Genomic DNA, 111,952 nt, shown 5'->3' with positions numbered 1-111,952 from the left:
TTCGAATCCAGCGGCGTCTTCGCCTCGACCCAGATCAATGGCGCTGCGCCGCGGGCTGGCGCCTCGGCCGCAAACTCGCTGTACGCCAGCTCGCAGTCGGCACTGTTGAACAGCTGGGCCATGCAGCTCGCCGCCTGGAGCGAGAAAGTGCTCAAGGGGGCATTGACCTGTTTCAGCCGGGCCTGATTGACCCGCTCTATGCCCAGCAAATCATAACGAGGAAGGGCTCTCCCCTGCTCCGCACTGAGCAGGCGGGAAGGTGTGTGCGCTACGCCGCTTGATGTCATTGAAAATCCACCTTAACCATTTCATCTCGCTTCACAGATCCCGGCTCGTTCATCAAACCAGCCCACGATAGATACTTGTTCGTTCACGCGGATCATTACGACTAAAAAAAGTTGGAACTTTAATCGAAAGTTCAAAAATTCCGCTATGACAGGAGACAAATTTTTAAGCAATAAAAAATCCCGATGCCGCAGGCATCGGGATTGTCGTGACGCATCACGGGAATTGGGTCGGAGTCGGCCTGTAAGCCGGGTTCTGTACCGGGTTGCCCCGGTGGCAATCATTCCTCTAGGCCAGCAATCGCTCGCTGGCTCAAGCAACCTACCCGCCCCCAACGCGGGCCGCGCCAATGGGGGCCTATTTGGTCTTGCTTCGGGTGGAGTTTACCGTGCCACGAACTGTTGCCAGTCGCGCGGTGCGCTCTTACCGCACCCTTTCACCCTTACCTGATCCCTTGCGGGCCATCGGCGGTCTGCTCTCTGTTGCACTGGTCGTAGGCTCGCGCCCCCCAGGCGTTACCTGGCACCCTGCCCTGTGAAGCCCGGACTTTCCTCCCCTCCGCCCGTCTGTCCCGAGGGACACAACGACGAAGCAGCGACTGCCCGGCCAACTCCGAGGCGCGGATTATAGCCTCGTGACGGAGTTGGGTAAACCGCCAATTCCCCTTAACCGGAATTAATAGTGCTCGAGACCGTACTTGTAGAGGGCATTCTTCTTCACCCCGTGGATCTCGGCGGTGAGGGCCGCCGCCTTCTTGAGCGGCAGCTCGGCCACCAGCAGCCCCAAGGTACGGATCGCCTCGGCCGGCAGTTCCTCTTCTGCTTTATTGGCACCTGCCACCACCAGCACGATTTCGCCGCGGCAGCGGTTCTCGTCCTCGCCGAGCCAGGTCAGCATCTCGGAAGCAGGCAGGCCGTGGATCGACTCGAAGGTCTTGGTCAGCTCGCGGCACACCACCACCTGGCGTTCACCGAGGATGCGAGCGATCGCCTCCACCGTGTCCTGCACCCGGCGCGGGGATTCATAGAGCACTAACGAGCGGGTATCTTCGATGACCGCCTGCAGCCGATCGTCACGCCCCTTGCTCTTGGCGGGCAGGAAACCCTCGAACGCGAAGCGGTCGGTGGGCAGACCGGCAGCGCTCAGGGCCGTGATGGCAGCGCAGGGGCCGGGCAGCGGCACCACCTTGACGCCCGCTTCTCGACAACGGGTGACGAGATGGTAACCGGGGTCGCTGATGAGAGGGGTACCGGCATCGGAGACCAGGGCGACGCTCTTGCCCTCCTTGATCCGGCCGATAAGCACATCGGCCTTCTGCTGCTCGTTGTGATCGTGCAGGGCGAAGGTCGGCACCGAGATTTGGTAGTGGCTGAGCAGGATGCCGGTATGACGGGTATCTTCTGCGGCCACCAGGTCGACACTGCGCAGGGTATCGAGGGCCCGCTGGGTGATATCCGCCAGATTGCCGATCGGGGTGGGGACTATATACAGGGTTGGGATGTCACTCATGGGATCTCCGAGTGCCCCGACAATTGTGTCGTCATATTGGCCCGTTTACACTATGGGGAATTTCAACACTGGTCGGGGAATGAACTTGAACCGGGTTACAAAGCAGCTAAGTGTATCACGACTCTTCGGCATCATACTCGCGGCAGTCCTGCTTGCCGCCTGTGCGTCGGAGCCCAATCAATCTTCCGGACAGCCGGGCATGCCGTCCGCCTTCTCGGAAATCACCAAGAACGCCCAGTGGTATCTGGAGCAGGTGGACCCGGCCAAGCCGGCTGAAGCCTTTACCTGGCAGATGCTGGCGGCGCGCAGCTATCTGGCGCTCGGCCAGAGCAAGCCGGCTGCAGCCCTGTTCCAGCAGTTGCAGAAACAGGCGCAGAGTCCGGAGCAGAAGGCCCAGCTGCAACTGCTGCAGGCTCATCTGCTGCTGGCCCAGGGGCACGCCAATCAGGCGCTGATCCTGCTGGAAGGCAAACCGGATGTCGCGCTGGATGCCGATACCCAGAAGAACTGGTATCGCCAGCGGGTCGTGCTGCAACTGGACATCAACAACAAGTTTGGTGCCGCCAAGTCCTTGATCGCCATGGAGCCCTATCTGGCCCAGAGCGAGCTGGCCACCAACCACCAGCAGATCTGGTCGTTGCTGAAAAGCATGACCCCCTCCACCCTGCAGGCGCTGGAAGAGGCCCCGGCCCCCGACGTGACCACAGGCTGGCTGCGACTGGCGGCCCTGGTCAACGAATTTGGCGCCCAGCCGAACCTGCTGGCCCGCCAGCTGGATGGGTGGAAGCGTGACTTCCCGAATCATCCCGCCCAGAGCGACATGCCCGCCGGCCTTGGCGATCTGGCCTCCACCAGTGGCACCACCGTGCAGCAAATTGCGGTGCTGCTCCCCCTCTCCGGCAATCTGGAGCCGCAAGGGGCTGCCATTCGCAACGGCATGCTGATGTCCTACAAGGAGAACCAGGGTCAGTTCACCCTGAACTTCTACGACACCCAGCTCAAATCGACCGCAGAGCTCTACAAACAGGCGATCCAGGAAGGGGCGGACATGATCATAGGTCCGCTGCTCAAAGACAGGGTCGGGGAACTGCTCAAGGCCAACCCGACCGTGCCCGTGCTGGCGCTCAACGAGCTGGATCAGCCAATCGTCAATGACAGCACCTACTACTTCTCCCTCTCGGCCGCTGCCGATGCCGCCCAGGCCGCCCAGTACCTCTATGGCCAGGGCTACCGCAAGCCGTTGCTGATCGCCGCCCAGGGGCGGATCGGCTACAGCAGCATCAAGGCGTTCGAGCAGACCTGGGCCACCCTGAGCCAGGACAAGCCCGTGGTCGCCACCTTTGGCGCCCGCAACGAGGTGCAGGGCATGGTGAAAAACGCCCTGAGCGGCCGTTCCACCGCCCGCGCCGGCGAAGTGGTGCAGCTCTCCGATGCGGCCCCGCGCAGCATCGATGCCGTCTATGTTGTGGCCAACAGCCTGGAAACCCGGATGATCAAGCCCTACGTGGACATCTCGGTCAATCCGATGGGCAGCCTGCCCATCTATACCGGTTCCCGTGGCTATGACAGCGCCGCCACCGAGGTCGCCTCCGAGCTCAACGGCCTGCATATCGGCGAGATGCCGCTGCTGCTGGGCGGTTTCGAGAAGGAACGCGAGCAGATCGCCCTGCTCTGGCCACAGACCCAGGGAGACCTGCTGCGCCTGTTTGCCATGGGCTATGATGCCATCAGCCTGGCTGAAAACCTGCCGCAAATGCGCAAGCTCGGCACCATGCAGCAAGCAGGCATGAGCGGCCAGCTGAGCGTGGATGCCAAGGGCAACATCATCAGAACGCTGAACTGGGGCACTTACCGGAATGGCAAGCTGGTCGATGACAACGCAGCCCCGCAACTGGAGGCCCCTTCCAATGAAGAGAGCATTGGCGTGGATGAACCAGCAGTGGCAGAACCTGTTCCCGTCAGCGACGAGCAAGGGACAGTACTTTGAACAGCAGGCCGAGCGCTGGCTGACCGCGCGCGGCCTGCAACTTGCCGCACGCAACTACCGCTGCCGGGGCGGCGAGATCGATCTCATCATGCACCAGGGCCAGACCCTGGTGTTTGTTGAGGTAAGATACCGCGCCACCACCAGCCATGGCGGGGCCGCCAGCTCGGTCACCCGCACCAAGCAACAGAAGATCAAGCTGGCCGCGCGCCACTATTTGAAGCAACATGCCATCAACGAGGCCAACCAGGCCTGCCGATTCGATGTGATTGCGTTTGAGGGCGACCAGCCCGACTGGTTCCAGAACGCATTTTAAGAGGACCCTATGACTGACCGCATCAAAGAGAACTACACCGAAAGCATCCAGACCAAGATTGCCGCCGCCGAGGCGCTGCCGGATGCCATCCATACGGCAGCCCAGATGATCACCATCTGTCTGCTCAATGGCCACAAGGTGCTGGCATGCGGTAATGGTCCCTCTGCCGCCCTGGCCCAGCTGTTCATCTCTGAGCTGGTCAACTGCTACGAAACCCAGCGCCCTTCCCTGCCCGGTATGTCGCTCACCCCCGACATGGCCACCATCAGCGCCATCGCGACCGACCACGGCTTCGAAGAGGTGTATGCCAAGCAGATCCGCGCCCTGGGCCAACCGGGCGACATCCTGGTCGCCATCACCACCTCGGGCCACAGCCGCAGCCTGATCAAGGCTGCCGAAGCCGCCCTGTCACGGGACATGACCATAGTGGTGCTGAGCGGGGGCGATGGCGGCGAGATGGCCGGCCTGCTGGGGCCGAATGACGTGGAGATCCGGGTGCCATCAGCCCGCCGTCCTCGCATTCTGGAGGTGAACCTGTTGACCCTGCACTGCCTGTGTGATCTCATCGACCAGACTCTTTTCCCGCAACAGGAAGATTGAAACCATGAACAAGAAGTTACTCATGCTGGGTCTGCTGACCGGCTCCCTGCTGCTGCAAGGTTGCGCTGCCGTTGTCGTCGGTGGTGCCGCGGGTACCGCCAAGGTGTCCGGCGACCGGCGCACCCTGGGTGCCCAGTGGGATGATCAGACCATAGAGCTGAAAGCGGCCAACCTGCTGGCTGACAACAAACCTCTGAGCGCAGCCAGCAAGATCAGCGTCTATAGCAACAATGCCCGGGTGCTGCTGGTTGGTCAGACTCCTTCCGAAGCCTACAAGCTGGAAGCCGGCAAGATCGTCGGTCGCATCGACGGCGTTCGCCATGTTTACAACGAACTGCGTCTGGGTGAGCCCGCCAGCTTCACTACCCGCAGCAACGACTCCTGGATCACCTCCAAGGTGAAAGCCGACATGTTTGCCGCCAAAAACTTCGACAGCGCCAAGGTCAAGGTTGTGACAGAGAATGGCGAAGTGTTCCTCATCGGTCTGGTAACCCGTGAGGAGGGAGAGCAAGCGGTCAATATCGCCCGTCACGTCAGTGGCGTGAAGCGCGTCATCAAGGCGTTCGAATACGCCCAGAATTGATGCCCGCGCCCATAAAAAAACGCAGCCAATTGGCTGCGTTTTTTTATTTGATGACTTTCAGCGTCGGCTTGCCGCTCGGGCGTGGCGGCTCAGGGTCCGGCTCTACCGGCTCCTCGGCCTGTTCCAGCCAGAGATCATAGCCAGGCTCCGGCGGGAACAGAGTCCCCACACCGTTTTCCCGGGCATGAATGGCCAGTACGGCCGCCATCGGGATGTAGACCTGCTGAGCTACGCCACCGAAGCGGGCACTGAAGCTGATGGCATCATTATCCATGTGGAACTGCATCACGGCACGAGGCGCGATATTCAACACAATCTGGCCATCCTGGGCAAACTGCATCGGCACCATCACATGGGGAATATTGACGTTGACCACCAGATGGGGGGTCAAATCATTGTCCAGCAACCAGTCATAGAACGCCCGCAACAGGTACGGGCGGCTCGGCGTCATTGTCGGTTCCATGCTCATACGCCGGCACGGATCTCGCGCTCGGCTTCGGTTAGGGAGGCCTGGAAGGACTCACGCTCAAACAGGCGGACCATGTAAGCTTTCAGCTCCTTGGCGCCACGACCGGTCAGATCGATACCCAGGCTCGGCAGACGCCACAGCAGCGGGGCCATGTAGCAATCCACCAGACCGAACTCTTCGCTCATGAAATAGGGCATTTCACCGAAGATCGGCGCGATGGCCAGCAGGTTGTCCCGCAGCTCGTTGCGCGCAGCGTCGGCATCGGTACCGGCCATGATCTTGTCGGCCAGTGAGTACCAGTCCAGCTCGATGCGGTGCATCATCAGACGGCTGTTGCCGCGGGCAACCGGGTAGACGGGCATCAAAGGCGGATGCGGGAAACGCTCGTCCAGATACTCCATGATGATGCGCGAGGTATAGAGCGCCAGCTCACGGTCTACCAGAGTCGGTACTGAGTTGTACGGGTTCAGCTCGGCCAGCTCATCCGGCAGATTGTTTGGGTCAACCTGGCAAATATCCACGCTAACACCCTTCTCCGCCAGGACAATACGCACCTGATGGCTGAACATATCGTTGGCACCGGAAAACAGCGTCATAACCGAACGCTTATTGGCAGCTACAGCCATTGAACCCTCCCCTCATTTAAAAGCAGAAACGGCAATGAAGCATCTTGGACTTCATTGCCGTGCATTATATTACCCGTATCTGGTCGCTTAGTGAACGTCGCGCCAGAATTCCTTCTTCAACAGCACAGTGAAGATGAAGAAGACCACGATGAATCCAAGCACCCAGAAGCCCATGCGTTCACGCTCCTGTTGTACCGGTTCAGCCGAGTAGACCAAGAAGTTTACCAGATCCAGCACCGTCTGATCATACTCTTCGTTATCCATTTCACCATTGCCGTCAGATTTGATGCTGACAACCTGCTGGGTTTCGACGCCATCGACAGTATGTGTCGTAAACTCGGCGCGCGGTGTGCCCTGCAGCGGCTCCAGCACATGGGGCATGCCCACGGACGGGAAAACTGCGTTGTTCACCCCGAACGGACGAGTCGGATCGACGTAGAAGGAGCGCAGATAGGTGTAAATCCAGTCTGCCCCGCGAACACGGGCCACCAGCGTCAGATCGGGGGGCGGGGCACCAAACCACTTGGCAGCATCCTTCTCGGACATGGAGCTCTTCATCAGATCACCGACCTTGGCATCGGTAAAGATGAGGTTGGCTTTCATCAGATCCTCGGGGATCCCGAGATCCGCCGCAACCCGGTTGTAACGCTGGTACTGAGTGGAGTGGCACCCGGCACAGTAGTTCATGAAGGTGGCGGCACCACGCTGCAACGAGGCCTTGTCATCCAGTTCGTAATGGGCCTTGTCCAGCGGGAAATTGCCCCCTGCCGCGACCGCCAGGCAGGGTAACAGGGCCAGCACTGCAAATATTATTTTTTTCATTTGAATGTCACCCTTTCCGGCAGCGGCTTGGTTTGTTCGTTTTTGCTGTAGAAGAACAACAGGACGAAGAACCCGAAGTAACCCAGGGTACAGATCTGGGCAACCAGTGTCAGAGTCGGAGTCGACGGCAGCACACCCAGTACACCCAGGATAATGAAGCAGACCACGAACTGGGCAATGTTCAGCTTGTGCAGCTTGCTGCGGTAACGCACCGAGCGCACCTTGCAGCGATCCAGCCAGGGCAACAGGAACAGCACCACGATGGAAAGACCCATCATGATGACCCCGAACAGCTTGTCAGGGACCGCACGCAGAATGGCGTAGAAGGGGGTGAAATACCACACCGGAGCGATATGCGCCGGGGTCTTCAGACCATTCGCCACTTCAAAGTTCGGCTTCTCGAGGAAGTAACCCCACATATCCGGCTTGAAGAAGATGATGGCGCAGAAGAAGAACAGGAATCCCGCGACACCGATCATGTCCTTGACGGTGAAGTAGGGGTGGAACGCCACCGCATCCAGCGGCCAACCGTTGGCATCCTTGTGCTTCTTGATGTCGATGCCATCCGGGTTGTTGGAACCCACTTCGTGCAGCGCCAGGATGTGCATCGCCACCAGCATCACCAGTACCAGCGGCAAGGCGATGACGTGCAGCGCAAAGAAGCGGTTCAGGGTGGCACCTGAGATGACGTAGTCACCACGGATCCACAGGGTCAGGTCGTCGCCGATGACCGGAATGGCACCAAACAGCGAGATGATGACCTGAGCACCCCAGAAGGACATCTGGCCCCACGGCAGCAGATAGCCCATGAAGGCTTCGGCCATCAGTACCAGGAAGATCAGCATGCCGAAGATCCACAGCAGCTCGCGCGGCTTCTGGTAGGAGCCGTAGATCATGCCACGGAACATGTGCAGATAGACCACCACGAAGAAGGCGGAAGCCCCGGTGGAGTGCATGTAACGCAGCAACCAGCCATATTCCACATCCCGCATGATGTACTCGACGGAGGCAAAAGCACCTTCCGCAGAGGGGTTGTAGTTCATGGTCAGCCAGATGCCCGTGATGATCTGGTTGACCAGCACCAACATGGCGAGGGAGCCGAAGAAGTACCAGAAGTTCAGGTTCTTCGGTGCCGGGTACTTGGCCATGTGATCGTTGTACATGGCAGTGAGCGGGAATCGATAGTCGATCCAGCCCATCAGTTTACTCAACATGATCAGGCCTCCTTGCCATCGGCACCGACCAGGATGGTGGTGTCATTAATGAATTGATAGGGCGGCACGACCAGGTTGAGCGGTGCGGGTACCCCCTGGAACACACGACCGGCCATATCGAACTTGGAGCCGTGGCACGGGCAGAAGAACCCGGAGGTGACGCCCTGCACCTGTTCGCCAAAGCTGTCAGGCAAGTAGGTCGGTGAGCAGCCGAGGTGAGTACAGATCCCGACGGCCACGAAGATCTCGGGTTTGATGGATCTGTAACCGTTGTGGGCATAATCGGGCTGCTGAGGTTCATCAGAAGCAGGATCGCGCAACTTGTCATCATGAGCGGCCAGGGCATCCAGCGTCTGCTTGGTGCGGTTGACCACCCAGACCGGTTTGCCACGCCACTCGACACGGATGAGCTGGCCCGGTTCCAACTTGCTGATATCGACTTCGACCGGAGCACCGGCGGCTTTGGCCTTGGCACTCGGGTTCCATGATTTTATAAACGGCACTGCGGTAAAAGCAGCTCCTACCCCACCAACGGCAACCGTTGACCAGGTAAGAAATCTGCGGCGACCGGTATCAACTGGCGCATTGCTCATCCAAAAACTCTCCCATGTGGACTCCGCGCATTCTTATAGTGTCCCTGTTCCCCATTTCTCCGTGACAACAGCGGCGGAAGCTGGAGTTACAATTGCCACAGAAAACAGGGGAAATTTTAAAGAAAAGATAACAACTTGACAAGAAAGAGCGGTGAGCAATGAAAACAATAAAGAAACAATTTTTTGTCTTTTGTGACCTGTGGTTAGCATTGATATCGGTAATATTACCAATAAAAAAAGCCTGGCAATCGCCAGGCTTTTTTGACACTCGAAAGAGTGAGTACCAGAAGCAAATTAACGCTTGGAGTACTGCGGACGCTTACGAGCTTTGTGCAGACCAACTTTCTTACGCTCAACCTTACGGGCATCACGAGTAACAAAGCCAGCTTTACGCAGTTCGGAACGCAGGGTTTCGTCGTACTGCATCAGAGCACGAGTGATACCGTGGCGGATCGCACCAGCTTGACCGGAGATGCCACCACCGTTAACGGTGATGTACAGATCCAGTTTCTCGGTCATCTCAACCAGTTCCAGCGGCTGACGAACTACCATGCGGGCGGTCGGACGGCCGAAGTACTGCTCCAGGGAGCGCTGGTTGATTACGATCTTACCGCTGCCCGCTTTGATGAATACGCGAGCAGTGGAGCTTTTGCGACGGCCGGTACCGTAGTATTGATTTTCTGCCATGTTGCCAGTTCCCGATTAGATATCCAGTACTTGAGGTTGCTGAGCAGCATGAGCGTGCTCGGCGCCTGCGTAAACTTTCAGTTTACGGAACATGGCACGGCCCAGAGGACCTTTCGGCAGCATGCCTTTAACAGCAGCTTCGATTACCATTTCCGGTTTACGCTGAATCAGCTTGTCGAAGCTGATGGACTTGATACCACCCGGGAAACCGGAGTGAGCGTGGTACATTTTATCGGTAGTTTTGTTACCGGTTACACGTACCTTCTCGGCGTTTACAACGATGATGTAGTCACCGGTGTCAACGTGCGGAGTGTACTCAGCTTTGTGCTTACCACGCAGACGAGCAGCGATCTCGGTTGCGATACGACCCAGAGTTTTACCTTCTGCGTCCACAATGTACCAGTCACGTTTTACGGTTTCTGGCTTGGCAACGAAAGTTTTCATTAAGTTAAACCCAATTACCTGTTACAGACCCAATTGCTTATGGGGGCTCTCCCACAAACAACAAACGATGGCCTACCTGTACCCCTTCGAATACAAGTAAAGCTTAAAGTGTTGCTGTCTTATCGACAGCTGTAACGTGGGCCGGGCGATTATAAGTGAAGTTGCCTTAAATATCACCTGCTAATTTCACTGCCATGAAGCTAGCAAATGTCGCCCGGCCCTACCTGCCGCAGATGCCCATCCGACTGGCAGGCGCGGTATTGTGACTAAGGAAGGTGCACTCTTGCAAGGTATTCGTGCGATTGCATTTCCTGAAGCCGTGAAAGACAGCGTTGGAATTCGAAATTCAGCAGCCCTTCACCATAGAGATCCGCCATGGGAACAGCTGCCGACATGATGAGCTTGACGTGCCGTTCATAGAATTCATCTACCATGGCGATGAAGCGGCGGGCCGCGTCATCCGTACCAGCTCCCATTGGCTGAACGTTGGCCAGCAAGACGGTGTGAAACAACTTGGCCAGTTCTATGTAGTCGTTCTGGGAGCGGGGAGTACAGCAAAGTTGCTCGAACTCCATGTAAAGCACCCCTTCCCCCATCCCCAGCGACACCAGCTGGCGATGATTGATCTCAAGATCCCCCACCCGGGCCTCGTGACCACCTGTTAATTGCTGGAAATAACGCTCAAGGTTCGATTTTGCCTGCAGATCCAGCGGACAGTGATAGATCTCGGCCTGCTCCAGGGTTCGCAAGCGATAGTCGATGCCGCCATCCACATTAAGTATCTCGCAATGACGCTCGATCAGCGCGATGGCAGGCAGAAAACGGGCTCGTTGCAGTCCATTGCGATATAACTCTTGCGGAGGAATATTAGACGTAGCGACCAGCACTACGCCGTGGCCAAACAGTTCCTGAAACAGGGTGCCCAGCAACATGGCGTCTGTAATGTCGGAGACGAAAAACTCATCGAAACAGATGATATCCGTCTCGCTGGCGAGCTTGCTGGCAATCTGCTTGAGTGGATCGGTCTGGCCGTTCAATGCATTAAGTTCATCGTGGATGCGGTGCATGAAACGGTGAAAATGGCAGCGCAGTTTACGCTCACCCGGCAGGCTCTCGAAAAAAGTATCCATCAGCCAAGTCTTGCCTCTGCCGACACCGCCCCACATATAGATACCCTGGATGGGCTCGGGCGGTTTCGGCTTTTGCAGCCAGCCCAACAGTCCGCCGGATCTGGTCGGAGTCGGGCGCCGCTGCAAATCCTGATACAGTCGCTCCAGCCTGCTGATCGCCATACGCTGGGCGGGGTCGGCCTGAAAACCCGGACGCAGCAGATCCTGCTGATATTTTTGCTGCGGTGTCATCCTTGATGTGCCTCTCCAAGTCCCTGAATAGAGGACAAAATGGTATCACGGCCTCGGGACGCACGGTATAGTGCCAACCAGGCATGGCGGTTTGTTCAACCGAATCAACACACTGTTTTAGCTGTAACAAGGAGCATCTATGAGTCTGTTAACTGGGATCCTGCTGGCTGTCGCGGCCCTGATCATCGGTATCATCATCGGCCGTTTCTCGGTACGTAGCCGTGATGCCGGCCGTCTGGAACAGGAACTGAAGAAGGCCCACAAAGAGCTCGAAAGTTATCAGGGCCAAATCAATACCCACTTCGCCGACAGTGCGGTGCTGATGGAGCAACTGGCCGAGCAATATCAGACCCTCTACCGCCACATGGCGGAGCAGAGCAAGTTCCTGGCCAAGGCTCAAGAACCCCTGTTCCGTGAGCCGCCGGTAGAAGAAACGCAAACCAGCACCGAGACTGAACCCGGCATTCCTCCCCGTGACTATGCCGGAGCCTCTTCCGGTTTGCTCAAGCAAACAAGCTAGTGCCTCGCGGAACTAATCCGCCAGCCCTGTGGTCTGACCTTGACGATTGCAATGCAACTTTTTCTGGGAGCTGTTTTTCATATGCGTAAACCTCTTTCCATGCTCAGTGTGCTAGCCCTCAGTGTCGGTATCGCCATGTCTGCGGCCCCTGCACAGGCTGCAATGCCTTCCCTGTTCGAATCTAACCAGGAGATGCCGAGCCTGGCACCGGTTCTTGAGCAAGTTACCCCTGCCGTGGTCAATATCTCCGTCTCCGGCAAGAAAGTGACCCGTCAGCGTCTGCCGGAACAGTTCCGTTTCTTCTTTGGCCCCAACATGCCTGACGAGCAAGTGAGCGAGCAGCCGTTCCAGGCGCTGGGCTCCGGCGTCATCATCGATGCCAAGAAAGGCTATGTCATCACCAATGCTCACGTGGTACACGAAGCGGACGAGATCAAGGTCAACCTGAAGGATGGCCGCGAGTACGCCGCCAAGAAGATTGGTGAAGACAAGCAGTCCGATATCGCTCTGCTGCAAATCAAGGCCGACGATCTGGTGCAGATCAAGTTTGCCGACTCCGACGAGCTGCGAGTCGGCGACTATGCGCTGGCCATCGGCAACCCGTTTGGGCTGGGCCAGACCGTGACCTCGGGTATTGTCAGCGCCCTGGGCCGTAGCGGCCTCAACATCGAAAATCTGGAGAACTTCATCCAGACCGATGCGGCCATCAACTCCGGCAACTCGGGTGGCGCCCTGCTCAACCTGCGTGGCGAGCTTATCGGTATCAACACCGCCATCCTGGGCCCCAACGGTGGCAACATCGGCATCGGCTTTGCCATTCCGTCCAACATGGTGCGCAACCTCTCCGAGCAGATCATCAAGTACGGTGAAGTGCGTCGTGGCCAACTGGGGATCACCGGCACCGAGCTCACTTCGGAGATTGCCAAGACCTTCGGTTACAACAAGAAAGATGGCGCCTTCGTCAACCAGGTCATGCCTGACTCTGCTGCAGCCAAGGCCGGCATCAAGGCTGGCGACATCATCGTCAGCATCGATGGCAAAGCCATCCGTTCGTTTGGTGAGCTGCGCGCCAAGATCGCGACCATGGGTGCCGACAAGCAGGTTGCCCTCGGCCTTATCCGCGACGGAAAAGAGCAGACTGTCAAGGTTACCCTGAAGAAGGCAGATGATAGCGAGATCCTGGCCAGCGCCCTGCATCCGGCACTGGAAGGGGCCAAGCTGAGCACCACTACAGAACCTGTTTCCGGCGTCGCCGTGGCCGATATCGACCCACGCTCGCCTGCGGCGGCTTCGGGCTTGCAGAAAGGTGACATCATCATCGGCGTCAACCGCCTGCGGATCAACACTCTGGGCGAGCTGACCAAGGCACTCAAGAACAAACCTGACGTGCTGGCACTCAATATCCAGCGGGGTGACTCTTCACTCTATCTGGTGATCCGCTAATCCCTCCCCCACCCGCGGCATTCGCCGCGGGTGATTTTTATCCACCGATGATGTTATTCTCTGCCCGCAGCCTGTACGGATGAGAATGACATGAAAATCCCCCCTTTAGTCAGTTACTTGGGCAAGTCCATCGGCTTCGGTTTGACCGTCGCGGCGCTGCTGCTTGTGTTGTTTCCCAATTTTCGTGGGGGGGCCCAGCTACCCGGTCTCATCACCAATGCCCGCGAGTTGAGTTTCTCCTACGCCGCCCATCGCGCCGGCCCTGCCGTCGTGAATATCTACACCCGCAGCTTTGCCGCCAATCAGGGGAATCAGGGGGAACTGCGCCCACAGGGGCTGGGCTCCGGCGTCATCATGACTTCCCGCGGTTACGTGCTGACCAATTATCACGTCATTGCCGATGCCGACCAGATCATCGTCGCACTGCAGGATGGCCGGGTGTTCAGCGCCGAACTGGTCGGTATCGATCAGCTGACCGATCTCGCCGTACTCTATATCGAAGCGGACAATCTGCCGGTGATCCCTCAGGATCCGGAACGGCAGCCTGAGGTGGGGGATGTGGTGCTTGCCATCGGCAACCCCTACAACGTTGGCCAAACCATCACTCAAGGCATCATCAGCGCGACCGGGCGCGCCGGGCTCTCCAGCATGGGACCTGACAGCAATGGCCGCCAGGATCTGCTGCAGACCGATGCCGCCATCAATGAGGGCAACTCGGGCGGGGCTCTGGTCAATGGTCGTGGCGATCTGGTGGGGATCAACACCGCTACTTATCACCTCAACGGCAATCAGGAGACTTACGGCATCAGCTTCGCCATCCCCTACCGGCTGGCCAAGCGGATAATGGATGAGCTGATCGCCAACGGTCGGGTCATCCGTGGCTACCTCGGTGTCTCCAGCGTCGAGATCAACCCCATCGTCGCCCGCATGATGAACCTGGGCGATCTGCGTGGCCTGGTGGTGGAGAGCCTGGATCCCAACGGCCCGGCCAGCAAGGGCGGTCTGAAGCGGGGAGATGTACTGCTCAAGATCAACGGCGAGGCCATCAGCGGCGTTCGGGCTGCCATGGACAAGATTGTCGAGAGTCGCCCGGGCACCAAGCTCACCATCTCGGTATTTCGTGAGGGCAAACCGCTCGAAGTCGTGGTCACCATAGAAGAGGATCTGCGCTACCAGAAGCGGGCAACCCGCTAGGGTGCTGTACACGCAGGACGTCGACGGCAGGAGATAGCGGAGTGGGAAGGAGAGAGAATACCTGAGAAGCCGCAGGTATTCTCCTTATGCGTGGCGTCTCATACGCCAGAAGGCTGAGCGACTACTCTTCGTTGAAACCGGACGTAAACAACGCGACAACGGCAGCCAGGGCTTCCACCTCGTCGGGGCCCTCCACCTGAACTTCCACCTGGCGGCCCTGGGCAGAGTCCAGCATCAGCAAGCCAATCACACTGTCTGCATCAGCCTCCACACCGTCCTCATTGCGCAGCAGCACATGGGCATCAAAACCCTGTACCAGCTCGAACAGCATCATGGCTGGCCGAGCGTGGATACCCAGCTTGTTCTTCACTTCAACCGAGGCGGAAACTGTCATCAGGTCGTCCTATTGGGGTATCACGCTTGGGAACTGCTCTTGTCGAGGGTGCGGTGGCGAATTTGCACGTTCTTGCCGAGCTGCCGGAAGGAGTTGGCCAGGCGTTCGGCGATGAATACCGATCTGTGCTGGCCCCCGGTACAGCCGATGCCGACCGTGAGATAGCTGCGGTTATTGCGCTCCAGATGGGGGAGCCAGGTCACCAGCATGTGTTCGATCTGCTGGGTGAACAGCATCACGTCCGCCTGGGCCGAGAGGTAGCTGGCCACCGGCTCATCCTTGCCGGTAAAAGGTTTGAGTTCGGGGATCCAGTGCGGATTGGGCAGGAAGCGAGCGTCGAACACGAAATCAGCATCCTTGGGTATGCCATATTTGAAACCGAACGACTCGAACACCAGCACCAACTCGTTCTCTTTCTTGCCGAGCACCCGAGTCTTGATGAGCTCGCTCAAGTCGTGAATGCTGAGGCTGGTAGTATCGATGCGCAGATCGGCAGTTGAGGAGAGCGGCGCCAGCAGATGGGTCTCTTCCCGGATCGCCTCGTCCAACGACAGTTTGTTGCGCGACAAGGGGTGCAGCCGGCGGCTCTCGCCATATCGCTTGAGCAGCGTGGTGTTGTCGGCATCGAAGAAGAAGCTGGCAAACTCGACCCTGCCCTCGTTGCGCACCTGAGCCAGCAGATTCTCCAGTTTTTCCGAATCATTCGGCAAGTTGCGCACGTCTATGCTGACTGCCAGCTTGTCGTACTGGCTCTCGACCGAAACGATCAGCTGGGGCAACAGGTTGACCGGCAGGTTGTCCACACAGTAATAACCCAGATCTTCCAATACCCTCAGGGCGACGGTTTTACCGGAGCCCGAGCGTCCACTTACCACGATTAACTGCATCTTGTTCCCTCACGCCAAAACGGGTGTGTGATCCTGGCCTGTATATCAGGCTGAGGTCATGATCTGATAGAGCTCTTCATCGCTGGTTGCCTGGCGTAACTGGCGGCATACCGCCTTGTCACCCAGCTTGGAGGCCATCAGGGAAAGGGTCTTGAGATGCTGTTTGCACTCGCTTTCCGGTACCAGCAGAGCAAACAGCAGGTCAACCGGTTGATTGTCGATGGAGTCGAAAGGGATGGGATCGGCAAACGTCATCAGAATAGCGGTGGGCGGAAATTCATCATCGATACGACCATGAGGGATCGCGATACCGGCACCGATCCCGGTACTGCCCATTTTTTCGCGGGCCAGCAAGCATTCAAACAGCGCCTGGCGTGAGGTACCCAGGCGCTCGGCGGCCAGCTCGCTGATGATTTCGAGGGCCCGTTTCTTGCTAGTACAAGGGACTGCACTCTTGGTGCAGTCCCGACTCAGTATGTGTTCAAGTTGCATGGTTATTTTTTATTTAACTTGTCTTTATGCTTGATGATCTGCCTGTCCAGCTTGTCGAGCAGGGTATCTATCGCGGCATACATATCGGCATGCTCGGAGTTGGCGAAGACCTCGCCGCCACTGACATGCAGTTTGGCTTCGGCGATCTGGTTCAGTTTTTCCACGCTCAGCACCACATGCACGTTGTTGATGTGGTCGAAGTGACGCTCGAGTTTGGCAAATTTGTTATTCACATAATCACGCAGAGCTTCGGTAATCTCGACATGGTGTCCGGTCAGGTTAATTTGCATAACGTCATCCTTTTGTTTTGCCTAAACCAGGCGTTTGCGCTGATTGGAAGGTGGGATAAACAGGGATTCGCGGTACTTAGCGATCGTGCGTCTAGCCACCATAATACCCTGTTCGGCCAGCAAATCCGCGATCTTGCTATCACTTAGCGGTTTGGCGGGGTTCTCCGCCGTCACCAGCTTCTTGATGAGCGCACGGATTGCGGTCGATGAGCACTCTCCTCCTCCTTCTGTATTCACATGGCTGGAGAAAAAAAACTTCAGTTCGAAAATACCGCGGGGGGTATGCATGTATTTCTGGGTTGTTACACGGGAGATGGTCGACTCGTGCATCTCCACCGCTTCGGCGATATCGTTGAGCACCATCGGCTTCATCGCCTCTTCACCATATTCGAAAAAGCCCTGTTGCTGCTCGACGATGCAGCTGGCCACTTTCAACAGGGTGTCGTTACGGCTCTCAAGGCTCTTGATGAACCACTTGGCTTCCTGCAAGTGGGAGCGGATAAACTGGGTATCCGTGCTGCTACGGGCGTTACGTGCCATAGCGGCATAGGTCTCGTTGACCCGGATGCGCGGGGATGAATCAGGATTGAGTTCCACCACCCAGCGATTCTGCCGTTTGACTACGGAGACGTCCGGGATCACGTACTGGGAGTCGCTCTGGATAATGCCGTTGCCCGGCCTCGGCTCCAGCAGCTGGATCAGATCCAGCACCTCCTTGAGGTCGCTCTCCTTGAGCCGGGTCTTGCGTGCCAGGGTGCGATAATCGCGATTGCCGAGCAGATCCATATGCTCCTGGATCACCTCCTTGGCCTCACTGATCCAGGGAGTCTCGGGGTCGTACTGCTCCAGCTGGATCAGCAGGCACTCCTGCACCGAACGAGCTGCGATCCCCACGGGATCGAAGTGTTGCACCCGCTTGAGCACGACCTCGATTTCATCGAGTTCGACCTCCACTTCGTCGCTGCTCACCGCCGCTTGGATATCTTCCAGCGACACTGTCAGATAACCGGATTCGTCGATGGCATCTATGATGGCAAGCGCAATGGCCGCATCCACATCGCTGAACGGGGTGAGGCGCATCTGCCACAACAGGTAGTCCTGCAGGTTCTCTGTGGTCTCCCCCTGGTAGACGGTGTCATCCCCATCATGGATGGGTCCGGCACTCTGGGCCGTCCCCGCGGAATAGACCTCGTCCCAGGTCGTATCCACCGGCAACTCGTCCGGCATCTGATCCTGGGCCATGGCATCGCTGGAATCCAGCTGGCTGGCATCGACCTGATCTTGCGGGGATGTCTCCTGCACCTCGCTCTCTTCCTGCTCCAGCAGGGGATTGTTTTCGAGCGCTTGCTGAATTTCCTGCTGAAGTTCCAGAGAGGAGAGCTGGAGCAGACGAATCGCTTGTTGTAATTGCGGCGTCATGGTCAGGGATTGACCGAGACGCAACTGTAATGTCGGCTTCATCTACGTCGGGATATCCTTATGTTCAGCGAGGCACGCGGCAAAGGAAATGAAGGCATGCCCCCTTACTATAGACTGAATTGATCGCCCAAATAGACGCGCTTGACCTGCTCATCGGCGAGGATATCAGCCGGCGCACCTTCAGCAATCATCTGGCCGTGGCTGACGATATAAGCCTTCTCGCATACGTCCAGAGTCTCTCTGACGTTGTGGTCGGTGATCAAGACGCCCAGCCCCCTATCTTTCAGGTGCTGGATGATCTTCTTGATGTCTATCACAGAAATGGGATCCACACCGGCAAACGGCTCATCCAGCAGGATAAAGCGCGGCTCCGCCGCCAGGGCGCGGGCAATTTCGACCCGGCGCCGCTCGCCACCGGACAAACTCTGACCCAGGTTGTCGCGGATGTGGGTGATGTTGAACTCTTCCAGCAGCTGTTCGACCTTGTCTTCCCGCTCCTCGCGACTCAACCCCTTGCGAGTCTGCATGACTCCCATCAGGTTGTCGAACACCGAGAGACGGCGGAAAATCGAGGCTTCCTGCGGCAGATAGCCGATGCCGTTGCGGGCACGCACGTGCATGGGCTGCAGGCTGATATCCTGATCATCGATGGTGATGAGACCGGCATCACGCTGCACTAGGCCGACAATCATGTAAAACGAGGTCGTCTTGCCGGCGCCGTTGGGTCCGAGCAAGCCGACGATCTGGCCTGTGCCTACTTCCAGACTCACATCACTGACCACCATGCGGCGCTTGTAGCTCTTCTGCAGGCCCACTGCTTTCAATACTGCCATGGCTTATTTTCCCTGGGTCTGCTGATCGGCCGGCTTGTCGAAATTCTCTACCTGATCCGGCAGGAAGACGGTTTTGACCCGCTGGTTCGGTGTCTTGCTCTCGGCGATCATCTTCTGTTTAACGATGTCGTAGCGGATCAGGTCACCATTGACCTGACTATCTTCCTGCTTGAGCTGGCCATTGCCGGTGATGGTCACCAGGCGCTTCTTCAACTCGTAGCGAATGCTGTTGCCGTGGGCGTTGACCGGCTTGCCATTGTCCAGGATCTGGAAGAAGGTAGCGGGTTTGCCATAAGCGGTCATCACCTCAGCCCCTTTCTCGCCGGAGCGGGTCACCACCACTTTGTCGGCCTTAATCTTGATAGTGCCCTGAGTGATGATCACATCCTGCTCGAAGGTGACGCGATTATCCTGCATCTCTGCGACCTGCTTGATGGCATCGACATAGACCTTCTCGGCAAAGTCGGACTCTTTGGCGGTCACAACACCGCAGAACAACAAGGCTGCGAGGGCCAGATTAACGTTTTTCATTGAAATAGATGGCATGACCTTGATCCAGTAACTCAAAATATTTGCGGTCCAGATGGCCTTTCAGGCCAACCCCTTCGGTCTGGAAATCCTGACCCAAAATCTTCACTTCCCGATTGCTGCGCACATCCTGGGTCACCAGGTCCAGCTCCAGATAGGGAGTATCGAGCGTGGAGATGAAAGAGGTGGGCAGCAGACCGTCCAGATGCACCTTGTCCCGCATGATCACGTTGTCATCGGTGTTGAGCACACCAGTATCGGCCGTGACTTTCCATTCAGCCTCCCCCTTGTCATCGAACATGTAGACGACGGGCTTGTCGAATGTCGCCTGCTCGATGATCTGGTAGTACTCGGCATAGGCCGACTCCAACCGTTCGGTACGCTTGCCGTTCACATCGAAACGGGTGGTCACCAACTCTTTGGCGACAAAATCCGGCTGATAATGCTCGGTTTTTACCGTGCTCTCCGGCACCAGCTCCACCTTGCTCAACTGCCAGGCGACCAGGGCAACCAGAAACAACAGGGCAAACAACAGGGTCTGTCTGTTCATACCGATGCCTCGGGCTGGTAATCTCCGTACCCCTGGGCCTGCAGGATCAGGTCGCATACCTCGCGCACCGCGCCTGTGCCGCCAGCCAGGCGAGTCACCATGTCGGCCCGGCGCAAGACCAGAGGATGGGCATCGGCCACCGCAATACCAAGGCCACAAGCCTCCATCACCGGCAGATCTATGGTGTCATCGCCCATGTAGGCGGCCTGCGACGCATCCAGGCCCAGCTTGGCCAGCAATGCCTCGAAATGGGGCAATTTCTTGTCCGCCCCCTGCACCACGTGATTCACTCTGAGACTCTTCATCCGATCACTGACGATGCGGGAGTTGCGCCCCGTGATGATGGCGATCTCGATCCCGGCGTTGAGCAGCGCCCGCATGCCTGCACCATCGCGGGTACAGAAGGTCTTCAGCTCCTCGCCGTTGTTACCCATATAGATGAGGCCATTGGAGAGTACCCCATCCACATCGCACACCAGCAGGCGGATTTGCGCCGCCTTGTCATACTGGCTGCGCGTCACCGGACCATAAAGGGTCGGTACGTTTTGCATCAAATTACTCCGGCTTTCAGCAGGTCGTGCATGTTGAAGGCACCCAGCGGGCGCTTGTCTCCATCCACCACCAGTAATCCGTTGATCTTTCTGGTTTCCATCAGTTTGACGGCTTCGGCCGCCATCATTTCCGGCCCTACGGTAACACAGTTGGCGGTCATCACGCGGCTGATCGGGGTGTGATGGATGTCCACCTGCTGATCGAGAATGCGGCGCAGGTCGCCATCGGTAAAGAGTCCCGCCAGCAGACCGTGCTGATCGACCACCGCCGTCATGCCGAGTCCTTTGCGGCTCACCTCCAGCAACGCCTCGCTGATGGTGGCATCAATAGAAACCTGGGGCAACAGATCACCACTGTGCATCAGATCGCCGACCCGCAGCAACAAGCGCTTGCCCAGCGACCCGCCCGGGTGGGAGAGAGCAAAGTCATCGGCGGTGAAACCGCGCGCTTCCAGCAGGGCCACCGCCAGCGCATCCCCCATCACCAGGGTTGCAGTGGTGCTCGACGTGGGCGCGAGTCCGAGCGGACAAGCCTCTTTTTCCACCTTGATGCACAGGTGCACATTGGCCTCCTTGGCCATGGTAGAAGCGGGGTTGCCGGTCATGCAGATGAGCGGTATGCCGCGGCGCTTGAGCACCGGCAGCAGGGCCAGGATCTCGTCGCTCTCGCCCGAGTTGGAGATAGCGATAATGAGATCGCCTGCGGAAATCATCCCCAGATCCCCATGGCTGGCTTCCCCCGGATGGAGGAAGAAGGCGGGAGTGCCGGTGCTGGCCAGGGTCGCGGCAATCTTGCTGCCGATATGGCCAGACTTGCCCATCCCTGTGACCACTATCTTGCCACCACAACGCAGCACCATCTCGCACGCCTTGTCGAAGGCGTCATTCAGATACTGGTAGAGTCCATCAATCGCTTGCTTTTCCGTGTCCAGTACCGCGCGGGCACTGCGACGAAAATCGAACAGGTCAGACACTTTCTCAGGCTTTACAGACATAAAGACACAGCTCCGGGCCGAAATTAGCTGCGGGATTATAAAAAAGTCTGTCCGGATAAGCGAATCGGATGGTGGATCCCCGGCTGGATGACGCACTTTGTTACACAAATTTGGCGTACAAACGGGCTGCCAGCCTGTTCAATAGTTGTTCCTTGATGTTGCTTAGACCTAGACTAGCCCATAAAATTCGCTCCTCATTTGCACCGGATGGACAATTGTTTGAACAATGACCTGATCACCATCTCCGACCTGACCTTCAGTCACGGAGATAGGCTGTTGTATGACGGGATCAACCTGACCATTCCCCGTGGCCAGGTCACCGCCGTCATGGGCCCGAGCGGCATCGGCAAGACCACCTTGCTGCGGCTGATCGGTGGCCAGCTCAAGCCCGAGTCCGGTCACATCCTGTTTGACGGGGAAGATATCCCCAGCCTCTCCCGTTCGCGCCTCTACGAGGTGCGCAAGCGGATGAGCATGCTGTTTCAGAGCGGCGCCCTGTTCACCGGCATGACGGTCTACGACAACGTGGCCTTCCCGCTGCGGGAGCACTCAGGCCTGCCGGAAGAACTGATCCACACCATCGTCATGATGAAGCTGCAGGCCGTAGGGCTGCGCGGTGCCGCAAAACTGATGCCATCCGAGCTCTCCGGCGGCATGGCTCGGCGCGCGGCGCTGGCACGGGCCATCGCACTCGACCCCGACCTCATCATGTATGACGAACCCTTCGTCGGTCAGGATCCCATCACCATGGCGGTGCTGGTGAAGCTGATCAAGGAGTTGAACAATGCCCTCGGCATCACCTCCGTCATTGTCACCCACGATGTGAAGGAGGTGCTCGGCATCGCCGATTACGCCTACATCATTGCCAACCGCCAGGTAGTGGCACACGGCACGCCGGCGCAACTGCGCGAGGAGCACAACCCCGAAGTCGAGCAGTTCCTGAAAGGATTGCCCGACGGTCCTGTTCCGTTTCATTTTCCGGCAGGCGACCTGCTACAGGATCTCTGATGTTGACAAGCCAAATAAGCAAGCTGGGACGACGCGGCGTACGTTTCATTACCGCCATCGGCCGGGCAACCATCATGTTGTTCCATGCGCTGGCGGGCAAACCCGAGCCGCGCAAGCACTTCCCGCTGCTGATCCAGCAACTTTATGTGGTCGGGGTGCAGTCGGTGGCCATCATTCTGGTGTCGGGTCTGTTCATCGGCATGGTGCTCTCCTTGCAGGGCTACAACGTACTGAAAGACTTCGGTGCCGAGCAGAGCCTGGGCCCTCTGGTCTCTCTCTCCCTGCTGCGGGAACTGGGTCCTGTGGTGACCGCCCTGCTGTTTGCCGGCCGCGCAGGTTCTGCCCTGACCGCGGAAATCGGTCTGATGAAGGCCACCGAGCAGCTCTCCAGCCTTGAGATGATGGCGGTGGATCCGCTGCGCCGGGTGGTGGCGCCCCGCTTCTGGGCGGGGGTCATCAGCATGCCGCTGCTGGCCTTCATGTTCAGCCTGATCGGCATCTTCGGTGGCAAGCTGGTCGGCGTGGACTGGCTGGGGGTGGATGAAGGGGGCTTCTGGTCCGCCATGCAGGCCTCCGTCGACTGGCAGGATGACATCATGCAGGGTGCCATCAAGAGCCTGATCTTCGCCCTTGTGGTCACCTGGATTGCCCTTTTCAACGGTTATGATGCCAAGCCGACCTCGGCCGGGATCAGCCAGGCCACGACCCGCACCGTGGTTCACTCATCCCTGGCCGTGCTCGGTCTGGATTTTATACTCACCGCAGTCATGTTTGGATAAGGTAAAGATGAAGTTCAGCAAAGTAGAATTCCTGGTCGGCCTCTTCATGCTGGCTGGCATCGGTGCCATTCTGGCACTGGCTCTGCAAGTGGCCGGTTTGAGCTTCAAACCGGAGGGAGAAACCTATACCCTGCACGCGCATTTCGATAATATCGGCGGCCTGAAAGTACGCTCTCCGGTCAAGGTCGGTGGCGTGGTGGTCGGTCGGGTGAGCGACATTACACTCGACCCTCAAACCCAGGTTCCCGAAATCACCCTGCAGATGCAAAAGAGTGCAGGCGAGTTTTCCGAAACCAGCTCTCTCTCCATCCTCACCTCCGGCCTGCTCGGCGAGCAGTACATAGGTCTGACCCCAGGCTTCACCGATGAGGACATGGGCACCGGCATGCTCAAGGATGGTGACATGATTGAAGACACCAAATCCGCCATCGTGCTGGAAGATCTGATTGGCAAGTTCCTCTACAGCCAATCCTCCGACAGCAAATCAGACAGCAAGTAAGGAGTAACCATGTTCAAGAAGATCGCCCTGCTGCTGGGCCTGATGACCAGCATGCTCTTTTCCCTGTCCGCCCAGGCCGCGGTGGACGCCACCGATCCCAATGCGCTGGTCGACATGGCCGCCAAGCAGACCTTCGCTCGTCTGAAGGCCGATCAGGCACAGATCAAAAGCAATCCTGACCACCTGCGCGTCATCATCCGCGAAGAGCTGCTGCCATACGTGGACAACCGCTTCGCCGCCTACAAGGTGCTTGGCAACCAGATCAAGCAGACCACCCCGGCCCAGCGCGACGCCTTCGTCGAGGTCTTCACCGAGTACATGGTGAGCTCCTACGCCGATGCCCTGGCCCACTTCGACAAGCAGACCGTGAAAGTCGAGCCGGGCAAGGTACCCAACGGCAACATCACCGCCGTCAACGTCAGCGTGAAAGAGGCCGGCAAGCCGGATATCTTCCTCGAGTTCAAGCTGCGCAAGAACAACAAGACCGGCGAATGGAAAGCCTTCGACATGGTCGCCGAGGGGATCAGCCTGCTCTCCGCCAAACAGGGCGAGCTCGGTGGCCTCATTCGCCAGGACGGCATCGATGCAGTGATCGCCCAGCTGCGCGAGCACAACGCCAAGCCGCTGGTGATCAAGTCATGATCTTCAGGGGCGAGCTGCAGGCGCCACAGGTCAATGACCTGTGGCAACGCCGCGCCGACTGGTGGCAGGATGACAAGCTGGAGCTGAGCCAGGTCACCACCCTGGACTCCGCCGGCCTGGCCCTGCTGGTCAAATGGGCAAAAGCCGCCCTGGCACGAGGCGCCACACCGCAACTGGTGGGCGCCTCCACTGATTTCTATACCCTGGCCAACCTCTACGGGGTGGCCAGTCTGTTTCAATCAACCCCGCTCACAACTGAGGACGCATAATGCAAGTCTCTGAAATTGAAGCGATACTCCTTGAGGCTCTGCCATTGTCCGAAGTCCATGTCAAAGGGGATGGCAGCCACTACCAGGTGATTGCCGTCGGCGACATGTTTGACGGTATGAGCCGAGTCAAGAAACAGCAGGCCATCTATGCCCCGCTGATGGACAAGATCGCCAGCAACGCCATTCACGCCCTCTCCATCAAGGCCTTTACCGAAGCCGAGTGGAAGCGCGAACGTAAATTCCTATTGCCCTCCTGATTTGGTAACGAAGTAACCATGGACAAATTCAAGATCACCGGCCCCTGCACCCTCTCCGGTGAAGTGACCATTTCCGGCGCCAAAAACGCCGCCCTGCCGATCCTGTTCGCCACCCTGCTGTGCGACGAAGAGGTTCAGCTCTCCAACGTGCCGCGCCTCAAAGACGTAGGCACCACCATCAAGCTGCTGGAGATGCTGGGCGCGACCACCAAGGTGAATGGCAACGTCACCGTGCTGGCCGGTGCCGTGAACAACCACGTGGCCCCTTACGAGCTGGTCAAGACCATGCGCGCCTCCATCCTGGCGCTGGGCCCGCTGGCTGCCCGCTACGGTGCGGCCGACGTCTCCCTGCCAGGTGGCTGCGCCATCGGTGCCCGCCCGGTCAACCTGCATGTGCACGGCCTGGAGCTGATGGGAGCCAAGATCGCCATTGAGGATGGCTACATCAAAGCCCGCGTCGACGGTCGTCTGAAAGGTGCTCACATCCTGATGGACATGGTTTCCGTCACCGGTACCGAGAACCTGATGATGGCCGCCACCCTGGCTGACGGTCGCACCGTGATCGAAAACGCCGCGCGCGAGCCGGAAGTGGTCGATCTCGCCAACTTCCTCAATACCCTGGGCGCCAAGATCCAGGGGGCGGGCACCGACACTCTGGTCATCGATGGCGTCGAGCGTCTGCACGGTGGCAGCTACAGCGTGCAGCCTGACCGCATCGAGACCGGAACCTTCCTGGTGGGCGCAGCCGTGACCGGCGGCAAGATCACCTGCCGCAAGACAGACCCGACCCTGCTGGAAGCAGTACTAGTCAAGCTGGAAGAGGCCGGCGCCCTGATTGAGAAGGGTGAAGACTGGATCACCCTGGACATGACCGGTCGCACCCTCAAGCCGGTCACCATCAAGACTGCCCCCTACCCTGCGTTCCCGACCGACATGCAGGCCCAGTTCACCGTGCTGAACGCGGTAGCCAAAGGTACAGGCATGGTCACCGAGACCATCTTCGAGAACCGCTTCATGCACGTGCCTGAGCTGGTACGGATGGGTGCCGACATCGAACTGCAGGGCAACGTCGCCATCTGCCGCGACGCCCAGCAGCTCAAGGGTGCCCAGGTGATGGCCACCGATCTGCGCGCCTCCGCCAGCCTGGTGCTGGCCGGCTTCGTGGCCGAAGGGGCCACCATTGTCGATCGCATCTACCACATCGACCGTGGCTACGAAGACATCGAGCAGAAGCTGCAAGGCCTGGGCGGTTGCATCGAGCGCATCAAGGGCTGACTGCCGCCCCTGATCACCGGCTGACAAAAAGGCCCCCTCGCGTTGGCGTGGGGGCCTTTTTCATGCCGGCAGATTGGGCCAAACGGGCGGAGGATTAATGCCCCGCCAGCTTCATGTTCTCGACCAGCACTGAGCCGGTCTTGAGGCTGGAGCGCTCATCCTCGTCGCAACCCACCGCCACTATATGGCTGAACATCTCAGCCAGATTGCCGGCGATGGTGATCTCCTCGACCGGGTAGGCGATTTCGCCATTTTCAACCCAGAAACCGGCGGCGCCGCGGGAGTAGTCACCATTGACGATGTTGACCCCCTGCCCCATCAGCTCGGTCACCAGCAGGCCGGTACCCATCTCCTTGAGCATGCCCTGGAAATCCTGACCGGTATTGGACACCTGCCAGTTGTGGATGCCGCCGGCGTGGCCGGTGGTGGTGAGCCCCAGCTTGCGGGCGGAGTAGGAGGTGAGCAACCAGCTCATCAGCTCGCCGTTATGCACTATATCCATGTCGCGGGTCAGCACCCCTTCCCCGTCAAAAGGGGTACTGGCCAGGCCGCCCAACAGGTGGGGGAACTCCTGGATGGTGAGCCAATCGGGCAGGATCTGCTTGCCCAGTTTATCGAGCAGGAAGCTCGACTTGCGGTAAAGATTGCCACCGCTGATGGCCATCACCAGATGACCCCAGAGACCGGCCGCCGTATCGGGATGAAACAGCACGGGAGCATGGCGAGTGGCGATCTTGCGGGCGCCGAGACGGGAGACGGTGCGCTCCACCGCCTCGTCGGCGATGCGCTGCGGGCTCCACAGCCCCTCGAGGGTACGGCTGGAGGAGTAGCCGTAATCCCGCTGCATGTCACCATCCTGCTCGCCGATCAGCACGCAGCTCAGGGAGTTGCGCGACGCCGCATAGCCTTTGACGAAGCCGTGACTGTTGCCATAGACCTTGATGCCGAGGTGGCTGGAGAAGCCAGCGCCATCGGAGTGCTTGATGCGCGCATCGCGCCCCAGCGCCAGCCGCTCGCACTCGATGGCCAGTTCGATGCCATGCTGGGGATCGAGGGCCACCGGATGGCACAGCTGCAGATCCGGGGCATCCCAGGCCAGCAGTTCGGCAGGCGCCAGGCCGGCACAGTCGTCGGGGGAGGTGTGACGGGCAATTTCCATCGCCGCCTCGACGGCGGCGCGGATGGCCGGCTTGCTCAGGTCCGTGGTGGACGAGGATCCCTTGCAACCGTCGCGATAGACGGCGATGCCGAGCGCACCATCCTTGTTGAATTCGATGCTTTCCAGTTCACAGCCCCGGGTGTTCACCGACAGCCCGGTCTGCTTGCTGATGGAGACTTCGGCCAGCGAGGCGCCCAGTCCTTTGGCTATCTCTAGGGCCTCGGCAACCACGGCCTCGAGATGGGCTTGATCCTGGCGGATTTGGTCTTGCTGATCCATAACTCACATCTGTATGAAGGAAGGAAAGGGGCTAAGCATATCAGACCCCTGCGCCCAGCGGGAGAAGCTGGTAACATATCCGCCAAACGTGAAAGACAGGAATCAAGAGACCGATGAGTCACTATCAAGACGACAACGAGTGGGAAGACTGGGGCCCCAGCAAGAGTCAGCTCAAGCGCGATGCCGAGGCCTTGCAGAAGATGGGTGAGGAGATCGTCTCTCTCAGTCACAGCGAACTGGAAAAGATCCCGCTGGATGAAGAGCTGGCCGAGGCTGTCGAGCTGGGCCGCAAACTCAAGCCGAAGAAGGATGAATCCTTCCGCCGCCATCTGCAGTTCATCGGCCGCCTGATGCGCAGCCGGGATGTGGAGCCCATCGCCGAAGCGCTCTCCATCATCAAGAATCGCCACTCCACCGTGAATGCTCGCCTGCATCGTCTGGAGCAGTGGCGGGAACGGCTGATCAGCGAAGGGGACAGCGCCCTCAACGAACTGATGGCCCAGTTCCACGAGCTGGACCGCCAGAAACTGCGCCAGCTGATCCGCAACGCCAACAAGGAGCGGGAGCTGAACAAACCGCCGGTGGCCTTTCGCGAGATCTATCAGTATCTGCGCGGCGAGATCGAAGATCTGCTGTGATCCCCGCAACACGCCTCCCCTGCGGAGGTGTGTTTGTCATTGCCCCCTTAACATCCCCTTCTTCTCTGCGTTTAATATATCCACCACAGATTCTACTGGGCAGGCTACCCATACACACTAAACGCCCATAAAAAGGGGCGCTCAAGCGATACCATTTTTATTTTGTTAACAATATTGCATCATTTTGTTTGACATATTGAACGGCATTGGCAGACTGGAAAGAAGATCCCGGCTGTTGCTGTCCGCTCCGATCGACGATGCTGACCCCATGCAACACGGGATTGCGAGATCATGCCTTCGGCATGCCTTTGCCAAACATGGAGTTGCAAGGGCTTGCCCAAGGCACAGGACGAGACTTCACCGCCAAGGATAGCCAAGGTGCCCTATGCCCAATCCCACAACCTTTACCAATCGCAAACCTGTCGTACTGATGACCATGGGCGCCCAGCCCCGTAACGGTCACGCCTATCAGGTCATGACCCACAAATACATTGCACCGTTGGTGGAGATCAGCGGTTGCGTCCCGCTGCTGGTACCCACCTGTTGCGGCACCGCCGATCTGGAGCAGTATCTGGATCTGGCCGACGGGATCTACCTGAGCGGGGCTGGCTCCAACATAGATCCGGCGCTCTACGGTCAGGAGAACCTCACCCCGGAGAAGCAGCAGGATCGGGAGCGCGACCTGTTCGATCTGCCGCTGATCAAGGCCGCACTCCGGCGGGGGCTGCCGATCCTCGGGATCTGCCGCGGCATGCAGGAGATCAACGTGGCACTGGGGGGGAATATTCATCAGAAGGTATACTGCGAACCTGGCTACGACGATCACCGGGAAGATGCCGACGATCCGGTCGATGAGCAGTATGGCGAGAGTCACCCCATCAATCTGGTGCCAGGCAGCTGGTTTGCCCAGCTGATGGGGGAGGAAAGCATCCCGGTCAACTCGCTCCATGGCCAGGGGATCGACCGGCTGGGTGAAGGTCTGGAGCCGCTGGCTCACGCGGAAGACGGGTTGATAGAGGCGATCCACGCCCCGACCATTTCCCCCTTCCTGTTGGCGGTGCAGTGGCATCCGGAGTGGAAGGCCAGCGAAAACCCCCACTCCATCAAGATATTCCAGGCCTTTGGCGATGCCTGCCGCCAACGCAGCGCCCGCCTCGCTGCCTAAGGAAAGTTACTCGTCGAAACCACGCGCCTTGAGCTTGGGCAGCGCGCCCCGCTGAAGGCGCATTTCGCGGCAGCTATCCAGCCCCTTAAGCCCGCGCTGGATATAGTCCGGGGAGTGGCCAAATACCATGCCGTTGCTGCGATAGAGCTTGTTGTCGTCGAGCTCGAATCGCTCGCCGCCGATCAGCAACTGCTCCCGGCCATTGACGACGTCCCCCCGTTTGAGCGGCAGCGCCATGTCGCTCAACACCTCGCCGGTGGCGCACCCTTCACGCCAGTGAACCTCGTTGGAAAAGGGCGTGATGGCGATCTCGCGCCAGGAACCGTCCCTGAACTCGACCCTGTATCTGTCCACCAGCAAATCACAACCCGCCAATGGCCATGCCGCCATCAAGCAGATGATTTTCTTTGATAATTGCACAAGATTGCACTCCATTGACTTGTTCGGCACAGCATAAATAAATTGCCCCACCGCTGCACCATTTACCCTCACAACTCCAACTATGCTGGATGTAAATAGTCACAAGGGGCTGTTATGTCTGGCGATAATCTCATCATGCTGCCGACCCTGATCTGGATCCTGGAACACCCGTTCTGGATCCTGCTCACTCTGTCACTCCTGCTGATCCACTTCTGGCGCAACCCGGGGCAACGGCGAGAGAAACTCTCCGAACTCGGGTTCGTGATCATCAGCCTGGTCATCATACTGCTGATCCAGCTGGAAGGAGGCTGGTTTCGCCTGCCACTACCCCGCCACTGGCTGATCGAGATCTCCACCTTGCTGGCGGGTCTGGTGCTGGTCAAACTCTGGGGGATCCTGCTGTTCGAGCTGCTGCTCCCCCTCTGCCAGGTGAAGATCCCGCGCATCATCGCCGACATAGTTATCACCATCGGCTACATCGGCTGGGGGCTGTTCAGGCTCTATGCCTCCGGCATGGCGCTGGGAGAGATAGTCACCACCTCGGCGGTGATCACCGCCGTCATCGCCTTTGCCATGCAGGACACATTGGGCAACCTGCTGGCTGGCGTCTCAATTCAGCTCGACAACTCCATCGCCATCGGTGACTGGTTGCAGGTGGACACCATCCAGGGCCGGGTGGTAGAGATCAACTGGCGCGCCACCACCATAGAGACCCGCAACTGGGAAACCGTGGTGATCCCCAACAGCCATCTGCTCAAGCAGCGCTTTACCGTACTAGGGCGCCGTCGCGGCCAGCCCCTGCAACTGCGGCGCTGGGTCTGGTTCGATCTGACGCTGGATACCCTGCCGACCCAGATCATTGCACTGATCGAGAAGGCATTACGGGAAACCAAGCTGCCCTGCGTCGCCAAGTCACCGCCCCCCGACTGCCTGCTGATGAACGTGGAAGGCGGAATAGCCCGCTATGCGGTGCGCTACTGGCTGACCGATCTGGCGCGTGACGACCCGACCGACTCCATGGTACGCAGCCTGATCGATGCCGCCCTGCGTCGCAACGATCGCCGCCTCACGCCCCCCATCTTCAACGTCTTCATGAGCAAGGAGAAACAGCATCAGGATGCGCGCCACAAGCGGCATACCGCCGAACGCACCGCCACCCTGCGCAAGCTGCCGCTGTTTGCCATGCTGCAGGAGGAGGAGCTGGCCCAGCTGGCGGATCAGGTGAAGTTCGCCCCCTTCGTGAGCGGCGACATCATGCTGGAGCAGGGGGAGGTCTCGGGCTGGCTGTTTGTGCTGGTGCGAGGCGAGGCCGAGATGCTGGTCCATCTGGAAGGGCGGGAGCTGCGGCTCGGCGCCCTGCAGGCCGGGGACTTCTTCGGCGAGCTGAGCATGCTCACCGGCGAGCCCAGCTCTTTTACCGTGCGCGCCCTGGGGGCCGTCGAAACCTACCGCATCAATCAGGCCATGTTCCAGGCACTGGTGCTGCAGCGCGAATCCCTGGTCGAGCCGCTCTACCAGGTGTTGAGTGAGCGCCAGCAAGAGCAGCAGGCCTTGCTGGCACGGGAGGCAGAGTCAATGAAACAGCTGACCCCGCCGCGCGACCTGCTGGACAAGCTGATGACCCTGTTCAGGGGCCGCTAGCCGCACACCGGTCCTCTTTTTAAAGCGAGCCCCGCATATGGCGGGGCTCGTGATCCGCATCAGAGCAGCAGCTCGCCCAGCTCATCCAGGGTCGCCAGCTCCACATCCGGCAATAGCTTCAACTGCCGCCAGGGCAGCTGTCGCTCGTTGAGCCAGGCGGCGCGAAAACCGTGCAGGCGCGCCCCCAGCACATCGGTTTCCGGATGATCCCCGACGTGCAGTATCTGCTCGGGAGCAAGACCGAGGCTCTCCTGTACCAGCCTGAACATGTCCGGCGCCGGCTTCATCCTCGCGCCCTCCCCGGCCTTGCAGACCAGGGTGAAGTAATCGGCCAGCCCGGCCTGCGCCAGGTCCAGATTGCCATTGGTGATGACAGCCAACGGATAACGCTCCGCCAGACGGGCCAGCAGGGCGTGGGTCGATGTGCTCACCTCGATCCGCGAGCGCTCGGCAAGAAAAGCGGCAAAGACCCGGGCAGCCTCTTCTGAGGCTTGAGATTCCGCCATTCCCCCCGCCATCATGGCTTCACGAATGCAGTGTTCACGGGTCAGGCTGACGTCGTGGCGCAGCTCGGGAGATGCGAGCAGCACCTCGCGCTTGAGTGCCTGCCAGCGCTCTTGGTCAAGCATGGCGGTGGCCAGGTATTCAGTGCGCAAGTGAGCCAGCATCCACTGTTCGGCCCGCTCGATGGCGGGACCGTTGTCATAGAGGGTATCGTCGAGATCGAACGAGATGGCAGCAACCGGCTGCCAGCGGCGATAAAAATGCATGCACACTCCTCAATCAGGGCCGGTGTGGACTCACGCCCTGCCGGCTGGCCAGACGGCAAGAGGCGCCCGGCAACACGTCATTCATCATCCCCTGACCCGGATCCACGTTTGGCCCTGGGATGGGCACTGTCATAGACCTTGGCCAGATGCTGGAAGTCGAGGTGGGTATAGATCTGGGTGGTGGAGAGATCGGCGTGCCCCAGCAGCTCCTGCACCGCCCGCAGATCGCCGGATGACTCCAGCATGTGGGTGGCGAAGCTGTGACGCAGTTTGTGGGGATGGACATGGGCATTGAGCGCCTGCTTGTTACCCCAACCATCGAGCCGCTCCTGCACCGAGCGGGCCGACAGTCGCTGCTTGCGCTTGGAGACGAACAGCGCCTCGGCCTCGTCGCCAGCCAGCATGGGACGTATCTTGAGCCATTTGTGCAGCCACTCCACCGCCATCCGCCCCATGGGCAGTACCCGCTCCCGCGATCCCTTGCCGGTCACCCTGAGCTGGCGCTCGTCAAGCTTCACATCCGCCAGATTGAGCCCCACCAGCTCGGCAAGGCGCAGGCCGGAGGAGTACATCAGCTCCATGATGGCGCGATCCCGCACCGCCAGTGGATCCTGCTCGTCAGTGATGTTGAGCAGCTGATACATCTCGTCCACGTCCAGGTTCTTGGGCAGCGGCCTTCCCTGCTTGGGGGTCACTATGCCGCGAGCCGGGTTGGCGACGAGTCGTCCCTGGCGCACCTGCCAGTCGCAGAAGCTGCGCAGGGCGGAGACCTTGGTGGCAAGTGATCGGGGCGCAAGACCAGCCTTGTGCATCCGGGTCACCAGGCTGCGCACCTGGCTAGCCTCAAGCCGACACCAGTCATCAAGCCCCAGTTTCACCAGCTCGGCCGTCATGGCCTCCAGATGGGCCTGATAGTTGCTTCGGGTGTGAGGGCTGAGCTGGCGCTCGACCCTCAGGTATTCGATAAAGGCCGCCAGCTCCTCCGCCAGCGCGGGAGGCAGTGGCTCGCTGGCGGAAACAGGCCCCTTAGCCATGCGCCAGCTCGGGCAGCCGCAGCTGCAACAGGCGGCCCAGCTGACCCAGCAGCAGGGTATCGTTATGGGGAGTGAAGTGGCTGGGATCCGAGCTGGCGAAGGCCAGCACGCCGAGATCGCCGATCCGCATCAGGGCCACCGAGTTGACCAGCACGTCGTGGCCAAACAGCGTCTGTTTTTCGCTCTGGCTCAGACGGCCGAAGTAATAATCCTGCCCCGGCAGGCGCTGACCCAGCAGTTGCTCCAGCTGTTTGCCCTCGGCCAGAAAACGCGCCTCCGGGCCGCTCAGGAGGAACTTCTTGGGATTGAGCCAGAGGCGCAACCCGGTCAGGCGCAGGCGCTGCACGAATGTCTTGCCCATCACGGCGCTCATTTCAAACAGGGTCTGACAACCATAGAGGTCGCCATACAGATCGGCATAAATCCGGAAGATCCGCTCATTTTCGCTGGCGATCCCCATCAGTTCGGTGATCTCCTGCTCCAATTGCTCGATCCGCTCGCGCTGCCGGTCAAGCTGGCGCTCCACCAGCGAGACCGAGCCCTTGCGCTCGTGGGGAATGCGGATCCGGTCCAACACGGTGGCGTGACGTTGGAAAAACTCGGGGTAACGGGCCAGGTACTCCAGCACACAGGCTTCGTCCACCAGTGGCTCCTGCCGTTTGAGTTCACTCATAAATTGTTCGATCCATTGCAAAACAGGGCCTCTGGCCCCGATATCATGGGCAAAGGGGGACATAGCCCCCACATCCCAACCGCATCTGCCAGAAACTGGCAACTGCCTACACCTCTATCTGACCGTCAAACACATGCTCGGCTGGCCCCGTCATATAGACAGGCTGACCCGGCCCCTTCCAGGCGATGGTCAGCTTGCCCCCCGGCAGGGTAACGGTGACCCTCTCCTTGAGCTTGCCCTGGCTCATGCCAATCACCGCCGCCGCACAGGCGCCGGTGCCGCAGGCGAGGGTCTCCCCCACGCCACGCTCGAATACCCGAAGCTTGATCTCGGTGGCGTCGACCATCTCCATGAAGCCGACGTTGACCCGTTCGGGGAAACGCTCGTGCCGCTCCATGATGGCTCCCAAGGCCGTCACCGGCGCATCGGCCACCGAGGGCACCTCGATGACGCAGTGGGGGTTGCCCATGGAGACGGCGCCGCACATCACTGTGTGCTCCTGTGCCCGCAGCAGATAAGTCTTCTCCGCCTTCTGGGCACGAAACGGGATCTTGCCCGGCTCGAACTGGGGTACCCCCATGTTGACCGTGACCTGGTTCTCCCCCTCCAGTTGCAGCACGATGCGGCCACGGGCCGTACTCACCGCGATGCGATCCCGGTTGATCAATCCCTTGAGACGCACGAAACGGGCAAAACAGCGGGCGCCATTGCCGCACTGCTCCACCTCGCTGCCATCGGCATTGAAGATGCGATAGTGAAAGTCGAGTTCAGGGTCATAGGGCGGCTCCACCAGCAGCAGCTGGTCAAATCCGATCCCGAAGTGGCGATCCGCCAGCTTCTTGATGACGTCATTGCTGAAAAACACCTTCTGGGTGACGCCGTCCACCACCATGAAGTCGTTACCCAAGCCATGCATCTTGGAAAAATCTATCAACATCGTGCATTCCTGTGCCGTTAGGGCGTAAATGCTCACCGAACCCAAGCTCGACAAACACAGTGAAGTCGTTATCCAAAGCCCCGGCATCCCGAAGAGCGCGATCTGGCTCGCGCTCTCCTGTTCAGGGCACGGCGTCAGGGCACCAGGTGCTCACCACGCCAGAGATCGGCCAACTGTTCACGCTCCCTGATGAGGAACGATTGGGCGCCATCCACCAGTACCTCGGCCGCACGGGGACGGGTGTTGTAGTTGGATGACATGGTAAAGCCATAGGCACCGGCGGAACGCACCGCCAGCAGGGAACCCTCGGCGATCGCCAGGGTACGCTCCTTGCCGAGAAAGTCGCCGGTCTCGCACACCGGGCCCACCACGTCGTACAGCGCGGAGGCATGGCCGGCGCGGCTATCCACCTCGATGATGTTCATCCAGGCGCCGTAGAGGGACGGGCGCAGCATGTCATTCATACCTGCATCGATCAGAGCGAAATTGCGGGTCTCACCCGGCTTGAGGTACTCGACCCGGGTCAGCAGCACGCCGGCATTGGCGACGATGGCACGGCCCGGCTCGAACAGCAGGGTCAGGTCGCGACCCGCCAGCTTCTGCTTGAGCGCCTCGGCATACTCGGTGGGATGAGGTGGCTGCTCGGCGCCATAGTTGACCCCAAGGCCGCCCCCCACGTCCAAGTGATGGATGCGGATACCGTCTGCCGCCAGCTCGTCGATCAGCCGCAGCAGCTTGTCAGCCGCCTCCATAAAGGGATTGAGCTCGGTGAGCTGGGAGCCGATATGGCAATCCACCCCGACGATCTCGATGTGGGCCATGGCCGCTGCCTTGCGGTAGATGGCGGGGGCCTGTTCGATGGGAATGCCGAACTTGTTCTGCTTGAGGCCGGTGGAGATATAGGGATGAGTGCCGGCATCGATATCCGGATTGACCCGCACCGACACCCGGGCCTTCTTGCCCATGCTGCCCGCCACCCGGTTCAGACGCTCCAGCTCGGCTTCCGATTCCAGATTAAAACAGAGGATCTCTTTATCCAGCGCGAGGCGCATCTCGGCTTCGCTCTTGGCCACCCCGGAGAAGACCACCTTGGCCGGATCGCCCCCCGCCGCCAGCACCCGCGACAACTCGCCGCCGGAGACGATGTCAAACCCTGAGCCCAGGCGGGCCAGCAGGTTGAGCAGCGCCAGGTTGGAGTTGGCCTTGACCGCATAACAGATCAGGTGGGGAATATCGCCGGCCGCCTTGTCGAAGGCGTGCCAGTGACGCTCGAGGGTCGCGCGGGAGTATACGTAAAGCGGAGTGCCGTACTGCTCGGCAAGGTGTTGCAGCGAGGTTTGTTCGGCCTGAAGCTGGCCGTCGGCGTCGTAGTTAAAGTGATCCAAGGGGCGGTTCCTTCCTGAATTTAGTGCGGTGCGGCCTCGGTGGCAGCCTCTGAGGTCGCAGGCGGTGCCGTTTGCGGTGTACTCTGGCTCTGGGGCTGCTCGGGGGGCGGCATGTAGAGCGGCCCTTTCAGACCGCAGGCGGCCAACCCGAGAGAGAGAAGAGTGGCAAGCAGACACTTGGTGAACTGGGTAATCATAATGGTTCGCTGCGAAAAAATTTTTGGCCCTCTATAATCGCACTCACATTGTTAAAAGCAACAGGATAAACCGATGAAGGATCACGAGTATCACGCCCTGACCGACGCCTTTTTCCAGTATGTGGAAGACACACTCGACGAGGGGTATCCGGATATCGACTGCGAACGCAACGGGGGCGTCTTGACCCTGTCGTTCGAGAACAAGACCAAGGTCATCATCAACAAGCAGGAGCCGCTGCACCAGATCTGGGTGGCCACCCGCGAGAACGGCTTCCACTTCGAGCTGCAGGGTGAAACCTGGATCGACAACCGCTTCGGTCACGAGCTCAAGGCCCTGCTGAGCCAGGCCTGCAGCGCCCAGGCGGGCGAACCCGTCCAGTTCCCATGATGGCGCAACCTGCCATGATCGATCTCCACCCCGAGGGGGCTCGTCATGCGGTGATCTGGCTGCACGGTCTGGGGGATTCCGGTGCCGGGCTCGCCCCGCTGGTGGACGCCCTGGATCTGCCCGCCGATCTGCCGGTACGTCACCTGCTGCCCGATGCGCCCGAACGCCCCATCACCATCAACATGGGGTACAAGATGCGCGGCTGGTATGACATCAGGAGCTTCGAGGATCCGGCCGAGCGGGCCGTGGAGTCCCATGTGCGCGAATCCGCAGCCCAGATCGCCAGCCTGCTGGACCAGCTGGTGGCCGAGGGGTTTGCTCCCGATCGGATCGTGCTGGCCGGCTTCTCCCAGGGCGGGGTGATCGCCTCCTTCACCGCCTTGCGTTATCCTGCGACGCTGGCGGGCTTGCTCTGCATGTCCACCTATCTGGCGGTGCCCGATGCACTGGCCGGCGAGATGAGCGAGGCCGCTCGTACCTTGCCGATTTGCTACATGCACGGTATCTACGACGATGTGGTGAGCCTGTCGCTGGGTTGGGATGCCAAGAACCGGTTGGAGGCGGCGGGGCTCTCCCCCGAGTGGCACGAGTACCCCATGCGCCACGAGATCTGCCGACCGCAGCTCGATGACACCCGGTACTGGCTGCTGGCCCGTCTCGGCGCCTGATGGCGAGACACGCCCAATAAAAACGGCCTGCATCAGCAGGCCGTTTTTATTGGTGTCGTGCGATGGGACACTCGCCCATATCAACCCACATCCCGGGTTGGCGGGGTCTGTTCCCGTCCCGTTCCCTGGCTGCGATAGGGGATCACAGCAAGCTCGCCACCCTGCTGCACTATCTCGTAATACTGGGGCAGGTTGAAGTTGATGAACTGGCCATCGTCGCTGAAGCGCTCGTGGCTGGAGGTATAGAAACGGTTGACCCCGGTCACCAGCTCATCCTTGTTGCCGGCAAAGTGCTGGTACACCTCCACCCGGTTCGCCTCATCCAGGATGTAGATGTTGGTGCCCGCATCCCGGGTATCGAAGAAAAATTGTACCAACCCTTCGCTGGCATAGGCATCGACAATGCTTGGCAGATGCTGGCTGTGGGTCTTGTCGAGCCGCAGCGGCAGGTGATCCAGCTTGTTGTGGGAGATGTGGCGGTAGAAGTCGATGGCGTTTTCCAGCTTCTTGACCGACACCCCGCGCCGCTCGAAGAAGATGCCGTACTTCTCCTTGCCCAGCGCCATGGTCTTGACCAGTTGCTGCTTGTCGCGGGCGAGGCGCAGTTCGATGCACTCCGCCACCAGACTCTGGAAGCGGGAGCGAACAAGGGAGCGGAAATGCTGGCTGTAGCAGAACACCTCGATCATCTCGGGGGCGGCGGCATCTTGGTGCATCTTGCCGAGGATAGTGGTGAGAGCGTCCACCACGGCCTCGTCGCCCTGGAAATGCAAGGTACGGATCTCGCTCCAGGAGTTGCGATAGACCAGATCCACCGAGCCCACCAGACACTCCTGATTGCGGCCAAAGGAGAAGACATCCACCGTATTGGCGTCGAACTCGATCACCTGCCCTACCCAGTGACTGCTGGGGTCCACCTCCAGATTGAGGAAGATGGAGAGCTGGCGGATCTCGCAGGGGCGACTGAGGGCCAGGTTGGTGGCGAGCGGATACTTCTCGGGGAAGCAGCCGGAGAGATCGCGACAGAACTGGTGCAGATTGTCGATGTGCAGATCCGAACCCTGATTGAACAGGTGCACCCGGGATTGCGGCGTCAGCAGATCGTTGAAATAGGCCCAGGCCACCAGCTTGCTGATGTAGCTGTTGAACTCAAGCGGCGCCCTCCCGATGATGTCCACCGGCTCCAGCGAATGCTTGTAGAGGTACCAGCCGGCACGATTGAGGCGGCCGTGGGGCACCTGCACGAAGCTGAGATCCTGCTCGCTGAGATCCGGCGCTATCTTGAGGTTCACCCGCTGCACTTTGCCCGGCAGGCTCTCGAACGCGGCATAGAGCTTGCGCGACAAGATGCCGATATCTTCCGGGTTGATCGACTCGCTGATGTTGTTGCGCCGGGCGAACTGGATCAGGTTGCGATAGCTCAGCATCAGGGCTTCCAGCAACTCGGCGTGGGCTATCTTGACCTCTTCAACCTTCCACTCATGGCGATGGTCCAGCTGATACAGCTTCTCGTGACTCCATCCCCAGTAGGCCACCAGCTGACTCATCTGTTCACGACGCCAGTCCGGCGAATGCTCATCCTTGGGATGACTGAGGCCGTCACACACCTTGAGGTAGAAGCAGCGGCGCACCAGATCGAGACGGGCCATGTCGCCGATGGACTTGAGGTAGTTGGTCACCTTGTCCAGCATCAGGCAGTAGTTGTCGAGCCGGTAGTGCATCCCCTCGTTGTGCTGGAACCAGTCGCGACCGATCATCGACAGCAGTCGGGTATTGGGGTACTCGTGGGAGTAGGCCTCCATCAGCACCGACTTGAGCACCGCCTTGTAGGGGGAATCGATCCCCTTGTAGAGCTGCCACAGGGCCGAGCCGAAGTACTCCTCGGCCGGAATCCGGTTGAAACTGCCCAAATCGAGCCAGTCATCCTGATTGAGCTGACCGCTCTCGAACAGCCCGCTGACGTACTCGTCGTAGTGATCGTCGTATTCGGCAGGCACCAGATACCAAAGCAACCGCTTGCCCGCGATCATCATGGCACTGCGATAAAACTCGTCGAGCAGCAGCAGGTGCTGGGCACTACCGCAACTCTCCCCCTGCACCTGGGCATCGTTGCGCTGGCGGAACTTGTCTTCGGGGATCAGGAAGAAGTTGAGATCGACCCCCCGCTGCTCCGCCCATTTCGACAGGTGCTGACACTTGAGCTCCAGCAAAGCGAGTCGCTCACTCGACAGGCCGGCCACATGGCAGACCCAGATATCGAGGTCCGAGTGACAGCACTGGCCGATGGACGAGGTGCTGCCCATGGAGTAGAGCCCCTGGATCGACTTGTCATGGGTGGCGAGGCCATTCTGGCAGTTGGCGTTTTGGCAGAGATCCTGGATGAAGGCCTGCTGGGCCTCGTTGGCAGTAAAACTCCAGATGCCATGGGGCACATCACCCGCCACATAACCGGGCAGCAGGGGGTGATTGAAGTGCAGCATGACGGGTAACAGCTGGAAGACCTGCTGTCCGTAGCGACTCATGAGACCTAACGCCCGTTGCGTCTTGAGACGATTTAGTTCGTCATAACGCGCCACCAGCGTATCGAGTTTTGCCAGCAATGACCTGCCTATATCGAGATGGGAAATGACGCACCAAAATGGGGAGACGTCAAAAAAGTGTGATCATGTTAACAATGCAAACAGCAGTGGTAAACAAGCCCGCATATAATCCCGGGATTATTTATTAGATGTCGCTAAACAGTATCAGGAGAAAACAATAAATTAATTAATATTCAAATGTTTAGAATGCACAACCAACTTAATGAAAATCATTTTCAGCGGTCCTTTTTGAGCTTGCCCCCGCTTTTGGCGGCTCCGCCATGAAAGCCCGGGCAAAGGGTGGTAATATCGATTTCCTTCATAAAGATAAAACAACTGATTGATATGGCAGCCCGAACCCTGAAAATTGCCACTCGCAAGAGCCCATTGGCCCTGTGGCAGGCCAACTTCGTCAAAGACCGGCTGGAAGCCCTCTATCCCGAGCTAAGGGTAGAGCTGGTTCCCATGAGCACCCAGGGCGACAAGATCCTGGATACCCCGCTCGCCAAAGTCGGCGGCAAAGGGTTGTTCGTCAAGGAGCTGGAGACTGCCATGCTGGAAGGACGTGCCGACATCGCCGTCCACTCCATGAAAGACGTGCCGGTGGAGTTCCCGGAGGGGCTCGGCCTGCACACCATCTGCGAACGGGAAGATCCCCGCGATGCGTTTGTCTCCAACCGTTTTCAGGCCATCGACGAGCTGCCTCAGGGGGCTGTGGTCGGTACCTCCAGCCTGCGCCGCCAGTGCCAGTTGCGCGCCGCCCGCCCGGATCTGGTGATCCGCGACCTGCGCGGCAACGTCAACACCCGCCTCGCCAAGCTGGATGCCGGCGAATACGACGCCATCATCCTGGCCGCCGCCGGCTTGAAACGGCTTGAGATGGATCACCGTATCACCGCCTTCATCGAACCGGAGCAGAGCCTGCCAGCCAATGGCCAGGGCGCGGTCGGCATCGAGTGCCGCCTCGACGATCACGAACTGCACGCCCTGCTGGCACCGCTCGAGCACAGTGAGACCCGCGCCCGGGTGCTGACCGAGCGTGCCATGAACCGCGCCCTGCAAGGGGGCTGTCAGGTGCCTATCGGTGCCTATGCGCTGGTGGAAGGAGAGCAAATTTGGCTGCGGGGCCTGGTGGGTAGCCCGGATGGTACCCGGGTGATCCGCGACGAGATCCGTGGCGCCGTGAGCGACGGGGAAGCCCTGGGTGAACAGTTGGCCCAGCGCCTGCTGGCTGCCGGTGCCGACGTCATCCTGGCCGAGGTCTACCGTACATGATCCCGCTGGTGGTGCGCCCGGCCGCCCAGGCCACCGAGCTGGAGCAGTTGCTGCGCCAGCACGGTCACGCACCGCTCTGCTGCCCGCTGCTGGAAACCGTGGCGGGTAGCGACCTCCCTCACCTGCCCGAACTGCTGGCACAGGCAGACATCGTTATCGCCGTCAGCATTCATGCCGTTCATTTTGCTCACGATTTTTTGTTGCAAACTGGTCTGACCTGGCCACATATTGAGTACTTTGCGGTCGGCCAGGCCAGTGCGGATGCGTTCGCCGAGGCGGGCATCAGCGCAAGTTGCCCGCACGATCCCCGCAGCGAGGGGCTGCTGGCCCTCCCTGCCCTGCAGCAGGTAAGCGGCAAGCGGGTGCTGATCCTGCGTGGCAATGGTGGGCGGGATCTCATCGCCAGCACGCTGGCCTCACGCGGTGCTCTGGTGCACTATTGTGCAACCTATGAACGGCATTACCCCGACTTTGACGGGGAGACATTGACGCGCCACTGGCAGGCAGCCGGGCTGGACAGCCTGCTCATCACCAGTGGCGAATTGTTGCAACGGCTGCTGGCGCTGGTTCCCGCACGTCAGCACCCCTGGCTTTTTGACCGCCATCTGGTGGTCCCCAGCCCCCGCGTGGCCGAGATGGCCAGTGCTGCGGGCTTCATCCATATCACGATTGCCCAAGGTGCATCCAACCAGGCCCTGATGGCCGCACTGGAACTGAGGAAGATGGAATGACAGAACAACAAGAATCCCAGGTGACCCCACAGCCGGCCGCTGCGGCCAATGGCAGCAAGAACCGCTCCGGTGCCATGCTGGGTAGTGTTGCCATCCTGCTGGCGCTTGGCCTGACCGGCGGCCTCTATCTACATGGCCACAAGAATGCGGTCGCCCAGCAAGCCGAGCTGGCCCAGCTCAAACAGCAGCTGGCCAGTGCCATCAGCAAGATTGACCAGAGCAGCAACAAGGATGCCGAACAGCTGACCGCTCTGGAGCAGACCCAGCAGCGCTTGCAGGGCGAGATGCAGGGGCTGCAGAACCGGGTGCTGGATCTCAACGACAAGCGTCCCAACGACTGGATGCTGGCCGAATCGGAATACCTGGTGCGCATGGCCGGCCGCAAGCTGTGGCTGGAGCATGACCTCGTCTCCGCCATCACCCTGCTGGGCAACGCCGACGAGCGCATCGCTGCCCTCAACGATCCCAGCCTGATGCCGATCCGCAAGGCGCTGGCCGAAGACATCGCCAAGCTCAAGGGGATGCCGCGCATCGACCGCGAGGGGCTGACCCTCAAGCTGGCCGCTCTCTCCGATCAGATCGAGCTGCTGCCCCTCTCCACCGTCAGCATGCCGGAAGCGAAAGCCGAGCCCGACCAGGCGGTCAGCACCAATCCGGACGAGTGGGAAAGCAACCTGAAGAAGAACTGGGTCAAGTTCACCGAGAATTTCATCACCATCCGCCGTCGTGATGGTGCCGTGGAGGCCCTGCTCTCCCCGCAACAGGAGATCTTCCTGCGGGAAAACCTCAAGACCAAGCTGCTGCAGGCCCAGCTCGCCGTTTACCGCGAACAGCAGGCACTCTATGAAGACAGCCTGGACAAGGCCCAGCGCTGGCTGAACCAGTATTTCGACACCGAAAACAGCGCCACCCATTACATGCTGGGCGAGATCGACAAGCTCAAGGGTGAGCAGATCCAGTTCGACTATCCGGATCAGTTCAAGACCCAGGCCATGCTGGAACAGGTGCTGACCGAGCGTCTGCAACGCATTCTGGCCGGCAACTGAGGAGGGCACCATGATCCGTATAATCATTCTGGTTGCCGTGATGGTCGCAGGGCTGATGTTTGGTCCGGAAGCCTCGGGTAACAAGGGCTATGTGCTGATTGCCCTTGGCAACTACACCATCGAATCCTCCGTGACCAGCGCGGTGATCCTGGCGATCCTCTTCTACGGCGCCCTGCTGCTGGTGGAGTGGATCCTGGGCCGGGTATTCGGTCTGCGCCGCAAGACGCTGGGCTGGTATGGCTCCCGTCGTCGTCGCAAGGCCAACCAGCAGACGGTGGCCGCCACCCTGGCGATGGCCGAGGGCCAATACAGCCAGGCCGAGAAGTTGCTCATCAAGGGCGCCAGCAACAGCGACACCCCGCTGCTCAACTACCTGAGTGCCGCCAAGGCGGCCCAGGCCAGGGGTGACGATGCCCGCCGCGACCAGTATCTGCAAAAGGCTCAGGAGGAGAACCCCAAGGCCGAGCTGGCACTGACTCTGACCCAGACCCAGCTGCAGATCGAACAGGGCCAGTACGACACCGCGCTGGCGACCCTGGAGTCCATCTATGCCCTCAACCCGCGCCACCCCATGGTGCTGGATCAGCTGCGCCAGGTACACCAGGCACGCCAGGACTGGAGCGCCCTGTGCGATCTGATCCCGGTGCTGCACAAGGTCGGCAAACTGACGCCCAAGCAGGAAGAAGATCTGCTGCAACAGGCCTGGAGTGGCCGCCTGCAGCAGGCCGCCGAGTCCCTCGATACCCTGAAGGCGACCTGGCAGGAGCTGCCCCGCAAACTGCGCCTGGAGCCCGAGCTGCTGGTGCGCTACGGCGACATGCTGTGCCAGCTGGGTGCCGATGGCGAGGCAGCCACCCTGTGGCAGGAGGCACTGCGTAAACAGGCCATGCCGCAGCTGCTGGCTCGACTGCCCAGGCTCAAGCTCGACAACTACCAGCCGCTGCTGGCGCAACTGCAGAAAATGCAGGGCCAGCCCGAGGTCGACACCGCGCTGGCCCAGCTCTACCTGCTGTCCGGCCAGCTGGACGAGGCCCAGAAGCTGCTGGAACAGGAGGTGGCCCGGGCTCCGAGCGCTGCCGCCTACCATGCCCTAGGTCAGCTGATGGACAAGCGTCGCCTCACCAACAAGGCCAACGAGTACTACCGTCAGGCCCTGGCACTGGCTGGGATCTGATCGGCAAAGAGCAACGCAAGAGGCCGCATAATGCGGCCTCTTTCTTTTATCTGCGACTCTGTTCAGAACTCAGTTCGTCAACCGCTCCAGCTCGCCGATCAGCCAGATGGCCTCGGCCCTGTGGCTGCCGCACACATCCGCCATCGGGCGAAATCCACCGCACACGGCAGGGCGCTCCGGCGACTCGAAGATCTTGCAACCCAGATGCTCGTCGAGCTGCACGCAAGGCACCCCGGCCGGCTTGCCGTCAGGCATGCCCGGAATCGCGCTGCTGATGCTGGGGGCGATGCAACAGGCAGCGCAACCGGCACGACACTCCATATCACCACCTCCCGTGGCCGTTAACCCGGCACCATGCCAACTGGTCCGTGCCGCCACCATAGCCCAAGCCGATCGACAAGAGTAGCGGCCAGACATGAAAAAGCCCGATCGTTCGACGATCGGGCTTGCAGCAAACCAGTCGGCTCAATGCATCGGCATCACAGAATGATGTCACGCACCACGCTGTCTTTACGCTCCAGATAGTGGATCGACTTGATACGACGGATGGTGCGGGACTTGCCGCGGATCAGCAGGGTCTCGGTGGTCGCCATGATGCCATCGCTGGTGATGCCCTCCAGCAGATCACCCTTGGTGATGCCGGTGGCGGAGAAGATGACGTTGTCATTCTTCGCCATGTCTTCCAGCTTGAGCACCTTGTTCACGTCGATGCCCAAGGCTTCGCAGCGGGCAATCTCCTGCTCGCCCAGTTCGCGTACGTCCGGGCTATCGCCCTTGACCCGGTGACGGGGCACCAGGCGAGCCTGCATGTCACCATCCAGGGCACGGATCACCGCCGCGGAAATCACCCCTTCCGGCGCACCACCGATGCCGTACAGCATGTCGACTTCGCTATCCGGCAGGCAGGTGAGGATGGAGGCGGCCACGTCGCCGTCAGGGATGGCGAACACCCGCACGCCCAGACCCTGCATCTCCTTGATGGCCTTGTCGTGACGCGGCTTGGCCAGGGTAATGACGGTCAGGCGGGAGAGCGGCTTGCCCAGCGCCTTGGCCACGGCCTTGAGGTTCAACTCGAGAGCCTGATCCAGATCGATCACGCCCTTGGCCTTGGGCCCGACGATCAGCTTTTCCATGTACATGTCGGGGGCCTTGAGGAAGGATCCCTTGTCACCGACCGCCAGCACCGCCAGCGCATTGGCCTGCCCCATGGCGGTCATGCGGGTGCCCTCGATGGGGTCGACCGCGATGTCCACCGCGTCACCGTGACCCGTGCCCACCTTCTCGCCGATGTAGAGCATGGGTGCTTCATCGATCTCGCCTTCGCCGATCACAATCTCACCATCGATCTCGATCTGGTTGAGAATGTGGCGCATGGCCGCAACGGCCGCCCCGTCAGCGATATTTTTGTCACCACGTCCGAGCCACTTGTAGCCAGCCAGTGCTGCCGCTTCCGTCACTCGGGAAAACTCGATTGCCAGTTCACGTCTCATCGCATATCCAACCTATGGAGCTCGAAAAACGGGCGGCATTCTACCACAAGGGCAAACCTTTGCGCATAAAAGTGGCGCCTATGCCACTAAAAGGGGGTGATTCATCCAGGTGACATCAAACTGACACCGCCTCTTCATCTCTTCGTCACCTCGCTGTCACGCCACCTCCCTAGCATGGCCCCGTCTTTAAAACAAAAGCTTGCAACACAAGGGATTAAGATGAAAAAGCTGACTGTAGTGGCCATGGCGCTGACCGCCGCGTTCCAGGCTCAAGCCGTTGAAGTGTACAAAAACGACACCACCATGGTGGATCTGTATGGCCGCATCTATGCCGGCCACTTCTTCGGGGACAAGAAGGAAGGTGTCGACGCCACCAACCCGAACGGCACCAAGGATTACAGTGCCAAGCAGGGCGCCAACCAGTTCGTGCGCTTCGGCGCCAAGGCCGAGACCCAGATCAACACGGGCCTGAAGGCGCTGGCCCAGTACGAAGTGCAGATGTATATCAACGACAGCGAGAAGACCATCAGCGAAAACTCGGACAACCTGCGCACCCGTCTGGCCTTTGCCGGGGTGGGGGCTGACTGGGGCAGCGTCACCTTCGGTCGCCAGAAGGGGGCACCTGGCTTCCTGGCCGACTGGACTGACGTCTCCCTCTCCGATGGCTATGGCAACGATGCGCTGGGCGCCAAGACCGATACCTTCGCCACCAACCGCGCCGGCTCGGTGCTGAAATACTCAGGTCTGTTCAACGGCTTCCAGATCGATACCAGCTACAAGTTCGATGGCGGTGACACCGAAGAGACCACCAGCAAGGATAGCGATGCCGCCTATGGCGCCGCCCTGGCCTACACCTTCCCGTTCAATCTGTCGCTGGGTACCGCCTACAACGTCGGCCTGCGTGACAAGAGCGGTGAAGAGGATGCCAAGCTGTGGCTGATCTCCGCCAAGTTCGACAACAAGGCCGCCTATGCTGCCCTGAGCTATGCCGATGGCAGCGACTTTCTGGCCACCGGCACCGACCACACCGGCTGGGAAGCCGCACTGGGCTACAACTTCGAGAACGGCTTCGGTCTGATGGCCTTGTGGAACAAGCAGGAGCAGGACAAGGCCGGCACCAAGAAGGACAACGTGGACTACTACACCCTGGGCGCCCAGTACAAGTTCAACAAGAACCTGCGGGTGATCGGCGAGTACCGCATCAACAACCTGGACAGCGTGGCCAACAAGGCGACCGCCAACCAGGATGACTTCCAGCTGGCGGCCCGCTACGACTTCTGATCGAGCCTCCCGGCATCAAGCGCGATGGCTTGCCATCGCGCTTTTTATTGCGCGGCATTTATCTAAGCACCCTCTCGTCCCTCTATCCGGCTCCTTGCCAAAAACTCTTCCTTTTCAGCAATACCGCCAGTGACCGCAAGAGCATCATGAGGTCCCTTTTTCGCATCATTTCCGCCAAAAAAAGACTCACTAAAATCCGCCCAAACCCTGAACGGACGGCTTAAAGCAGTAAATTGTCAGGATCAAGGCAAGAAGCATTGTGAAGCGTCAATTCGCGACATATAACTTAGCGAGTTATCCCTGAATTTCGTCCGGTAGAGCAGATCATGATGATGCGTTCCCTCCTCCCCCTGTTGCTTGGCGCAGCGATGCTGCCGGCCACTATGGACAGTGCCCATGCCAACCCTTTTTCCGCCAGCGGTCACGGTAGCGGCGGTTTTCTCGAACGACGGGACATTCCCAACCTCAGTTCGGCCGCCTTCGTGGTGGCCAACCACAGAACCGGCGAGGTGATCTCCGAGCGCAATGGCAACCGGGTCATGCCCATCGCCTCCCTCACCAAGCTGATGACCGCGCTGGTGGTGCTGGATGCGAACCAGCGACTCAACGAAACGTTGACGGTCACCAATGCCGACATAGACCGCATCAAGGGCACAGGCTCACGACTGGCCATCGGCACTCGCCTCAGCCGGGCCGAAATGCTGCACATCGCCCTGATGTCGTCAGAGAACCGCGCCGCCTCGGCCCTCGCCCGTCACTATCCGGGGGGGCAGCGTGCCTTTATCGAGGCGATGAATGCCAAGGCCCGCATGCTGGGGATGTGGAACACCCGCTACGCCGACAGCACAGGCCTCAATCCGCGTAACGTCTCCACCGCCCAGGATCTCGCCAAGCTGGCCGTCGCCGCCTCCGCCTATCCACTGATCCGCCAGTATTCCACCGACGATCAGAGCTATGTACGTACCAACAAGCGCCAGCTGCACTACCTCAATTCCAACCGACTGATCCGCGAGGGGCAGTGGGAATTCACCCTCTCCAAGACCGGGTATATCCGCGAGGCGGGCCGCTGCCTGGTGCTGGGGACCAGGGTCAATCATGAACCCGTGATCATGGTGTTGCTCAATGCTGAAACCACCAACGATCGGGTTGCCGATGCCAAGCGGATCAGGACCTGGCTGGAGACCTCTGGCCGCACCACGCTGGCCTCCAACAGCAATGCCATGTTGAGCAGCCAATAAGATCCCCATGACGACATCAGGAAGCGAGGCAAATGCCTCGCTTTTTTATGCCTGACGCTCGCCCCAGACGAGAGCCGGGTCTCGTCACGGGGGACACCAGCCCCCTTCAGGTTACAAAACGTAACGACTCAACAACGGGACTCACACTAGTAAAATCAACTGGTTGAAAATATGGAGCGGCTCTTTTAGCGTACCGGCACAACCCTGTGACGCCGAGCAAACATGCGAATATCCAGTATCGAGTGCGGGCGGGTGCTGGCCATCCTGGCCGTGATGACCATCCATGTCTCTCCCTTCGCCCATCCGTTTAACCCCGACTTGTGGGGGAGCCCCCCCTATCCCTGGCTCAGCGCGCTCATCAACCAGTTGTGCCGCTTCGCCGTGCCCCTGTTCTTCCTCTGCGCCGGTTATTTCCTGCAACCCAAGCTCACTGGCGCCGCACAGCTGAGCGTGGCTTGGCGCTACTGCCGCCCCCTGCTGCTGCTCTGGCTGGCCTGGAGCCTTCTCTATCTGCTGCTGCCGTTCAATCCCGTGGAGGCCGTCAATCAGGGCTATCTGGCGTCCCTGCGCGGGCAGTGGCAATTCCAGCTCGGCGATCCCCTCAACGACTGGCTGGTCGGCGGCATGATCCACCTCTGGTTCCTGCCCGCCCTGGTGCTGGCCGTGGGCATTCTGGCGCTGTGCCAGTGGCTGGGCAAACCGGCGCTGGCACTCTATTTAGGCGCCCTGCTCTATCTGCTGGCGCTGCTGGGCGGTTCCTATGCCAAGCCCTTGCTGGGGGCCGAGTGGCCCATCCTGACCCGCAACGGCCCCTTCTTCTCCCTGCTGTTCGTCGCTCTGGGGGCCTGGCTGCGCGCGCGAGCCTGGCAACCCACGACCCGGATGAGCCGCCGACTGTTGGTCATGGGGCTGGGGCTCTATGCGCTGGAGGCTATCGCCCTCAATCAGCTGGCGCAGGTACCGCTCACTCGCCACGATTTTCTGCTCGGTTCCGTGCCCTGGGCTCTCGGTCTGTTTGGCCTGCTGCTGGCCAACCCGGATTGGGGACGTGGCAGCTGGCTGGAACGCCAGGCCCCCAAGGTGCTCGGGCTCTATTGCCTGCACATGATCCTGGTGGTGTGGCTGTTCGTATTCGGCCCGCAGGAGGCGTCCCTCCTGTGGGAGATCACCAAGGTGCCGCTGCTGCTCGGCGCTTCTCTGCTGGCCTATGGACTGTTATCCAGCAACGTATTCATCGCCCGCTTGCTGCATATCCGTTGACCCTCGGCATCCGGCCTCCTGCGCAGGGGCTGGATGCACCTTTCCTTTTTATCCACTCATCTCGCCCTTCGTCGAACGCCCCCGCTATCTCCCCAAATTCACTTGTCACACAAATGAAAATCAATATCATTGCGATCCCATTTATGTGGGTCAAAATTAATTACAACTAAATCAACAAGTTCAGGCCGTTCGGTCGACATTTAGAGAATCAACATTGAACATGCAGCACCCTCATTTTCGCAGAACCCTGGTTTCGCTGGCTCTGTTTGGCTCGGCGTTTCAGGCTCAGGCCGCCGATGAAACCCTGACAGTGGTAGGCAAACGCACCCAGCATCAAGAGGTAGCCACCGCCACCCGCACCAATACCCCGGCCAAGCTGGTCCCCCAGACCATCGACAGCGTCTCGGCCAGCGAGCTGACCGCCTTTGGCCAGCCCACCCTGAGCGAGGCCCTGAGCGGCATTCCCGGGGTCAACGCCAGCGGCGACACCCGCTTCGACAGCGTGAATATCCGTGGCTTCAGTGCCAGCAACGACTTCTATCTCGACGGTTTTCGCGATGACATGCAGTACACCCGGGATCTCGGCAACATAGAGCGGGTAGAGGTCCTCAAGGGGCCGGCGGCCGTGCTCTACGGCCGTGGCAGCACGGGGGGCATCATCAACCGGGTCAGCAAGACGCCGCAGAAGGGACAGGCATCCAGCGTCACCGCCAGGGTGGGCAGCTTTGACAGCCAGCGTCTGGCCGCTGACCTCAACGGAGAAGCGAGCGAGCGGGTGCAGCTGCGCCTCAACCTGGCCCAGGAAGATACCGACAGCTTCCGCGATGGTGTAGAGGGCAAACGCACCCTGCTGGCCCCCTCCGTCAACTGGGAGATCAGCGACAACCTGAACTGGCTGGTGCAATACGAGCGCAACGAGCACGATCGCACCCCGGATCGCGGCATCCCCGGCGTCAACGGCCATCCGGCCGATGTGCCGCGGGAGTTCGTCTACAGCGACACCAGCCGCGACTTCATCGACGACGTGGCGCAATCCACCCGCTCCCGCCTCACCTGGGATATCAACGAGCAGTGGCAGCTGCGCCAGCAACTCGGCTACAGCACCCTCGACAGCCAGTTTGACAACACCTATGTCACCAGTGTGAAAGGGGACAAAGTGACCCGCGCCCGCTGGCAGCAGGATCTGCAGGCCAGGAGCCTCATCAGCAACACAGAAGCGGAAGGCCAGCTGCAGACTGGTCCCGTCGGCCATCGTCTGCTGGTCGGCCTGGAGCAGAGTTGGCAGGAACGCACCCCCAAGCTCTACCAGAATGCGACCCCCATCCCGGTGGGCAGCCTCTATCATCCATCGGCCCTGCCCCGCCATGACGGCGCCATGAAGCTCGCCAGCGATGCCAGCCACAAGGTGCGCGGAGTCGGCCTTTATTTGCAGGATCAACTCACCCTGGGCGACTGGCATCTGGTCGGTGGCCTGCGCCGTGACGACTTTACCGTCACCAGCCGCCGCAACGACCTCAACAAGGAAGAGACCCGCTCGGTCACCAGCCTGAGCCCGCGCTTGGGACTGGTATGGAATCCTCTCGAGGAGCACGCCTTCTACGCCTCCTACAGCAAGACCTTCACTCCTGTGGGTGGCGAGCTGATTGGGCTGACGCCGGGAGACAAGAACAACAACCTGGATCCCCAGAACACCCGCCTCTATGAGGGTGGCGTGAAGAGCGACTGGCTGAATGGCCGCCTGGCAACCACCCTCTCCCTCTACCGGCTGGAGATGTACAACAAGCGCAGCAAGGATCCGCTGGATCCCACCAGGGTGATCCTCACCGGTCTGCAGCGCACCGAAGGTGTCGAACTAAGCGCCAATGCCCGCCTGACGGACGAGCTCTATCTGCGTGGCGGCGTCGCCATCCAGGATGCCGAGCAGGTCAAGGCGGACGCGGATCTGCAGGGCAAGCGCCCGAGCAACGTCTCACGCCAGAATGGTCAACTGTTCGTCGGCTATCAAAGCGGCAAGCTGGGCTGGTTCGGCGAAACCGGGGTGACGGCCGTGGGTGATCGCTTCGCCGACAACGCCAATACCACCACCCTGCCCGGCTATGCCCGCTTCGATGCCCGCGTTGGCTATCGTTGGCAGCAGTGGGAGGCCCAGCTGAGTGCCGAAAACCTGACCGACCACGACTACTTCGTCAGCGCCACCAGTGCCAGCCAGATCATGCCGGGCACGCCGCGACAGCTGCACCTGACCGGCAGCTATCGTTTCTGATCCCATCACCCAGACTCACTGGCCGGCGTATGCTGGCCAATTTTTTATGACGCGCCACACCATGAAACGACACCGATTTCCCCTTCACAACAACAAATGGGTGCGCCGCCTGCATGCCTGGGCCGGCTTTTTCACCCTCACCCTGATGTTGCTCTACGGCCTCACCGGTCTCTGGTTGCAACACAGGGCCGTCCTGCCCATTCCGGGCCCCCATACCGATAAGTCGAGCGAAGAGATCGTACTGGACGCGCCGCTGACCAGCCCGGAGGCGTTGCAATCCCTGCTGCGCCAGCGTTATCCGGACGGCTTTGATGAAGGGCGCGCCATGATCACGCCGGCCCAGACCCTGCCCACCCCGACCGGCTCGCTCACCCTGCCCGCCCGCTGGGAGATGCGCGCGGTCACCCTCACCCAAAGCGTCGCCGCCAGCTATGTGGAAGGTACCCTGCTGGTGCGCACCGAATGGCAGCAGGCCAACTTTGCCGCCAGCCTCAACCGGCTGCATCGGGGCATGGGCACCGGCCTCGGCTGGCAGCTGTTTGGCGATCTGGCCGCACTGGCCCTGCTGCTGCTCGCCCTCACCAGCCTGTTTATGTGGACCAAGCTCCATGGCAAGCCCGGGATCCTCGTCCTGATGACGCTGGTCGGCACACTTGGCACCCTGCTGTTTGCCCTGCTGGGCTGATAGTTGTGAAAAAAGATAAAGTGACGGGATATTGCGGGTAAATGTCGCTATTTATCGGCTATTCGATGAGCGATGCAGGAGATACGAAAGGTGGGGATAACGGGATAACTCACCATGGTGCTGGCAGCACGGAACTAACGCGGAGTACGAAAAAACAAAAGGCCATCATTGCTGATGGCCTTTTGTCATGAATTTGATGGTGCCCGGGGTCGGACTCGAACCGACACGGTTATTCACCGGCGGATTTTGAATCCGCTGCGTCTACCGATTTCGCCACCCGGGCAACTGCGGGGAATTATACGAATGGCGCGATACCATGCAAGGTGTTTTTCTATTGCCCGCACCTATTTGTTCATTTATTCAACGCCTTGCCGATGCAGGATCAGTTACATAGAATGCCGCCATCATCTTAATGGAATAAAAACGATGGCCAAGCGCAAACAAGTCCAACAAACGCCTCCCTCTTCCACCAAGCCAGGCTACCCGTCTGCCGGGTTGCTGCGCCGTCTCGGCGCCCTGATCTATGACTCCCTGGTGGTGACCTCCTTGCTCATCATTGCCGGCTTTATCGGCATGGCGGTGGCCAAATTACTGCTGGTGACCGGCATGGCCAGCGTGCCGGCGGGAGAAGATTCCCTCTGGTTGCTGACCCGCCACCGCTACAGCCTGATCTACACCCTCTGGCTCGCCTTCGTCATCTGCGGCTTCTACACCTGGTTCTGGACTCGTGCCGGCCAGACTATCGGCATGCGCGCCTGGCGCCTGCGCATCCAGAATGAAGATGGCAGCAACATTCGCATCACCCAGGCGCTGATCCGCCTCGCCACGGCTGCCTTCGGTCTTGGCAACCTGATGTGCCTGTTCAACCGCAAGGAGCCGCGCGCCTTCCAGGATATCTGGGCCGAATGCAGGGTCGTGGTGCTGGACAAACAGGCCAACCTGGAGCTGCTGAACAAGTAATTCAAGCCGGCAGCAACGAAAGAGGGCACCCGATGGGTGCCCTCTTTGCATTTCAAACAGCGCGTTACTGCTTGCGACTGAGGATGTAGAAGGAGATGCCGCCAAACAGCAGGCTGGGGGCCACGGCCGCCAGAATGGGGGGCACCGAATAGACCAGGCTGACGGGGCCAAACACCCGATCGCTCACGTAGACGGCGAAGCCGGTCATGATCCCCATCAGCATCCGTGCCCCCATGCTCACCGAGCGCAGCGGGCCGAAAATGAAAGAGGAGGCCAGCAGGATCATCGCCACCACGGAGAGAGGTGACAGCAGCTTGCGCCACAGCTCCAGCTTGTAGCGACCGGCATCCTGCTTGTTGGCATCCAGATAGCCGATATAGTCCTGCAAACCGGAGACCGAGAGGTTCTCCGGATCGACACTCACCACCCCCAGCTGCTTGGGCGTGAGTTCGGAGCGCCACTCCATCTTCTCATGCTGCTCGCTCTGGATCCGGGTCGGGTCATCGAAACGGGTCACCTGCGTCTGCTTGAGCAGCCAGTGGTGTTGCTCGAACACGCCTTCCTGCGCCTGGATGACGTCGATGAGCTTGCGATCCGGAGTGAAGCGATAGAGGGTGATGCCGGTCAGGGCGCCATCGTTGCGCACCCCATTGATATTGACGAAGTTGTTGCCATCGCGAGCCCAGACGCCATAGGCCGAAACCGTCAGGCGCCCTTCCGACAGGGCTCCCGCCTTGATGTCATCCGCCATCCGCTTGGCGATGGGCGCCACGTATTCGCCCATCAGGCCCACCACTATCATCAGGGGAATGGCCGTCTTGAGCGCCGCCATAACGATGCTGATCTTGGAGCGACCCGCCGCCTGCATCACCACCAGCTCGGAGCTGGTAGCGAGCTGGCCCAGACCAATCAGACCGCCCAGCAGGGCCGCCAGCGGGAAGAAGAGCACGGCCTCTTTCGGCATGGAGAGCAGCACAAAATAGAGCGCATTGACCATGTCGTAGTTGCCGTCCCCAACCGACTTGAGCTGCTCCACATACTTGATGAGCGCAGCCAGGCCGACCAAGGTCACTTCGCACAGCAGGATCGACATGAAAATGATCCGGCCGATATATCTGTCGAGAATACCAAACATCAGCAGAGACTCCCCTGTTGCAGCATCATGCTGATTTTTCCCTCAAATACAGGCGCATAGAGCGGGTGCGACATCAAAGTGATCCGGTCGCCATGTCTGTCGAGAATGCCAAACATCAGCAGAAGTTCCTATGTTGCAGCATCATGCTGATTTTCTTTTGAAATACTGCCCCTTCACCCGGTTCCACCAGCTGGTGCCCTGCAGGTTGAGAGGCAGGCCGATGAACAGCAGGTAGGCGAGCGGCACCAGGAACATCCCGGGCCAGTGGGGCAGACGGCCGCTGTCGATGGCCGAACGGGCGGCACTGAGCAGCAGGAAATAGGAGAGATAGAGCAGGATGGCCGGCAACAACTTGGCATAGCGCCCCTGACGGGGGTTGACCCTGGCCAGCGGCACTACCAGCAGGGTCAGCACCGGAATGGAGAGGGGCAGCGAGATGCGCCACTGCAGCTCCGCCATCAGGCTGTTGTCCTGGGTCCCCAACAGCTCCACGGTCGCCTTGGCGGCCGCCTTGCGATTGGAGTGTTCCATCTCCTGCTGACGGACGACCAGCCCATACTCGCGAAAATCGGAGATCTGGAACTGCTTGCCGGAGAAGTGCCCCTCGTAACGGGAACCATCCTTCAGGGTCAGCCATTGCAGCCCGTCATCATCAACGCTCACCACACCTTCGTCCGCAACGACCACTGAAGGAGGCTTGTTCCCCTCAGCCCGTTGCAACACGAAGACTTTCTGCAACTTGGAGCCGTTTTCGTTCAAATCCTGGATGTAGGCAACCAGCCGCCCCTTGTCGAGCTCCATGAAACGACCGGCCTGCAGGAAGGAAACCCCGGGATCGGCCTTGAATTCGTCGATCACCTGGTACTCGCGCTCCTTGGCCAAGGGGGCCACCCAACCGGTATTGAAGGCGGCCACGGCGGCGGTCAGCAGCGCCAGCAACATGGCGCTGCGCATCACGAAACGGTGGCTGAAACCTACCGCATGCATCACTGTCATCTCGCTTTCTGCGTACAGACGACCGTGGGCAAACAAGATGGCTAAAAACAGGCTGATTGGCAGCATCAACAAGGCCATGTTCGGCAGGTTGAGCAGCAGCAGGGTGGAGACCAGGCGCGTCGGCACCTCACCATCGGCGGCATCGCCAATGATCTTGATGAATTGTTGGCTGACAAAGATAAGCAGCAATACGAATAACACTGCCAGCTGGGTTTTCAGGGTTTCCCTGAACAAATATCGGAAAACGATCACAGTCATTCCCAAGTAAACTTGTGTTTTTAGTCGAATGCCTGAAAAATAGGGCCGTATACTGGATTTTTACCAGTTTGAACTGCGGAGCCAGTGGCTGTTCGCTCCGCCTCTGATACCCCAACAAGCACCGCATTATTCAATAAAAGGTGCCTTTTGTCTTTAGGATGTAGGAGATTCCATGGAGTTCAGTGTAAAGAGTGGCAGTCCTGAGAAGCAACGCAGTGCCTGCGTCGTCGTCGGCGTCTTCGAACCCCGTCGTCTCTCTCCGGTTGCCGAACAACTGGACAAGATCAGCGATGGCTACATCAGCTCGCTGCTGCGCCGTGGTGACCTGGAAGGGAAACCGGGTCAAATGCTGCTGCTGCATCAAGTTCCGGGCGTGCTCAGCGAACGTGTGCTGCTGGTAGGCTGTGGTAAAGAACGCGAGCTCGACGAGCGCCAGTACAAACAGATCATCAACAAGACCATCACCACCCTGAACGAAACCGGCTCCATGGAAGCGGTCTGCTTCCTGACCGAGCTGCACGTCAAGGGTCGGGACACCTATTGGAAGGTGCGCCAGGCGGTGGAAACCACCAAGGCGGGCCTCTACAGCTTTGATCAGTTCAAGACCAACAAGGCCGAGCCCCGTCGCCCGCTGCGCAAGCTGGTGTTCAACGTGCCGACCCGTCGCGAGCTGACCATAGGCGAAAAAGCCATCGCCCACGGTCTGGCCGTGGCGAAAGGGGTACGGGTCTGCCGCGACGTGGCCAACATGCCGCCCAACGTCTGCAACCCGGCCTATCTGGCCTCCCAGGCCCGTCGTCTGGCCGATGCCTTCGACAACATCACCACCAAGGTGGTGGGCGAGCAGGAGATGGCCGAGCTCGGCATGAACTCCTACCTGGCGGTGGCCCGCGGCTCCGAGAACGAAGCCATGATGGCCATCATCGAATACAAGGGCCATCCGGACGCCAAGCCCATCGTGCTGGTGGGCAAGGGACTGACGTTTGACTCCGGCGGCATCTCCATCAAGCCGGCGGACGGCATGGACGAGATGAAGTACGACATGGGTGGCGCCGCCTCCGTGCTCGGTACCATGCACGCCCTGGCCCAGCTGCAGCTGCCTATCAACGTTATCGGCGTGCTGGCAGGCTGCGAGAACATGCCGGGTGGCAACGCCTATCGTCCGGGTGACATCCTCACCTCCATGTCCGGCCAGACCATCGAAGTGCTCAACACAGATGCGGAAGGCCGTCTGGTACTGTGCGATGCCCTCACCTATGTCGATCGCTTCGAGCCGGATACAGTGATCGACGTGGCGACCCTGACCGGTGCCTGCGTCATCGCCCTGGGTCACCACACCTCGGGTCTGCTGGCCAACCACAACCCGCTGGCCCACGAGCTGCTCAACGCCTCCGAACAGGCCGGTGACCGAGCCTGGCGCCTGCCCCTGTTCGACGAGTATCAGGAACAGATCGACAGCCCGTTTGCCGACATGGCCAACATCGGCGGTCGTCCGGCTGGCACCATCACCGCCGCCGCCTTCCTGTCGCGCTTCACCAAGAAGTACAACTGGGCCCACCTGGATATCGCCGGGACCGCCTGGAAGAGTGGCAAGGAGAAGGGTTCCACCGGTCGTCCGGTGCCCCTGCTGACCCAGTTCCTGCTGAACCGGGCCGGCGTGGATATCGAAGAGAAAGAGTAACTCTCCTGCCCCATCTGATGCGTGCATCAATGGGGTTGGTGTTACCCCGAACCACAAGGAAGAGGCCCGCCTCTTCCTTGTTTCATTCTTGTGTCAGTGAGCCGCCGACAGGACAATGCCCTGTCAGCCTCGGCGACGGTCAATTTTCCGTCACCGCAAAACGGGATCCACCTGATGAGCCAAGTGACTTTTTACCTGATGAGCGAACAGGATGACGAGCGGGGCAGTGCCGTCGAGCGATTCGTCTGCCAACTGGTGGCCGACTCCTGGGGCGCGGGCCACCTCTACCTGTTCTGCGATGACGAAGCCCAGGCTCTACGCCTGGACGAACTTCTGTGGCAACTGCCGCCGGATCGCTTCGTGCCGCACCAGCTGCAGGGCGAAAGCGGCCAGGCACCGGTGGAGATAGGCCACCAGCCGCCGAAGCGGCGCTACGCCCGCCTCGTCAATCTGGCCAGAGAAACACCTTTGTTTGCAGGACACTTCGCTCAAGTGGTAGATTTTGTCCCCACTGACGAAACGCAAAAGCAGCAAGCCCGCGAGCGCTACAAGCACTATCGCCAGGCGGGCCACACCCTCGAGATGAGGGATCAGCCCGTCCTTGCCGCACCGGATCCGGCGCAGCCCTGACTGCGCCGCCTGTGATCCACGACGAATCAACACCAGAATCCATCCATCCAGAATACGGCGAGACCATGGAAAAGACTTTTAATCACAACGCCATCGAACAGGCGCTCTACCAGCACTGGGAATCTCAGGGCTACTTCAAGCCCCACGGCGATACCAGCAAAGACTCCTTCTGCATCATGATCCCGCCGCCGAACGTCACCGGCAGCCTGCACATGGGTCACGCCTTCCAGCAGACCCTGATGGACACCCTGATCCGCTACAACCGCATGCAGGGCAAGAACACCCTGTGGCAGGCGGGTACCGACCACGCCGGTATCGCCACCCAGATGGTGGTTGAGCGCAAGATCGCCGCCGAAGAGGGCAAAACCCGTCACGATTACGGCCGTGATGCCTTCATCGACAAGATCTGGCAGTGGAAGGAAGAGTCCGGTGGCACCATCACCCGCCAGATGCGCCGTCTCGGCGACTCCGTGGACTGGGAGCGCGAGCGCTTCACCATGGATGAGGGTCTCTCCGCCGCCGTGCAGGAAGTGTTCGTCCGTCTCTACGAAGATGGCCTGATGTACCGCGGCAAGCGCCTGGTGAATTGGGATCCCAAGCTCAACACCGCCATCTCCGATCTGGAAGTGGAAAACCGCGAGATCAAGGGCCACATGTGGCACCTGCGCTATCCGCTGGCCAACGGCGCCAAGACCGCCGAGGGCAAGGATTACCTGATCGTTGCCACCACTCGTCCGGAGACCATGCTGGGCGATACCGCCGTCGCCGTGAACCCGGAAGATCCCCGTTACAAGGCGCTGATCGGCCAGCACATCCTGCTACCGCTGGTGAACCGCCTGATCCCCATCGTCGCCGATGAGCACGCCGACATGGAGAAGGGCACCGGTTGCGTGAAGATCACCCCGGCCCACGACTTCAACGATAACGAGGTCGGCAAGCGCCACAGCCTGCCGATGATCAACATCTTCACTCTGGACGCCCACGTGCGTGCCGAAGCCGAAGTGGTCGACACCAACGGCAACCCCTGCACTGCCTACGACGCCGCCCTGCCGGCCGAGTTCGCCGGTCTCGAACGCTTCGCCGCCCGCAAGGCGATCCTGGCCAAGCTGGAAGAGCTGGGCCTGCTGGACGAGATCAAGGATCACGTGCTGCAGCAGCCTTATGGCGATCGCGGTGGCGTGCCCATCGAGCCGATGCTGACCGACCAGTGGTACGTACGCGTGGCGCCCATGGCCAAGACCGCCATCGAAGCCGTCGAAGATGGCCGCATCCAGTTCGTGCCCAAGCAGTACGAGAACATGTACTTCTCCTGGATGCGCGACATTCAGGACTGGTGCGTCTCCCGCCAGCTGTGGTGGGGTCACCGCATCCCGGCCTGGTATGACGATGCCGGCAACGTCTATGTGGGCCGCAGCGAAGAGGAAGTGCGTACCAAGCACAACATCCCGTCCGTGACCGTGCTGCGTCAGGACGAAGATGTGCTCGATACCTGGTTCAGCTCCGCCCTGTGGACCTTCTCCACCCTGGGCTGGCCGAACAATACCGAGGCGCTCAAGACCTTCCACCCGACCGACGTACTGATGAGCGGCTTCGACATCATCTTCTTCTGGATCGCCCGGATGATCATGATGACCATGCACTTCATCAAGGACGAAAACGGCCAGCCACAAGTACCGTTCAAGACCGTCTACATCACCGGCCTCATTCGTGACGAAGAAGGCCAGAAGATGTCCAAGTCCAAGGGCAACGTGCTGGATCCCCTCGACATGATCGACGGCATCAGCCTGGAAGACTTGCTGGAGAAGCGTACCGGCAACATGATGCAGCCGCAGATGGCCGAGAAGATCGCCAAGCGGACTGCCAAGCAGTTCCCGGAAGGGATCGGCGCCCATGGCACCGACGCCCTGCGCTTCACCCTGGCGGCGCTGGCCTCTACCGGTCGCGACATCAACTGGGACATGAAGCGCCTGGATGGCTACAACAACTTCTGCAACAAGCTGTGGAACGCCTCCCGCTATGTGCTGATGAACACCGAAGATCAGGATTGCGGCTTCTCTTCGCAAGGTAATGGCGGCGAGATGCAGTTCAGCCTGGCGGATCGCTGGATCCAGTCCCAGCTGCAGGTGGCCATCCGCGATTTCCGTACCGCGCTGGATACCTACCGCTTCGACATCGCGGCCGGCGTGCTGTACGAATTTATCTGGAATCAGTTCTGTGACTGGTATCTGGAACTGACCAAACCGGTGCTGAACAAGGGATCCGAAGCCGAGCAGCGCGCTGTCCGCCACACCCTGGTGACTGTGCTGGAAACCCTGCTGCGTCTGGCGCACCCGATCATTCCGTTCATCACCGAGACCATCTGGAAGTCGGTCGCCCCGCTGGCCGGCGTGCACGCCGACACCATCATGATGCAGGCCTTCCCGGAGTTCGACGCCGCCAAGGTGGACGACGCCGCGATGGCGGATCAGGAGTGGGTGAAGGAGTTCATCGTCAGCATCCGCAACATTCGCGCCGAGATGAACGTGGCGCCGAGCGTGCCCCTCAACGTGCTGCTCAAATGCGATGCCAAGGACGCCCTGCGCGCCGCAGAAAACGAGGCCTTCCTCAAGTCCCTGGCCCGTCTGGAATCCATCCGCGTGCTTGGCGAAAGTGAAGCAGCCCCGCTGTCGGTGAAGAAGCTGATCGGTGCCACCGAGCTGATGATCCCGATGGCCGGTCTCATCGACAAGGATGCCGAACTGGCCCGTCTGGCCAAAGAAGTCGCCAAGCTGGTCGGCGAGTGCGGCCGCATCGAAGGCAAGCTCGGCAACGAGGCCTTCGTCGCCAAGGCGCCGGAAGCGGTCATCGCCAAGGAGCGCGAGAAGCTGGAAGATTACCGTCTCCAGCTTACCAAGCTGGAAGCCCAGCAGGCCGAAATCGCCGCCCTGTAGTCGACCCGTCCGGTCCCGAAAAGCCCCCTGCCAAGGGGGCTTTTTTATTTGTGCTGCGTTGGCACACCCTTTGCTGAGTGTTGCTCACTATCCACAACAGTTTGGGAAGGATGAGCGATGAAACGGTGGATCCAACATTTCTATCAACTGAACCGCCTTAACTGGCTGATGGTCTGGTTACTGCTCTGCTGCAGCATCATATTGCTGTTTCCGGCTGGGCTAATGAACGGCGCCGTCAGCCAGTGGGCCACGGATCACGCGGCCTGGCTGGGGGTCGGCATGCTGATCGCCATCTCCTACTTCTGCAGCCAGGGATTCCTCATCGCCTGGGAGTGGGGCTGCGAGGAGTGGCAATCACGCCGCCAGCAGGATCAGCTGGCCCAGATGATCGGTTTTCTCGACTTCAACGAGAAGGCGGTGCTGCGGGAGTTCGTGCTGCAGCGTAAAAGCGTCATAAACCTGCCGATCACCGAGCCTGCCGTCAAAAATCTGATGGATGCCGGCGTGCTCACCTACGCCTATGGCAGACCGCTGCGAGAGAAGGATGACGAGAACCAGATCCGTGCCCTGATGATCGCCCTGCCGGCCCGGCCGCTGCTCACCTACAAGGTGCTGGGCCTCTCCCGCGGCAAGATGAGCGAGGAGCAGGTGGAGCAGATCATGAACGCCCGTCCCAAGTTCGCCCAGAAGAGCTTCCAGCGCTAAACGTCGCTTCCCGAAAAGAACAGAGCCGGACACTGTCCGGCTCTGTTCTTTTCGTCTTTTATCAGCCCTGTGGCTTACCCCTTGAGGCTGGAGCAGAAGCTCACGTCATCTTGCAGCGGATCGTTGCTCACGCTGTGGTAGAGCTCGAAGCAGGGGCCGTCGCCAAACTCCAGCCCGGCCGCGACTATGTCGCCGATATGCTCCTGCCAGCGCGGCCCGTACTGGCTGCGATCCGTGATGAGGTAGCGGGACTGGGCATAGCGCCCGGCGGGGATGAGCTGGGTCTCCACCTCCCCTTCACCACGCACCTCGGCCGGTACCGTGATGCCGATGTCGGTGCGGCACTGGGCCGGCGGCGTCACCTCCGGGTTGTCGTGGTAAATGAAGATCCACTCCCCGCCCTCCAGGCCACGCACGGCCGCCCACTGGTGCAGCCGGCCGCAGACGGCGTCATATCCTTCGCCATAGGGACCGGTTACCCGGATATAGGCCAGGGTACGGGCATCCATCTCGACTGTTTTCATGGTGTTGCTCCTTGCTGATGTCTGGCCTTCAGCATAAGGGAGCAGGTCATTCCATGCGTGTCCCTCCTTGCTCTCCAGGTGTCCATTCTTGCGCTTGTCGCGGCGAAACGCCCCCGGGGTGCAGCCATAGTGACGACGAAACGCCTTGGCAAACGCCTGGGAGCTGGCAAGCCCCGCCCCGAGGGCAATGGCGGTGACGCTGGCATCGGTGTAACAGAGCTGCCAGGCCGCCCGCTGCATGCGCAGGCGCCGGCACATCTCCCCTGGCGTCTCGCCAGCCACGGCGGTAAACACCCGGTGGAAGTGGTAGAAGGAGAGACAGGCGCGGCTCGCCAGCGCCTCGATGGAAAGGTCAGGATCCTGCTCCAGTGCCCGGATCACCGGCCGCAGCCTGGCCCGATAGTCGACAACCACTCAGCCCGCCTCCCTGATCCGTGCCATGTAGAGGGCATCCACATACTCGCCCTGGCGAAAGGCGTAACCACGGGCCAGCCCCTCTTCCACAAAACCGAACTTGCGATAGAGCGTTTGCGCCGCCTGATTGTCGGTATAGACGGTGAGCTCGATGCGGCGCAAGTTGAGCCAGTTGTCGGCCATCTCCAGCGCTGCCGCCAGCAGAGCCGAGCCTACCCCCTTGCCGGCCCAATCATCCCTTACCCCCATGCCGATAGAGGCAACATGCTTGCGCCTGGGATTGGGCTCAATATGGAGTGAAATATTCCCTACCAGCAGGCCATCGACCTCCGCTACCAGCGCCACCACGCTGCCGCTCTCCAGCCGCTTCTGCCAGACCCCCAGGGTCGGATAGGGCAGTTGCAGGGTGCCCGCCTGGGCATTGGGCATGGCGTAGAGATCCCGCAGGGCGGGGGCGTCGGCCGGTTCGGCATGGCGGATGGTGATATGCATCTGAGGCTCCTTCTCGAAAGCTTCATCATGCAACATCACAAGGGGCCGGTCACCCCCTGCCACACCCATTTGCAATGCCTATCAAAAGGTGAGGAAAGGCCCATTGGCGCCTCTGTCTCGTGATCCGTAGGCTGGACCCCATATCAACGAGGAGAAGCATCATGACCGACAAGACCCTGCACAGCGCCAACGGCGCCCCCGTCGTCGACAACAACAACAGCCTCACTGCCGGCCCGCGCGGCCCCGTCCTGCTGCAGGATGTCTGGTTGCTGGAGAAACTGGCCCATTTCGATCGCGAGCGCATCCCGGAGCGGGTGGTGCACGCCAAGGGCTCGGGCGCCTACGGCACCTTCACCGTGACCCATGACATCAGCGCGTTCAGCAAGGCCGACCTGTTCAACACCATCGGCAAGCAGACCCCGGTGTTCCTGCGCTTCTCCACCGTGGCAGGCGAGAAGGGTGCCGCCGACGCCGAGCGCGACGTGCGCGGCTTTGCCCTCAAGTTCTACACCGAGCAGGGCAACTGGGATCTGGTGGGCAACAACACCCCGGTCTTCTTCATCCGCGATCCGCTGAAATTCCCCGACTTCATCCACACCCAGAAGCGGGACCCGCGCACCAACCTGCGCAGCGCCACCGCCGCTTGGGACTTCTGGTCCCGTCACCCGGAATCCCTGCACCAGGTCACCATCCTGTTCAGCGACCGCGGCATCCCCAAGAGCCTGCGCGAGATGAACGGCTACGGCAGCCACACCTTCAGCTTCATCAACGACGCCAACGAGCGCTTCTGGGTCAAGTTCCACTTCAAGACCGAGCAGGGCCACAGCTTCTACACCGATGAAGAGGCCGCCACCGCCGTCGGCCAGGATCGGGAGACCAGCCAGGCCGACCTTTACAACGCCATCGAGCGCGGCGACTTCCCGCGCTGGAAGGTCTATGTGCAGGTGATGCCGGAGTCCGAGGCCCACACCAGCAAGGTACACCCGTTCGACCTCACCAAGGTGTGGCCCCACGGCGACTACCCGCTGATCCCGGTCGGCGTGCTGGAACTCAACCAGAACCCGGACAACTACTTCGCCCACGTGGAGCAGGCCGCCTTCACCCCGGCCAACGTGGTGCCCGGTATCGGCTTCTCGCCGGATCGCATGCTGCAGGGGCGGCTGTTCTCCTACGGCGATACCCAGCGCTATCGCCTCGGGGTCAACCACGGCCTGCTGCCGGTCAACGCCCCGCGCTGCCCGTTCCACACCGCGCACCGTGACGGCGCCATGCGCAGCGATGGCAACGGTGGCGCCAGCCCCAACTACCAGCCGAACCGCTTCGGCACCCAGACCCCGAGTGGCCAACACGAGCCGGCCCTGAGTCTGGAGGGAGCCGCGCTGCACTACGACTTCCGCGACTACGACGCTGACTACTACAGCCAGCCGGGGGCGCTGTTCCGCCTGATGGACGAGGGGCAGCGCGCACGTCTGGCCGCCAACCTGGCCCGCTCCCTGGTCAATGTGGAGGACAACGCCATCGTCGCGGCCCAGCTCAAGCACTTCGAGCAGGCCGACCCCGAATATGCCAAGCGGGTCGAGCTGGCCCTGGCTGCCCTGCAGCGCTAAGCGGTCTGCCAATAAAAACGGGGGCCCGAGGGCCCCCGTTCGTACCATCGCCAGTTGTCATGCACAAAAAACGGAGCCGAGGCTCCGTTTTTCAATGCTGCATCAATCCCGGACGGAACGTGCTTCCCGTTCTTCCCGCTCTCTGGCCAACAGGCGTTTGTACCACCAGCTACTGCGACGACGTTGTGCATTGGAAGAGCGACGAGCCATTTCTTAGGTTCCAGCCATGAGATGAAAGGAGGTGCATTATGCGATATGGATCACGTCTGTGTCTTTAGCTGGATCAAGAAAAGCTCACTGGCCGACGGTAATTGTCTGACGGTTTTTGTCCCTCGCCGGCTCGGCACTAACCTCCACCGGGGAGCGCCAGATCAGGGGGCCATTGCTCTCCAGCTCGTTTTGCGGCCCGCACTCCAGCCAGGTATCTCCCTGCCGGATGCGCGCCCCCTGGGAATATTTCTGATCCTGGTACCAGCAGATACGCTCCGACAAGGCGTTCAGCGGCAACACCAGCTCGGTAGCGGCCGAATCACCCACGACCGTCGTCTTCAACGAGGCCTGCGCAGGGGTCTGCCAGAGAAGTGCCAGCAGGCAGGGCAAGAGGTATCTCATAGGGGTCATCCTGTTTTCTGTTGAAGCTCTTTTCAGGAAGCGACCACTCCCCGGGTTTACTTGACTGATAAATAGACGACCTGCTGGTATTCCGGAACCAATATGGTAGCCTGCCAGCGCCCGCCGGCAGCATCTCGCGGCCAGCTGCACATTCCCGGTGAACTTGTCGTTTCAAGACAAAATATAACCTTATTTATCAAATCGTTATTGGATATTATCCCGATGCGTATCATGCCGTTGCTCAAGGCGGCCTGCCTGAGCCTGATGTTGTCTGCCTGCGTTGCCCCCCTGTTGATGATGAGCCCCACCAGCCAGCTGATGTGGGCCCTGCTCAAGCCACTGGTCGGCTTCGACCCCAATGAAGTCAATCTGTTCGAACAACCTCTGATCAAGGATCGGATGACCGCCATCCTCGGCCCCAACTACGACACCACCATGCAGCTGCTCAAGACCGCCAACGAGCTGCAGCAGGAAGGTCCCCTGTTCTACGTGATCTCCCGCTACGCCCCGGTACCGGACATCGCCAAGCAGGCCGGCATGGTGTGGAACTCGCAAACCAACCAGATGTCCGTGCTGCTGCAAAAAGGGGATGGCTCTACCCAGACCTTTGGTGAGAATCTGGCGGCCACGGCCCCCGTCTGGCCAAGCGCAATGCAAGGCTGGCAGAACAATCCCATCACCCAGGCAGCCGCCACCTTGGGTGGTGCGGGCAGCAATGCCATCCTCGGCACTGTCGTGAATGGGACCCAAGGCAGCGTCACCGATGCCCTGAGCCAGCAGGCTGGCAAAACCATCGCCGATACCGCCAAACAGGGCGTCAACAGCGTGGCGACCTCCACCAGCCAGGCGGCCACCAAGGCGGTGACAACTCAGGCCAAGCAAGCCACCGGCAGCGCGGCAGCCACCGTCAGCCAGGAAGCCACCAAGGCAGTGACGACCCAGGCCAAGCAAGCCACCGGCAGCGCGGCAGCCACCGTCAGCCAGGAAGCCACCAAGGCAGTGACGACCCAGGCCAAGCAAGCCACCAGCAGCGCGGCAGCCACCGTCAGCCAGGAGGCCACCAAGGCGGAGACAACTCAGGCCAAGCAGGCAACCAGCAGCGCGGCAGCCACCGTCAGCCAGGAGGCCACCAAGGCGGTGACAACCCAGGCCAAGCAAGCCACCAGCAGCGCGGCAGCCACCGTCAGCCAGGAGGCGACCAAAGCGCTCAGCCGCGCGACTGCCCCCCTGAGCGACGAGGCGCAAACCGAAGCCCGGACCCAGGCCGAAGCCGAGCTGGAAGCTCTGTTCAAATGACAACAGGCCACCGCAAGGTGGCCTGTTTTTTTCCGCTCTATTGGATTGGCCCGGTGACGCAGGATATCCACCACCAGCTTGTGACGTTATGGCAAAGGGCACATAGACTGTTAGATAGTCTCAGGCACACTCGATGGAAGGAGTGCACCATGCGCCACCTGCTCGCGGCTCTCGCCTTGCTCTCTCTGCTGATTGCCCTCCCGGCGCCGGCGCTTATCTACTATTCCGAGCAGAACATGCCGCTCAATGGCCAGGACAAGGACGGCAAATCCATCGGTATGGCTGTCGAGCTGCTGCGCCTGATGTGGCGCGAGATGGGTGAGCCGGAGCAGCCCATCCACTTTCTGCCCTGGGCTCGTGGCTGGTACCTGCTGACCCAGCAACCGGATGCCGTGTTGTTCAGTACGGCGCGCACGCGGGAGCGGGATCCCCACTTTCTCTGGGTCTGCCCCATCAGCAATTCACGGGTCTCCCTGATGGGCCGCAAACAGAATGCCCCCAAAGTCGCCAGCCGGGAGGATCTCGCCCCGCTGCGGATCGGCGTCATGCAAGCCGATGTGGGGGAGCAGCTGTTGCTGAACCGGGGGCTGGCCCCGGGCAATATGATGGCGGTAGAGCGGATGGATCAGGTGGTGCGCCAGCTCATCATGGCACGCACCGATCTGGTGGCGGGCAACGAGGTGATGTTGCGCCATCAGGTCAGGGAGCTGGGCTTTCCCAACGAAGACTTCGTCACCGTCGCCATACTGGAAGAGCAGGACAACTGCTTTGCCTTCAATCCGCTGGCCGACAAACGGCAGGTCGCCCGCCTGCAGCAAGCACTGGACAAGGTGCGCCAGAGCCACGAGTTCCAGCAGCTGCAGGCCCGTTACCAGCAGGCCAGTACTCTGCCCAAATCCCAGTCCCCTCTGCTGCGCATAAAATAAACTCCCCCGTTACTCCCCCTCTCCCGCTTCGGCGGGAGTCTGTGGCGCCGTGATCAGGTGATTCAGGAAGAAATGGAACAGCTCGGCGCGCGAACCGAGGCGCAACTTGCCATAAAGGTGCTTGCGGTGATTCTTCACCGTGCCGCTGCCAATCCCGAGCTCAGCAGCAATCGTGTCGGTATCCAGCCCCTGTAGCAATAACCCGGCCACCTGCCTCTCCCGGCGAGTGAGCAGATCCCCTCCCACGCTAGCCATCCCCTGCTCCACCGCCCTCTTGATAAGGGCGCTGTCCGGCAGGGCGGTCCCCTCCGCCAGCCGCGGTTGTGCCTGCTGCCAGTGCTGGCGGCAAAGTGAGTGCACCAGGGGGAACAGCTCCTCCAGCCTGGCCAGCTCTGCCGCCTCAAGGCTCTGGCGCTTGCCGAGGCGCCCCAGAAACAGCACCAGGGTCAGCTCCTCGCGCACCGGCAGGATAAGCCCCACCTCCTCCTGCCAACCGGTAGCCTGGTAGAAGTGCTGACGATAGTCGGGATCCAGCCTGCCCTGTGACACCTGGGCCAGGGTCCATACCCCTGCCCCCAGGCCCGCCTTCAAAGCCTGCATAAAGGGATCCTGACTGAAGTGGCTGGTGAGGTAGCGATCAAACAGCAGCGCCCGCTGATGATTCAGGTTGTCATAGAGGTAAACCGGGCGCTGGCCGACTCCCAACAAGAGCGCGCAATCGAAGGCCACCTGCTGGCGGATGAGACGCACCAGGGCCGCCGGAAAGGCACTGCCGTTCAGGGCCTCGACCACCTCGGTCAGGTGGGGAATAAGCGATGGGTTGGTGCTGGATGAGTGGCTGCCGGTCATGGTGTTGTCGCTCCCGCTGCGGGGAAGAGGGCACCCCGTCACACCCTGTGATGCTAACACGCCAGTGGCAAAACTGTCCCCTGGGGGACATAGCGGTGAGGCCCCCCCAACGGTGAGGATAAGGGCTTTTCCCCTGTTGTTGGAGCACCCATGATCAACCCCCATCTGCTTGACGAGCTGACCCGGCGCGGGCTTATCGCCCAGAATTCCGACCCGGAGGCGCTGGCCTCCCATCTGGCCGAGCCGCGCACCGTCTATTGCGGGTTCGATCCCACCGCCGGCAGCCTGCATATCGGCCACCTGGTGCCGCTGTTGATGCTGCGTCGCTTCCAGCTGGCTGGCCACACCCCGGTGGCCCTGGTGGGCGGCGCCACCGGCCTTATCGGCGATCCCAGTTTCAAGGCAACCGAACGAACCCTCAACAGTGCCGACACCGTGCAGGGCTGGGTGGCCAGCCTGTCGGCCCAGATCAAGGCTTTGCTACCGGCCAGCGATGGACTGGCAGCTCCCGTGCTGGTCAACAATGCCGACTGGATGGGGCAGATGTCGGCCCTCGACTTCCTGCGCGACATCGGCAAGCACTTCTCGGTCAACGCCATGCTGGCGCGGGAATCGGTGCGCCAACGGTTGGCCCGCCCGGATCAAGGCATCTCCTTCACCGAGTTCTCCTACGCCCTGCTGCAATCCCAGGACTTTGCCGTGCTGCACCAGCGCCTCGGCTGCACCCTGCAGATCGGCGGCAACGATCAGTGGGGCAACATCACCAGCGGCATGGATCTCACCCGCCGCCTCCATCAGGCCCAGGTCTACGGCATGACCTTGCCCCTCATCACCAAGGCCGATGGTACCAAGTTCGGCAAGACCGAGGGCGGGGCAGTCTGGCTCGATCCGGCGCTCACCTCTCCCTACGCCTTCTACCAGTTCTGGCTTGGCACCGCGGACGAGGATGTCTACCGCTTTCTGCGCTACTACAGCTTCCTGCCCCTGGCGGCCATCGATGAGCTGGAGGCGGAGGATGCCACACGGCAGGGACGCAAGCAGGCGCAGCAGGTGCTGGCAGACGAGCTGACCGAACTGGTCCACGGCAAGGCTGCGCTGGCGGCAGCGCGGCGCATCAGCGAGCTGCTGTTTTGTGGCGACGTGGCCCGCCTCGGGGAGAGCGACCTGGCCCAGCTGGCGCAGGATGGCATGCCGAGCAGCCGTATCGAGGGGGAGACAGACCTGGTAAGCCTGCTGGTGGCCTGCGGCCTGGTCAGCTCGAAGCGCATCGCCCGCGAGCTGCTGGCGGCGGGGGCCATCAGCCTCAACGGCGAAATCCGGCAGGATGAACAGCTGGGCCGGGGCGAGCGCCTGTTTGACCGCTACCTGCTGCTGCGCCGGGGCAAGAAGCAGTACCATCTGGTGGAGTGGCTGGATTGAGCCAACTGACTGATACGACAAGGGGGCCGACATGGCCCCCTTGCTGTTTTCTCATTGCGGCTTGTTGGCCCCAGGTAGCGGCCGCCAGGTGAGGCGAGTCACCTGGGTGCCCTGTACCTCGCACTGGAGGCCAAGATCCTGCCACCCCTTCTCCTGGCGCAGGGAGACCTCCCCCGCGATCCCCTGCTCGCCGACCTTGAGCTTATCCTGCTCGAAGATCACCTTGTCGCCCCCGGCCAGTGCCATCAGCTTGCCACTGCAGAGCCAGTGGGCAAGATCGGCCCCCTTGAGCTTGACACCGCCGCTGGCCGCCTTGCGCTCCGCAGGACTGGGGGCGAACAGCCCGGCCAGCTCGGCAGCCCGTTTGGTGAGCCAGCTCTCGCGCTGCTGCATGCTCATCTTGCTGACAAACTCGGCGGGCTGACCCTTCTCGTCCAGCCACTGGACCAGCTTGCCCCCGTCATCGAAACCGAACCGGGCGGCAGGCTCCTTCACGCCGAACAGCTTGCCCCCCTTGAAGTAGTAACGGCTTTCCCCCTCCTGCTTGCCCTGCTCGTTCATGATGGGCACGGCGATGATGACGGGGGCGCCGTCGATCCAGGCCTGGATGTCGACGCCGTCGTAACTCAGTAGCCGGGTGTCGAGGGCACTATCGGCCCCCTTCTCCATCAGGGTGAACTGCTCTTCAAGGGGGCTTGCCACGGTAGAAAGGGAACAGAGTCCCAGCCCCAGGCCGAGGCTCAGGGCGATCACGGTATTGCGCATAAGTGTCCTGTCATTGGCCATCAAGGCCAGGGTTAACTCTCTATCAGCCAGGCGCGCAGCCCCTCGCGATGGGTCTCGCTCAGGGGCAGGGACTGGCGGGTTTGGTAATCGAAATGGATCAGGGTCGTCTCGGCGGTGACGGCCAGCTCGCCTCCCTGCCAGGCTTCCTGCCAGAGCGTGAAGGAGCTTGAACCGATGCGGCGCACCCCGGTTTTGATCAGAACCGGCTGACCGTAGAACAGCTCCCGTTTGAACTGCACCGTGTAGCCCGCGATGATCAAGTGCCAGTTGTGCACGTCCAGCTCGGGGGAGAAGATCCGGAACAGGGGATCCCGCGCCGATTCGAACCAGACCGCCGGCACCGTATTGTTGATGTGTCCGAGGGCATCTGTCTCCTGAAAACGGGGGTGGATCTGCATTTCCAGCATGGGGTGACTCCTTGTCAGCAGGGATTGGCGACTCGCCATCATTGATGGATCAAGATGTTACCCGATGAGAGACCCAAAAGGACAGGTACATGCCGCGGCGCTCGTCACCGCCATGGCGTGTCGCAACCTGGCCGGCCGGGCACCAAAAAGCCCCGCACGGCAGGCCATGCGGGGCTTGGTTTCAGGGGGCTCAGTCCAGCAGATCGAAGCGATCCGCGTTCATCACCTTGTTCCAGGCTCTGACGAAGTCACAGACGAACTTCTCCTTGCTGTCGTCCTGAGCGTAGACCTCGGCGTAGGCCCGCAGCACCGAGTTGGAGCCAAACACCAGATCCACCCGGGTGGCCGTCCACTTCAGCTGGCCGCTGCTGCGCTCCCGCAGCTCGTAGAGGTTGTTGCCGGCCGGCACCCACTGGTAGGCCATGTCGGTCAGGTTGACGAAGAAGTCGGTGGTCAGGGCGCCCGCCCTGTGGGTGAGGACCCCGTGCTGGGTACCGCCATGGTTGGTGCCCAGCACTCGCATCCCGCCCACCAGCACCGTCATCTCGTGGGCCGTCAGCCCCATCAACTGGGCGCGATCCAGCAACAGCTCTTCCGGCGTGACCACATAGTCCTGCTTCAGCCAGTTACGGAAACCGTCGGCCAGGGGCTCCAACACGGCGAAGGAGTCCACATCAGTCTGATCCTGGCTGGCATCGCCCCGGCCTGGCGAGAAGGGTACGTTCACCGTCACCCCCGCCGCCTGGGCAGCCTGCTCTATGCCCAGATTGCCCCCGAGCACGATCAGATCGGCGACGCTCACCCCGCATTCTGCGGCCAGCTTGTCATAGACGCCCAGCACCCTGGCCAGCCGCTCCGGTTCGTTGCCCGGCCAATCCTTCTGCGGTGCCAGCCGGATGCGGGCGCCATTGGCCCCACCCCGCTTGTCGGAACCGCGGAAGGTGCGGGCACTGTCCCAGGCGGTGGTCACCAGCTCGCCGATAGTGAGACCACTGGCGGCGATCCTCGCCTTGACCGCGGCCACGTCATAGTCGCTGCGACCGACTGGTACCGGATCCTGCCAAATCAGATCCTCGGCCGGCACATAGGGCCCCACATAACGGCTCTTCGGCCCCATGTCCCTGTGGGTCAGTTTGAACCAGGCGCGGGCGAAGGCGTCGGAGAAGGCGGCCGGATCAGCGCGGAAACGCTCGGCTATCTTGCGATATTCGGGATCGAACTTCAGCGCCATGTCGGCATCCGTCATCATCGGCTTGCAGCGGATCGAGGGGTCCTCCACATCCACCGGCATGTCCTCTTCGGCGATGTTGATGGGCTCCCACTGATGGGCGCCGGCCGGGGATTTTTGCAGCCACCAGTCGTACTTGAACAGGAGTTCGAAGTAGCCGTTGTCCCACTTGGTCGGATGGGTGGTCCAGGCCCCTTCGATGCCGCTGGTTACCGTATCGCGACCGATACCGCGACTGCTGTGATTCATCCAGCCCAGTCCCTGCTCCTCAAGGGCGGCCCCTTCAGGCTCGGGGCCGAGGCGTTTGGCATCCCCGTTGCCATGGGCCTTGCCGACGGTGTGGCCACCGGCGGTCAGGGCCACTGTCTCCTCGTCGTTCATGGCCATGCGGGCGAAGGTGACCCGCATATCCTGCGCCGTCTTGAGGGGATCCGGGTTGCCATCCACCCCTTCCGGGTTGACGTAGATGAGCCCCATCATCACCGCCGCCAGCGGGTTTTCCAGCTCCCGCTCACCGGAGTAGCGACCGCCCGGCTTGCTGCTCGGCGCCAGCCACTCCCGCTCGGAGCCCCAGTAGATGTCTTTTTCCGGATGCCAGATATCCTCGCGGCCGAAGGCGAAACCGAAGGTCTTGAGTCCCATGGACTCATAGGCCACGGTGCCCGCCAGGATCATCAGATCGGCCCAGCTGATCTTGTTGCCGTATTTTTTCTTGATGGGCCACAGCAGGCGCCGGGCCTTGTCGAGGTTGGCGTTGTCAGGCCAGGAGTTGAGCGGGGCAAAGCGCTGGTTGCCGGTACCGCCACCGCCACGACCGTCCGCGATGCGATAGGTACCGGCTGAGTGCCAGGCCATGCGGATCATCAGGCAGCCATAATGGCCCCAGTCGGCGGGCCACCAATCCTGGCTGTCGGTCATCAGGGCCGTCACGTCCCGCTTGAGCTCGGCCATATCGAGCTGCTTCAGGGCCTCCCGATAGTTGAAACCGGCCCCGAGGGGATTGGTCTTGCTGTCATGCTGATGGAGGATGTCGAGGTTAAGACTCTTCGGCCACCATGCCATGCCGGAGGTCTCGACCGAGGTGGAGCCACCGTGCATGATCGGGCATTTTCCGGGGGAACTTGCTGGATATTTGCTCATCGCTGTCCTCATTTACTTTATGGTCAATAACCTGAAACAGCATGGCACAGGGAAATTGCATATTCTGTGCGCCTACAGCCGATTTTCTCCATTTCGGGGCAGGCAGAGCGATAGTGCGACTCCGTCTGTCAGCAGCCAACTGGCTGGCTACTGACGAGGATTTTCCTCCTCCGGCTGCCCTGCCAGCTCGGGCCGCAGCCAGGCGCTGCGAAAATCGAACCAGCCGAGCGCCGTCATCCGAACCCCGTGCACCCCGACCCGGCTCTCCAGCTCCAGCCAGTGGTGAAACAGCGGCACGAACCGGCCCTGGCGTTGCACCTCGGCCAGCAGAACGCGCGGGCCTGGCTCCTCGCCGCGGGTACGCCACTGGGTCAACCCCTGCCACAAGCCCTGCTGGCCGGCCCATACCTTGCGCAGCAACGGCGTCCCCTGCAGCCAGGCATAGGGGGCGAAGGCATGTTCATGCTCCAGGTTGAGGGTGCCGAGCCAGAGATCCACGTCTTCATCTTCTCCGCTCACCCAGCGGCCGTAATCCAGGGTACGCACCTCGAGCTCGATGCCCTGCTCTGCCAGCAGGCAGCTCATGGCGTTGGCACACTCGTTGAACTCCAGATGCTGGTTGAAACAGGCCAGCACCAGCCGCGTCGGTCGATGCAACGGTGCGGGCAGAGGCGAGGGCTGCGCCTCGCGCCAGTGAGGCAGAAGCCCCAGCGCGCTGGTCCAGCCCCGTTGCAGTTCGGGGGCGACCCGGGCCATCAGGGCGATGGGGTTGAGCAGCTGGGCCAGCCACTGGCGCTGGGCTGGATCCTGCAGGGATCCGGATCTGTCGTCCTGCAACAGGAAGTAGCAGCCGGACTCGAGCTCGGACTCGCCGCGCATGGTGCCCAGCTCCGGGCTGTCACGCCCCAGCTGCAGGTGGCTCTCCAGCCGCTCCGCCAGTTCGGGCAGCATCCAGATGTCGATTTCGTCGAGCAGGGCACGCAACCCGAAGTAGTCGTCGAACGCCTCCAGACACAGGTGCAGGGGATCGTTGGCAACCACCTTGTAAGGACCCGTGCCCACCGGCTGCAGGGCAAACCCCGCCTCCCCCTTGAGCTCGCGCGGCAATATGACGGCCACCGGCTCGGCCAGCAGGTGGGGCAGCAGGGGATCCGGGCTGTCGAGGTACAGATCCAGGGTGCGCGGCCAGGGGCTTTCCAACCGAGCCAGATGGGAGAACAGCGGGCGATCCCGCAAGGCGAGCAGGCTCTCCATCGCGTCCTCCACCGCCAGCTCGCGGCCGTGGTGAAAACGCACCGCCGGCCTCAGGTAGAAGCGCCAGTGGCAGGGGCCGAGGCACTCCCAGTGGTGGGCCAGATCCCCCTCGATTTCCCCATTTTCCTCATTTCGCCGGGTTAGGCCGTTGAAGATCTGGCGACTGAGGTGCACCTCGGAGCGGCGCATGGGGCCGGTGGGCAGCAACTGGGGCAGCGGCCGGTAGTAGGGCACCCGCAGGATCTGACGCCCCTCCCGGGTGGCCTGACCGAGCTGTTCGATGAGCAGCGGGGTGAGCAGATCCAGCCGATCCTCGGCCAGCCGCACCGCCTGGGCGAGTTGGCCCTGACTAAGCAGATCCCGCAGCCGGCGGCGAGTCAGACTCTCCTGACTGTCGAGCAGGGTGAGCCGGGAACGCCGTCCCCTGCCCGCCTCCGCCGACCAGCTGAGCCAGCCCTGTTCCTGCATCCGGCGCAGCAGCAGGCGGGCATTGCGCGGGGTGCAGCAGAGCAGATCCGCCACCTCGGCGAGGCTGATCTCCCGCTCATCGCAGCCAAGCTGCTGGGCGAGTCGTTGAAATTGCTGGTAGAGGCGACCGGTCGGCATAAAAGAGGAAATCCTGTTGCAATAAGTCATCAGTTTTTACTTCCGCATTTTAGCTCAATACTGCCGGTGAACATGAGAGAGAACCCACAGGAGCCCCATCATGAACCAGGTCATCTCCCCCAAACCGAACCGGATCCAGCAGTACCTGCGCCGTTACTTCAAGCGGATCCTGCCCCGTCCGCTGCCGTTTATCGAGGATCCCATGAGCCAGCTCAATCGCCTGATGCAGTGGGACATGAACCAGATTGACGACAGGGAATATCGCCGCCGCCTCTGATATGACAGGGAATAGATACGGGAGATCTGCCTGTTTACATCGGCCACGGGACTGATAGATTGGACGTCTATCCATCCATAATGGTGACATCCAACAAGGAGTGTGTGATGAAAGATGCGACCCTGGCCCTGCACCACGGCTTTGCCAACGACCCCACCACCAAGGCGGTGGCCGTGCCCATCTACCAGACGGTGGCCTACGAATTCGAGAGCGCCCAGCACGGGGCGGATCTGTTCAACCTGGCGGTGCCGGGCAACATCTACACCCGCATCATGAATCCCACCAACGATGTGCTGGAACAGCGGATGGCTGCGCTGGAAGGGGGCATAGCCGCGCTGGTGGTTTCGGCCGGTTCCGCCGCCATCACCTACGCCATCCAGGCCCTGACCGCCGCCGGCGACAACATCGTCTCCACGCCCCAGCTCTATGGCGGTACCTACACCCTGTTTGCCCACATGCTACCGAGCTTCGGGGTCGAGGTGCGCTTCGCCAGGGATGACAGCGCCGAGGCCATCGCCGCCCTCATCGACGACAAAACCAAGGCGGTCTACTGCGAGAGCATCGGCAACCCGGCGGGCAACATAGTGGACATAGCAGAGCTGGCCAGGGTGGCCCACGCCCGCGGCGTGCCCCTCATCGTCGACAACACGGTCGCCACCCCTGTGCTGTGCAAACCCATCGAGCACGGTGCCGACATCGTCGTCCACAGCCTCACCAAATACGTCGGCGGTCACGGCAACTCGCTGGGCGGTGTGGTGGTCGACTCGGGCAAGTTCCCCTGGGCGGATCACGCCGACCGCTTCCCCCAGCTCACCCAACCCGAGCCCTCCTACCACGGGGTGGTCTACACCGAGGCCTTTGGCCCGGCGGCCTTCATCGGCCGGGTACGCACAGTGCCCCTGCGCAATACCGGCGCGGCGCTCGCCCCCATGAACGCCTTCCTGCTGCTGCAGGGGCTGGAGACCCTGAGCCTGCGCATGGAGCGCCACGTGGACAACGCCCTGCAGGTCGCCCACCACCTCAAGCATCACCCCAAGGTAGCCTGGGTCAGCTACGCCGGCCTGCCGGGTCACCCTCACTACCTGCTGGCGGAGAAGTACATGGCCGGCCGCCCCTCGGCCATCCTCTCGTTTGGCCTGAAAGAGGGCTACGAGGCGGGGGTACGCTTCTACGATGCGCTGAAGATCTTCAAGCGGCTGGTCAATATCGGCGACGCCAAGTCGCTGGCCTGTCACCCCGCCTCCACCACCCATCGTCAGCTGAGCGAAGAGGAACAGGCCAAGGCTGGGGTCAAGCCGGAGATGATCCGGCTGTCGGTGGGGATCGAGGCCATCGAGGACATACTGGCAGATCTGGATCAGGCGCTGGAGGCCTGATCGCCCCCCGTAGTCCCCTCAACCGACAGCAAAGAGAAGGCCCCGCCAAGCGGGGCCTTCGTCTCTCTGGCCGAGCCGTATCAGCGACTATCGGCCGGCACCTTGTCGCGGCGGGATTTCCACCACCAGCGCAGCCGGATCTGGGAGACCAGCATGCCCGCCAGCATCAGGGAACAACCGGCGACGGCGCGCTCGTCCAGGGTCTCGCCAAGCAGCAGCACGCCCCCCACGGCGGCGAACACAGTCTCCAGACTGAGGATGATGGCGGCGTGGGCCGGGTGGGCGCCACGCTGCCCCAGCACCTGCAAGGTGTACCCCACACCGACCGACACTACCCCTGCATAGAGCAGCGCCTGCCAACCGGCCAGTGCTCCACCCAGAGTCGGCGTCTCGATGACGAAGGCGGTGGCAAGACTGAGCAGGCCGCAGACCACGAACTGCACCCCGGCCAGCCGGATAGGGGCGACGCGTCTGGCGTAGTGATCCAGCACCAGCAGATGAATGGCCCAGAACAGGGCGCCGATCACCTGCAGCAGATCGCCAAAGCCGATGGTGAAGTCATCGGTCACGCTCAGCACATAGAGGCCGGCCACCGCGATCAGGGCCCCTACCCAGGTGTTGGCACCCGTCTTGTGATGGAGCAGCAGACCCAGCACGGGGACCAGTATGATGTAGAGCCCTGTGATGAAGCCCGCCTTGGCAGCCGTGGTATAGAGCAGTCCCACCTGTTGCAGGGAAGCGGCACAGAACAGCACCAGCCCGGCCAGCATGCCGCCCACCAGCAGTTGCTGGTGCGAACCCTGAGCAATGGTCGGCTGCCTGGCCTTGAGCCACCACAGCAGGGGTAACAGAGAGAAAGCGCCGAGCAGGAAACGCAGGCCATTGAAGGTATATGGCCCCATATGGTCCATCCCCAGGCGCTGGGCGACGAAGCCCATGCCCCAGATGGTGGCGGCCATCAGCAACATTAGATTGGAACGCATGACGATTCATCCTTAAATCGGCGTTTTACGGAATATCCTGTCCAAGATACCCGCCTCCCCCGTCCCTTGTCTGCAAGGAAAGCGGGTTTTATTCACAGGACCAGCAGGGCCACCAGCAACAGGTTGCTTCTGAGGATCCAGACCACCCGGAAGTGCTGCTGGGTGGAGATCATCGGCGCCTTGCCACTGCGCAGGGAGCGCCGCCAGCGATAGAAGAGGCGGCTGGGGTAGTCGAGGGTGGCGACGATCAGCAGAAACAGCGCCGCCTTGGCGAGATATTCGGGGTGGGCAAGAAGCTGTTCCATGGTGCGGGCCTGCGCCAGCACCAGCAGACAACCGGTAACGAAGAGGCTGAACAACGCCAGGGCGGCGATCCCGTCCACCAGCAGCAGCCGGCGCACACGCACCATGGTCAGACCCCGGCGAAAGATCAGGTATTCGATGGCCAGGGCCAGGATCAGGGTTCCGATGGCACCATCATGGATGACCGGGATCAGGGGGTGTGTCAGCATTGCAAGTTTCTCATTTTCCGCCTTTAGACGTGCGCTGCGCCATCATATATGCTGGAGTCACCCGAGACGAAAAGGATAGCGTCATGTCCCCAGCCAAGCCCAGGAGCACCTGGTCTTTGATTGCCCGAATGCGGCTTGGCCTGCTGCTGCTTTTCATTCCCGTCCTGTTGCTCGGCAGCATCTACTACCTGCATATGGAACGCACCCTGCGCCAGGAGCAGGAGAACAACCTGATGGCCCGCAACACCCAGTACCTGCATACCCTGATCGAACCCTATCTCGAAGAACTTGAACGCCAGTTTACGCTGATTTATCAGCAGGTAAATTATCAGGATTTCAGCGAGCCGCAGATCCACAACCGCGCACGCTACCTGCAGTCATGGCGTGCCTATCAGGCAGTAATGGAGCTGGATTACATCTATGTGGGCACGGAGCTGCGCCAGATGCTGATCTACCCGTCCTGGCAGGCGGATGACCAGTTCGATCCCAGAACCCGTCCCTGGTACCAGCTGGCCTCCCGCCATCCCGATCAGCTGGTCTGGACTGATCCCTACTACGACTACACCATGGGCACCCTGACCATGGCGCTGGCCAGAACCATCCAGGATCCGGCGGGCAAGCGGGTCGGCGTCCTCTCTCTCGATACCCAACTCACCCCCCTCGCCAACTGGCTAAACAAACGGGATCGGTTGGATCATCAGGAAGAGGGCTACCAGATCCTGCTCAACCAGGACGGCGTTGTGCTGGCGCACCCGGACCGCAACCTGGTGTTCAAACCCCTGCCCCAGATCGGCTGGCAGGTTCGCATGTCGGCCCCGCAGGGCTTCTTCCTCGATGAAACGAGCGACCTTATGGTGGCCTACCACCATATCCCCAGACTGAACTGGATCCTGCTCAGCGTGGCGCCGACCGCCCACATGCAACAGGTCACCAACAGCGTCTCCATCAACGTACAGCTGATGATCGGATTCGCCTTCGTGCTCTATCTGCTGCTGGCCCTGCTCTGGTCACGTTACTTTCGCCGCATGCTGGGGGAGATCACCCTGCTTATCCGTGCCAGCCGCATCGGCAATATCAGCCCCCAGAGCAACAGCAGGATGCTGGAGCTCGCCAACGTCTACGAGGAGATGGCAGCCGCCAGCCAGGACTTTGCCCAGATCCGCCGCCAGGCCAATCAGGACAAGCTGACCACCCTCTACAACCGGCGCTTCTTCGACGAATGCCTGCAGCAGCAGCTCGATGCCGGCAAGCAAATCGGACTGGTGATGTTCGATCTGGACGACTTCAAGCGGGTCAACGACACCTATGGCCACCAGACCGGTGATGTAGTGCTCCGGCGGGTCAGCAAGCTGGGCTTGAGCCTGTTCCATGAATGGGGCTGGTTCTGCCGCTATGGCGGCGAAGAGCTGGTGCTTATCTTCCGCCTCGATGAACACACTGACGTGTTTGCCTCCCTGCTGGAAGCCTTTCGCCACGGGGTGGAGCTGCTGGAGTGGCGAGAGCCCGAGCTGCGCATCACCCTCAGCGCCGGGGTGGCTATCAGCCACACCGGCGTATCGGCCAGGACCCTGGTCGAGCAGGCCGACAACGAGGTCTACCGCGCCAAGCGGGAGGGGAAAAACCGGGTCTGCTTTCCTCTGGCGTCAGCCGACCATTCCGCCCCCTCACCGACCGGCGACGGCTGATCCCCGCACTGGTTTTTCAGCACCTGGCTGCCAAGCACACCAGCCCACAGTGGCAGCCAAAACGTCCGCAAAAAACGAGAGGCCCGCAGGCCTCTCGTGTTGCATTCGGGGGGCCTGCGTCACCGCTGCCACGCCAGCGTCGGCCAGCCCAGCTCATCTGCCAGCTGGCGCAGGGCCGGCGCCGGGTTGACCGCATGGGGGTGGTCTACCGCCCGCAGCAGGGGCAGATCGTTGTGGGAGTCGCTGTAGCCGAAACTGCCCAGCCATGGGTTGTCCACCCCGGCAAACAGCTGGTTGATGCGGGCCACCTTGCCCTCGCGAAAACTGAGGGTGCCGCGGGTCTGGCCGGTCAGCATGCCGGCCTCTTCATCCAGCAGGATGGCCACGCAGTGATCCATCCCCAGCATCTGCGCCATGGGGGCCACCAGATGCTCACCGGAAGCGGAGATAAGCACCAGGGTATCGCCCCGCTTGCGGTGCCACTCGATGCGCGCCAGCCCCTCGGGATAGAGGCGCTCGCGCAGCACCTGTTCGGCGAAGTGATGGCACTGCTGCGCCAGCCACTGGCGCGACTTGCCCGCCAGCGGCCGCAGGGTGAAGGCCATGTACTGGTGCATGTCCATCTTGCCCTGGTGGTAGAGGGACATCATGGCCTGCTCCTCGGCGATCATCTCTGCCGGGGCCAGCCCCTCTGCCACCATGTACTCCAGCCAGAGGCTGGCGGAGTCCCCCGCGATCAGGGTCTCGTCCAGATCAAACAGTGCCAGTGCCATGGCTGCTCCTTGCGTTGGCGACCGGCCTCTTCACTCCGGTCGAAAAAAGAATGGGATCCATGGCCTTATGCTACCTCACAGAGCTGATCCCGGGCCACCGCCAGGGTCACGGCGCTGCCCACCGGCAGCAGATCCCGGGCCGAGCGGTTGAGGGTATCCACCGTCAGCAAGCCCGCCTCGCACTCCACCTGATAGCGGATGACGTTGCCGAGCAGCTGCTGCTGGCGAATGATGCCGGGCAGGTGGGGCTCCGGGCTCTGCACCCCGCTCGGCAGCAGGGTGATGGACTCCGGCCTCAGGGCCAGCTTGCTGCCAAAGCGTGGCCCGAACAGGGACTTGGCCTGCCCCGGGGTCAGCAGGTTGTAGTGGCCGATAAAGCTCGCCACGAACTCGCTGGCGGGCCGAGTGTAGATCTCCTCCGGGCTGCCGCTCTGGACGATGGATCCCTTGTTCATCAGGAACACCCGATCCGACATGGTCAGCGCCTCCTCTTGGTCATGGGTCACGAAGATGGTGGTGAGCTCGAGGCGCTGCTGGATCTCGCGGATCTGCTGGCGCAGGCTGCGGCGGATGCGGGCATCCAGCGCCGAGAGCGGCTCGTCCAGCAGCAGGATCCGCGGCTGCACCACCAGGGCCCGGGCGAGCGCCACCCGCTGACGTTGGCCACCGGAGAGCTCGGCCGGATAACGGAGCTCGAACCCGGCCAGCTCCACCAGTTCCAAAGCATCCTGCACGCTGGCCGCCAGATCCCGCCCCGGCTGGGGCTTCATCTTGAGGCCGAAGGCGACGTTGTCCCACACCGTCATATTGGGGAAGAGCGCGTAGCTCTGGAACACCATGCCGATGCCCCGCTTCTGGGGCTCCTGCCAGGTGATGTCCTCTCCGGCCACCCGCACCTGACCGCCGTCGACCGGGGTAAGCCCGGCCAGCGCCCGCAGCAGGGTGGACTTGCCGCAGCCGGAGGGGCCGAGCAGGGTCACCAGCTCTCCCTTGCGGATGCCAAATTCAATCCCCTCGAACACTCTGGTGTCGCCGTAGGATTTATGCAGTTGATTCACTTCTAGATGGAACATCTTGATTCACCGATGAAATCTGTTCGCCGCCCAGGTGAGCAGCAGGGTCAGCAGGAAGTAGCTCATCACCAGGGCGCTGGTGAAGTGGCCCGAGGTGGCGCGCATGTTGTAGAGGTATACCTGCAGGGTCTCGTAACGGGTGCCCACCAGCATGTTGGCGAACACGAACTCACCGAGCAGGAAGGATAGCGACAAAAACAGCGCCGCCAGCAGCCCCTTGCGCAGGCAGGGGATCACCACCAGCAGGAAGGCGCGGCCGCTGCTCGCCCCCAGCAGGTGGGCGGCATCCATCAGATCCTTGAGCGGCACCCCCTGCAGGCTGTTGGCCAGCGCCCGGTACATGAAGGGGAGCACCACGGTGAACCAGGTGCCGATCAGGATCCACGGCGTGCCTATGATGGGCAGGACGCCGTCGGCGTAGATCTGCAGCAGCCCCACCGACGACACCACCGGCGGCACCGCGAAGGGGAGCAGGATCAGCAGGTTCATCCAGGGGTCCAGCTTTGGGAAGTAGTAGGCCACCACCAGCACGGTCGGCACCAGCACCAAGGTCCCCAGCAGTAGGGTGGCGAAGCAGACCAGCAGGCTGCGGCCAAAGGCGGCCAGAAAGCGCGGATCGCCCCAGAGTTTGAGATACCAGTCGAGGGTGAAGCCGTCCGGCAGCAGGGTCGCTCCCCAGCGGGTAGAGATGGAGTAGATGAAGGTGGCCAGCAGCGGCAACAGCAGGGTGGCCACCAGAGCCCCCAGCACCCAGCGCGGCCAGCCCGGTTTCAAATCATGCATGGGATTGCCCCTTGTTCACGTAGCTCTTTTTCAGCAGCCACTGGTTGGCGGCCGTCACCACCCCCAGCAGCACCATCAGGATCACCGCCAGCGCAGCCGCCAGATTGGGCTCGAGGAAGATGTCGCCGGAGACCAGGCTGGCCACCCGTATGGTCACCAGGTTGAAGTTGCCGGTGGTGAGGGCGTAGGCGGAGGCATAGGCCCCCACCGCGTTGGCAAACAGGATGATCAGGGTACCGAGCAAGGCGGGGGTGAGCACCGGCAGCGCCACGTGCCAGACATATTGGCTCTTGCTCGCCCCCAGCAGGGCGGCGGCTTGCGGCCACTCATCCTGCAAGGCGTCGAAGGCCGGGTAGAGCAGCAGCAGGGCGAGCGGGATCTGGAAGTAGGTGTAGATGAGGATGAGGCCGCTGCCGGAGTAGAGGTTGAAGCCGTCGATGAGGCCCCAGGATTTCAACAGCAGGGTCACGGCGCCATTGATGCCGAGAATGATGATGAAGGCGAAGGCCAGCGGCACCCCGCTGAAGTTGCCGGTCATGGTGACAAAGGCCAGCAGCAGCCGTTTTACCCGCTCACCGCTGTGGCGCAGCGCCGCCGCCCCGAGCGTGCCGATGACAAGCCCCGCCAGGCTGGCGATGCCGGCGATGCGCAAGGAGTTGCCGAACGATTGCAGGTAGAAGGGGGAGCTCAAAATCTCCCGGTAGTAGTCGAGGCCCCAGCCATCCGGGGTCTGAAAACTGCCCACCAGCACCCACGCCATGGGGGCGAGCTGGAACAGGATCATCAGGAGAACGAACGGCAGCAGCACCAGGGCGGGCAACCAGTGGCGACGCAGCCGGCGCCGGGTGATGGCGGGTTGATCCGCCAGGATCTCGGTAGTTGCGGGCATCATCAGTGTACCTCCGGCAGGTTGCCGGCCTTGAGCAGCGGCGGGCAGCCCGGCTTGTCGTGGGAAACTCCCAGCAGGTCGGCCATCAGGGCGCAGAGCTGGGTCTGCTGCATGGCGGGACCGGCCGGCCACTGGGCCACAAACGCATCGCCAAACAGCCAGAGCGGTACCCGGCGCTCTTCGGTCAGGGTGCCTCCGTGGCTCAAGTCGTTGTTCATGCCGTGATCCGAGGTGATCACCACCTGATATCCCTCCGCCAGCCACTGGGGCAGCAGGTCGGCCAAGAGGCTGTCCATCCGGCGCGCCTGATTGCGGTACTGACGGGAGTCGAGGCCGAACCTGTGGCCCGCATCGTCCACCCCCATCGGATGGATCAAGAGAAAGTCGGGGTCGTACTGGCTGCGCAGCCACTCGCCATCCATCAGCAGGTGGCTGTCGGGGTAGCCGTCCTCCCAGTAGAAACAGCCGTGCTGGATGGGCAGTCGCTCGTCATGGGTGAAGCGATCGCGGGCCGCTTGCCAGGGGCTCTGGTTGTAGAGCTCGCTTATCCAGTGGTAGGCCGCCGCCGCGGTGCGTCTGCCGCCCGCGCGGGCCAGATGGAAGATGGACTCCTGCCGACTGAGACGGCTCACCCCGTTGTGGGTGATGCCGCTCTCCACCGGCGTCGTTCCGGTCAGGATGCACTCGTAGAGGGGCCGGGAGAGGGAGGGCAGGGCGCAGCTCAGGGTGGCCTGCAACCCCTGTCCCGCCTCCACCATGCCCGCGAGGTAGCCCATGCAATGGGCTACCTCGGCAGAGAGGCCATCCACAAGTACCACTATCACCTTGTGTTGCACTGGCCGCTCCTTACTGCATGTTGATCATGACGGTTTCCTGCCACTGGCGCGGCAGTGCCTTGGAGCTCTGCTCCCAGGCGGCGTGATCCTGGACCGGTTTGGCATTGGCGTACTGCTCGGCCGGCAGCAGCTTGGCCTTGACGTCATCCGGCAGAGTCACGTTGCTGCGGATGGGACGGGCGTAGCCGCGCGCCAGGTTGATCTGGCCGGCGTCGGAGAGGATGTATTCCCGCGCCAGCTTGGCGGCGTTGGGGTTCTTGGCCCACTTGTTGATGATGGTGGTGTAGCCGGCGATGACGGAACCGTCGCTCGGGATCACCACATCAAATTTCTTGGGGTCGATCTGGTCGCGGTAGTTGAGGGCGTTGAAGTCCCACAGCACCCCCACTTCCACTTCGCCCTTCTCGATGTTGGCGATGGTGGGGTCGTTCAGCGACAGACGGCCCTGCTGGGCCAGCTTGCCGAACAGCTCCAGCGCAGGCTTGAGGTTCTTCTCGCTGCCGCCGGTGGCATAGGCCGCCGCCAGCACGCCGTTGTTGGCCTGGGAGGCGACACCCACGTCACCCAGGGTCACCTTGTAGTTGCCGCCCAGCAGGGATTGCCAGCTGGTGGGGGCAGCCTTGACCAGATCCTTGTTGATCAGGAAGGCGATGGTGCCGGTATAGGCCAGCATCCAGTGACCATCCGCATCCTTGGCCCAGTTCGGAATGTCGGCCCAGGTGGAGGGCTTGTAGGGCTGGGTGACTCCCTGCTTGACCGCGACCGGGCCGAAGGCGCCGCCCACGTCGCCGATGTCGGCGGTGGCGTTGCCCTTCTCGGCGGCAAACTTGGCGATCTCCTGGGCCGAGCTCATGTCGGTGTCCTGATGCTTGATGCCGTAGATGCTGCCGAGCTGCTGCCAGGTATCCTTCCAGTTGGCCCAGCTGTCCGGCATGCCGACGCTGCTGAGCTGGCCTTCACCGCGGGCGGCCTTTTCGAGATCCGCGATGTTCTCGGCGGCAAACAGTGGCTGACTGATGGCCACCATGGCCAGTGCACTTGCGATCACGCTTTTCATCATTCCATCCCTCTGGACTAGGTCAGTTAAGGTTCGAGAGGGATGCTAGAGGGGAAATATGACGGTGGCGGGGCGCTTTGATGGCAGTTTGATGACAATCGCCCTGTCATGGCGCTGTCATCCTGCACGGTTACAACTCTCAATCCGAGTGAGGCTGGACTACTCCAGCGAGGGGTGAACCAGCCACGGCAGCCAGGATGATAGACAGGAAGATGAGCGTGATCGAACCGAGATTGAGCGAGCGGGCAGTGGCCGATGGCCGCGCCTCCAAGTGTGAACAGATTTGCCAGACCCTGCGCCGCTATATCGGCAGCGGCCAGCTGGGTGCGGGACAGCAGCTGCCCGCCGAGCGGGCCCTGAGCGAGCGATTCGCTACCACCCGCATCACCATCAAGGAGGCGCTTTCCAGCCTCGAGGCGGACGGCCTCATCTACCGGGCCGAGCGGCGCGGCTGGTTCGTGGCGCCCCCCAGGCTCACCTACGACCCCGCCATCCATACCCACTTTCACCAGTGGATCGGCGAGCAGCAGCGCACCGCCGAGACCCGGGTGCTGGCCCACGGTGGCGAGCTGGCCAGCAGCGAGCTCTGCCGCTGGATGGGGCTGGAGCCTTTCACCCCGCTCTATGAAATCCGCCGCCTGCGTCTCATCGACGGCCGCCCCGTGCTGCACGTCAGCCACCATCTGCTGGCCAGCCGCTTTCCCGACATCGCCAGCGCGCCGCTGGCCAGCTCCCTCACCGAGCTCTATCGGGAACGCTATGGCATAGGCCAGGGCGGGGCGAGTCTCGAGATCACCCCCTCGGCGGCGCGCGGCGCCATTGCCCGCGCCCTCAATCTGGCGGAGGGGAGCGCCGTGCTGCGGCTGGTGCGGGTCAACTACGACGAGCGGGGAGCGCTGGTGGACTGCGATATCGAACACTGGCGACCGGATGCGATCCGCATCTGTCTCGATACGCGAGTATTGCAGCCCCTCGCAGGCAAGCTGCAGCAAACCCGGCTCGTGGATCAGGGGTGATCCGGCGTGTCCTGGCGGGCCATGCTTTTGCGGAAAGGAGGGGGAGCGGATCCCGCGGGATCCGCCGGGATCAGTTGTCGATATTGGGGATCAGATCGTCGAAGCTCTGGTAGCCGCAGTCGGCCAGCTGCAGCGACATGGTGTAGGTCTTGCTGCCCTCCCGCTGGCCGATGGCGGGGCGGTTGAGCTTGAGCTCCTGATGCCAGTACTCCTTCATCCGCTCGATCAGCGTCATTGCCTCGCTCTCGTCCAGATGGAGCTGGCACAGCGCCATGTAGTTGTTGGGTCTGTGCATGTTATCCACCAGATAGTCCCCCAGCACCGACATCGCCTGGCGCGCCTGCTGGCGGGCGAAGCGGCTGTGCTGCTCGAAGCTGATCCGCTCGCTGATGAGGAAGTGGTAACTGTTGTCGATGCCAAGCTGCAGGATGCCGAGCTTCTCCAGCTTGCGCAGGTAGAGGTAGCAGGAGGCATCGGTCAGGCCATACTCCCGCTTGAGATCGATCAGGGTCTTGTCACGCCAGAAGATATTGGCGAGAAAAGCGTAGAGGCCGGGCTCATTGTGAAACGCCTCGTCCTGCTCCTGGGTGAAGACGGCGCGCCGACTCTGGGCATCCTGAGTGCGATCCAGCAGCTCTTCGAATGACAATCCCACCAGATGGCAGATCTCCAGCAGTGTGTCGAATGGCAGGGAGGGCTTGTTCATCATCCGTTTGACGGTGGCGATGGAAACCCCCATGGCCTCTGCCAGGGTCTGATAGCGGATCCCTTTATCGGTCAGGCTCTTTTTCAGGGTATCGAGGATCTGGTTGGCCAGGGTCTGGCTGTAGGTCATGCCACTCTTCCTTGTTGTTGCAGCTTGCTTGCATGGTTATGCCGAGTCAGCTTATGAGCCACATTAAGGCATAAGGCTCAAATATTGACACCGAAAAATTGTCATCGAGAAAAAATGCCTCTGCGAAGGGCGAAGGCCAGACCAGTTACGGAAGCAAGTATCAAAAATTGATACTTGGCAGCGCATATCTTTCAACTCGTAAACATTTTACTAGTGCTGCATATAACAAGGCGCATAATCAAAACGTATCGAATTCAAGACCTTCCTGGTTGAGAAATCGATTGTTTGCTTCCAAATTTTTTTGATTTTAAACCGCAAGGTTTTTTCTCTTTCCTGGCATTGAGCGGCGCTTGCAAGAGCCCCGCTCTTTTCTTTTGCCCGCATCCGGCGAAAAAGGCAATCCCTCCCCCACTAACCAAGCAGATTTGGTGCATAAAAAAGCGCCTGCCAATGACAAGCGCTGCCTCCTTGTTGTACCGATCAGATATAACGAATCGCGGTCAGCACCATCACCACCGCCATGCTCGCCATCATGGGCACGAAGGTACGTTTCACCACATCCACCGGGCTCAGATTGGCAATGCCGGCTACCGTGATGATCACCCCGGCCACCGGAGAGATGGTGCGGCCAATCCCTGCGGCAAACAGGATGGGAACCAGCAGCAGCAAGGGGTTGATGTCGAACTGGCCCGACACCAGCGGCACTATGGGAATAAAGGCCATCACGGGCGCATTGCCGGAGCCTGTGATAAAGGCGGTCAGCAGGATGAAGAGCGAGAAGACCAGCGACAACCCGATAGGGTTGAGATCGAACGACTTGGCCAAATCAATCAGCTGGGTGATGGCGCCAATATTGGTGAGACCGGCTGAGAAAAACTCGGCTGCCAGCATCAGGGTCAGCACGCTGCCGAAGATCATGCCGGTACCGGTCAGCCAGGCTTCAAAGTTGGCAAACGCCTTGTTGATGGAACGGTAGCGCAGCGCCTCGATAATGATGCAGAGGGTCATGGTCGACATCATGGCCACCGGAATGGTCATCTTGATGGCGCTGACAAACAGCTCGGAGAAGCCGAACAGAAAGACAAAGGGGATCACCGGCAGCAGGGCGTAATAACCCGGGGTGTCATGGTGTTTCTCCTCCAACTCGTGCAAATACTTGCCTCGCTCGGCGGCGGTGTCATAACCCTCTTTGCGGTCGCAATATCGCTGCCATGCGATGTTGACGAAGGGAATACATACCAGCAGGGCGATCTGGAACAGCAGCTGATGATTCACCACAAACGGCATCACCTCGATATTGATCGCCTTGGCTCCGATCACCGCATTGATCTGACCGGGGCCAAACTCCCAGGCGGTGGGGATCACGATAGTGGCCACCGCCGTCTTGGCACTGATCCCGGCATTACGCAACAAGGGATAGAGGGTGCCCATCAACAGCAGGGAGAGCGAGGTCGCCCCTGTGATAAAGACATAGAGGATGGAAACCAGCAGCAGGATGATCCCCAGCAGGACATAGGGGTTCTCCAGCGCCATGATTGGGCGGGAAGTGGCCTTGACCAGGGCCGCCGAGGCGCCGATCTGGTTGAGGTAGGTCGCCACCCCAGCAATCGCCACCAGAGTCAAACCGGTAGAGGCAAGACGGGAATTGGTCACCATGGCGAACTTCTCCCACAGATCGAAGAACCAGAAGCCCTGACTCTCTTCGGCAGGCAGAATGGGAGTGATCCCCATCCATTGGGCATAAGCCAGCAGCACCAGACCCGCCGTCAGCAAGGTCGCCTGTGGATTGAACCGCTTGAGCATGGCGTAGGCCACCAGCCCCACCACCACCAGAATCAATATTGTCGACATTTCTCCCCCTGTTGCGGCACGGATCAGGCCTGGCCACATCTGATTGCTGTTGCTGAAAATAGCCATTTTGGCGGGGGCAACGATAGCCTGAAAATATAATAAGGGATTGTGATTACTCTCCCAATAACCAATATTGAGTCAACTGTCAGACATCAAAGATATATCGTCTTTACAATAATATGCCCCGTAGTTCGGGGATAACCGCACTTATCAGGATATAGCCCTATACAACGGGTACAGCCTGAATTCAGGCATACTGTCCCGATCATCGAACCTTCAGTTCCCTCCTTGAGCGGGATGCACACACCCGGTCAAAAAGGCCGTTATAACAAAAATTAGCAACACTTTATGCTGGTTATAAGATTTAAATGCAGGCATAAACTTCATCGCACCACAAGCGGTCCAGCTGGCACTCCAGGGTTAATCAGGGTAAAAAGAATCTACTTACGCCACGATTGATAAACAATCGGCCAACAAACGATGAGTAACCTGCTGCCGCGAAAACAGGCCATAAAATAGCAAGTCAGTTCAAGCAAAGAGTCCGTTTAATATATAATTCGCAGTGAAAGAATATATTATTGAGCCTTAACACCAACACTTATTAATTTATCATCATGACAATACTCGCTATCGCTTAAAATATATGAGTAACAGCGACTCATTATTATCAACCATCCATACGACAAGCTCTCTCCTCATAGAGAGTCAACAAGATATCCATGACGGTTATCCAGGAGAGCTGCGCAACCTACACCAGGTCGAACCACACACCATGACAAAGGGCCGGAGGCATCGCCATCCGGCCCTTTGTCATATGCAATTAACCCCTTCAACAGACCCGGTTCTTGCCCCGCTGCTTGGCTTGATAGAGGGAGCGATCGGCCCGCACCATCAGGCTTTCCGGCGGCTCGCCCTGCTGGTACTCCGCCAGTCCGAAGCTGATGGAGATGGACATATGAGGACAGATGGAGGCTACCGCCATCAAGGCCTGCAGCTTGTTCGCCACCTTCCTGGCATCCTCCAGGCCCGTGTTGGGCAGCACCACCATAAACTCATCACCCCCCCAGCGGGCCAGCAGATCGATCTCGCGGATATGGTTGCGCACCAGCGCCACTATGTTGATCAGGGTCTGATCCCCGGCGGCGTGGCCATGGCTGTCGTTGATCCGCTTGAAGTCATCCACATCCATGGCGATCACGGTAAACACCTGATGGAAACGGCGGGCCCGCTCGCACTCCAGTTGCAACACCCGCTCCAGCCGGTAGCGGCTGGCGGCGCCGGTCAGGGAGTCGGTCTCGGCCAGCTGGCGATTCTCATCCACCTTCTGCAGCAAGGCCGCGTTGAGCTGCTCCAGCTCGGCGGTGCGCTCGGCCACCAGCTGTTCCAGCGACTGGTTGCGCCGCTCCAGCTGATCCAGCAGCAGCTTCTGGGTATTGATATCGCGATGAGCGCCTATCATCCTGGCCACGGAACCATCCTCGTTGCGAGCGATGATCCGGCCGTAGTCCTCGATCCAGACGAAGGATCCATCCTGGCAACGGCAGCGGTACTCGACCCTGTATTCGGGAGAGGTGCTGTTCAGGCAGGCATCGAAGTGGGCCATCACCCGCTCCATGTCATCGGGGTGGATCACCGTCTCCCAGGTGAAGACGTTGTTGCCCAGCGAATGGGGCTCGTAGCCCAGCATCCGGTACCAGCCGGGGTTGCGATAGACGAACCCGCTATTGGCGTTCCAGTCCCAGATCCCGTCGCTGATCACTTCGAGGATGCCGTGAACCACCGCCTCGCTGACATCCGATATCCGGATCGTCGTGCTCTCCTGCACCATAGTTATCATCCTAATTTCTGCCCCATGACCCTACGGGGAACAAGTCTATTCAACCCATCGAATTATCTTGGCACAGGATCCGGGATCTCTCCGCTTTCTGGCTCACCCGGCAGATCGGCCACCACAAGCAGATCCCTCTGGCCAAGCGTCATCATAAGTGTGGCGAAGGGTTTCACTCTTATCCTTTTTTGAAGGCGGGATGATGCCGGTTGCGATAGTGGCTGGGGGCCAGGCCAAACTGGCGCTTGAAGGCGGTGGAGAAGTGGTACTCGTTCTTGAAGCCGCACTGCTGGGCCAGCCGCTTCATGGGATCGGCGCTGCTGGCCAGCAACAGGGCGGCCCGCTGCAACCGTAACCGTTGCAACAGCCCCATGGGGGCCAGCGCGAAGTGCTGCTGGCATAGGCGGTAAAGCTGGCGCTCGGAGAGATGCAGAGTGCCGGCCATGCGCGCTACATCCCAGCACTCGGCCAGCGCATCCTTGAGCATCAGCTCGAGGCGCAGCGCCAGCCGCTCGCCGCGGCTCTGCCCCTCCCCTTTTTGCAGCAGGCGGCGCAAGTAAAAGCCGAGTTGCTCCACCAAGAGGGCACAGAGCAGCGGATCCTGATGGCGTTCCTGCTCCGCATAGAGGTTCTCGACGGTGCGCAGCAAAGTCGCCTGCTGGGAAGTACAGCCGAGCCGGGGGCGGCTGGCAAAGGCATCCCAAGGGGAGTCCTTGTGCAGCAACAGCCACACCAGATCCCACTCGCCCGCCTCACCCAAGTGATAGCAAAGTGGTTGGCCCGCCGGGATCAGGACCCACTCGCCGACCGGAAGTCGCTCGAGGCGATCGCCCACCAGTACCTCCCCCTCGCCCCCCAAGGTCAGCAAAAAGCAGTGCATATCGGCAAAGCGGCGCGCGATGCGGTAGCGGGTCTTGAGGCGGGAATAGCCTGCCAGCCACACCTGCTCCTGCGCGAGGGCCGGCAGCAGGCTGTCACAGCAGCTCTGCTCGCGGCAGTCGGGGGAGACATCGATAAGCTCGGTGTTGGCAGTTTCAGACATCATCAGGACGGCATCAGCCATGTCGGCAAGGATGGCGCGAGCATAGCATGGAGCCATCAACCCAAGGAGTGACACATCATGCACATTCATCACGTCGCCATCTGGGCACAGGATCTGGAGGCCCTCAAAACCTTCTATTGCAAGCTATTTGGCGGTCAGGCGAATGAGCGCTACCACAACCCGAGCAAGCAGTTTTCCTCCTACTTTGTCCGTTTCGAAGACGGCGCCAGCCTGGAGCTGATGCACACCCCCATCCTGTTTCCGGCGGATCTGCGCCTGCCGCACCCGCTGCAGGGGCTGGCTCACCTCGCCTTCTCCCTCGGCAGTGTGGAGGCGGTGGACAAGATGACCGCCCGCCTCAAGCTGCTCAAGGGCGCCGAGGTCAAACACCTGGACGGCCCCCGCTGGACCGGTGACGGCTATTACGAGAGCACCTTCCTCGACCCGGAAGGCAACCGGCTGGAGTTGACCATCTAATCCCTGATAACTCCCCTCACCCAGCCCTCTCCCAAAGGGAGAGGGGATAAAGCAGCATCGAGGGATGATCACCAGCCATGTCGACTCGGTTGACGGCAAAATAGTCAGCCATGCAGGTTCGATTAGCGAAGCGTAATCGGACGGCGGTGACGGTGTTGCTCCCTTCTCCCGCTTGTTTATAAAAAAGGAGAAGGGGCCGGAAAAAAGAGATTTCTCGGTAAACGTTGGGCTTCGCAGGCTCAGCACCAACCTACAAGTTGCGTAGGTTGTGGCTGAGCCTGCGAAGCCCAACATACGAGATAAAGTAGCGTAAAAAAAGACACCGGTTTGAAGCCGGTGTCAGGTGATAACTAGATCTGAACATTTATGCTGCCTGCTCAGGGCGTGAATCTTTAGATGCTGTATTCTTAGCATCTTCTTTTTCAACAACATCTACATCAGAGTTAAGAACTGCATTTATTTTATCTGATTTATCTGCAACAATCTGATTTGCTTGGTCATCTAGTTTTTTAGCGATGGCAGAGAACCCTGGTATTTTAGACAGTTTCGTCACAGCATCGGCAAGCTGTGCACTTTTATCAAGTGCATCCATAAGTGGATGGTCCGACTTATCATAATTTGAAATCAATTTACCTGGATTTTCTGTATTTACAGATACAATATTAAAGAGCAGCTTAATCCTGAGTTCCTCAGATATTTCCTGATCTTTTAGCTCATCAATCTGGTGAGATAATCCTTCAAATGTCTTACTTACCACACCCTTATGCGTATACTCTTCAATAAGTCTCTTAGATAATTTGTAACTTTTGTTGGTAGTATATGCCAGCCACAACACTGGGATATATAATGGTAACATTGCGCTTAGCAAATACGGGGTATCTTTAATTATAACAATTAGATCATCACCACTGCCAAATAATCTATACGCATTTACGGCAAACGGAAGAAGAGATATTAAGAAAAGATATAATATTGACCTATTAAATGATGCCTCATGTTTTTTCTGTTCTACAATTTCTGTTTCTATTTTATCGTTATATGCTGACGCAAGCCCGGCAGTCATCGCTTGAGGCAATAACTTGTTGATTTTATGTAAAGTGTCATTGTAGGAATCATTGCAGTAAGAGACGTACTCTTCGTACTTTAACTCTGCATCAGATTTTAATTTATTTAAAATATCATTTGTTTTAGATTTATGTTCTTCAATATCTACGGATAATTTAGATAGCTCGGAACGTAACTCTTTATATGATTTATTTAATTTATCGCGGAGGCCCTCAACTCTTGTCGTTGTTTCACTACTTTCATCCGCACTTTCATATCCAAATATTTCATCATGAACATTATCAATCTCTCTTTTCAACGCGGCGGCTTGTGATAATAATGTTTTTATTTTGCCATGATTTGAATCGCACTCTTCTTTATAGTCATGAATCGAATTAACAGTTTCAACAAGTGCATCATGCTCTTGACTTATTACCTTTATTTTTCCAATAGTCTCTGTTGATTCGTCATAAGCTGTAATCAAATCTTCATACTTAGTATCAGCATTAGCTTGTAATGATTGAAGTCTTGCATAGATACGATCTGAAGAACCATCAATCTCACTGATACGTTCATATGCGGATTCTGAATCTGATTTTAAATTATCAATAATGCTCTTAGCCTGTTCCGCATCATCCTTTGCCTTTTGGGCTTTGTTTCTATACTCAGAAGTTTTTCTAGATGATTGTGTCGCGTCCTTTAAGCTTTCAGGAACACTCATCGCTAAATTTTTCAAGTCTTCAGAATTCGCCTTCCCATTTAACTCTTGAGTTAGCTCGGACAGCCTTTTCCAAATGTATTCCTTTTCTTTATTAAATTCTGTCTTATCTATTTTTTCCATATCTTCACCTTGAATACCCATAAATGAAAGAAAATTATTTTTCATAAATTTACTCATTTAAAGATCGGCTATCATTCCCCAACCTCTCCGCCAATCCGGAATAGCGCTCGGTCTTTTTCCGCACCGCCTGTGCCAGCAGGGCGCGATCGCCGTAGAGATCGAGCCGCGCCTTGGCGCGGGTAATGCCGGTATAGACCAGCTCGCGGGTCAGCAGCGGGCTGGGGCTGTCGGGCAGCACCAGCACGGTATGGGCAAATTCCGAACCCTGGGACTTGTGGATGGTCATGGCGTAGACGGTCTCGTGGGGCGGCAGCCGGCTGGGCAAGAGGGCCCGCAGGGTGCCGTCCGGCTGCTCGAACCAGACCTTGAGCCGCCCGCTTTCATCGGGCAGGCAGAGCCCCATATCGCCGTTGTAGAGGCCGACACCGTGGTCGTTGCGCACCACCATCACGGGGCGGCCGGCATACCAGTCGCCATCGCGGGCAATCAACCCCGCCCGTGACAGGGCCAGTTCCAGCCGCTCGTTAAGCCCCTCGACCCCGAACGGGCCGTCACGCAGGGCGCAGAGGATCTGAAAGCCGTTGAATGCCTTGAACACGGCGGCGGGCTCTTCCCCCGCGCGGGCCGCCTTCAAATAGCTACCGTAACCGGCCACCCCCTGGGTAATCAGGGCGTCGTAGGCCTCCCCCGCCCAGGGGTGCAGGCTGATATCCGTAAAGCCCGCGCCCCAAACCGCCTCCACCGCCGCCGCATCGCCGCCGTTGCAGGCGCGCGCCAGCTGGCCGATGCCGGAGTGCTGATCGAAGCGCCAGCTCTTGGCCAGCAAACAGAGGCTGTCACGCACCGGTGCACCGACAGGCGAGCCCTGCAGCCGGTAGCCGGTCTGGCGGGAGAGCCAATCCGCCTGCGCGGGGCAGATACCCTGCTCGATAAAGCTGCAGATATCGCCGAGCACGGCCCCCGCCTCCACCGAGGCGAGCTGATCCTTGTCGCCGAGCAGGATGAGGCGAGCGTGGCTCGGCAACGCATCGAGCAGGCGCGCCATCATGGGCAGGTCGACCATGGAGGCCTCATCCACCACCAGCAAGTCGAGGTGCAGCGGGTTGCCTTTGTGGTGGCGGAACTGGCTGCGCCCCGGGATAACCCCGAGCAGCCGGTGCAGGGTGCCCGCCTCGGTGGGGATGGCTTCCACCCACTCGGGGGGCAAGTCCAGCGCCTGCAGGGCAGAGCCGATACTCTCGGTCAGACGCGCCGCCGCCTTGCCGGTGGGGGCCACCAGCCGGATCGCCGGGGCTTTGCCCGATTGCAGGCCGGTCTCCACCAGAATGGCCAAGAGCTTGGCGACCGTCGTGGTCTTGCCGGTGCCGGGGCCGCCGGAAATGACCGCAAAGGGGCGCGCCGCGGCGGTGGCCGCCGCCAGCTTCTGGCCGTTGCAGCAGAGCGCCTCGGGCACCAGCGTATCCAGCTTGCTCAAGTCGCTCGCCGCCTGGGCGCTGGCCAGCAGCGTCTCTATGGCGGGCCAATCCACTTCGTTCCGGAACACCAGATCGAGATACTTTTCGATAAAGTGGCGGGCCGAAAAATCCGGCGCGAGGCGGGCCTTGAGCAGGGCCGCGAACACCAGGCCGTAGTCGCGGGCAAAGAGGCGCGACAGGGCCGGGGCAATCTCGGGCCATTCGGCCCTCTCGCTTAACGCACGCAGATGGCGGGCCACCCCTTGCTCGTGATCGTGGTAGCGGGTGAGGTAGAGGCGCCCGCGCCACAGCCGCAGCGGCCAGCGCGGTGCTTCCCCCTCATCCTGTTCGCTGCCAACCAGCGGGCTGGCCGCAAACAGGGCGGGCCAGCTCGCAGGATCCGCCAGATCGGCTAGCAGATCCCGGCCCTGATCCGGATCCAGCCCGAACGGGCGCAAGGATCCGGCAGATAACATCTCCAGCGGCAAACAGACGTGGCCGCACCCCAGCTCGAAGCAGGCGAGCGCCGCCCCCAGCACCAGCTCGGGGCCGCCACCAAGGTCGGCCACCAGTTTGGCAAATTGCAGATCCAGCTGGCGGATGCGCCCCGCCAGCGCCAGGGCCTTGAGCCGTTCGATCATGACTACGCTCTTCATGCTTCTACCCCGTTATCCCATTCTTGTGCAGAGGCGGTCGTTGCCCCCTCGCTAAACAGCCGATCCAGCCCCAGCACCAGTTCGCGACTGGGGCGAGTATGGAAGATCCCCCCCTGCGGCATGCCGCGCAGGAACAGATAGAAGACCCCGCCAAAGTGCTGGTCGAAGTCGTAGCCCGGCAGACGCAGGGAAAGCAGCCGGTGCAGCGCCAGCGAGTAGAGCTGGTATTGCAGGTCGTAGCGATGCTCCACCATGGCCTGCTCCAGCGCCGGCCGGCTGTAATCGGCCGGGCTCATGCCGAGGTGGTTGGATTTGTAGTCGAGCAGATACCAGCGCCCCTGCCACTCGAACACCAGGTCGATAAAGCCCTTGAGCATCCCCTGCACGGTGGCGAAGCTGAGCGGCTTGTTGCCCCGCGACAGCGGGTCGTGCTGCTGGCAGAGCGCAGTCAGCGCAGGTGCCGTCACCCGCCCCATGGGCAGGAAGAACTCCAGCTCCACCTGCTTGCGCTCGGGGGCCAGATCCCGCAGCCGCACCGGCTCGCCAAAGCCCGTTTCAAGCGGCGTCTCCAGCACCGCCTCCACCTGCTGTTGCAGCACTTGGGCCCAGCTATCGTCGAAGCCATCCTGCGCCAGCAGGGTGGCTATATGCTGTGCCAGCGAGTCGCCTGCGGCACTCTCAAAGTCGATGGTCTCGAACAGGCTGTGCAGCAGGGTGCCGGGGCGCGCCCCCTTCGGGAAGGTGAAGATGGAGGGCTGGGGCGCCTCCTCCTGTTGTTCGGCCGCGAGCGCGGCCGCCTCGGTCACCACCTCGTCATCGAAGCCGGGATTGGCCAATACGCCCTTGCTGTGGCCGTGGCCCTGGGCCGCGAGACCAGAGTAGGAGCTGATCCACCAGTCCCGCTCAAGGGTGCCGCCAAAGCGGCGCACCTGGGGCTCGCCCAGTTGCTCCTCTTCGGCCGGCAGCGGGGCCGGGCGGGTGAGCGAGGGCTCACCGACGGCCACCCCGGGTAGATCCTGGGCAAGCGCACTGAGGGCGGTGGCCAGGGTCGCTGCGTCCCCCTCTTCGCCCTTTTGCAGCAGGTAGCCGATGGCGGTCTGGTGCAGATCGGTCTTCTCCGACTTGCCGTTGCCGGAGCGCACCGGCGCCAGCCCCAGCCAGGTGGCGTAGACGCCCCGGGTCAGCGCCACGTAGAGCAGGCGCAGATCCTCGGCGAGGCGCTCCTTGTCCGCTTCGGCCAAGGATCCCTCGGCGCCGGTCAGATCGAGAATGGTGCGATTACCCGCCTCATCGGCCTCGTGATAGAGGGGGGTGTCGGCGCTGCGGTGGCTGCAGATAAAGGGGAGGAACACCAGCGGGTACTCCAGCCCCTTGGATTTGTGGATGGTGACGATCTGCACCAGCTTGCGCTCGGACTCCAGGCGAAGTATCTGCTCCGCATCCTGGCCGCTCTGGCGGTTTACCGCCTCCCCCAGCCAGCGCAGCAGGGCGTATTCGCCGTCCAGCTCGCTGCTCACCTGCTGCAAGAGCTCCCCCAGATGGAGGAAGTTGGTCAGCCGCCGCTCCCCGTAGGGGCTCGCCAAAAGCGATGCGGCGAGATTGCGCCTGTGCAGCAGGGCCCGCAGCATGGCCAGCACGCCGCGCCTGTGCCAGACCTTGCGGTACTCCATAAACTCCTGCACCGCGCTCTCCCAGGCCCGCTCGTCGGAGGCAAGCTCGTCGAGGGCCTTGGCGTCGAGATCGAACAGGCCGGTGGCGAGCGCCGCCCGCAAACTTCTCTCCTCGCTCGGGTTCTGGCAGGCGTGCAGGATCAGCAAGATCTCCCGCGCCTCCACCTGTTCCAGCACGCTCTCGCGATTCGACAGATAAACCGAGGCGATGGCGAGGCGTGCCAGCTCCTGCTGCACCAGCTTGCCCTCGGCGCCGGTGCGCACCAGCACGGCGATATCCCCCGCTTTGACCGGCGTCTCGCCGATCAGCGCCTTGCCCTCGCGGGCCAGGGTCAGCAGGCGGTGGATCTCCGCCGCCGTGGCGCGGGCCATCTTGTTCTGGTAGTCCCCCCGGTTGAAGGTGGGCTGGCCGCTCAGCTGCCAGCAGTGCAGCACGGGGGCGGTTTCTCCGTTGAGGCGCAGCGCCTTGTTCTTGCCCTGCGCCTCCACCGGCAGGAAGGGGATATCCGCCTCGTAGATAAAGGGATCCTTGGCCCGCTCGAACAGGCCGTTGACCGCCGCCACCAGGGCGCCGCTGGAGCGCCAGTTGCGCCCCAGGGTGTAGTGGGCGCTCACATTTCGCCGCGCCTGAATGTAGGTGAAGATGTCGGCGCCGCGAAAGCCGTAGATGGCCTGCTTGGGGTCACCGATCATCAACAGCGCCGTGTCTGTGTGGCCGCCGTAAAGACGGTGGAAGATGCGGTATTGCTGGGGGTCGGTATCCTGGAATTCATCGATCATCGCGACCCGGTAGGTGGCGCGAATGCGCTCGCAGAGCCGCTCGCCAAGGCTAGAACCCAGCGCCCCGTCGAGGTCTTTGAGCAGATCGTCGAACGAGAGCTGATGAGCCTGGCGCTTGCTGGCCTGCATCCGGCTACGCACCACCACGGCGGCCCGCTGCAGGATAAGGTCGCGGATGCCGGGGCGGCTCGCCAGCAGCGCGTCGATCTCGCCAAAGAGCGGCAGGGTGGGCACGTCGCCCCCCTTCTTGAGATTTTCCTCCAGCACCGTCTGGCCGAAGCGCTCCAGCTCCTTGGGGATGGCGTAGCCGCTGCTCTCCTCTTGTGCCCAGTCGGCTATCTTGGCGAGCCACCCCTCGTAGTTCTTGCCGGTGTAGCGGCTGATGTGGCCGTCGGTCTGGCGGCGGATCTCGTCCTGCTGAGCAAGCCACTCGCTCTTCACCGCAGCGATGCGACTCATGGCCCCTTGATGGCGGGCAGCCAGAGTCTCGTCCCCCGCCGGCGGGCGCATCTCCAGCTCGCTGTTGTCGAGCCAGCCATTCATCTCCCGCAGCAGGGCGGCGGGGCTCGGCCAGAGCGCGCGCACCGCGCTGGCCAGGGTTTTATCCACCGGATAGAACTCGGCGCGCCAGTAGTCGCTCACCGCCTGCAGCCTGAGCTGGCTGTCGTCGGTGAGAAATTCGGTTTCGAAGAGGGCGCCTGACTCGAAGGCGTTTTGCTTGAGCATCCGCTGGCAGAAGCCGTGGATGGTGAAAACGGCCGCCTCGTCCATCTGTCGCTCGGCGGCCAGCAGGCGGCGGGCCGCCAGCTCGTGATCCTCCACCTCCTCCAGCAGCTGGGCCAGCAGGGCATCCGTGCTTTGCCCTCGCATAAAGGCGAGGCGCGCCTCGTGGATGCGGGCGCGGATCCGCCCGCGCAGCTCGGCGGTGGCCGCCTCGGTAAAGGTCACCACCAGGATCTCGGTCACCGACAGCGGCCGCTCGTGAGCGCTGGGCTGACCGGCGTCTTCCCCTTCTTCGATGAGCGGGCCGTGACCCAACAAGAGGCGCAGGTAGAGACCGGCAATGGTGTAGGTCTTGCCGGTGCCGGCAGAGGCCTCGATCAGCCGCTCGCCATGGAGGGGAAAACGCAGGGTATTGAGCGGATTGGCCATTATTGCAACTCCTCCAGCGCCTTGATCAGCGGGGTCAGGTGTTCGCGGGCCAGCGCCTGCAGCTGGGCCAGCACCTCGTCATCGAGTTCCGGGAAGCAGCGGGCGACATAGACGTCCTGCCCCTCCCCCGTCACCATGTAACCGCCCTGGAAGCGGGTGAGCGCCGCCTTGTCGGCGGCCTCCGGCTTGTCCGGATCCTTCTCGATCCCCTTGATCCACTCCCAGGCGGTGCTGGGGAAAAACGGCAGCGGCCGCTTCATCCCCTGCATCCAGAGGGCGACCAGGGCCGCCAGTTTTGGCCGAGCCTCGTCCGCCGGGAGTCTGGCCAGCCGCAGGCTCTGCCTGGCATCGAACAGCAGGGTGTCGCCGGGGGCGCAGCTCAATGAGAGGCAGAGGTGCTGGATCCAGCCCAGCAGCAGATCCTTGCCGTTGAAGCTGCCGGGTTTGATCACCAGCAAGCGTCCCTTCTGGGTGTCGATCCACCCCTGCAACTGGCCCTGGGTCAGGGAGATATCGATCTCCACTGCCTGTTTGTCCGCCTCATTGGCCGCAACCCAGGGGCGCAGTCTCTCCGCCAGCTTGCCCATCTCGGCGTCCAGATCATCCAGCAGCAGGCTGCCGAACCAGCCCTGGGGCAGCAGGCCGGAGAGCTGCAAGCGCTGGCGACGCTCCTCGCTTTCCCCCTGTGCCAGATGGGCATCGAGCAGCAACGCCTTGAGCTGGTAGTGTTGCAGGCCGTCCAGCTCGAACGGCTCGCTGTCCTCGATCTCGGCCTCGTTCAGCTCGAACCACACCTTGAGGCGGCGGTTGAGGAAATACTTGGCGGGCTGGCGATAGAAGCGCAGCAGCTCCGCCAGCTCCAGCCCCTGCTCCTTGCCCCATTCGGGTGGCAGCGGCAACTCGCCGCTCTGGAAGTTGGCGGCCCCGCGCTGCGGGCTCAGGGCCGGCAGCCAGTCGGCGGCATAGGTGAAGAGGCCGGAATCCGCCTCTGGATAGAAGTAGCTGCGGCTGTAGGGGGTGAGCGGGTGTTCGACGATCAGGTGTTCGAGCAGCCGCCGGCCTGAGGTCTCGTCATCGAGCGCCTCATCCCCCGCCAGCACGAAGCCCTGACGCACATAGTCGATGAGTTCGGCCAGCAGCACAGAGGGCACCTTCTCGCTGTTGTCCTGGGCGCTGAAGCCCTGATAGCTGATATAGAGCCCCTGCTGGGCGCTGAGCAGCGCCTCGAGGAAGAGGTAGCGGTCGTCGTCGCGGCGCGAGCGATCCCCGCGCCGGCCGGCCACCGCCATCAGGTCAAACCCCATGGGCGGCAGGGTGCGCGGGTAGACGCCGTCGTTCATGCCGAGCAGGCAGACCTGCCGGAAGGGGATGGAGCGCATCGGCATCAGGGTGCAGAAGTTGACCTGACCAGCGAGGAAGCGCTGGCTGGAGCGTGACTCCCCCAGCACGCTGCCAAGGTAGTCCTGTAGCAAATCGGCGCTGATGGGCTGCTCGAAGCGGGCCTCGCCAAGCTGGGCGAGCCAGTCAGTCAGCTGGCTGCGAATAAGCTGCAGCTGGCGCTCTTCATCATCGTCGGCCAGATAGAAGCGCTCCAGCAGCGCGTTGAGGCAGGCGATCCACTCAGGCAGCGACTGCGCCTGTTGCAGGCGGGGCAGAAATTCCGCCAGGGAGTCGACAAACCAGGCGAGCTTGCCGAGCGCCAGCCCCTGCTGCCCCTCGATATCGGCGTAAGGCAGGATGCCCGCCACCGGCTCGCCATCCCCCATGGCAAAGCCGAGCAGCATGCGGCGCAGGCCGAACAGCCAGCTGTTGCCAGAGAGGCGCGGCAGATCGAAGCGCTCCGGGTAGCCGTCATCCAGCCCCCAGCGGATGCCAGTCTCCTGCACCCAGCGCCGCAGCTGGTTGAACTCGTCGTCATCAAGCTCGAAGCGGCGCAGCACGGCGGGCACCTCGAGAATGGCGAGCAGCTCGCCGGCCCCCAGCCGGGCGTTGGGCAATCTCAGCAGGGCGAGGAAGCTCTGCAGCAGCGGGCTCTCCTGGCTCGCCGCCCGATCGGACACCGCGAAGGGGATCTGGCCTCTCGCCCCGAACACCGCCTGGATATAGGGCCCGTAGCTGTTCACATCCGGCATCATCACCACCACGTCTTTCGGGGTGAGGGTCGGGTCCTGCTCGAACAGCGCCAGCAGCCGGTCGTGCAGCACCTCTAGCTCCCGCATCGGGCCGTGACAGGCGTGGATCTGCAGGGAGCCATCGGCCGGATCTATGGGGCTCTTGTGATGGCTGGCATCGAGACTGAACTCGCCAGCGCCCCGTTCGGCCAGCTCCAGCACATCCTTCTGAATGGAATGCAGCAAGCTGGTGTCGTCGATATCGACAAAGGCCTCGATTTGCGGCACCTCCAGCTCCATCAGCTGGTGCAGGTAGTCGCGCCCCAGCTTGCCCATGGAAGCGAGCAGCGGGTTGGCGGGGCCCTGCAGGGTGTCGAGATCGGTGCCGGGTTTGAGTTTGTTTTCGAGGCGCGCCAAGGTCTTGCGATCGAGCAGGTCACCCCAGTAGTAGCGGCAAGGGTTGGTGACGAAGAGATGCACCTCCACCTCATCCCGGCTGCCGAGGGCCAGCAGCGCCTCCACGTAGCGCGGCGGCAGCGCCGAGATGCCGAACACGAAGACCCGCCGGGGCAGCTTGCCCGGCAGATCGGCGGTGCGTTCCAGCTCGTGGATAAACTCCTCGTAGAGGTTGGCGCGATGGTAGCCGCTGGGAGCCAGCGCCAGGGTGCGGGCCACCAGCTCGCGCCAGAGCTCCGGCTGCCAATCCTGACCGCTCACCCCGGCCAGCTCCTGACTCAATCCCTCCCCCTGTTCCCAGCGGGCGATCCAGTCCGGCCGGTAGACCAGATACTGGTCGAACAGATCCGCCACTTTCTGGCAGAGCTGCCAGAGGCGTACCTGCTCCGGCGCCTTGGCAGGATCCGCGTCATCCCCACTCCCCAGATAGGCGGCCAGCGGCGCAAAGGCGGGCCTGTCCAGCAGGGCGGACAAGATGGTCATCAGCTGCCAGCTCATGGATCCCTTGTTGTAGGGGCTCTGACGAGGTACGTCCGCCAGCACCCGGGTGAACATCTCCCAGATAAAGCTGGCGGGCAGCGGAAAGTCGATGTTGGCGGCGATGCCGAAGGCCTTGGCCAGCTCCAGCTTGAGCCACTGGGCCATACCCGGGCTCTGCACCAGGATCTGTTCCCGCTCGAAGGGGTGAGAGAGGGGCGCCTGCCGGATGCGACTCACCAGCAGCTCTTTGAGCAGATCCAGCTGATTGGAGTGGTAGAGGGTAAACATGAGCAATTCCCGCCAATGCAAAGAGGTGTGATCGCGGGAAAACGCCTGGGATCCCCGCCACTTCAACAAGAATTGGGATTGTCGGGGATCGGGGGGGAAGATGCAAAAGGCACTTGTTGCCGCCGCTCGGGCAAGCGCCGAATTATGAGAAGTGCCACATATTGGCGGCCAGCCTTGCCACCAGAGCTGCGCTGACCAACAAAAAAGCCGGAGCATAGGCTCCGGCCAAAAAGCATTGGAAAACTCGAACTGTCAGGGCATTACCAACTCTTGCCGAGGCGGGCATCCAGACTGAAGGCGCCGGCACCGGCTGCCGCCAGGGCCAGGAAACCACCGGCGACCGAGATGTTCTTCATGAACATCAGCATCTGCATCTGATCAGCCGGCTGATAGTGGAAGATGAAGGCGGCCATCAGGGTGAAACCGGCCATCAGCACCGATAGGCTGCGGGTGAACAGGCCCAGCATGATGGCGAGGCCACCACCCAGCTCCAGCAGGATCACCAGTGGCAACAGGAAACCGGGCACGCCCATGGCCTCCATATAACCTTGGGTACCGGCGTAACCACCGATCTTGCTCCAGCCTGCCATCACAAACATCAGTGCCAGCAGTACGCGACCCACCAGCAGTGCCACATCTTTCATCTTGTCCATCTCAATCTCCTCGTTCACGCCGCATCAGAGCTGGCAACTTCAGGGTAGGTCAAATAACAGGGCCTGAGTGGCACTTGTTGCCACCAGCTCCCAACTTGATTCATCACGACTGAGCACCCCGTCGCCGGGTCGGGCAGCCAAACCGTTGGCGGTCAACTCCCCTGAAATCATCTGCAGGTAACCGTGCCGACCGGCCAGCTCCCAGGTGAGGGATTCACCGGGCTCAAGCTGTACGCGCCAGACCCGCGCCTGCTGGCGGATCCTGAAGGATCCATCCTCGCCATCCGGTGACGCCACAAGCGTCATGCCGGGCCTGGCCTCTATCTTCTTCTGCTGATAGCCGGGGGGCGTATCGTATTCGTTCGGCTCGATCCAGATCTGCAACAGGGAGAGCGGCTCGCTCTGCGAGGGGTTGTACTCACTGTGGCGGATCCCGCTGCCTGCACTCATCAACTGGAAATCCCCGGCCGGGATCTGCTCGGCGTGGCCGAGGCTGTCCTTGTGCTCTATGGTGCCGGTCAGCACACACGTCAGGATCTCCATGTTGGCGTGAGGATGGGTGGCGAAACCGCCACCCGGCGACACCAGATCCTGATTGATGACCCGCAGGACCGAGTGGCCCATCCACTCCGGGTCATAGTAGTGCCCGAACGAAAAACTGTGGCGCGCATCCAGCCAGCCAAAGTTGGCCTTGCCCCGCGCCTCTGCGGCTCTCAATTGCATCATGATGTGCTCCTCATCTCTGAAGGTTCGCCTTAGCGGGGGTTGCCACCGCCGATGCCAAACGGAATACGGTACTCGCTGCTGTCACCGGCCAGGCTGACGGTCAGGTTGCCCTGGGTGCGGCTCGGGATCTTCACCTGCTGGGTGCCGACCAGACTGGCGTGGACGGAAGCCAGCAGATCGCCAGACTGATCGCGCACCTCCAGCATGGGGTTGGCCTTGCCATCCATCGCCGCACTCGCATGCCAGTTTACAAACAGCACGCCCGGGGTGGCGTTGAAGTCAGCCGGCACGGAAGCCTGGGCAAAACCTGCGGTCATCAGGCCTGCAACGGCCAGCATCTTGATTACGTTTTTCATGTTCACTCTCTTGTTTTATATGTCATTGCCAAGGCCGCTTTGGCCCGAATCAATGCATCCATGCAAGAGGTCATTCAAATAGTATGTTGTTCTTTCACCGACGTCTGACGTGCCCTTTGGGGCTGTCACAGCACTGAACTACCTTTTATTTGGCCACTTGGCGTTCCTGCCTAAGCGTTGATTGAATATTAAAGTTGCCTGGCCTAACTTGTTAGCGAGATAAACTGGCAAACATATTCAAAAAAATTGAAGGCAGGCTATGGCCAAGGAACTGAACAAGGAACGGGCGCTGACCCTGGAGGCGATCCGGGTGCTGGATGCCATCGACCGCCGTGGCAGCTTCGCGGCGGCGGCCGACGAACTGGGCAAGGTGCCCTCGGCACTGAGCTACACGGTGCAGAAGCTGGAAGACGAGCTGGACGCCATGCTGTTCGACCGCAGCGGCCACAGAACCAAGTTCACCCCGGCGGGCCGCATGCTACTGGAGCGGGGTCGGGTTCTGCTGGAGGCGGCCGAGCACTTGGTGGGCGAGACCCGGGCCCTGGCCCGCGGCTGGGAGACCGACATCACCATCGCCGTCGATGCGCTGGTACCGTTGCAGGCGCTCTATCCGCTGGTGGAACGGCTGGCCGAGCTGACCGATACCCGGCTGCGGCTGCGGGCCGAGGTGCTGGCGGGCAGCTGGGAATGTCTGGAGGATAGCCGCGCCGATCTGCTCATCTCCTCCCTCAATCCCGACATCATGATGACCGGCATCAAGCACCAGCAGCTCAGGGAGGAGGTGATGCTCTACGTCGCCCACCCGGATCATCCGCTCCACCTGGAAGCCGAGCCCCTGGCGGACGAGACTCTGCGCCGTTACCGCGCCATCGCGGTGGCCGATACGGCGCTGCGCAAGCCGGTGCTTACCTACCGTCTGCTCGACAAGCAACCGCGCCTCACCGTCAGCTCCATGAGCGAGAAGCGGGATGCCCTGCTGGCGGGGATTGGGGTCGGCACCATGCCGCAAAGCTGGATCGAGGAGGACATCAAGGCGGGACGGCTCAAGGTGATCTGTCCCGAGTATCGCCATCAGCTGCAGGTGGTGCTGGCCTGGCGCCGCGATACCATGGGTAAAGCCAAGAGCTGGCTGGTGCGGGAGATCCCCAAACTGTTCCAGACGCAATAGGGGCAGGAGCGCTGGCAGAGACGAGAAAGGGGAGCCTCAGGCTCCCCTCTTTACGACTGGCTGTCGGCGATGGCGCTTACTGGTTCGCCTCGGCGAACTGTTTCATCGCTTCGGCATGCTTGGCCATGCCGTTGGCACGCTCGCCGAGGTTCTTGATAAACTCGGCCTTCTTGGCCGGATCCTCAATGCGATCATAACGTTGCTGCAGGTTGGCCTGGATCTGCTCCGGGGTCATGTTCTGCATGCGGGCCATGCGATCGTGACGACCACCGTGGTGCTTGCCACCCATCATGCCGCTGCCATCCATCGGGCAGTCCACCATGGGGCCCGGTTGAACGGTCGGAGTCGCTTCACTGGCAGCGTAAGCACCCAGCGGCAGGCCGAAGATCAGGGTAGCGGTCAGCAGGGTTTTGGTCAGCTTTTTCATGGTCTATCTCCTCTCGGGATGAATCGGGTTCGGCACTCTTGCCTTGCCCTCAAGTAAACACCCCTCTGGTGTCTGAACTTTGCCAGTATCACCCTTTTTTGTAGCAGAGTGTGGCATCTTGCTGATCTGGCACACTTTGACACAAACCCAGCAAGGGATTTCCGTATACTCGAGCCAACCCCAAGCAAGAGAGGCAGTCATGAATCAAGGCAGCACCCACATTCTGGTCGTCGACGATCACAGCGAGATCCGCGATCTTCTCAAGCGTTTTCTGGAACAGCATGGCCTGCGGGTCAGCTGCGCCCGGGACGGCAAGGAGATGAAGCGGCTGCTGGAGGAGCGCGAGTTCGATCTGCTGGTGCTGGATCTGATGATGCCGGGTGAAGATGGCCTGACCCTCTGCCGCGAACTGAGGGTGAAATCCAACATGCCCATCATCATGCTCACCGCCATGGGCGAAGAGACTGACCGCATCATAGGGCTGGAGATGGGGGCCGATGATTATCTGGCCAAGCCGTTCAACCCGCGCGAACTGCTGGCCCGGATCAAGGCGGTGATGCGCCGCACTCAGGCCGACACCCAACCCTCGCCCGAGACCCTGACCCGGGATCTGCGCTTCGATCGCTGGCTGCTCGACATCAACCGCCGGGAGCTGGTCGACGAGGATGGCGTGGGGCTGAGCCTCTCCACCGCCGAGTTCGATCTGCTCAAGGTGTTTCTGGAGCGACCACAACGGGTGCTGAGCCGGGATCAACTGCTGGATCTCGCCCGCGGACGCGAGGCGGTGGCGTTTGATCGTGCCATCGACACCCTGGTGAGCCGGCTGCGCCGCAAGCTGGAGCGGGATCCCAAGAATCCCGAACTCATCAAGACCATCTGGGGTGGAGGCTATATGTTCTCCGCCGATGTGACGCAGGTATAAGCTGATGGCCGCCTTCAAGCGACTTGGCTCTGGTTTGTGGCCCAAGGGGCTGACCGGCCAGATCATCCTGGTGGCGCTGGCCGGGCTGATCCTGATCCAGCTGCTCAGCATCCAGATCTATCGCACGGATCGGGAGGAGGCACTCGGCTTCGTCAACAGCCGCAACGCCATGCAGCGGATCATCTCTGTGGTGCGCCTGCTCTCCCTCTCCCCCCCTTCCCTCTATGACGAGATCCTCAAGGCGAGCCGCAGCGAAACCCTGCTGCTACGTCTCTCGAATGAACCCTTGCGGCCGGACAATCGCAGCCCCCGCTTCGAGCAGCTGGTTCGCTCCCGCCTCAGCTATCCGGCCGGGCTCGATGTCGAGATCAGCGCCGAGCTGAAGCAGGATTCCCAGCGCAGCAAGGCGTGGGAGCACCACGCCCGCATGATGCGGGATCGCAAGGGGCCACCACCACGGGACATGCGGCTCTATGGCTCCATCGAGCTGCCCCAGGGGGGCTGGCTGCAGTTCAGCTCCCTGGTGGACAAGGAAGCGGGCAGCTGGTCCTGGCAGACCACCCTCAACCTGATGCTGGTCGCCAGCCTGGTAATTGGCCTGATGGTGCTGCTGTTTCGCCGTGCCACCCGCCCCCTCAAACAGCTGGCGGCCAATGCCGATCGCCTCGGTCGCGGTGAGGACATCGATCCTCTGAAAGAAGAGGGGCCCATCGAGGTACGGGAATCGATCCAGGCCTTCAACCGGATGCACACCCGGCTCGCTCGCTTCGTGCAAGACAGAACCCGGATGCTGGCGGCCATCTCCCACGACCTACGCACCCCCATCACCAGCCTGCGGCTGCGCACCGAGTTTCTGGCCGACGGAGAAGACAAGGAGCGGATCCAGCAGACCCTGCAACAGATGGAACAGATGCTGGCTGCAACCCTGAGCTTTGCCCGGGAAGAGGGGCAGCAGGAGGCGACCCGGGAGCTGGATCTGGTCAGCCTGCTGGAGAGCCTGTGCGACGACTATGCCGATACCGGTCAGCCGGTTACCTGTCTGGCCGAAGGCAAGCAGGTCTACGCCTGCCGGGCCAACACCTTGCGCCGGGTGCTGCAGAACCTCATTGGCAACGCCATCAAATATGCCGGCAGCGCCGAGGTGTCGCTGGAACGCACCCGGGACGAGCTGCTGATCCGGGTCTGCGACAACGGGCCCGGGATCAATGAGGAGCATCTGGAAGATGTGTTCAAGCCCTTCGTACGCCTCGACGAAGCACGCAACACCGAATCGGGCAGCGTGGGGCTCGGCCTCTCCATCGCACGCACCCTGGTACATCAGCACGGCGGCGAGCTGACGCTGCGCAATCGATCGCAAGGAGGGCTGGAGGCCAGGATCAGCCTGCCGCTCTAACATTTGCCCATCATTGAGAAAACAGAGATAAAAAACGGGGTCGCCCCTCACAGGGCGACCCCGTTGCGTTGCACTCGGGATCAGAAGTTGTAGGTCACACCGAGGTTGTAACGACGGTCATCCAGCACAGTGCCATAGCTGCCGTAATCCACCGTCTTGTCGAACAGGTTGTAGACGCCGGCGGTCACATTCAGGTGCTTGTTCGCCTTGTAGACCAGACCCATGTCGAAAAAGGTGTAGGAGGGCGTACCTTCCGCCATCTTGACCCGGCTCAGGTATTCAGAGGTTTCACCACGGAAGTTGACCCTGGACCAGAGGCCAAGATCCTCTGTGGTCTGCCAATCGACACTGCCGTTGAACATGTGGCGGGGCATCTGGTTCAGCGCATGGCCGGCCAGCGGGCCGCTCTTCTGTTCGGACTGGGTGAAGGTGTAGCTGGAGCTGACTGACCAATCCTCGTTGATCGCCCACTCCATCATGCTCTCCACGCCACGCATGTTCGCCTTGTCGACGTTGATGCGATCGCTGATGAAGTCGTAGCTGTGACCATTGAGGGGGCAGGCGGGATCATTCTTGCTGGAGCAGCGACGCACCTCGGAGATCTTGTTCTTGAAGTCGGTGTTGAACAGAGTCACACCCGCGTTGAGGCCCTGGCCGCCATCCCACAGCAGGCCGATCTCTTCGCTCACGCTGGTCTCCGGCTTCAGGTTCGGATTGCCGACCAGCATGCCGTCCAGAGTGCCGCCACCCGTGACTTGACCCCAGTTGGCCGCAGACATGCGCAGATCAGGCGAGCGATAGCCGGTAGAGACGCCCCCCTTCAGGGTCCAGGCATCATCCAGGTGCCATACCCCATAGAGACGCGGGCTCCAGTGAGTACCGTAGTTTTGGTCCCGATCCATCCGGACACCGCCGGTCAGGGCAAACGTCTCGGTCAGCGACCACTCGTCCTCGACAAACAGTGCCCAGCTCCAGCGGGTCAGCTCACTGGCCGGGTTCGCCACCTTCAGGGTATTGCCCTGATCCTGCAGATCTTCATAGCGATACTGGCCACCGACGCTCAGATAGTGCTCCCCCAGAATGAACTGGGTATGGGTATCCAATATGGTGTTGGTCAACTCCATCTGACGGCCCGGGTTGGTGTTGATCTCCTGCTGCAGGTAGCTACTGGAAGAACCAAAGTCATACTGGCCGGTATGTGTCAGCGCGTAGTTGGTACGCTCATAGCGGTTGAGGCTGGGCTTGGCATTGTCAGCGACGGAGTTGCCCGGGGTACGATCCCGATCCTGCAGGCTGCGACTGGCCTCCAGATCGAAACGGTTATGCTCGTTGGGATTGAAACTCAGCACGGCGGTGCCGCTGAGGGTTTCCTGCTCGGCAAAGCCCTGGGCGAATTTGTCTTCATCACGATGGGCCAGCTGGCCGTTGAAGCGCAGCCCAAGCACATTGTCGATCAAGGCGCCGGCGGCGTAGGCATCGGTCTGGAAGCTGTTGCCCGCATCCTTGTTCTCCTGGAAGGTGGCATCAGCGTGAACCGAGCCTTGCCACGCCATGCCCGTAGTCTTGCGGGTGATGACGTTGATGACGCCGCCCATAGCATCCGAACCATAACGGGAAGACATGGGTCCGCGCACCACTTCGATCCGCTCGATGGCCTGCAACGGCGGCAACCAGCCCTGCTCGATACCGGGACCGTCGCTGTTGGGACGCGTGCCGCGGCTGTCCACCTTCTTGCCATCGACCAGCATCAGGGTGTATTTCGAGCCCATGCCGCGAATGCTGATATCGCTGCTGCTGCCACCGCCGGTGATCACTACCCCGGGCACATCCTTAAGCGCATCGGTAACATCGCGATAGGCGCGTTTTTCCAGCTGTTCACGTGTAATAACGGAGATGGATGCCGCAGAGTCCTCAATTTTCTGCTGGAATCCGGAAGCCGTCACCACCATCACTTCGGACTCGGCGGCAAGGGCCTGCATGGAGAGCGTGGAGCAGATCAGCAAGGCAAGCTTGTTCGGTTTCACTGTTATCATCTTCTGGCCTGAACGTTTAAGTAGGAAAGAGGCGTATTCCCTTACTTCAGTAGTTGCACCATCCTAGCTTCCTGCCAGGAAGGGGATAAATAAGGTCCATATGAAGAACAACTTATCAATCAGGCCGAATTGTAACTATCATTGCCACGAAGATCGAACAATAATCATTATCATTTAATGCTTTGTTAGCTCAATACGTAGCTAAACATAATATTATGTTTTATATGGATTATTTACGTTCTGGAGGGAACTGGGGAATCACAGCCGGAAGCGGCACAGGGTATCTGGTGAGCCAAGAATGGGCCAGTAAACCGGCCAAGGCTGCCATGGTGAGCGCAGCAGAGACGATGTATAAGCGCTAAATAGCAGGCAATAAAAAACCCCGCTCGAGTGAGCGGGGTTTTCGTGTTGGGTGCCTGGCAGTGTCCTACTCTCGCATGGCGAATGCCACACTACCATCGGCGCTACCGCGTTTCACTTCTGAGTTCGGCATGGGATCA

Annotated in this window: 107 protein-coding genes, 1 tRNA gene and 1 other RNA gene (1 of these 109 cut by a window edge); 45 read left to right on the top strand and 64 right to left on the bottom strand. The window is 60.8% G+C overall.

The window, feature by feature from the left end:
* From lfiM to rsmI, 3 genes are all read right to left on the bottom strand, one after another.
* Positions 1-287, bottom strand: the beginning of a protein-coding gene (gene lfiM, locus ACB034_RS11945; protein WP_026456148.1) for a lateral flagellar motor switch protein LfiM. 592 nt of this gene lie to the left of the window's left edge; only the first 287 of its 879 coding nucleotides appear in the window; the start codon lies at positions 285-287; its stop codon lies off the left edge, out of view.
* Between the two features lie 226 nt (positions 288-513).
* An RNA gene (gene rnpB, locus ACB034_RS11940) (RNase P RNA component class A) lies at positions 514-899 on the bottom strand.
* Positions 900-960: 61 nt separating this feature from the next.
* Positions 961-1,794 carry a 16S rRNA (cytidine(1402)-2'-O)-methyltransferase gene (gene rsmI, locus ACB034_RS11935; RefSeq protein ID WP_371172906.1) on the bottom strand — a complete coding sequence of 278 codons (834 nt, stop codon included), beginning with the start codon at positions 1,792-1,794 and terminating at the stop codon, positions 961-963.
* 199 nt (positions 1,795-1,993) lie between these two features.
* On the opposite strand from rsmI, the gene ACB034_RS11930 reads away from it, so the two are divergent.
* From ACB034_RS11930 to dolP, 4 genes are read left to right on the top strand one after another with little or no spacing between them, the layout of a single operon-like run.
* The gene (locus ACB034_RS11930) at positions 1,994-3,781 is read left to right on the top strand and encodes a penicillin-binding protein activator (protein WP_342010672.1); all 1,788 of its coding nucleotides are present in this window, start codon (positions 1,994-1,996) and stop codon (positions 3,779-3,781) included.
* On the top strand, positions 3,723-4,094 hold the full coding sequence (locus ACB034_RS11925) for a YraN family protein (protein WP_026456150.1): 372 nt from the start codon (positions 3,723-3,725) through the stop codon (positions 4,092-4,094). The genes ACB034_RS11930 and ACB034_RS11925 overlap by 59 nt, the downstream gene beginning before the upstream one ends.
* A gap of 9 nt (positions 4,095-4,103) precedes the next feature.
* Positions 4,104-4,694, top strand: a complete 591-nt coding sequence (locus ACB034_RS11920; protein ID WP_371172905.1) for an SIS domain-containing protein — start codon at positions 4,104-4,106, stop codon at positions 4,692-4,694.
* 4 nt (positions 4,695-4,698) lie between these two features.
* Positions 4,699-5,277, top strand: coding sequence for a division/outer membrane stress-associated lipid-binding lipoprotein (dolP, locus tag ACB034_RS11915; RefSeq protein WP_026456152.1), 579 nt, complete (start codon positions 4,699-4,701; stop codon positions 5,275-5,277).
* Positions 5,278-5,320: 43 nt separating this feature from the next.
* Here the strand turns inward: dolP and ACB034_RS11910 are convergent, their stop codons facing one another.
* The 8 genes from ACB034_RS11910 to zapE form a co-directional block, all read right to left on the bottom strand.
* On the bottom strand, positions 5,321-5,746 hold the full coding sequence (locus ACB034_RS11910; RefSeq protein ID WP_042025050.1) for a ClpXP protease specificity-enhancing factor: 426 nt from the start codon (positions 5,744-5,746) through the stop codon (positions 5,321-5,323).
* The gene (gene sspA / locus ACB034_RS11905; RefSeq protein WP_026456153.1) at positions 5,743-6,372 is read right to left on the bottom strand and encodes a stringent starvation protein SspA; all 630 of its coding nucleotides are present in this window, start codon (positions 6,370-6,372) and stop codon (positions 5,743-5,745) included. Before sspA ends, ACB034_RS11910 begins: the two co-directional genes overlap by 4 nt.
* A gap of 87 nt (positions 6,373-6,459) precedes the next feature.
* Positions 6,460-7,194 (bottom strand): cytochrome c1, encoded by a 735-nt coding sequence (locus ACB034_RS11900; protein WP_371172904.1) that lies wholly within the window; start codon positions 7,192-7,194, stop codon positions 6,460-6,462.
* Positions 7,191-8,408: a cytochrome bc complex cytochrome b subunit gene (locus ACB034_RS11895; RefSeq protein WP_026456155.1), complete on the bottom strand. Its 1,218-nt coding sequence runs from the start codon at positions 8,406-8,408 to the stop codon at positions 7,191-7,193. Before ACB034_RS11895 ends, ACB034_RS11900 begins: the two co-directional genes overlap by 4 nt.
* A 2-nt stretch (positions 8,409-8,410) precedes the next feature.
* Entirely contained in the window at positions 8,411-9,001 is a 591-nt protein-coding gene (petA, locus tag ACB034_RS11890; protein ID WP_042025048.1) for a ubiquinol-cytochrome c reductase iron-sulfur subunit, read from the bottom strand.
* A gap of 294 nt (positions 9,002-9,295) precedes the next feature.
* The gene (rpsI, locus tag ACB034_RS11885; RefSeq protein ID WP_005336286.1) at positions 9,296-9,688 is read right to left on the bottom strand and encodes a 30S ribosomal protein S9; all 393 of its coding nucleotides are present in this window, start codon (positions 9,686-9,688) and stop codon (positions 9,296-9,298) included.
* A gap of 15 nt (positions 9,689-9,703) precedes the next feature.
* The gene (gene rplM, locus ACB034_RS11880) at positions 9,704-10,132 is read right to left on the bottom strand and encodes a 50S ribosomal protein L13 (protein ID WP_026456103.1); all 429 of its coding nucleotides are present in this window, start codon (positions 10,130-10,132) and stop codon (positions 9,704-9,706) included.
* Positions 10,133-10,398: 266 nt separating this feature from the next.
* Positions 10,399-11,493 (bottom strand): cell division protein ZapE, encoded by a 1,095-nt coding sequence (gene zapE, locus ACB034_RS11875; protein ID WP_042070877.1) that lies wholly within the window; start codon positions 11,491-11,493, stop codon positions 10,399-10,401.
* Between the two features lie 139 nt (positions 11,494-11,632).
* Between zapE and ACB034_RS11870 the strand changes: the two genes are divergently transcribed.
* The 3 genes from ACB034_RS11870 to degS all read left to right on the top strand — a co-directional run bounded on the left by ACB034_RS11870 (position 11,633) and on the right by degS (position 14,650).
* Positions 11,633-12,013: a YhcB family protein gene (locus ACB034_RS11870; protein WP_371172903.1), complete on the top strand. Its 381-nt coding sequence runs from the start codon at positions 11,633-11,635 to the stop codon at positions 12,011-12,013.
* An 81-nt stretch (positions 12,014-12,094) separates the two neighbouring features.
* Positions 12,095-13,456, top strand: coding sequence for a Do family serine endopeptidase (locus ACB034_RS11865; protein WP_026456105.1), 1,362 nt, complete (start codon positions 12,095-12,097; stop codon positions 13,454-13,456).
* A gap of 90 nt (positions 13,457-13,546) precedes the next feature.
* Complete coding sequence (degS, locus tag ACB034_RS11860) at positions 13,547-14,650, top strand: outer membrane-stress sensor serine endopeptidase DegS (RefSeq protein WP_371172902.1); 1,104 nt, start codon at positions 13,547-13,549, stop codon at positions 14,648-14,650.
* 121 nt (positions 14,651-14,771) lie between these two features.
* On the opposite strand, the gene npr is transcribed toward degS, so the two are convergent.
* The 10 genes from npr to ACB034_RS11810 form a co-directional block, all read right to left on the bottom strand.
* Positions 14,772-15,044 (bottom strand): PTS phosphocarrier protein NPr, encoded by a 273-nt coding sequence (gene npr / locus ACB034_RS11855; RefSeq protein ID WP_026456107.1) that lies wholly within the window; start codon positions 15,042-15,044, stop codon positions 14,772-14,774.
* A gap of 20 nt (positions 15,045-15,064) precedes the next feature.
* Positions 15,065-15,931: an RNase adapter RapZ gene (gene rapZ, locus ACB034_RS11850; protein ID WP_371172901.1), complete on the bottom strand. Its 867-nt coding sequence runs from the start codon at positions 15,929-15,931 to the stop codon at positions 15,065-15,067.
* A 45-nt stretch (positions 15,932-15,976) separates the two neighbouring features.
* Positions 15,977-16,423: a PTS IIA-like nitrogen regulatory protein PtsN gene (gene ptsN / locus ACB034_RS11845; RefSeq protein ID WP_005336322.1), complete on the bottom strand. Its 447-nt coding sequence runs from the start codon at positions 16,421-16,423 to the stop codon at positions 15,977-15,979.
* Between the two features lie 2 nt (positions 16,424-16,425).
* On the bottom strand, positions 16,426-16,713 hold the full coding sequence (gene hpf, locus ACB034_RS11840; protein ID WP_005336323.1) for a ribosome hibernation promoting factor: 288 nt from the start codon (positions 16,711-16,713) through the stop codon (positions 16,426-16,428).
* Positions 16,714-16,734: 21 nt separating this feature from the next.
* On the bottom strand, positions 16,735-18,174 hold the full coding sequence (locus ACB034_RS11835) for an RNA polymerase factor sigma-54 (protein WP_042070883.1): 1,440 nt from the start codon (positions 18,172-18,174) through the stop codon (positions 16,735-16,737).
* Between the two features lie 65 nt (positions 18,175-18,239).
* The gene (gene lptB / locus ACB034_RS11830) at positions 18,240-18,965 is read right to left on the bottom strand and encodes an LPS export ABC transporter ATP-binding protein (protein ID WP_026456111.1); all 726 of its coding nucleotides are present in this window, start codon (positions 18,963-18,965) and stop codon (positions 18,240-18,242) included.
* Positions 18,966-18,968: 3 nt separating this feature from the next.
* Positions 18,969-19,496 (bottom strand): lipopolysaccharide transport periplasmic protein LptA, encoded by a 528-nt coding sequence (gene lptA, locus ACB034_RS11825; RefSeq protein WP_026456112.1) that lies wholly within the window; start codon positions 19,494-19,496, stop codon positions 18,969-18,971.
* Entirely contained in the window at positions 19,483-20,043 is a 561-nt protein-coding gene (lptC, locus tag ACB034_RS11820; RefSeq protein WP_026456113.1) for an LPS export ABC transporter periplasmic protein LptC, read from the bottom strand. The genes lptA and lptC overlap by 14 nt, the downstream gene beginning before the upstream one ends.
* Entirely contained in the window at positions 20,040-20,594 is a 555-nt protein-coding gene (gene kdsC / locus ACB034_RS11815; protein ID WP_371172900.1) for a 3-deoxy-manno-octulosonate-8-phosphatase KdsC, read from the bottom strand. Before kdsC ends, lptC begins: the two co-directional genes overlap by 4 nt.
* On the bottom strand, positions 20,594-21,589 hold the full coding sequence (locus ACB034_RS11810; RefSeq protein WP_371172899.1) for a KpsF/GutQ family sugar-phosphate isomerase: 996 nt from the start codon (positions 21,587-21,589) through the stop codon (positions 20,594-20,596). The genes kdsC and ACB034_RS11810 overlap by 1 nt, the downstream gene beginning before the upstream one ends.
* A gap of 207 nt (positions 21,590-21,796) precedes the next feature.
* Between ACB034_RS11810 and mlaF the strand changes: the two genes are divergently transcribed.
* The 7 genes from mlaF to murA are packed head-to-tail and all read left to right on the top strand — an operon-like array spanning position 21,797 to position 26,318.
* Positions 21,797-22,597 (top strand): phospholipid ABC transporter ATP-binding protein MlaF, encoded by an 801-nt coding sequence (gene mlaF / locus ACB034_RS11805; protein WP_026456358.1) that lies wholly within the window; start codon positions 21,797-21,799, stop codon positions 22,595-22,597.
* Complete coding sequence (gene mlaE, locus ACB034_RS11800; RefSeq protein ID WP_042025039.1) at positions 22,597-23,376, top strand: lipid asymmetry maintenance ABC transporter permease subunit MlaE; 780 nt, start codon at positions 22,597-22,599, stop codon at positions 23,374-23,376. Before mlaF ends, mlaE begins: the two co-directional genes overlap by 1 nt.
* 7 nt (positions 23,377-23,383) lie before the next feature.
* Positions 23,384-23,875: an outer membrane lipid asymmetry maintenance protein MlaD gene (gene mlaD, locus ACB034_RS11795; protein ID WP_026456359.1), complete on the top strand. Its 492-nt coding sequence runs from the start codon at positions 23,384-23,386 to the stop codon at positions 23,873-23,875.
* A gap of 9 nt (positions 23,876-23,884) precedes the next feature.
* Positions 23,885-24,517: a phospholipid-binding protein MlaC gene (gene mlaC, locus ACB034_RS11790; protein WP_371172898.1), complete on the top strand. Its 633-nt coding sequence runs from the start codon at positions 23,885-23,887 to the stop codon at positions 24,515-24,517.
* Positions 24,514-24,786 carry a lipid asymmetry maintenance protein MlaB gene (locus tag ACB034_RS11785; protein ID WP_026456361.1) on the top strand — a complete coding sequence of 91 codons (273 nt, stop codon included), beginning with the start codon at positions 24,514-24,516 and terminating at the stop codon, positions 24,784-24,786. The genes mlaC and ACB034_RS11785 overlap by 4 nt, the downstream gene beginning before the upstream one ends.
* Entirely contained in the window at positions 24,786-25,043 is a 258-nt protein-coding gene (ibaG, locus tag ACB034_RS11780; RefSeq protein ID WP_026456362.1) for a BolA family iron metabolism protein IbaG, read from the top strand. Before ACB034_RS11785 ends, ibaG begins: the two co-directional genes overlap by 1 nt.
* 18 nt (positions 25,044-25,061) lie before the next feature.
* Positions 25,062-26,318, top strand: coding sequence for a UDP-N-acetylglucosamine 1-carboxyvinyltransferase (murA, locus tag ACB034_RS11775; RefSeq protein ID WP_042070889.1), 1,257 nt, complete (start codon positions 25,062-25,064; stop codon positions 26,316-26,318).
* 94 nt (positions 26,319-26,412) lie between these two features.
* On the opposite strand, the gene pmbA is transcribed toward murA, so the two are convergent.
* Positions 26,413-27,756, bottom strand: a complete 1,344-nt coding sequence (pmbA, locus tag ACB034_RS11770; protein WP_371172897.1) for a metalloprotease PmbA — start codon at positions 27,754-27,756, stop codon at positions 26,413-26,415.
* Between the two features lie 113 nt (positions 27,757-27,869).
* Here pmbA and yjgA point away from each other — a divergent pair, with 113 nt between their 5' ends.
* Entirely contained in the window at positions 27,870-28,394 is a 525-nt protein-coding gene (yjgA, locus tag ACB034_RS11765) for a ribosome biogenesis factor YjgA (RefSeq protein ID WP_026456364.1), read from the top strand.
* 385 nt (positions 28,395-28,779) lie between these two features.
* Positions 28,780-29,559, top strand: a complete 780-nt coding sequence (locus tag ACB034_RS11760) for a gamma-glutamyl-gamma-aminobutyrate hydrolase family protein (protein ID WP_124239988.1) — start codon at positions 28,780-28,782, stop codon at positions 29,557-29,559.
* 6 nt (positions 29,560-29,565) lie between these two features.
* Here the strand turns inward: ACB034_RS11760 and ACB034_RS11755 are convergent, their stop codons facing one another.
* A complete protein-coding gene (locus ACB034_RS11755; RefSeq protein ID WP_124239987.1) occupies positions 29,566-29,994 on the bottom strand; it encodes a hypothetical protein in 429 nt (142 codons plus the stop codon).
* A 99-nt stretch (positions 29,995-30,093) separates the two neighbouring features.
* Here ACB034_RS11755 and ACB034_RS11750 point away from each other — a divergent pair, with 99 nt between their 5' ends.
* The gene (locus tag ACB034_RS11750) at positions 30,094-31,620 is read left to right on the top strand and encodes a mechanosensitive ion channel family protein (RefSeq protein WP_354688572.1); all 1,527 of its coding nucleotides are present in this window, start codon (positions 30,094-30,096) and stop codon (positions 31,618-31,620) included.
* A 59-nt stretch (positions 31,621-31,679) separates the two neighbouring features.
* Here the strand turns inward: ACB034_RS11750 and ACB034_RS11745 are convergent, their stop codons facing one another.
* From ACB034_RS11745 to ACB034_RS11720, 6 genes are all read right to left on the bottom strand, one after another.
* Positions 31,680-32,390 (bottom strand): HAD-IA family hydrolase, encoded by a 711-nt coding sequence (locus tag ACB034_RS11745; protein WP_371172896.1) that lies wholly within the window; start codon positions 32,388-32,390, stop codon positions 31,680-31,682.
* A 77-nt stretch (positions 32,391-32,467) separates the two neighbouring features.
* A complete protein-coding gene (gene xerC / locus ACB034_RS11740; protein WP_371144453.1) occupies positions 32,468-33,424 on the bottom strand; it encodes a tyrosine recombinase XerC in 957 nt (318 codons plus the stop codon).
* Entirely contained in the window at positions 33,417-34,097 is a 681-nt protein-coding gene (locus ACB034_RS11735; RefSeq protein ID WP_042070902.1) for a DUF484 family protein, read from the bottom strand. The genes xerC and ACB034_RS11735 overlap by 8 nt, the downstream gene beginning before the upstream one ends.
* Positions 34,098-34,203: 106 nt before the next feature.
* A complete protein-coding gene (gene dapF, locus ACB034_RS11730) occupies positions 34,204-35,034 on the bottom strand; it encodes a diaminopimelate epimerase (protein WP_371172895.1) in 831 nt (276 codons plus the stop codon).
* Positions 35,035-35,168: 134 nt separating this feature from the next.
* Positions 35,169-36,419 (bottom strand): diaminopimelate decarboxylase, encoded by a 1,251-nt coding sequence (lysA, locus tag ACB034_RS11725; RefSeq protein ID WP_201980610.1) that lies wholly within the window; start codon positions 36,417-36,419, stop codon positions 35,169-35,171.
* Between the two features lie 20 nt (positions 36,420-36,439).
* Positions 36,440-36,616, bottom strand: a complete 177-nt coding sequence (locus tag ACB034_RS11720) for a lipoprotein (protein ID WP_082791909.1) — start codon at positions 36,614-36,616, stop codon at positions 36,440-36,442.
* Positions 36,617-36,689: 73 nt separating this feature from the next.
* Here ACB034_RS11720 and cyaY point away from each other — a divergent pair, with 73 nt between their 5' ends.
* Together cyaY and ACB034_RS11710 are read left to right on the top strand one after the other, a co-directional pair.
* Positions 36,690-37,004, top strand: coding sequence for an iron donor protein CyaY (cyaY, locus tag ACB034_RS11715; protein WP_026457068.1), 315 nt, complete (start codon positions 36,690-36,692; stop codon positions 37,002-37,004).
* 14 nt (positions 37,005-37,018) lie between these two features.
* Positions 37,019-37,672, top strand: coding sequence for an alpha/beta hydrolase (locus ACB034_RS11710; protein ID WP_268855539.1), 654 nt, complete (start codon positions 37,019-37,021; stop codon positions 37,670-37,672).
* Positions 37,673-37,752: 80 nt separating this feature from the next.
* On the opposite strand, the gene ACB034_RS11705 is transcribed toward ACB034_RS11710, so the two are convergent.
* Positions 37,753-40,272: a class I adenylate cyclase gene (locus ACB034_RS11705; protein ID WP_371172894.1), complete on the bottom strand. Its 2,520-nt coding sequence runs from the start codon at positions 40,270-40,272 to the stop codon at positions 37,753-37,755.
* Between the two features lie 324 nt (positions 40,273-40,596).
* On the opposite strand from ACB034_RS11705, the gene hemC reads away from it, so the two are divergent.
* From hemC to ACB034_RS11685, 4 genes are read left to right on the top strand one after another with little or no spacing between them, the layout of a single operon-like run.
* Positions 40,597-41,526, top strand: a complete 930-nt coding sequence (gene hemC / locus ACB034_RS11700; protein WP_042025023.1) for a hydroxymethylbilane synthase — start codon at positions 40,597-40,599, stop codon at positions 41,524-41,526.
* Positions 41,523-42,257 carry a uroporphyrinogen-III synthase gene (locus ACB034_RS11695; protein WP_371172893.1) on the top strand — a complete coding sequence of 245 codons (735 nt, stop codon included), beginning with the start codon at positions 41,523-41,525 and terminating at the stop codon, positions 42,255-42,257. Before hemC ends, ACB034_RS11695 begins: the two co-directional genes overlap by 4 nt.
* Positions 42,254-43,303, top strand: a complete 1,050-nt coding sequence (locus ACB034_RS11690; RefSeq protein ID WP_371172892.1) for a uroporphyrinogen-III C-methyltransferase — start codon at positions 42,254-42,256, stop codon at positions 43,301-43,303. Before ACB034_RS11695 ends, ACB034_RS11690 begins: the two co-directional genes overlap by 4 nt.
* Before the next feature lie 10 nt (positions 43,304-43,313).
* A complete protein-coding gene (locus ACB034_RS11685) occupies positions 43,314-44,477 on the top strand; it encodes a heme biosynthesis HemY N-terminal domain-containing protein (protein ID WP_268855535.1) in 1,164 nt (387 codons plus the stop codon).
* A 69-nt stretch (positions 44,478-44,546) separates the two neighbouring features.
* Here ACB034_RS11685 and ACB034_RS11680 read toward each other — a convergent pair whose 3' ends face one another.
* Positions 44,547-44,798: a YkgJ family cysteine cluster protein gene (locus ACB034_RS11680; protein WP_201941407.1), complete on the bottom strand. Its 252-nt coding sequence runs from the start codon at positions 44,796-44,798 to the stop codon at positions 44,547-44,549.
* Positions 44,799-44,956: 158 nt separating this feature from the next.
* Entirely contained in the window at positions 44,957-45,967 is a 1,011-nt protein-coding gene (gene glpX, locus ACB034_RS11675; RefSeq protein WP_026457183.1) for a class II fructose-bisphosphatase, read from the bottom strand.
* Positions 45,968-46,186: 219 nt separating this feature from the next.
* Here glpX and ACB034_RS11670 point away from each other — a divergent pair, with 219 nt between their 5' ends.
* The 5 genes from ACB034_RS11670 (at position 46,187) to ACB034_RS11650 (ending at position 52,694) form a co-directional block, all read left to right on the top strand.
* Positions 46,187-47,248, top strand: coding sequence for a porin (locus ACB034_RS11670; protein ID WP_042025018.1), 1,062 nt, complete (start codon positions 46,187-46,189; stop codon positions 47,246-47,248).
* 326 nt (positions 47,249-47,574) lie between these two features.
* Positions 47,575-48,486: a D-alanyl-D-alanine endopeptidase gene (gene pbpG, locus ACB034_RS11665; RefSeq protein WP_026457185.1), complete on the top strand. Its 912-nt coding sequence runs from the start codon at positions 47,575-47,577 to the stop codon at positions 48,484-48,486.
* A gap of 222 nt (positions 48,487-48,708) precedes the next feature.
* Positions 48,709-49,746 carry an acyltransferase family protein gene (locus tag ACB034_RS11660; protein ID WP_371172891.1) on the top strand — a complete coding sequence of 346 codons (1,038 nt, stop codon included), beginning with the start codon at positions 48,709-48,711 and terminating at the stop codon, positions 49,744-49,746.
* A 220-nt stretch (positions 49,747-49,966) separates the two neighbouring features.
* Positions 49,967-52,009, top strand: a complete 2,043-nt coding sequence (locus ACB034_RS11655) for a TonB-dependent receptor (RefSeq protein WP_371172890.1) — start codon at positions 49,967-49,969, stop codon at positions 52,007-52,009.
* Between the two features lie 4 nt (positions 52,010-52,013).
* A complete protein-coding gene (locus tag ACB034_RS11650; RefSeq protein WP_371172965.1) occupies positions 52,014-52,694 on the top strand; it encodes a PepSY-associated TM helix domain-containing protein in 681 nt (226 codons plus the stop codon).
* 197 nt (positions 52,695-52,891) lie between these two features.
* Here the strand turns inward: ACB034_RS11650 and ACB034_RS11645 are convergent.
* Positions 52,892-52,977 (bottom strand) — tRNA-Leu (locus ACB034_RS11645).
* A gap of 143 nt (positions 52,978-53,120) precedes the next feature.
* Here ACB034_RS11645 and ACB034_RS11640 point away from each other — a divergent pair.
* On the top strand, positions 53,121-53,654 hold the full coding sequence (locus ACB034_RS11640; RefSeq protein WP_338611392.1) for an RDD family protein: 534 nt from the start codon (positions 53,121-53,123) through the stop codon (positions 53,652-53,654).
* A 64-nt stretch (positions 53,655-53,718) separates the two neighbouring features.
* Here ACB034_RS11640 and lptG read toward each other — a convergent pair whose 3' ends face one another.
* Together lptG and lptF are read right to left on the bottom strand one after the other, a co-directional pair.
* Positions 53,719-54,789 (bottom strand): LPS export ABC transporter permease LptG, encoded by a 1,071-nt coding sequence (gene lptG / locus ACB034_RS11635; RefSeq protein WP_042025012.1) that lies wholly within the window; start codon positions 54,787-54,789, stop codon positions 53,719-53,721.
* Positions 54,790-54,930: 141 nt separating this feature from the next.
* Entirely contained in the window at positions 54,931-56,043 is a 1,113-nt protein-coding gene (gene lptF / locus ACB034_RS11630) for an LPS export ABC transporter permease LptF (protein ID WP_042025011.1), read from the bottom strand.
* Between the two features lie 172 nt (positions 56,044-56,215).
* Between lptF and pepA the strand changes: the two genes are divergently transcribed.
* The 4 genes from pepA (at position 56,216) to ACB034_RS11610 (ending at position 61,989) form a co-directional block, all read left to right on the top strand.
* Positions 56,216-57,724 carry a leucyl aminopeptidase gene (gene pepA / locus ACB034_RS11625; protein ID WP_026455991.1) on the top strand — a complete coding sequence of 503 codons (1,509 nt, stop codon included), beginning with the start codon at positions 56,216-56,218 and terminating at the stop codon, positions 57,722-57,724.
* A 174-nt stretch (positions 57,725-57,898) separates the two neighbouring features.
* Complete coding sequence (locus tag ACB034_RS11620; protein WP_371172889.1) at positions 57,899-58,354, top strand: DNA polymerase III subunit chi; 456 nt, start codon at positions 57,899-57,901, stop codon at positions 58,352-58,354.
* A 65-nt stretch (positions 58,355-58,419) separates the two neighbouring features.
* Complete coding sequence (locus ACB034_RS11615) at positions 58,420-61,284, top strand: valine--tRNA ligase (RefSeq protein WP_371172888.1); 2,865 nt, start codon at positions 58,420-58,422, stop codon at positions 61,282-61,284.
* 117 nt (positions 61,285-61,401) lie between these two features.
* Positions 61,402-61,989 carry a superinfection exclusion B family protein gene (locus ACB034_RS11610; protein ID WP_371172887.1) on the top strand — a complete coding sequence of 196 codons (588 nt, stop codon included), beginning with the start codon at positions 61,402-61,404 and terminating at the stop codon, positions 61,987-61,989.
* A 74-nt stretch (positions 61,990-62,063) separates the two neighbouring features.
* On the opposite strand, the gene ACB034_RS11605 is transcribed toward ACB034_RS11610, so the two are convergent.
* Entirely contained in the window at positions 62,064-62,927 is an 864-nt protein-coding gene (locus tag ACB034_RS11605) for a GyrI-like domain-containing protein (RefSeq protein WP_371172886.1), read from the bottom strand.
* Positions 62,928-63,419: a GNAT family N-acetyltransferase gene (locus ACB034_RS11600; protein WP_042071016.1), complete on the bottom strand. Its 492-nt coding sequence runs from the start codon at positions 63,417-63,419 to the stop codon at positions 62,928-62,930. It lies immediately after the preceding gene.
* 161 nt (positions 63,420-63,580) lie between these two features.
* Between ACB034_RS11600 and ACB034_RS11595 the strand changes: the two genes are divergently transcribed.
* The gene (locus ACB034_RS11595) at positions 63,581-65,026 is read left to right on the top strand and encodes a catalase (protein WP_224210573.1); all 1,446 of its coding nucleotides are present in this window, start codon (positions 63,581-63,583) and stop codon (positions 65,024-65,026) included.
* Between the two features lie 294 nt (positions 65,027-65,320).
* Here the strand turns inward: ACB034_RS11595 and ACB034_RS11590 are convergent, their stop codons facing one another.
* The gene (locus tag ACB034_RS11590) at positions 65,321-65,638 is read right to left on the bottom strand and encodes a DUF1496 domain-containing protein (protein WP_224210574.1); all 318 of its coding nucleotides are present in this window, start codon (positions 65,636-65,638) and stop codon (positions 65,321-65,323) included.
* Positions 65,639-65,860: 222 nt separating this feature from the next.
* Here ACB034_RS11590 and ACB034_RS11585 point away from each other — a divergent pair, with 222 nt between their 5' ends.
* Both ACB034_RS11585 and ACB034_RS11580 read left to right on the top strand, forming a co-directional pair.
* A complete protein-coding gene (locus ACB034_RS11585; protein WP_371172885.1) occupies positions 65,861-66,934 on the top strand; it encodes a hypothetical protein in 1,074 nt (357 codons plus the stop codon).
* A gap of 149 nt (positions 66,935-67,083) precedes the next feature.
* The gene (locus ACB034_RS11580) at positions 67,084-67,860 is read left to right on the top strand and encodes a substrate-binding periplasmic protein (protein WP_371172884.1); all 777 of its coding nucleotides are present in this window, start codon (positions 67,084-67,086) and stop codon (positions 67,858-67,860) included.
* A 9-nt stretch (positions 67,861-67,869) separates the two neighbouring features.
* On the opposite strand, the gene ACB034_RS11575 is transcribed toward ACB034_RS11580, so the two are convergent.
* Positions 67,870-68,709: a response regulator transcription factor gene (locus ACB034_RS11575; protein WP_371172883.1), complete on the bottom strand. Its 840-nt coding sequence runs from the start codon at positions 68,707-68,709 to the stop codon at positions 67,870-67,872.
* A 150-nt stretch (positions 68,710-68,859) separates the two neighbouring features.
* Between ACB034_RS11575 and tyrS the strand changes: the two genes are divergently transcribed.
* The gene (tyrS, locus tag ACB034_RS11570) at positions 68,860-70,128 is read left to right on the top strand and encodes a tyrosine--tRNA ligase (protein WP_371172882.1); all 1,269 of its coding nucleotides are present in this window, start codon (positions 68,860-68,862) and stop codon (positions 70,126-70,128) included.
* A 51-nt stretch (positions 70,129-70,179) separates the two neighbouring features.
* Here the strand turns inward: tyrS and ACB034_RS11565 are convergent, their stop codons facing one another.
* The 4 genes from ACB034_RS11565 to sgrR all read right to left on the bottom strand — a co-directional run bounded on the left by ACB034_RS11565 (position 70,180) and on the right by sgrR (position 75,549).
* A complete protein-coding gene (locus ACB034_RS11565; RefSeq protein WP_042070949.1) occupies positions 70,180-70,893 on the bottom strand; it encodes a hypothetical protein in 714 nt (237 codons plus the stop codon).
* A 32-nt stretch (positions 70,894-70,925) separates the two neighbouring features.
* Complete coding sequence (locus ACB034_RS11560; protein WP_026457237.1) at positions 70,926-71,321, bottom strand: thioesterase family protein; 396 nt, start codon at positions 71,319-71,321, stop codon at positions 70,926-70,928.
* 190 nt (positions 71,322-71,511) lie between these two features.
* A complete protein-coding gene (gene katG / locus ACB034_RS11555) occupies positions 71,512-73,689 on the bottom strand; it encodes a catalase/peroxidase HPI (protein ID WP_371172881.1) in 2,178 nt (725 codons plus the stop codon).
* Positions 73,690-73,836: 147 nt separating this feature from the next.
* Positions 73,837-75,549 (bottom strand): HTH-type transcriptional regulator SgrR, encoded by a 1,713-nt coding sequence (sgrR, locus tag ACB034_RS11550; protein ID WP_371172880.1) that lies wholly within the window; start codon positions 75,547-75,549, stop codon positions 73,837-73,839.
* 100 nt (positions 75,550-75,649) lie between these two features.
* On the opposite strand from sgrR, the gene ACB034_RS11545 reads away from it, so the two are divergent.
* The gene (locus ACB034_RS11545) at positions 75,650-75,826 is read left to right on the top strand and encodes a hypothetical protein (RefSeq protein ID WP_342014042.1); all 177 of its coding nucleotides are present in this window, start codon (positions 75,650-75,652) and stop codon (positions 75,824-75,826) included.
* 107 nt (positions 75,827-75,933) lie between these two features.
* Positions 75,934-77,202, top strand: a complete 1,269-nt coding sequence (locus ACB034_RS11540; protein ID WP_224210582.1) for an O-acetylhomoserine aminocarboxypropyltransferase/cysteine synthase family protein — start codon at positions 75,934-75,936, stop codon at positions 77,200-77,202.
* 80 nt (positions 77,203-77,282) lie between these two features.
* On the opposite strand, the gene ACB034_RS11535 is transcribed toward ACB034_RS11540, so the two are convergent.
* Together ACB034_RS11535 and ACB034_RS11530 are read right to left on the bottom strand one after the other, a co-directional pair.
* Positions 77,283-78,185, bottom strand: a complete 903-nt coding sequence (locus tag ACB034_RS11535) for a DMT family transporter (protein WP_223379478.1) — start codon at positions 78,183-78,185, stop codon at positions 77,283-77,285.
* A 92-nt stretch (positions 78,186-78,277) separates the two neighbouring features.
* A complete protein-coding gene (locus tag ACB034_RS11530) occupies positions 78,278-78,697 on the bottom strand; it encodes a DUF2214 family protein (protein ID WP_026456877.1) in 420 nt (139 codons plus the stop codon).
* An 83-nt stretch (positions 78,698-78,780) separates the two neighbouring features.
* Here ACB034_RS11530 and ACB034_RS11525 point away from each other — a divergent pair, with 83 nt between their 5' ends.
* Complete coding sequence (locus tag ACB034_RS11525) at positions 78,781-80,382, top strand: diguanylate cyclase (RefSeq protein WP_342014043.1); 1,602 nt, start codon at positions 78,781-78,783, stop codon at positions 80,380-80,382.
* 119 nt (positions 80,383-80,501) lie between these two features.
* Here the strand turns inward: ACB034_RS11525 and ACB034_RS11520 are convergent, their stop codons facing one another.
* From ACB034_RS11520 to ACB034_RS11495, 6 genes are all read right to left on the bottom strand, one after another.
* Complete coding sequence (locus tag ACB034_RS11520) at positions 80,502-81,155, bottom strand: HAD family hydrolase (RefSeq protein ID WP_371172879.1); 654 nt, start codon at positions 81,153-81,155, stop codon at positions 80,502-80,504.
* Positions 81,156-81,220: 65 nt separating this feature from the next.
* Positions 81,221-82,228: an ABC transporter ATP-binding protein gene (locus ACB034_RS11515; RefSeq protein WP_371172878.1), complete on the bottom strand. Its 1,008-nt coding sequence runs from the start codon at positions 82,226-82,228 to the stop codon at positions 81,221-81,223.
* A gap of 6 nt (positions 82,229-82,234) precedes the next feature.
* Positions 82,235-83,011, bottom strand: a complete 777-nt coding sequence (locus tag ACB034_RS11510; RefSeq protein ID WP_371172877.1) for an ABC transporter permease — start codon at positions 83,009-83,011, stop codon at positions 82,235-82,237.
* Positions 83,004-83,903, bottom strand: coding sequence for an ABC transporter permease (locus ACB034_RS11505; RefSeq protein ID WP_371172876.1), 900 nt, complete (start codon positions 83,901-83,903; stop codon positions 83,004-83,006). Before ACB034_RS11505 ends, ACB034_RS11510 begins: the two co-directional genes overlap by 8 nt.
* A complete protein-coding gene (locus ACB034_RS11500) occupies positions 83,903-84,736 on the bottom strand; it encodes an alkaline phosphatase family protein (protein ID WP_268009793.1) in 834 nt (277 codons plus the stop codon). Before ACB034_RS11500 ends, ACB034_RS11505 begins: the two co-directional genes overlap by 1 nt.
* Before the next feature lie 10 nt (positions 84,737-84,746).
* Positions 84,747-85,793, bottom strand: coding sequence for an ABC transporter substrate-binding protein (locus ACB034_RS11495; RefSeq protein WP_268010887.1), 1,047 nt, complete (start codon positions 85,791-85,793; stop codon positions 84,747-84,749).
* Between the two features lie 212 nt (positions 85,794-86,005).
* On the opposite strand from ACB034_RS11495, the gene ACB034_RS11490 reads away from it, so the two are divergent.
* Positions 86,006-86,809, top strand: a complete 804-nt coding sequence (locus tag ACB034_RS11490) for a UTRA domain-containing protein (protein WP_139431587.1) — start codon at positions 86,006-86,008, stop codon at positions 86,807-86,809.
* A gap of 70 nt (positions 86,810-86,879) precedes the next feature.
* Here ACB034_RS11490 and ACB034_RS11485 read toward each other — a convergent pair whose 3' ends face one another.
* From ACB034_RS11485 to ACB034_RS11470, 4 genes are all read right to left on the bottom strand, one after another.
* A complete protein-coding gene (locus ACB034_RS11485) occupies positions 86,880-87,644 on the bottom strand; it encodes a helix-turn-helix domain-containing protein (protein ID WP_371172875.1) in 765 nt (254 codons plus the stop codon).
* Between the two features lie 480 nt (positions 87,645-88,124).
* Positions 88,125-89,495 carry a C4-dicarboxylate transporter DcuC gene (gene dcuC, locus ACB034_RS11480; RefSeq protein WP_026457034.1) on the bottom strand — a complete coding sequence of 457 codons (1,371 nt, stop codon included), beginning with the start codon at positions 89,493-89,495 and terminating at the stop codon, positions 88,125-88,127.
* Between the two features lie 829 nt (positions 89,496-90,324).
* Positions 90,325-91,323, bottom strand: coding sequence for a diguanylate cyclase domain-containing protein (locus tag ACB034_RS11475; protein ID WP_371172964.1), 999 nt, complete (start codon positions 91,321-91,323; stop codon positions 90,325-90,327).
* Between the two features lie 178 nt (positions 91,324-91,501).
* Positions 91,502-92,368 carry an AraC family transcriptional regulator gene (locus ACB034_RS11470; protein WP_371172874.1) on the bottom strand — a complete coding sequence of 289 codons (867 nt, stop codon included), beginning with the start codon at positions 92,366-92,368 and terminating at the stop codon, positions 91,502-91,504.
* 75 nt (positions 92,369-92,443) lie between these two features.
* Between ACB034_RS11470 and ACB034_RS11465 the strand changes: the two genes are divergently transcribed.
* Positions 92,444-92,842: a VOC family protein gene (locus tag ACB034_RS11465; protein ID WP_371172873.1), complete on the top strand. Its 399-nt coding sequence runs from the start codon at positions 92,444-92,446 to the stop codon at positions 92,840-92,842.
* Between the two features lie 364 nt (positions 92,843-93,206).
* Here ACB034_RS11465 and ACB034_RS11460 read toward each other — a convergent pair whose 3' ends face one another.
* The 7 genes from ACB034_RS11460 to ACB034_RS11430 all read right to left on the bottom strand — a co-directional run bounded on the left by ACB034_RS11460 (position 93,207) and on the right by ACB034_RS11430 (position 105,515).
* Entirely contained in the window at positions 93,207-94,772 is a 1,566-nt protein-coding gene (locus ACB034_RS11460; RefSeq protein ID WP_371172872.1) for a hypothetical protein, read from the bottom strand.
* 4 nt (positions 94,773-94,776) lie between these two features.
* A complete protein-coding gene (gene recD, locus ACB034_RS11455) occupies positions 94,777-96,837 on the bottom strand; it encodes an exodeoxyribonuclease V subunit alpha (protein WP_371172871.1) in 2,061 nt (686 codons plus the stop codon).
* A complete protein-coding gene (recB, locus tag ACB034_RS11450) occupies positions 96,834-100,439 on the bottom strand; it encodes an exodeoxyribonuclease V subunit beta (RefSeq protein WP_371172870.1) in 3,606 nt (1,201 codons plus the stop codon). Before recB ends, recD begins: the two co-directional genes overlap by 4 nt.
* The gene (recC, locus tag ACB034_RS11445; protein WP_371172869.1) at positions 100,439-103,774 is read right to left on the bottom strand and encodes an exodeoxyribonuclease V subunit gamma; all 3,336 of its coding nucleotides are present in this window, start codon (positions 103,772-103,774) and stop codon (positions 100,439-100,441) included. Before recC ends, recB begins: the two co-directional genes overlap by 1 nt.
* Before the next feature lie 260 nt (positions 103,775-104,034).
* Positions 104,035-104,427 (bottom strand): DoxX family protein, encoded by a 393-nt coding sequence (locus ACB034_RS11440; protein WP_042070987.1) that lies wholly within the window; start codon positions 104,425-104,427, stop codon positions 104,035-104,037.
* 39 nt (positions 104,428-104,466) lie between these two features.
* Positions 104,467-105,153, bottom strand: a complete 687-nt coding sequence (locus ACB034_RS11435; protein WP_042024970.1) for a pirin family protein — start codon at positions 105,151-105,153, stop codon at positions 104,467-104,469.
* Positions 105,154-105,182: 29 nt separating this feature from the next.
* Complete coding sequence (locus tag ACB034_RS11430) at positions 105,183-105,515, bottom strand: hypothetical protein (protein WP_026456758.1); 333 nt, start codon at positions 105,513-105,515, stop codon at positions 105,183-105,185.
* A 253-nt stretch (positions 105,516-105,768) separates the two neighbouring features.
* Between ACB034_RS11430 and ACB034_RS11425 the strand changes: the two genes are divergently transcribed.
* Entirely contained in the window at positions 105,769-106,677 is a 909-nt protein-coding gene (locus ACB034_RS11425; protein WP_371172868.1) for a LysR family transcriptional regulator, read from the top strand.
* A 76-nt stretch (positions 106,678-106,753) separates the two neighbouring features.
* On the opposite strand, the gene ACB034_RS11420 is transcribed toward ACB034_RS11425, so the two are convergent.
* Positions 106,754-107,104 (bottom strand): hypothetical protein, encoded by a 351-nt coding sequence (locus ACB034_RS11420; RefSeq protein WP_371172867.1) that lies wholly within the window; start codon positions 107,102-107,104, stop codon positions 106,754-106,756.
* Positions 107,105-107,303: 199 nt separating this feature from the next.
* Here ACB034_RS11420 and ACB034_RS11415 point away from each other — a divergent pair, with 199 nt between their 5' ends.
* Both ACB034_RS11415 and ACB034_RS11410 read left to right on the top strand, forming a co-directional pair.
* Entirely contained in the window at positions 107,304-108,026 is a 723-nt protein-coding gene (locus tag ACB034_RS11415; protein WP_042024967.1) for a response regulator, read from the top strand.
* Positions 108,027-108,030: 4 nt separating this feature from the next.
* Positions 108,031-109,419 carry an ATP-binding protein gene (locus tag ACB034_RS11410; RefSeq protein ID WP_342017462.1) on the top strand — a complete coding sequence of 463 codons (1,389 nt, stop codon included), beginning with the start codon at positions 108,031-108,033 and terminating at the stop codon, positions 109,417-109,419.
* Between the two features lie 80 nt (positions 109,420-109,499).
* Here ACB034_RS11410 and ACB034_RS11405 read toward each other — a convergent pair whose 3' ends face one another.
* Positions 109,500-111,452, bottom strand: coding sequence for a ligand-gated channel protein (locus ACB034_RS11405; RefSeq protein ID WP_371172866.1), 1,953 nt, complete (start codon positions 111,450-111,452; stop codon positions 109,500-109,502).
* Between the last annotated feature and the right edge of the window lie 500 nt (positions 111,453-111,952).

Source organism: Aeromonas sp. S18(2024) (assembly GCF_041402525.1).
In the GTDB taxonomy this organism is placed as follows: domain Bacteria; phylum Pseudomonadota; class Gammaproteobacteria; order Enterobacterales; family Aeromonadaceae; genus Aeromonas; species Aeromonas enteropelogenes.
Note: the sequence above shows the minus strand (reverse complement) of the source record. Positions and strands in the feature narration are given on the sequence as shown.

What these genes read in the sequence shown, in the direction of transcription:
- ACB034_RS11490 (WP_139431587.1), top strand. Translation starts at nt 86,006, where the DNA reads ATGAGCGTGATCGAACCGAGATTGAGCGAGCGGGCAGTGGCCGATGGC.
- ACB034_RS11535 (WP_223379478.1), bottom strand. Translation starts at nt 78,185, where the DNA reads ATGCGTTCCAATCTAATGTTGCTGATGGCCGCCACCATCTGGGGCATG.
- ACB034_RS11690 (WP_371172892.1), top strand. Translation starts at nt 42,254, where the DNA reads ATGACAGAACAACAAGAATCCCAGGTGACCCCACAGCCGGCCGCTGCG.
- ACB034_RS11515 (WP_371172878.1), bottom strand. Translation starts at nt 82,228, where the DNA reads ATGTTCCATCTAGAAGTGAATCAACTGCATAAATCCTACGGCGACACC.
- ACB034_RS11640 (WP_338611392.1), top strand. Translation starts at nt 53,121, where the DNA reads ATGGCCAAGCGCAAACAAGTCCAACAAACGCCTCCCTCTTCCACCAAG.
- ACB034_RS11670 (WP_042025018.1), top strand. Translation starts at nt 46,187, where the DNA reads ATGAAAAAGCTGACTGTAGTGGCCATGGCGCTGACCGCCGCGTTCCAG.
- ACB034_RS11540 (WP_224210582.1), top strand. Translation starts at nt 75,934, where the DNA reads ATGAAAGATGCGACCCTGGCCCTGCACCACGGCTTTGCCAACGACCCC.
- ACB034_RS11745 (WP_371172896.1), bottom strand. Translation starts at nt 32,390, where the DNA reads ATGCATTTTTATCGCCGCTGGCAGCCGGTTGCTGCCATCTCGTTCGAT.
- dolP (WP_026456152.1), top strand. Translation starts at nt 4,699, where the DNA reads ATGAACAAGAAGTTACTCATGCTGGGTCTGCTGACCGGCTCCCTGCTG.
- lptA (WP_026456112.1), bottom strand. Translation starts at nt 19,496, where the DNA reads ATGAAAAACGTTAATCTGGCCCTCGCAGCCTTGTTGTTCTGCGGTGTT.
- ACB034_RS11495 (WP_268010887.1), bottom strand. Translation starts at nt 85,793, where the DNA reads ATGAAAAGCGTGATCGCAAGTGCACTGGCCATGGTGGCCATCAGTCAG.
- yjgA (WP_026456364.1), top strand. Translation starts at nt 27,870, where the DNA reads ATGAGTCACTATCAAGACGACAACGAGTGGGAAGACTGGGGCCCCAGC.
- ACB034_RS11735 (WP_042070902.1), bottom strand. Translation starts at nt 34,097, where the DNA reads ATGAGTGAACTCAAACGGCAGGAGCCACTGGTGGACGAAGCCTGTGTG.
- degS (WP_371172902.1), top strand. Translation starts at nt 13,547, where the DNA reads ATGAAAATCCCCCCTTTAGTCAGTTACTTGGGCAAGTCCATCGGCTTC.
- lptC (WP_026456113.1), bottom strand. Translation starts at nt 20,043, where the DNA reads ATGAACAGACAGACCCTGTTGTTTGCCCTGTTGTTTCTGGTTGCCCTG.
- ACB034_RS11520 (WP_371172879.1), bottom strand. Translation starts at nt 81,155, where the DNA reads ATGGCACTGGCACTGTTTGATCTGGACGAGACCCTGATCGCGGGGGAC.
- hpf (WP_005336323.1), bottom strand. Translation starts at nt 16,713, where the DNA reads ATGCAAATTAACCTGACCGGACACCATGTCGAGATTACCGAAGCTCTG.
- ACB034_RS11485 (WP_371172875.1), bottom strand. Translation starts at nt 87,644, where the DNA reads ATGACCTACAGCCAGACCCTGGCCAACCAGATCCTCGATACCCTGAAA.
- ACB034_RS11655 (WP_371172890.1), top strand. Translation starts at nt 49,967, where the DNA reads ATGCAGCACCCTCATTTTCGCAGAACCCTGGTTTCGCTGGCTCTGTTT.
- ACB034_RS11530 (WP_026456877.1), bottom strand. Translation starts at nt 78,697, where the DNA reads ATGCTGACACACCCCCTGATCCCGGTCATCCATGATGGTGCCATCGGA.
- katG (WP_371172881.1), bottom strand. Translation starts at nt 73,689, where the DNA reads ATGAGCAAATATCCAGCAAGTTCCCCCGGAAAATGCCCGATCATGCAC.
- ACB034_RS11810 (WP_371172899.1), bottom strand. Translation starts at nt 21,589, where the DNA reads ATGTCTGTAAAGCCTGAGAAAGTGTCTGACCTGTTCGATTTTCGTCGC.
- tyrS (WP_371172882.1), top strand. Translation starts at nt 68,860, where the DNA reads ATGATCAACCCCCATCTGCTTGACGAGCTGACCCGGCGCGGGCTTATC.
- ACB034_RS11560 (WP_026457237.1), bottom strand. Translation starts at nt 71,321, where the DNA reads ATGCTGGAAATGCAGATCCACCCCCGTTTTCAGGAGACAGATGCCCTC.
- lptB (WP_026456111.1), bottom strand. Translation starts at nt 18,965, where the DNA reads ATGGCAGTATTGAAAGCAGTGGGCCTGCAGAAGAGCTACAAGCGCCGC.
- ACB034_RS11470 (WP_371172874.1), bottom strand. Translation starts at nt 92,368, where the DNA reads ATGATGTCTGAAACTGCCAACACCGAGCTTATCGATGTCTCCCCCGAC.
- ACB034_RS11900 (WP_371172904.1), bottom strand. Translation starts at nt 7,194, where the DNA reads ATGAAAAAAATAATATTTGCAGTGCTGGCCCTGTTACCCTGCCTGGCG.
- ACB034_RS11925 (WP_026456150.1), top strand. Translation starts at nt 3,723, where the DNA reads ATGAACCAGCAGTGGCAGAACCTGTTCCCGTCAGCGACGAGCAAGGGA.
- ibaG (WP_026456362.1), top strand. Translation starts at nt 24,786, where the DNA reads ATGCAAGTCTCTGAAATTGAAGCGATACTCCTTGAGGCTCTGCCATTG.
- zapE (WP_042070877.1), bottom strand. Translation starts at nt 11,493, where the DNA reads ATGACACCGCAGCAAAAATATCAGCAGGATCTGCTGCGTCCGGGTTTT.
- dapF (WP_371172895.1), bottom strand. Translation starts at nt 35,034, where the DNA reads ATGTTGATAGATTTTTCCAAGATGCATGGCTTGGGTAACGACTTCATG.
- ACB034_RS11580 (WP_371172884.1), top strand. Translation starts at nt 67,084, where the DNA reads ATGCGCCACCTGCTCGCGGCTCTCGCCTTGCTCTCTCTGCTGATTGCC.
- ACB034_RS11750 (WP_354688572.1), top strand. Translation starts at nt 30,094, where the DNA reads ATGTCTGGCGATAATCTCATCATGCTGCCGACCCTGATCTGGATCCTG.
- ACB034_RS11615 (WP_371172888.1), top strand. Translation starts at nt 58,420, where the DNA reads ATGGAAAAGACTTTTAATCACAACGCCATCGAACAGGCGCTCTACCAG.
- ACB034_RS11600 (WP_042071016.1), bottom strand. Translation starts at nt 63,419, where the DNA reads ATGCATATCACCATCCGCCATGCCGAACCGGCCGACGCCCCCGCCCTG.
- ACB034_RS11405 (WP_371172866.1), bottom strand. Translation starts at nt 111,452, where the DNA reads ATGATAACAGTGAAACCGAACAAGCTTGCCTTGCTGATCTGCTCCACG.
- pmbA (WP_371172897.1), bottom strand. Translation starts at nt 27,756, where the DNA reads ATGGATCAGCAAGACCAAATCCGCCAGGATCAAGCCCATCTCGAGGCC.
- ACB034_RS11930 (WP_342010672.1), top strand. Translation starts at nt 1,994, where the DNA reads ATGCCGTCCGCCTTCTCGGAAATCACCAAGAACGCCCAGTGGTATCTG.
- pepA (WP_026455991.1), top strand. Translation starts at nt 56,216, where the DNA reads ATGGAGTTCAGTGTAAAGAGTGGCAGTCCTGAGAAGCAACGCAGTGCC.
- mlaE (WP_042025039.1), top strand. Translation starts at nt 22,597, where the DNA reads ATGTTGACAAGCCAAATAAGCAAGCTGGGACGACGCGGCGTACGTTTC.
- ACB034_RS11695 (WP_371172893.1), top strand. Translation starts at nt 41,523, where the DNA reads ATGATCCCGCTGGTGGTGCGCCCGGCCGCCCAGGCCACCGAGCTGGAG.
- ACB034_RS11835 (WP_042070883.1), bottom strand. Translation starts at nt 18,174, where the DNA reads ATGAAGCCGACATTACAGTTGCGTCTCGGTCAATCCCTGACCATGACG.
- ACB034_RS11475 (WP_371172964.1), bottom strand. Translation starts at nt 91,323, where the DNA reads ATGGTGCAGGAGAGCACGACGATCCGGATATCGGATGTCAGCGAGGCG.
- murA (WP_042070889.1), top strand. Translation starts at nt 25,062, where the DNA reads ATGGACAAATTCAAGATCACCGGCCCCTGCACCCTCTCCGGTGAAGTG.
- ACB034_RS11590 (WP_224210574.1), bottom strand. Translation starts at nt 65,638, where the DNA reads ATGAGATACCTCTTGCCCTGCCTGCTGGCACTTCTCTGGCAGACCCCT.
- cyaY (WP_026457068.1), top strand. Translation starts at nt 36,690, where the DNA reads ATGAAGGATCACGAGTATCACGCCCTGACCGACGCCTTTTTCCAGTAT.
- recB (WP_371172870.1), bottom strand. Translation starts at nt 100,439, where the DNA reads ATGGCCAATCCGCTCAATACCCTGCGTTTTCCCCTCCATGGCGAGCGG.
- ACB034_RS11865 (WP_026456105.1), top strand. Translation starts at nt 12,095, where the DNA reads ATGCGTAAACCTCTTTCCATGCTCAGTGTGCTAGCCCTCAGTGTCGGT.
- rsmI (WP_371172906.1), bottom strand. Translation starts at nt 1,794, where the DNA reads ATGAGTGACATCCCAACCCTGTATATAGTCCCCACCCCGATCGGCAAT.
- ACB034_RS11910 (WP_042025050.1), bottom strand. Translation starts at nt 5,746, where the DNA reads ATGAGCATGGAACCGACAATGACGCCGAGCCGCCCGTACCTGTTGCGG.
- ACB034_RS11565 (WP_042070949.1), bottom strand. Translation starts at nt 70,893, where the DNA reads ATGCGCAATACCGTGATCGCCCTGAGCCTCGGCCTGGGGCTGGGACTC.
- pbpG (WP_026457185.1), top strand. Translation starts at nt 47,575, where the DNA reads ATGATGATGCGTTCCCTCCTCCCCCTGTTGCTTGGCGCAGCGATGCTG.
- recD (WP_371172871.1), bottom strand. Translation starts at nt 96,837, where the DNA reads ATGAAGAGCGTAGTCATGATCGAACGGCTCAAGGCCCTGGCGCTGGCG.
- mlaF (WP_026456358.1), top strand. Translation starts at nt 21,797, where the DNA reads ATGGACAATTGTTTGAACAATGACCTGATCACCATCTCCGACCTGACC.
- xerC (WP_371144453.1), bottom strand. Translation starts at nt 33,424, where the DNA reads ATGGCTAAGGGGCCTGTTTCCGCCAGCGAGCCACTGCCTCCCGCGCTG.
- ACB034_RS11710 (WP_268855539.1), top strand. Translation starts at nt 37,019, where the DNA reads ATGATCGATCTCCACCCCGAGGGGGCTCGTCATGCGGTGATCTGGCTG.
- sgrR (WP_371172880.1), bottom strand. Translation starts at nt 75,549, where the DNA reads ATGCCGACCGGTCGCCTCTACCAGCAATTTCAACGACTCGCCCAGCAG.
- sspA (WP_026456153.1), bottom strand. Translation starts at nt 6,372, where the DNA reads ATGGCTGTAGCTGCCAATAAGCGTTCGGTTATGACGCTGTTTTCCGGT.
- hemC (WP_042025023.1), top strand. Translation starts at nt 40,597, where the DNA reads ATGGCAGCCCGAACCCTGAAAATTGCCACTCGCAAGAGCCCATTGGCC.
- glpX (WP_026457183.1), bottom strand. Translation starts at nt 45,967, where the DNA reads ATGAGACGTGAACTGGCAATCGAGTTTTCCCGAGTGACGGAAGCGGCA.
- ACB034_RS11505 (WP_371172876.1), bottom strand. Translation starts at nt 83,903, where the DNA reads ATGATGCCCGCAACTACCGAGATCCTGGCGGATCAACCCGCCATCACC.
- ACB034_RS11755 (WP_124239987.1), bottom strand. Translation starts at nt 29,994, where the DNA reads ATGGAGTGCAATCTTGTGCAATTATCAAAGAAAATCATCTGCTTGATG.
- kdsC (WP_371172900.1), bottom strand. Translation starts at nt 20,594, where the DNA reads ATGCAAAACGTACCGACCCTTTATGGTCCGGTGACGCGCAGCCAGTAT.
- dcuC (WP_026457034.1), bottom strand. Translation starts at nt 89,495, where the DNA reads ATGTCGACAATATTGATTCTGGTGGTGGTGGGGCTGGTGGCCTACGCC.
- ACB034_RS11425 (WP_371172868.1), top strand. Translation starts at nt 105,769, where the DNA reads ATGGCCAAGGAACTGAACAAGGAACGGGCGCTGACCCTGGAGGCGATC.
- ACB034_RS11415 (WP_042024967.1), top strand. Translation starts at nt 107,304, where the DNA reads ATGAATCAAGGCAGCACCCACATTCTGGTCGTCGACGATCACAGCGAG.
- recC (WP_371172869.1), bottom strand. Translation starts at nt 103,774, where the DNA reads ATGTTTACCCTCTACCACTCCAATCAGCTGGATCTGCTCAAAGAGCTG.
- ACB034_RS11870 (WP_371172903.1), top strand. Translation starts at nt 11,633, where the DNA reads ATGAGTCTGTTAACTGGGATCCTGCTGGCTGTCGCGGCCCTGATCATC.
- mlaC (WP_371172898.1), top strand. Translation starts at nt 23,885, where the DNA reads ATGTTCAAGAAGATCGCCCTGCTGCTGGGCCTGATGACCAGCATGCTC.
- ACB034_RS11760 (WP_124239988.1), top strand. Translation starts at nt 28,780, where the DNA reads ATGCCCAATCCCACAACCTTTACCAATCGCAAACCTGTCGTACTGATG.
- ACB034_RS11585 (WP_371172885.1), top strand. Translation starts at nt 65,861, where the DNA reads ATGCGTATCATGCCGTTGCTCAAGGCGGCCTGCCTGAGCCTGATGTTG.
- ACB034_RS11465 (WP_371172873.1), top strand. Translation starts at nt 92,444, where the DNA reads ATGCACATTCATCACGTCGCCATCTGGGCACAGGATCTGGAGGCCCTC.
- ACB034_RS11620 (WP_371172889.1), top strand. Translation starts at nt 57,899, where the DNA reads ATGAGCCAAGTGACTTTTTACCTGATGAGCGAACAGGATGACGAGCGG.
- ACB034_RS11510 (WP_371172877.1), bottom strand. Translation starts at nt 83,011, where the DNA reads ATGCATGATTTGAAACCGGGCTGGCCGCGCTGGGTGCTGGGGGCTCTG.
- lptF (WP_042025011.1), bottom strand. Translation starts at nt 56,043, where the DNA reads ATGACTGTGATCGTTTTCCGATATTTGTTCAGGGAAACCCTGAAAACC.
- ACB034_RS11410 (WP_342017462.1), top strand. Translation starts at nt 108,031, where the DNA reads ATGGCCGCCTTCAAGCGACTTGGCTCTGGTTTGTGGCCCAAGGGGCTG.
- ACB034_RS11575 (WP_371172883.1), bottom strand. Translation starts at nt 68,709, where the DNA reads ATGACCGGCAGCCACTCATCCAGCACCAACCCATCGCTTATTCCCCAC.
- ACB034_RS11525 (WP_342014043.1), top strand. Translation starts at nt 78,781, where the DNA reads ATGTCCCCAGCCAAGCCCAGGAGCACCTGGTCTTTGATTGCCCGAATG.
- ACB034_RS11545 (WP_342014042.1), top strand. Translation starts at nt 75,650, where the DNA reads ATGAACCAGGTCATCTCCCCCAAACCGAACCGGATCCAGCAGTACCTG.
- rpsI (WP_005336286.1), bottom strand. Translation starts at nt 9,688, where the DNA reads ATGGCAGAAAATCAATACTACGGTACCGGCCGTCGCAAAAGCTCCACT.
- ACB034_RS11685 (WP_268855535.1), top strand. Translation starts at nt 43,314, where the DNA reads ATGATCCGTATAATCATTCTGGTTGCCGTGATGGTCGCAGGGCTGATG.
- ACB034_RS11895 (WP_026456155.1), bottom strand. Translation starts at nt 8,408, where the DNA reads ATGTTGAGTAAACTGATGGGCTGGATCGACTATCGATTCCCGCTCACT.
- ACB034_RS11435 (WP_042024970.1), bottom strand. Translation starts at nt 105,153, where the DNA reads ATGATGCAATTGAGAGCCGCAGAGGCGCGGGGCAAGGCCAACTTTGGC.
- rapZ (WP_371172901.1), bottom strand. Translation starts at nt 15,931, where the DNA reads ATGCAGTTAATCGTGGTAAGTGGACGCTCGGGCTCCGGTAAAACCGTC.
- ACB034_RS11440 (WP_042070987.1), bottom strand. Translation starts at nt 104,427, where the DNA reads ATGGACAAGATGAAAGATGTGGCACTGCTGGTGGGTCGCGTACTGCTG.
- ACB034_RS11420 (WP_371172867.1), bottom strand. Translation starts at nt 107,104, where the DNA reads ATGAAAAAGCTGACCAAAACCCTGCTGACCGCTACCCTGATCTTCGGC.
- ACB034_RS11680 (WP_201941407.1), bottom strand. Translation starts at nt 44,798, where the DNA reads ATGGAGTGTCGTGCCGGTTGCGCTGCCTGTTGCATCGCCCCCAGCATC.
- lptG (WP_042025012.1), bottom strand. Translation starts at nt 54,789, where the DNA reads ATGTTTGGTATTCTCGACAGATATATCGGCCGGATCATTTTCATGTCG.
- rplM (WP_026456103.1), bottom strand. Translation starts at nt 10,132, where the DNA reads ATGAAAACTTTCGTTGCCAAGCCAGAAACCGTAAAACGTGACTGGTAC.
- npr (WP_026456107.1), bottom strand. Translation starts at nt 15,044, where the DNA reads ATGACAGTTTCCGCCTCGGTTGAAGTGAAGAACAAGCTGGGTATCCAC.
- ACB034_RS11660 (WP_371172891.1), top strand. Translation starts at nt 48,709, where the DNA reads ATGCGAATATCCAGTATCGAGTGCGGGCGGGTGCTGGCCATCCTGGCC.
- ACB034_RS11460 (WP_371172872.1), bottom strand. Translation starts at nt 94,772, where the DNA reads ATGAAAAATAATTTTCTTTCATTTATGGGTATTCAAGGTGAAGATATG.
- ACB034_RS11785 (WP_026456361.1), top strand. Translation starts at nt 24,514, where the DNA reads ATGATCTTCAGGGGCGAGCTGCAGGCGCCACAGGTCAATGACCTGTGG.
- petA (WP_042025048.1), bottom strand. Translation starts at nt 9,001, where the DNA reads ATGAGCAATGCGCCAGTTGATACCGGTCGCCGCAGATTTCTTACCTGG.
- ACB034_RS11920 (WP_371172905.1), top strand. Translation starts at nt 4,104, where the DNA reads ATGACTGACCGCATCAAAGAGAACTACACCGAAAGCATCCAGACCAAG.
- ptsN (WP_005336322.1), bottom strand. Translation starts at nt 16,423, where the DNA reads ATGCAACTTGAACACATACTGAGTCGGGACTGCACCAAGAGTGCAGTC.
- mlaD (WP_026456359.1), top strand. Translation starts at nt 23,384, where the DNA reads ATGAAGTTCAGCAAAGTAGAATTCCTGGTCGGCCTCTTCATGCTGGCT.
- ACB034_RS11595 (WP_224210573.1), top strand. Translation starts at nt 63,581, where the DNA reads ATGACCGACAAGACCCTGCACAGCGCCAACGGCGCCCCCGTCGTCGAC.
- ACB034_RS11610 (WP_371172887.1), top strand. Translation starts at nt 61,402, where the DNA reads ATGAAACGGTGGATCCAACATTTCTATCAACTGAACCGCCTTAACTGG.
- ACB034_RS11720 (WP_082791909.1), bottom strand. Translation starts at nt 36,616, where the DNA reads ATGATTACCCAGTTCACCAAGTGTCTGCTTGCCACTCTTCTCTCTCTC.